The following is a 100,382-nucleotide window of genomic DNA, read 5'->3' as shown; positions in this document are numbered from 1 at the left end:
TAGGTGCCAGCTGTAGTGGGTGTTCCCGAAATCGTAAAGGTACTTCCTGAGAAAGAACCCGTGACTCCTGGTGGCAAATCTGCCGCTGGAACCGATCCAGAAGTCGCTACTGTAGAAGATGTGTAAGTAATCAAAGGTATCGCCATTCCTACACAAACCGTTTCTAATGAGGAGGAAGCTGTGACATTACAACTACAGGCTATAATCTCCACTAAAGTATCATAATGAAATGCTGGGCACAAAGCTGTAGCCGGAATATCATAACTTACGGTATAAATACCTATTTGACTTGCTGAAGCTGTGATAGCGCCGGTAGTACCGTTGATTATCAAATTGGGAGAAGAAGCTGTAAAAGTACCTCCCGCAGTTAAAGAAAACAGTGTTGGTAATTTTAGTACTGAATCATTGTTACAATAAGGTGATCCGGAATAAGAAAATGTCCCAGAAGGACTCGACACTACATCGATTACAAATGACCTTACATTATAACAACCTGTCGTGACAAGATCTTCAATACGAACATATATTGTCTTAGGAACCAATGACACTTGATAAGTTGTCAAATTAGTAATATTGTTAGGAGCCGCAAATTTTGCATCATCAAAACGCTCGTAATAAGTGATACTATAATTGCCCTGATCAGCAACTGGAATCGTACTCAACATCGCTGTATTTTGATCGATATCAACTGTATAGGGAGGCAAAGTTGAAGAGCAAAAAGTAATGTTTTGCGGATTGATAACCGGCAAGGGTGTCGCAACGTTAACCGTCACATCATCTTGAACTCTGACTGTAGTGCCATTACATTTTTTATACTTAACCACTGCAGAATAAGTACCTGAAACTGTCGGACAAACCGTCAACGGATTTTCATTGATCGATCCGATTGGGCCGCCATTCAACTCCCAACTAAGTTCTGTAGTCGTAGCGCTTGGCTTTCCAATTGGAGAAAAACGCCAAGCTTCAGTATTGGCGCTCCAAGTTCCTGAATTTCTCCCCGGTGCTGCTTTGGCTGCTGTTCCAGCTTGATTTTGAATACCAATCATTCCGTTAGGATTAGTCCAAGTCGTACAAGAAGTTCTCTTGTTTACTAAAACTTCAATAATATTAGTAGTTTCATGAATTACGATTTGACTGGTTTGCTTGTTCGGGCTAGTCTCACAGCCAAATAAATCTAATCTATTAAAATTCGCTACAAAAACTCTATTGGGAGCAGCATTCGGTCCTGAATCTAATACGTAATAATTTACATTTTGAGTAGACAAATCGGCCACGGTATCGACTCTGGTATCCTGATACACCCCATAAATAGCATTCTTGATAGGAAATCCTCCATTAGGAATTGTTGTATTATAATTCCATTCACAATACTGTAGCATAGGACACGGACTTGGAGTGTAGGCTAAATCAAAAGAGATAAGGCCATTTGATCCGATCACAACATTATTATAACAGTTGCCGTAAAAATTGAAATCAAAAGGAAGGGTAACAATCGGAGACCATGCGTCATCGCAAGTTGCGTTGAGCACAGTTCCTCCTGTGAAAGGAAACGAAGGTGCATAAGGAATAGAACATACTGCATAATCGTCTGTAGTACTAACACCATCATCAGTAGTGGCAATCTTCGTATATTCTGCAAATAAATCGGTACATTGTCCTAAATTACAAACCGCTTGAGGTGCTATTATATTGACCTCGGCAAGCGGTAAGGTTCCTGCACTAGCGATATCACAAAGCGCACGAACGGTAATGGTAACAGTACCCGACAAAGCTGTCGAACAAGCACCAACTGTAGCGTCAACCAACGTAAAAATAGTAGTACTATCTATGTAAGGAACATTGAAATACCCTACTCCGGTTGCACTTAACACAACACTATGAGTACCCAATGGAGAAGTGAAATTCACCGTTACTCCCGGTGTACCAAAGAATGTTATTACTGCTGATCCTCCAGGAGAAATTGTCGTATTCCCAAAAGCTGATGCCGCAGGAACACTTAATGTAGCAGATCCTGTAACCTGCTGACTGCAATTCGTGGTTCCATTCGAATCAACTGTAACCAACTCATAAACACTACTGGCCGTTAATACTCCAGAGGAAACTGCAGCATTTCCTGAACCGTCCAAAAGTACTGTTTGAACCGGGCCGCTATTGATGGTGTAGTTTACGGTTGCATTTGGTGTTCCAGCAAAAGTAACGACACCTGAAGCTCCGGAACAAACATAAGCATCTCCGAAGATGGTCGCCGTAGGCAAAGGAAGCACCGTAATTGTTGCTGTGCCGGTTTGATTCTGGGTATATACGGTAGTAGTTCCGTAAGAAACGCTCTCCAAATTGTAATTGAAGACACCTGTCGCAGTGGTAGGAATTGGCAAAGTAACACTGCTTCCTGTGGTCGTGATTATAGATTGACTTGAACCACCATTGATGTTATAAATAAAGGTATACGGCGCAATCCCATCAGCTCCGGTAAACGTGATTAGATTCCCGACACTATTCTGACAAACCGAATTAGTACCCGTAATCGTTGCCGTTGGCAAAGCGGTAAAAGTAATATCATCGATAGCAAAAGCATTTCCTATTAATGTTGCATTATGCATAATATCAACAATGGCAGCGTTGCTTACACCAGAATTCCAGTTCACAGTAATTTTGAGCCAAGTTCCGCAAACCGCCGTAGCAGGAGCTGTTGAAGCAGTCCCGACCGCAACCCCATTGATTACTACTTTTAATGATGCAGGATCGGTATTCTGTAAAGAATGAACCCAATAACTGAACGCATAATTTTTCCCAGGAGTAACCGGAATAGTTTCTCTCCAAACAATGTTATTGACGTTCGCGCTATTTAAAACCAGCATATTCCCTGAAGAACCGGTATGGTCGGTACAGGCCGGATAACTCGCATCCCACGTACTCGGATCCGCGACCACTCCAAAGAGCGGAGAGGCATTACCAGTATTTGTAGCTGCATTGGCATAGTCGGAAAAGAAACCACTATTCCCTAAGGAAAAATCACCGTTGGCAGCTAAATTTTGTGAATATATTTTAGTTATACCCATGAGAATGAGTATAAAATAAAGTAAAATCTTTTTCATTGTTGGTTTTTTTTGGCAGCGAAATTTACAAAATTTTTACAATAATTTGTTTCTATATTTAAATAAGTTTAAAATTTAACACCCTTTGGAATACTTAAGTTTTTATTATTTATCTTTGAAGCTGAAAAAGAATTGCTATCAAAATCTCACTTATTTAATGACAACAAACGACGAATTTCATGATGAAATTGGAGACAACCATGTCCCAACTAAAGCCACAAACCCAATCCGGAACGATGCCTTCGACATCTCCGACGAACAAAAAATCGAATCGATAAAAAAAGACGTTCATAACATCCTGCACACCCTCGGAATCGACCTCACGGACGACAGTCTCAAAGGCACACCCAACCGTGTCGCAAAAATGTTTGTAAAAGAACTTTTCGGAGGCTTAAACCCGAACAAAAAACCGAATGCTTCCACGTTCGAAAACAACTACAAATACGGCGAAATGCTCGTAGAGAAAAACATCACGCTCTACTCTACTTGCGAACACCATATGTTGCCGATTGTCGGAAGAGCGCATGTCGCTTACATTTCCAGCGGTCGCGTCATCGGGCTTTCAAAAATGAACCGCATCGTAGACTATTATGCCAAACGCCCACAGGTTCAGGAACGCCTTACGATGCAGATCGTACAGGAATTGCAACACGCGCTGGGCACTGAAGACGTAGCCTGCGTCATCGATGCGAAACACCTTTGTGTCAATTCCAGAGGCATCCGCGATATCGAAAGCAGTACCGTTACAGCAGAATATGGCGGCCAATTTAAAGACGATTTGAAACGCAGAGAGTTTTTGGAATTCATCAAGCTCGACACGAAGTTTTAAAGTTTTTAGAAGCCAATCCCGCTCTTCAATACAATCTTTGGCGGCGAACCCCGCCGCCAAAGGATTTTCATTACGATCGGGGCTAGGGCAACAGTACCAAGATTACGCATAAACATCAAATTCACGCATCAATGCCAATCGACAAAAATCAAACGCTAAAAATATACAACTCACTCTCGGGCGAGAAGGAACTGTTCCAACCCATACACGAAGGCAATGTCGGCATGTATGTCTGCGGCCCGACCGTATACAGCAATGTGCATTTGGGCAACGTCAGAACCTTCATGTCGTTTGATGTGATTTTCAGATACTTTTTGCATTTGGGTTACAAAGTGCGTTATGTGCGCAACATCACCGATGTCGGGCATATCGTAGACGACGTCGATGAAGGCGAAGACAAGATTGCCAAAAAAGCAAGGCTCGAACAGCTCGAACCTATGGAAGTCGTACAACAATACACCGTAGATTTCCACGAGATCCTGAACGCGTTCAATTTTCTGCCACCAAGCATTGAGCCGACAGCAACCGGTCATATCATCGAACAAATTGAGATCGTCAAAAAAATTATAGAAAGCGGGATCGGTTACGAATCTAACGGTTCCGTTTATTTTGATGTTGTCAAATTCAACGAAACGAACCACTACGGAAAACTCAGCGGCCGCAACATCGAAGAAATGCTCGCCAATACGCGCGACACCGACGGACAATCCGACAAGAGAAACCCACAGGATTTCGCACTCTGGAAAAAAGCCGAACCACAACACATCATGCGCTGGCCTTCCCCTTGGGGCGACGGTTTCCCGGGCTGGCATCTCGAATGTACTGCGATGAGCACCAAATATCTCGGCAACCATTTTGACATTCACGGCGGTGGCATGGATCTGAAATTCCCGCACCACGAATGTGAAATCGCACAGAACGAAGCCTGCACCGGACAAACACCGGTCAATTATTGGATGCACGCCAACATGCTTACTTTAAACGGTAAGAAAATGGCAAAATCTACCGGAAACAATATTCTGCCGCGCGAGATCCTGACGGGTGAAAGTCCGTTTTTGAGCAAAGCGTTTTCGCCAAGTGTCGCGAGATTTTTTATGTTGCAGGCGCATTACAGAAGCGTACTCGATTTTTCCGATGACGCTATTGTCGCTGCTGAAAAAGGCTACAACAGATTGATGGAAGCATTAGGACTTTTAAGTGAAATCAAAACCGCAAGCCAATCGACGGTTGATGTTGCCAGTTGGAAACAATGGTGTTATGACGCAATGAACGACGATTTCAATACGCCAATCCTGATTGCGCATTTGTTTGAAGGCGTTCGTTTCATCAACATCTTAAATGACGGTTCGGCTACAATTACGGCTGGCGATCTGGACATTCTAAAAACCACGATCAACGCGTTTGTCTTTGATGTTTTAGGACTGACCAACGAAAAAGAAACCGGAAGCAACACCCAAAAACTCGAAGGCGTCGTGCACATGCTCATTAACATGCGTAACGAAGCGCGCGCGAACAAGAATTTCGCGATGTCAGACCAAATCCGCGACCAGTTGATTGCTATAGGCATTCAGTTGAAAGACGGAAAAGACGGCACTACGTTTAGCATATAATTCATAGTTAACGGTTTGCAGTGGCGGATGATTTGAACCTTTACTGCGAACTGCAAACTAACAACTTCATAAAATGTTTGCGAAAATCCTTCGGTTTCCGTTCATCCTCTTGATTCGGTTTTATCAGACCGCGATTTCTCCGTTTACGCCTTCGAGCTGTCGTTTCGATCCGACTTGTTCGCAATACGCAATCGAAGCCATCCAAACGCACGGTATTTTCTATGGAAATTATCTCGCCATCAAACGGATTTTGAGTTGCCATCCGTGGGGAAAAACAGGTTATGATCCGGTGCCTCCGAAAAAAACTACCGCTAAAGATTAACTTATTTTAAGGAAAAATTTATTTTAAATCTTTATTTTTACAGGAAATCATAAAACCCCAACCATGAGTACAGCATTATCCATCATTTGGAATCCAACAGAAGGTATTGATCTCGGTTTTTTTGTCATCCGGTATTACAGCTTGATGTTTGTCATTGCTTTTGGACTCGGTTGGTATATCATGAAGCGTATTTTTGAACGCGAAAACGAACCGCTAGAAAAACTCGATTCGCTGTTCATCTGGACGGTTTTAGCAACCTTACTCGGCGCAAGACTCGGACACGTGTTCTTCTACGATTGGGAATACTACAGCAACCATCTTTCTGAAATTTTATTGCCTTTCCGTTTTGATCCGGTTTTTGAATTTACGGGTTTTCAAGGATTGGCGAGTCACGGCGCAGCCATTGCGATCATAGTCGCAATGTATTTCTTTAGCAAAAACATCATGAAACGCCCGATGCTTTGGGTTCTCGACCGCGTGGTTATTCCGGTAGCTAGCGGTGCTATATTTGTGCGTATCGGAAACTTCTTCAACTCTGAAATTGTGGGAACCACCACAGATTCCGTTTTTGGAATCCGGTTTGTGAGGGATTATTTCAGCGCTCGCGATGCGATAAACAGAACGCAAATTCCCAATGCGAAAGACGCTTATCACGCGATTGTCAATGATCCTAAATTTGCGGCACTTTTACAGGAAGTTCCTGCCAAACATCCGGCACAATTATATGAATCGATTTGTTATGTATTCGTTTTTGCAATCCTGTTTTTCCTATACTGGAAAACCGACGTCAGAGAACGTCAGGGCTTCTTATTCGGATTATTCTTAATATTACTTTGGACAGTGCGTTTCGTTGTGGAATATGTCAAAGAAAGCCAAGGCGGCATTGAAGAATACCTTGGCTTGTTTTCTACAGGACAATGGCTCAGCATTCCGTTTATACTGATCGGGTTGTATTTCGTATTCACTGCCGACAAGCCTATTGCAGGAGAGTAACAATCTGTAAACAAACGCTGATGAAAGACAACTTTTCAACGGCTTCCGACCAATACGCTTTGTATCGCCCGACTTATCCGGAGGCGTTTTTCAGTTATTTGAATTCGCTTATTCCAAATCCTAAAACGGCTTGGGATTGTGGTACCGGAAATGGACAAGTGGCTGTGAAACTCTCTCCATTTTTTGAAAATGTTTACGCTACAGACATCAGCGAGGCGCAAATTAACCAGGCTCCAAAATTAGACAACATCCATTATTCCGTTCAGGCTGCGGAGCAAACTGACTTTCCGGACAACACTTTCGATTTGATTGTTGTGGCGCAAGCCATTCATTGGTTTGATTTTGAGAAGTTCTATCGCGAAGTGAACCGAACTGCAAAGGACAATGCCTTACTGGTAGTAATCGGTTACGGACGATTGGAGATTTCAACGGAAATTGACGCACTAATCAGTACTTTTTACGAAGACATCATTGGTACGTATTGGGATGCCGAAAGACGCTATATCGACGAGCATTACCGGACGATTCCTTTTCCTTTTGAGGAAATCAGCGCGCCCCATTTCAACAATTCTTATGAATGGAACTTTGACCATCTGATCGGTTATCTCAATACGTGGTCGGCGGTGAAGCATTATATTAAAACCAATAACATCAATCCTTTAGATTTGATTGCTGAAGATTTGAAGCTCGCTTTTGGAAACCAAACCAGACACGTTAATTTCCCTTTATTGCTTAGGATTGGTAAAGTCGTAAAATAACCACGGATGCCCTAGCCCTGATTAGGGCCGAGCGTTAAAAAACAGTCCGGTGGACTGTTTTAGCGAAGGAGCCAGGTGGCGCGCTGGCCGGAAGTAAAACCACAGCTAAATAAAAGCACTGAATCCCTAGCCCCGATAGTAGTGAAAAGCCCGGAACGCAGTGAGGACTTGTAACGGATAGCGGGAAACAGCTCCTAAAAAATGATAAAATAAAAAAGCCCGACATCACGATCGGGCTTTTGCTATAACTGAAATGAAGATTACGCTTGGTTGTGCTCTTCTTCGATTCTTTTGTGTTCTGCTTTAGAAATCGTATCACACAATACCGGCGTTGCGATGAATAGTGAAGAATACGTTCCTACTACGATACCAATGAGCATCGCGAAGATGAATCCTCTGATCGATTCGCCACCGAAGATGAACATGATCAATAATACCAAGATCATCGTGAGTGATGTATTGATGGTTCTTGACATCGTAGAGTTGATTGATTTGTTTACGATCTGGTTGAAAGTTCCTTTTTCTTTACCGCCAAGGTATTCACGAACCCTGTCGAATACGATTACGGTATCGTTCATCGAGTAACCGATAACGGTAAGAATCGCCGCGATGAAGTGCTGGTCGATTTCCATTCCGAATGGCATGTATTTCCACAATAAAGAGTACATTCCCAATACGAAGATCACGTCATGCGCAACCGCTGCAAGGGCACCCAAACTGTATTGCCATTTTCTGAAACTGATGACCAAGTATAAACATACGATGAACATGGCGCCAAGCACCGCCCAGTAAGAATTGGTTTTGATATCATCTGAAACTGCTGCAGAAACTTTTGAACCTTGCACGATACCCCATTTCTTACCTTCATAGATATTGACGAATTTTTCATAAGTCATATCGGCATTGAAATGTTTTTTGAGGTTGTCGTAAAGCACTCTGTTTACCGCCGCATCGGCTTCTGAACCTGATTCGTCAACTTTATATTTCGTTGTGATTTTCAATTGGTTGTCTTTTCCAAATACTTTGGCTTCGGCGCTACCTTCAAATACTTTAAGCAATTCTTCGCGAACCAATTCTGCAGAAACCGGTTTTTCGAAACGCACTTGGAAAGTTCGTCCGCCTTTGAAATCTACACCGTAGTTCAATCCGTGCGTTGCTAATGAAACAACACTTACGATACATACAATAATCGAGAATGCGTAAGTATATTTTTTGATCTTAAGGAAATCGAAATGGAAGTTCGTAAAGAAGTTTTTAGAGAAACCGGTTACGAAAGTCAGTTTGTTGCCTTTGTTGACGCTCCAGTCCAAAAGGATTCTGGTGATGAAAATTGAGGTGAATAAAGACGTTGCGATACCAATCAATAAAGTAGTAGCAAAACCTTGGATTGGACCTGTACCGAAAATCAATAACACAGCACCTGTAAGTACGTGGGTTACGTTCGCATCGACGATAGAACGCATCGCTCCTTTCCAGCCGAAAGACGCTTTGATCGCTTCTTCGATGGTTTTTCCGAGTCGGAGTTCTTCTTTCGCCCTTTCATAGATGATGATGTTCGCATCGACTGCCGTACCCATTGTCAGTACGATACCTGCAATACCCGGCAAAGTCAATACTGCACCTAAGCTAGCTAAGATTCCGAATAAGAACAATAAGTTGATGATCAGAGCAATGTTTGCGAACCAACCTGCTTTTCCGTAATAGACAAGCATCCATAAAGCAACGATTAACAATCCAACTAAAGCTGAAGTCGTACCGTTGTCAATAGCTTCCTGACCTAAGGATGGCCCGACTACTTCTGATTGTACGATTTCTGCAGCCGCTGGCAATTTACCGGCTCTTAGTACGTTCGCTAAATCTTTAGTTTCTGTAACATCAAAAACACCGGAGATTTCAGAACGTCCGCCTGAAATTGGACCGCTGGTTACACCCGGAGCAGAATATACGATATCATCAAGAACAATCGCGATATATCCTTTAGTGCTGTAGGCTTTTCCGGTTAATTCTTCCCATGCTTTCGCACCGGCACCGTTCATCTGCATTGTTACCGATGGTTTTCCTAATTGGTCGAAGGAATCTTTAGCATCCGTAACCACACCTCCACTCATAGAAGCCTGGTTGTCTCTGTTGCCTTTTAAAGCATATAAACCAACTGTAGTAACTTCTTTTTTGGTTTTCTCATCAACATCTACAGATGGTTTTCCCCAAACGAATTTTGCGTAACGTTTGTCAGCGGGCAATAAGTTTTTGATGTCTTGTCTTTTCAAGTAAGTATTGATCGCAGCAGTATCTTTAGGATCAACAACCGCTAAGATAGCGCCTCCACCTTGGCTAACAAATTTGTCTAATAATGGATTTTGTCCTTTTTTAGTAGCCGTTGAATCTTTTACTTTATCATCCGTCAACAATTTGTTGATGGAATCGTTAACCGCTGTTTTGGTTTCTGCAGCCGGAGCCACTTCTTTTTCTGTTGCTTTCAAAGCATTGTTCGCCGCCATAAGGAAATTACCCATCTCATCGATTTTGTAAGTTTCCCAGAACTCCAACTGCGCCGTACTTTGCAATAATTTTTTGATACGGTCTACATCTTTAGCACCCGGAAGTTCCACAAGGATTCTTCCTGATTGTCCTAATTTTTGGATGTTCGGTTGCGTAACCCCGAATTTATCGATACGTTTTCTCAATACCTCAAAAGCGGATTCAATAGATTCGTCTACTTTTCTTCGGATGACTTTTTTAGCTTGGTCATCAGTCATTTTGAAATTGATCTCGTCGCCTAAGGTTTTGTTAGCGAAAATATCCGGAGAAGCTAATTTAGTAGTTCCCGCTGCAGCCGTTTCAAATTCTCTGAAGAATACGTCTAAGTAATCTTCGTTACCCTGACGATTTTTGGTAGCATTAGCCAATGCCTGGTTGAATACAGGGTTTTTAGAATTGTTAGCCAATCCTTTGATGATGTCTTTTACGGAAATTTGTAATTGCACGTTGATTCCACCTTCAAGGTCAAGACCTTTGTTGATTTTCTTGTCTTTCACTTCATTATAAGTGAAATCAGTAAATCCGAGATTGAAAACTTTTTCTTTCCCGATCGAATCCAGATACTTTAATTCTTTTTCGGAATTGCCTTTCGCAAAAATCTTAGCGTCATTTTCAACATTATGTGAAACGAAAGTGAAAGAAAGTTGGTAAATACTTACCAATGCAAATAAAATTGCAAAAAATTTAACGAGTCCTCTATTCTGCATTATTACTAATAATTAATTAATTTTTGTTTGTAATGTTTCGTTTGTTTGTTAAAACTGTAATGAATTTCTAAAATTTATAATAAATATTAAAAACACTACCGTCCTCGCATTTTTTAAAACGAGCAAATATATAATTTACGATAAGATTAACCAATTTATTTGTCGATTAATCTCAAAAAAAAGACTGCATACTTGCAGCCTCTTTTATAATAGGTATAAAATCTTAAGCTAAAACCGATTTCAAATCTGCGTTCATATTTCTGACCGCATCGGCACTCTTAGCAAAAGCCGCTTTTTCAGTGTCATTCAAATTGATGTCTATGATCTGCTCGATACCATTTTTACCGATGATGCAAGGCACTCCGATACAGATATCGTTTTGCCCGTATTCGCCTTCTAGCATTACGGAACAAGCAATCATTTTCTTTTGATCGTTCAGGATGCTATCCACTAAATACGCTACTGAAGCTCCAGGTGCGTACCAAGCTGAAGTTCCAAGCAATCCAGTAAGTGTTGCTCCTCCAACCATCGTGTCAGCGGCTACTTTATCAAGTTGTTCCTGAGACAAAAATTGTGAAACCGGAATTCCGTTATAAGAAGCCAAACGCGTCAATGGAATCATCGTCGTATCGCCGTGACCACCAATCACCATAGCTGAAATATCATTGATTGGTTTGTCCAATGCTTTTGACAAATAGTATTTAAAACGCGAGCTGTCTAAAGCGCCGCCCATTCCGATGATTCTGTTTTTTGGCAAACCTGTCGCTTTCAAAGCAAGATAAGTCATTGTATCCATAGGATTTGAAACTACAACGACAATCGTGTTTGGCGAATGTGCGAGTACGTTATCCACTACAGATTTCACGATTCCGGCATTGATTCCGATCAATTCCTCACGTGTCATGCCCGGTTTTCTGGGAATTCCCGAAGTGATTACCACGACATCGCTGTTCGCTGTTTTAGAATAATCATTGGTAATACCGGTCACTTTCGTATTGAAACCCGTATTTGCAGTACATTGACTGATATCCATCGCCTTACCTTCGGCAAAACCTTCTTTGATATCCAATACTACAACTTCGCTTGCGATTCCTCTGTAAGCGATAACATCAGCACAGGTCGCTCCTACGTTGCCTGCTCCTACAATGGTAACTTTCATTTTTTTCTATTTTGAATTATGAATTTTAAATTTTGAATGCATTCCGAATTCCAAATTATTCAAAATTTAGAATTCAAAATTTAGAATAATTTTATGCGTCGATGTTCGCGTATACCGCATTCTTCTCAATGAACTCACGGCGAGGCGGAACCTCATCACCCATCAGCATCGAGAAAATACGATCGGCTTCAGCCAAACTGTCGATATTCACCTGACGCAAGGTTCTGTAATTCGGATCCATAGTGGTTTCCCACAATTGCTCTGCGTTCATCTCACCCAAACCTTTATAACGTTGGATGGCGGCGCTTCCTCCCATTTTCTCATTCGCGATATCACGTTGGTCGTCGTTCCAGGCATATTCTTTTTTGTTTCCTTTTTTAACCAAATATAAAGGTGGCGCAGCGATATAAACGTGACCTTCCTCAATCAGCTCTTTCATGAAGCGGAAGAAGAACGTTAATATTAAGGTAGCGATGTGGCTACCATCGACGTCCGCATCACACATGATGATCACTTTATGGTAACGCAGTTTTTCTAAGTTCAAGGCTTTGCTGTCCTCAGCAGTTCCTATCGTTACTCCTAATGCAGTAAAGATATTTCGAATCTCTTCGTTCTCGAATACTTTGTGGTGCATCGCTTTTTCAACGTTCAGAATCTTACCACGCAAGGGTAAAATCGCCTGGAAATTTCTGTCGCGACCTTGTTTGGCCGTTCCACCTGCGGAATCTCCCTCGACAAGGTAAACTTCACATTTTGCCGGATCTTGCTCTGAACAATCGGACAATTTCCCTGGCAAACCACCACCGCCTAAAACGGTTTTGCGTTGTACCATCTCACGTGCTTTTTTCGCCGCATGACGCGCTTGGGCTGCAAGGATGACTTTCTGAACGATGATTCTCGCATCATTTGGATTTTCCTCGAGATAATTTTCAACCATTTCGCTGACCGCCTGACTCACCGGAGAAACTACTTCTCGGTTACCCAATTTGGTTTTGGTCTGGCCTTCAAACTGAGGCTCGGCTACTTTTACCGAAACAATGGCGGTCAATCCTTCACGGAAATCATCTCCGGAAATTTCAAACTTCAGTTTATCGAGCAATCCCGAAGCATCAGCGTATTTCTTCAACGAACGGGTCAAACCTGTTCTAAAACCTTGCAAATGCGTTCCACCTTCGTGTGTATTGATATTGTTGACGTAAGAAAAAATATTTTCCGTGTAACTTGTATTGTAAATCAAAGCCACCTCAACCGGAATTTCGCCTTTTTCGTTATCCATAGAAATCACGTGCGAAATGATCGGCTCGCGGTTGCCATCGAGGTAACGGATGTATTCTTTCAGACCTTCATCGGAATGAAATACTTCTGAAACAAAATTGCCGTCTTTATCGACTTCTCTTTTGTCAGTAAAAGTAATTGTGATTCCTTTGTTCAAGAAAGATAATTCACGCATACGTGCCGAAAGCGTATCATAAGTGAATTCTGTGGTCTGTGTGAATATCGTATCATCCGGATAGAACGTTTGCATCGTTCCTCTTTTGGTCGTTTCACCCACTTGTTTTACCGGATATAAAGCTTTTCCTCTTTCGTATTCCTGTTCGTATATTTTACCGTCTCTAAAAACAGTAGATTTCATATGTTTTGAAAGCGCGTTGACTACAGAAACCCCAACACCGTGAAGTCCTCCGGAAACCTTATAGGAATCTTTGTCAAATTTACCTCCGGCACCAATTTTAGTCATGACGACCTCAAGTGCGGAAACACCCTCTTTTTTGTGCATATCGACAGGAATTCCACGGCCGTTATCTTCTACCGTGACTGATCCGTCTTCGTTGATCGCTACGCCAATGGTGTCGCAATGACCGCCCATAGCCTCGTCAATCGAGTTGTCTACGACTTCGTAAACCAAATGGTGCAACCCTCTTACACCTACATCTCCAATATACATCGACGGACGCATTCTGACGTGCTCCATCCCTTCTAATGCCTGAATACTATCTGCTGAATAATTGTGCTTCTTGATTTCTTCGCTCATAAAAATTTTCTCTAAAAATGTATTTTTTGTCTAACACGCAAATATATAAAAACAGTAATGATATCATAGCCGAAACACCGCTTTTAAATGGGAAGTTATCAACATTTTGTTGATTTATTTTGAGTGCATTTTGACTCCGGTTCCGGCAGCTTTTGCATAGTGAATTTTACCATAATCAAAGTGAACTCCATAGGCAATATCGGCGCTTAAAAGCAAGGCGCCATCGGCATCGAGATAATCCAAAAGTGAAGCGATTTGACAAAGCCCTGAAATCCCGACCGTAGATTCGGTCATGCAGCCTGCCATGAGTAACAATCCTTTGGAACGCGCTTTTTCAATCATGCGCAATGCCGGTGTAATGCCTCCACATTTCATCAGTTTGATGTTGATGCCGTGGAAGATTCCTGCGCAATTTTCAACATCGGCTTCACGCTGGCAACTTTCATCGGCTATCACAGGTAAAACTGAATGCTTTTTGACGTGTTTCATGCCTTCGGTATCTTCAGCTTTTAAGGGTTGTTCGAGGAACTCAACATTCATATCTTTTAAAACCTCAGCATTATCGATGGTTTGCTGTGCCGTCCACGCGCAATTGGCGTCTATGCGAAAAACGGCATCGGTTATTTTACGCAACTGTTTCACCACTTCGATATCATCGGGCATTCCTAATTTGATCTTGTATATCGGCCAAGGTTTTTCGATGATTTTCTGCTGCATCATTTCAAGAGAATCTATTGCAATCGTATACGATGTCAATGGCGTTTTATCAGATTCATTCGACCAATAACTGCGTAAAGTTTTGCCGTTTTTCCGCGCATAGAAATCCCAATAGGCAATATCGACGGCGCATAACGCGAAGTAATCTTCCGGAATCATTGAAGATAATTTTTTCCAAAGTTCCGTTGGATGCAGTTCCGCGCTTGAATCTACTATCGGTTTCACCTTGAGCAAACTTGCCGTCAAACGTTCCTGAGTGCTATGATAATAAGGATTGGCAGTAGCTTCACCATAGCCAGAATGAACGCTATCAGAAATGCAGACAATGACTGTTTTCTGAATATTGACGGTATATCTTGAAATCGTGAACGGATGTTGTAAGGGTAAATCGTAAAATTGAAACGAAAGAGTGATTTTCATGGAATTTAATTTAGCACGCAGATGATGCAGATGACGCTAATTTACACGGATTTTTTAAATAACGGTTTGTGGAATAAAAAAAAGCGCCGACCGAAATCAACGCTTTTCAAAAAAAACCAAACTATTTATATTAACTCAACTTTAAACTTTTACATAAGCGTCATCGTGCACACTGGCGACAGCTCTGCCTGACGGATCGTTCATGTTTTTGAACGCTTCGTCCCATTCCAAAGCGATTTTGGTGCTACAGGCAACAGAGGCTTCTTGTGGAACCGATAATGCCGCGGCATCGCTTGGGAAATGTTCGTGGAAAATCGAACGGTAATAATATTCTTCTTTCGAAGTCGGAGTCTGCAATGGGAATTTGTATTTCGCATTGGCCAATTGTTCGTCTGAGATTTCTTTTGCTACCATTTCTTTCAAAGTATCAATCCAGCTGTAACCAACGCCATCACTGAACTGTTCTTTTTGACGCCATGCCACGCTTGCGGGAAGCATATCTTCAAACGCTTTGCGAAGCACCCATTTTTCCATGCGCTCGCCGTTGATCATTTTATCTTGTGGGTTGATGCGCATCGCGACATCCATGAATTCTTTATCGAGGAACGGAACGCGGCCTTCAATGCCCCAAGCGGCTAAACTTTTGTTGGCACGCAAACAATCGTACATGTGCAGCTTGCTTAATTTGCGGACGGTTTCTTCATGGAATTCTCTCGCATTCGGCGCTTTATGAAAATAGAGATAACCGCCGAACAATTCATCCGAACCTTCGCCAGACAAGACCATTTTAATGCCCATCGATTTGATGACTCTGGCCATTAAATACATCGGTGTGGACGCTCTAATCGTGGTTACATCATAGGTTTCAATATTGTAAATCACATCGCGGACGGCATCCAAACCTTCCTGAATCGTGAATTTTATTTCGTGGTGGATCGTACCCAAATGATCGGCTACTTTTTGCGCAGCAATCAAATCCGGCGAACCTTCGAGGCCAACCGCAAACGAGTGCAGTTGGGGATACCAGGCATCTACTGTATCACCGGATTCGATGCGTTTCTGCGCATATTTTTTCGCAATGGCTGAAGTGATTGAGGAATCCAAACCGCCTGAAAGCAAAACGCCATAAGGCACGTCGCTCATCAGCTGGCGGTGTACGGCGGCTTCTAAAGCTACTTTGATGGCTTCGATGCTCGTTTCATTTTCTTTTACCGCATCATAATCAGTCCATTCGCGTTTGTACCATTGGACGAATTCTCCGTCTCTGCTCGACATATAATGCCCCGGAGGAAACAGCTGGATTTTGGTGCAGTAGCCTTCGAGCGCTTTCAATTCTGAAGCCACATAAAAAGTACCGTTTTGATCCCAACCGATGTACAAAGGAATGATTCCCATGTGGTCGCGGGCGATGAAATATTCGTCTTTGGCCACATCGTAAATTGCGAAACCAAAAATACCATTCATCTCATCAATGAAGTGAACGCCTTTTTCTTGGTATAAAGCTAAGATGACTTCACAATCGCTTTCAGTTTGAAAATGATATTTCCCTTCAAATTGTTTGCGCAAGGCTCTGTGGTTGTAGATTTCTCCGTTGGCCGCCAAAACCAATTGCTTGTCTTCGCTTAATAACGGTTGCTTTCCTGAAGCCGGATCGACAATCGCCAAACGTTCGTGCGCTAAAATGGCTTTGTCATTGCTGTAAATACCGCTCCAGTCCGGACCGCGATGGCGAATGATTTTGGCCATTTCTAAAACCTGTGGTCTTAGGGTTTCTGATTTTTGCTTGAGGTCAAAGGCGCATACGATTCCGCACATAATTTTTTTTTGTTTTGTTTATTGTGAAGCAAATTTGAAGTATTGATTGGTTTATTAAAACTAAAAAATCAAAATTAGTTATAATTTATAACGAAAAATAGATTTTTATATTAAATTATAAAATTATAAATTGAAATGAAGTGATTGAAGTTATAGACTGAAATAAATTGGTACGTAAAAGAATGTAGTTTATATTTACGCCATCTATACAATTTGAGGATGATTGCCAACAAAAACTATATTCACAGCTTTTTTAAATTATTATACCTCTTCATCAATTTACTATTCCTTTGTAAATACGGCATTCGGCAAAATATCATCTCCGTTTATCTATTGGTCATTCTTTACGTTTTAATCGCTGGAGTGTTTCTTTTCAAAAATCCGTTGCATACCGAAATCGCAGAAAAATTAGCGTTTAAACATTATTTCAAAGCAACCGTTGTCATTGTTTTCATCGCTATTCTGACCATCACTATAATGACCGACGGAAATGCTTTGAAAGTAGATCGCTGGTCGGCCATGGATGTTGCCGTTCAGGCTTTGTCACACGGAGACTATCCATACACCGCTACAGATCATTTGAATGGAAGAACCTCCAATTTTCCAGGGCTTCTGCTCATAGGCTTGCCGTTTTATTTATTGGGCAATGTAGGTTATCTGCAAGCGGCATCTTTTTTACTGCTAGCCTTCACGCTTTATAAAACTTTGCCCATCAAAATAGCTTTCCATTATCTTGTGTTATTATTGATGGCACCGGCTTATTGGTGGGAAATATTTTCGATCAGCGATTTGTTTAGCAATATGATTCTTGTCTTCTGTTTTGTGGTATTGCTCAAGCAAAAATGGAAACAGGATATTTTCAAACATCCGGTTTTTTTGGGTATTTCAACATCGTTTTTAGTTTTAACACGCGGCATTACCGCCATACCGCTGATCCTTTTGGTCTTTAAAGATTTTTGCAAAATTAGTTTCCAGAAACAATGGCAATATGCAAGTGCTTTTGTGTTGACCTTTGCCTTATTGATTTTGATGGTTTTAATCAATTGTCCGGATTTCGAAACCTTAAAATCATACAATCCGCTGGTATTGCAAACCAGTTATCTGCCCAATTATATTTTGGGAATGGCCTTGCTGCTGCCTTTCTATTTTTCATTTAAAATAAAATCTTTTGAAAATGATTTTTTCTTCTGGACAAGTTTATTGCTCAGCTTTCCAACCCTGTTGGCTTTTTTCATAAGACTAAGCACCATGGGAATAGAACGAATTTTAATCGGAAGCTATTTTGATTTATCTTACCTGTCGATCATCATCCCTTTTATGCTTTATGAAATTGTGAATGAACAGCACGTCAACACAAGCCATCAAAGCAAAGAGGCACTTACTTAAAATTCAAAAATGATTTTAGCTAAAGACAAATTTCATTCTTTTGATGCACTACGATTCTTTTCGTTTTTAATCGTTTTTACGTCACATCAACCTTTTGATTTATTTCCAAAATCTTGTTTTACTGTACTAAAAGACCGAGGATATTTAGGCGTTTACTTTTTTTTTACGCTCAGTGGTTTCCTGATTACTTACATTCTTTTGAATGAAAAAAAGCATCAAAAAATTAATCTCAAAAATTTCTTTACAAGAAGAATACTAAGAATTTGGCCTTTATTCTACCTCATGGTGCTTTTTGCTTATTTGTCGCCCTACATTATTACTTTTTTAGGAATGACCTATTCCAACGAAGGCTATCAACCTAATTATTTCCTGACCTGTCTTTTTTTAGAAAACTACCATTCCATATTTGCCAATCAATTGCCCAATGTTATGCCTTTACCCGTTTTTTGGTCACTGTGTGTAGAGGAACATTTTTATATCATCTGGGGATTGCTATTGTATTTTATCGACATTAAAAAACTACCTGCTCTAATAGTGCTTTTCCTTATTATACCGATAGTTTCAAGATATTTCTTCATAACAAACGGATGGTTCACTTTAGACTTGAGCACCAATATCGATTTCTTTATGTATGGCGCCATTCCGGCCTATCTGTATGTCAACTATAAAGCATTATTAATGACCGTTATCGCGAAAGTGTCAAATTACCTCAAGGCTTTTATACTTTTGTTGACCTGTACAATACTGCTTTTTTATGGCAGTATACACTTTGAAAACGATATGCTGTTAGAGTCCGTAGTACTCGGAATATTGTTCAGTCTTACTCTATTTATTTTTTTACCCTCCAAAAATGTTTTTAAAATAGCGGACGAAAACATCTTTTCAAAACTCGGTTTATTCACCTACAGCCTATACTTAATTCATATTATCATTATAAGTTTCTTAAAAAAAATAACTGTAAAGTGGCACCTGCCTTCCGATGAAAATGGATTATTGTTCTTTGCTTGTTCTTTGATATTAACTATTTTCGCAAGCTATATCTCGTACCATTACATTGAAAAACCTTTTTTGAGACTTAAGAAATTATTCCAATAGCATCAATTCTGGCATCACATGGTTGTTAGCTGTCATTCAACTCTTAAAACTTACAACACAAATGAGTGTATCAAGTCCTATATTTGCTGTCATCGTCTACCTCATCGCCTATTTGACGGGCTATATCCTCTATTCAAAATATAAAATCAACAACCCACCGGGCCGTTACGAAACCATCGACGGACTGCGCGGCTTTTTAGCTTTAGGGGTTTTCATCCACCATTCTTACATCTGGTATTTTTTGATCCACGAAAACAGTTGGCGCAATCCTGATTCGCATCTATACAACCAATTGGGGCAATCGAGCGTGAGTTTGTTTTTTATGATTACGAGTTTCCTCTTTGTTTCCAAACTACTCAACACCAAAGAAAAACCTTTTGACTGGGTTTATTTTTTCATCTCCAGGCTTTGCAGGCTTGTGCCGATGTATTACGTTTCGGTATTGATTATCGCGCTTATCGTCATGCAACTTACGCATTGGACGTTACAAGTTTCGATTCTGGAATATTTGACTTCATTGTTTCACCTCGCCGTGTTTACAATTACTACGGCGCCTACTTTAAACGGCTGCGATGAAACGCTCAGAATCAACGCCGGAGTGATTTGGTCATTGCCTTTCGAATGGTTGTTTTATTTCGGATTGCCTTTGATCGGTTTGGTGTTGTTGAAGAAAAAACCGAGCCTGATATTTATTGCGATCAGCATTTTATTCGTGGCCTATTTTACCTGGGAGCACGGCATCAAAATCCATCATATGCTGTCATTTTTCGGCGGTGCGATTGCGCCTTTTCTGATTCGATTTCCTGCGGTTGTCAAAATCTCGAAAAGCGTTTATTGCAGCGTATTGGCTGTGGTTTGCTTGTATTTAATTACGCTGTTTCCATCGGCCGATAAGATTTTTTGCAAACTGTCATTAATCACACTTTTCACCTTGGTGGCATTAGGCAATTCCGTATTTGGAATCTTAAAAAACAATGTCATCAAGTTCCTCGGCGAAATGGCTTACAGCACGTATTTGCTGCACGGCATCGTTTTGTTTTCATTGATTGAATTGGGATTTGGTATGGAAAAAGTCAAAACGTTTTCATCTACTGAATATGTATTAATGATTTGCTGCGCCACGCCAATAGTGGTGTTGCTGAGTTTCTTCGGATTCAAATTCGTCGAGAAACCTTTTATGGACCGCTCGAGAAAAATCAGTGGATACTTTCAACCAAATAAGTAGTCGCATGGATTTGAAAACTGAAACCCGTTGCTTTACCTAACAAAGCATTTCCGAGCGGCGATTGCGCAGAAACAGCTATAATCGTCTGTTCATCAATCGTAATTTTAGGTAACGCGGTGGCCACGAACAACCACATGCCGTTGGCGCGCACCAAACTTCCCAAGCCAATTTTCTGCAGATTTTGAGTAGCATCGATTTTATCAAGAATGCTTTTCTGATCTAAATATTCCTGCAACTTTCGGTTGAGTTTTTCCTGTTCGATATGCATCATCGACAAAGCTGTTTCATGCTTATCGCCTGCCGAGCCTTTGGCGTCGTTCTTAGAATCTTCGGTCAACGCCGCAATCATATCGCGAAAGACATCGATTTTGTCTTGCACCAACAATAAATAATGTCCGTGGATTTTTTGTTTAAGTGTCATTAAATAAGGAATTAAGACACTTAAAAATCAAATTTATAATTCGCACCCAACATCACCTGAAAAGACTGCACCGGGAAATTAAGCCAACGCTCATAATTCTGGTTGGCGATGTTATTTAATCTCAAGAAAGCGGTAAATCGGTTGGTATATTTATAATCAACATGCGCATTGGCATCGAAATAACTTTTGACGGTTTTGGTTTTGTCGTCGGTCGTGGCAGGCAATATCGTCTGGTTGTCTTTGCGGTCGCCTACAAAAAACACATTCGCGCCGGCATACCATTTTGGCGTAATCGCTACATCGAGATTGGCATCAAGTTCGATTTGAGGTAAATTCCAGGCTTCTTTTTGGTCTTCTGTAGTGTATTTGTTGAAAGTTCCGTTGATGCCTAAAGAAATGTTTTTAGAAAAATCGGCTTTCAATTCTCCGAACAATTTCATCGTGCGCACCAAATCGTAAGTCACGCCGAACGAGTTTCCGTATTGGTAGCGCTGCTGGTTCAAAGCCTCGCTATAATTGTTGGCGACAAACAGCGCTTTATTTTTCTCATTAATGAGGGAACCGCGCACATTATAACTCACATAATTTGACAATTTTCCTTTAAGTCCGGCATACACATCGTATTGTCTGTCAGTCGGTGCGATCGTTAAAGTGGGTGAAACGTATGGATTCTCATTAGTGAAATTGCGGTAAGAATTTTGTTCCAGATCGCCATCAATTCCTAAATAGAACTGCATCAGGTCGCCGACCACTTTCAAAGTCGCATTGGCGCGCGGATAGAAAAACAGTTCGCCATCGTTGTTCTCACTGTCCATCGCATAATACAGACCGGCTCCGATGTTGAACGACCAATCGTCTTTCTTCATCCCAAAACTCGGGTAAGCGCCGAACTTGGTGATGCCGTATTTGATCCCCGAAGTTCTTGTGTAATCTTTGTAGAACGAACCACCGACATGATCGACCAGAATTTCAGTCGTGACCCTTTTGTCCATAAAATCGAAAACCAGTTTCGGCTTCGCGTAAAATTGGCTTTCCCTAGAACCGTAAGCATCCCAGAAAGCATTGTATTTCAAATCCATATCGCTGAATACGCTTTCGGTAAATTTGATCTTTCCACCAACATAAAAATCGTGGTAAGTCTGCATTTTGTTGATGTCTTCAATGATGGTTTCGCGATTGGCATTGGTTAGTGTCGCTCCGAAATCCTCAGGCAAACCATACCAGAAATACTTCTGCACCTGATAACCCATATCGGCATTCCATGAAAATTCCTTGCGTCGGCTGCCGTAAGTCAAATCGAGAGAGGTATTGAAGAATTTACTGTCGACTTCAAGGCCTTTGACATTGGTCATTGACGACAAATGTTTGAGCGTTCCGGCCGCGTAATCGTTTTCGCCGATGTTTTCAGTCACATACAATTCGCCAAACAGATCGAGGTAACTTCCGATGCCGCCAGTGACGTAGTTTTTGTAGATGCGTTCCTCAGCCGTTTTATCGACATTCGCGGCTTTCCCTTTTGCCGGAGTAAACGTCGAAGCTACGGGAAAAGAGAAAATGGAATACTTGATCGGCTCCTTTTTGGAATTGTCTTCGTCTTCTAAAGCGGGCGTTTCTTTCACTTTGAAAGCATCGGAAATCGTCGGTGTATAAGGTTTCACGACATTGACGACTTCGGTTCCGATGTTCTCGTCTTTCTTTTGCGCCGAAAGCTGAACCGTCGTGAACAGTGCGATGAGGAATATATATTGCAGTTTGATTTTCATAGTTTATATTTTTAGGGCAACCTTAAAATCTTATTTTTGATTAGTTCTGAATCGACGAATTGGTTTGTGATTCTTTCGCTTTGATGCCGTTGAGTTCGGTTTGTGCTTCTTCAATAATGTCTGGGAATGCTTTGAAGTTCTTGATGACACTGTCTAAAATGTAAGTCGCCTGAAAACTGTCTTTAAGCCCGTAGAAGTTTTTCGCCATCACGATCAAACCTTTCGCTCCGAAATATTTATAGCCCGAATAATCTTTTGATAGTTTTTGAATCGTGGTGTTCGAAGCTTCAAACTTGCCGTCTTTATTTTTGAAATACGCGTCGTAGTAGAGCGCTTCTGCGGCCAATTCGCCTTTAGCAATCGTCAGCAATTTCGCGTAAGCGGTTCTCGCTTTGGCTTCGTCATTGGTTTGAATAGCCGAACGAGCAATGATGATCTGCGCATCCGATTTGATTTTATCATCCATTTTCGGATTGCCCAACACTTTCTCGGCGTAGACCACCGCATTCGGATAATCCTTTTGCTCGTAATAAGTTTTCATCAGATTCGATTGCGCAAAAGTGACATTCTGCGGGAAATCCGCTTCGGTTTCCAATCGTTTTAAAATGACAACTGTTTTCGCCGTGTCGTCTTTCTTGAGATAGATTTCCGCCAAACGCGCCAACGAAGGTTCCGTGAATTCGTTTCTCGGTTTCGAAACAATATATTCGTAATTTGGAATCGAGCTCGCTACCGAACCATCAGCAAAATAAGACTGCGCCAAATAGAAATTCGCTTTCAGAGCATGTATTCCGTTCGGGAAATTCTTCACATAACTGCTCAAATTGGTGATCGCTTGTTTGGTGTTGTTTTGAAGATATTGTTTTTCAGCGGCTTCATAAGTATCGTTGTCAAGATCGGCGTCAGTCACTGCAACAAAATCTAAGGTTTTCACCCAAGCTGCGTATTCATCGACTTTTCCGTTATCGACGTAAATCAGACGCGCGGTCGCAACAGCTTCAACAGCTTCAGGACTTTTCGGATATTCGGCCGCCAGTTTTTTGAATTTCACTAAAGCTTGGTTGTCATTTTCCGCGTTGTAATAGACCAAACCTTGACGCAAAATCGCTTTGGAAGCGTACGAACCGTTTTTAAATTCGCTCAACAATTGGTCATAAGTTTTAATGGCCGAATCCGTTTTCTTTTCCGTTACATAAGTATTTCCGAGCTCGAACATGGCATCGTCGCGGTATTGCGATTTCGGATAAGCACCTATGAATTTGGTCAAATCTTCAATTTTACGGTCGTTCTTAGACACAAATCCGTAGCTGATTGCTTTCTGGAACGCCGCATAATCCGCATCGACGCTTTTGAGTTCGACGACTTTGTTGTACGCATCCATCGCCGGCCAGTATTTTGCCATCACAAAACGGCAATCGGCCAATCTTAAATAGGCATCATTCAAACGCACTTTATCATCTTTCACGGCATCAATGTGGCTTTGGAAATAATTCCCGGCCTGATCGTATTCCTTCATTTTGAAATGCGCGTAAGCGATGTTGTAATTGATGTTCTTATTTTCAGGCGTAGTTTTCGATTCCGGAATCGCAACAAACGCTTTGAAACTCTGCAGCGCGTCGCTGAAATTGTCGAGCATATAATCGGTTTCGCCTTTCCAGAACGTAGCGCGTGCTGTAAACTTGGCGTCTCTAGGTTCGGCTATCGATTTTTTGAACATCGCGTAGGCGTCTTTGTAACTGCCGTCGGTATACAATTCCAAACCGCGATAGAATGTCACTTTTTGGTATGCGACGCGGTTCATGGTTTTGTTTTTTTCAAGGATATCAAGCGCGCCTTTGTAGTTTTTGGTCGTGATGTATGAATTGATCAGCAAGGTTTCAATCTCAGTTTTCGCTGGCGAATTCGGATACTTTTCAATAAATCCAAATAAAACGTCAGGAACCGATTGGTAAGAATTTCCTATTTCGTAACTCAGTTTGGCGTAATTGAGGTTCGCGTCTTCCTGGATTTTGAGGTCGAAATTCATTTCCGAAGCATTCTTGAACGCGTTCAAAGCTTGTTGTTTCTTGTCGGTTTTGAAGTAGCTTTCACCCAAATGATAATAGGCATTCTGAGCTACGGCGTCATTTCCGTCGATGATTTTATTGAACTGCGCAATCGCATTTTCATAATCCTTTTTCTGGTAATACGCGTAGCCTAACTGGTAGAAATCGGTGTTGTTCCATTTGCCTTTTTTGCCTTTGTATTGCGTGAGGTAAGGAATCGCGTCATCGTATTTTTTCTGGTTGAATAAGCTTTCGCCGATGATTTTGTTGAGTTCTGATTTTTCCTGCGCGTTCGATTTTGGAAGCGCTTTCTGGCCCAAATCAATCGCTTTCTGGAAATCGCCACCTTTGAACGCCATATCCGCCTTGAAATAAGACAATTTTGACTGGTATTTTTCTTCGCCTGAAACTTCTTCAAAATACTTCGTGGCGTTTTTGTAATCGTCGCCTTCATAAGCCATGAAACCCATATAATAGTTGGCTTGCGAACCGTAATCCTTCGAATTTATCACTTTGTTGAAATAAGGCGTGGCTTCTTTTTTCTTGCCCGCGCTGAAGTAAGCGTATCCTTTCTGAAAGTTGAATTTGTCGAGCTCTTCGTAACTCAGTGCATTCTCATCGACTTTGTCAAACCAATCCAAGGCTTGTGGGAATTTGCCTTGTTCGAAATAGAAATGCGCGACTTCCACATAAGCCTGATTTTGTTTTGGGCTTGTCGGATAATCGCGTACGAAATTTTCCATCAGTTCATCGGCGCCGAATTGGTTCAGATGGATCGCACAAATCGCGATATAATAGGCGCAGTCGGCTTGTTGGTCGATATCTTTGGTGACCGATTTTACTTTCTCGAACAGAATTTGCGCAGACTGGTACTGGCTTTCTTTATACAACCCAACGGCGCGGTCGAAGTCTTTGGCCTCATGCGTATAGATGGCCGATTTTTGTGCGATTACCGGCGAAATTCCGGCAAAAAAGATCCATAAAAAAAGGCGGATTTGTTTGCGTATCATTGTAGATTGTTTAGATGTTCAAATGTATTCCATTCTGCAAGCTATAACGGACGGCTTTAAGCTTTTATTATGAACATCTTTTTTAACACGCACCGGTTTTTATGATAAATAGGGCGAAAATATATTTTGAATACCAACGTTATCTTAGTACTTTTACCGCACAAACTTCATGAATATGTCACAACCTGTTTTGTTTTTAAGAAACGCATCGATTTATCAAGCCAATAAAGTCATTCTTTCTAATGTTGACCTCGAAGTCAACCACGGCGAATTCATCTACATCATCGGAAAAACAGGTTCGGGAAAAAGCAGTTTGATGAGAACCTTATACGCAGATTTGCCGCTTACGGCCGGACAAGGAAGCATAGTCGATTTTGACCTTGCGACTTTGAAAGACGACCAGATTCCGTATCTCAGAAGAAAACTCGGCATCGTATTTCAGGATTTCCAATTGCTGTCCGACCGAACCGTCAGAAAAAATATGTTGTTCGTGCTCAAAGCTACGGGCTGGACGGTTGAAGAGGAAATGCAGCAGAAAATCGAGGAAGTTTTGCAGAAAGTCGATTTGGGTTCGATTGCCGACAAAATGCCGCACCAATTATCAGGCGGAGAACAACAACGTGTAGCGATTGCGAGAGCTTTACTCAATGACCCTGAACTGATTCTCGCGGATGAACCTACCGGAAATCTCGATCCGCAAACCAGTGTCGAAGTCATGGAAGTGCTGCGTAAAATCAACGCTAACGGAAAAACCGTGATCATGGCCACACACGATTATGCCTTGCTGATGAAATATCCTTCGAAAACCCTCAAATGTGAAAACAACAAAGTGTTTGAAGTCGTTCAGCGAACCGTATAATGCTATCCATACTCATCCCGACATACAACTACAATACCTTTCTTTTGGTGAAAACCTTACAGGAGCAAGCACAAAGGGAACAACTAATATTTGAAATTATTGTGTCGGATGATGCTTCCACGGATGCGCAAACCATAAGACAAAACGAAGCGGTTCGCGGCCTTGAGCATTGCCAATACCATTACAATACTGAAAATCTCGGACGTGGTGAAAACAGAAACGCTTTGTGTCTGAAAGCGCAATATCCGTGGGTTTTATTGCTCGATTGCGATACGATGCCTGTGGCTTCAACCTTCGTGAAAAAATATGCGGATTATACCAGAAATCCTACTCAAGAAGTTTTTTTTGGCGGTATCGCGTATGAAGAAACACCACCAAAAAAGGATGAATTGCTACGCTGGGTTTATGGGATGAAACGCGAAGCCATTCCGCTGAGAAAACGCCTAAGAAAGCCTTACGAATCGGCATTGGTTTCGAATATTCTTGTCAAAAAAGATATTCTTTTACAGCATCCTTTCCATGCGGAGATTTATAATTATGGCTTTGAGGATTTTGTCTTTATAGCCGAATTGAAAAAAAACAACATACCGGTCGCGCAGATCGAAAATCCTGTCTACCATCTGAATTTAGAAAAATCAGTAGTATTCCTCGAAAAACACCTCGCGGCACTTCATAACCTGCACCTATTGATTGAGCAAAAAATCATCGCTCCTAAAGAAACCAAAATCGGAAGGTTGCGCCACAGCTTCCAAAATTTCGGTTTCGACGGGTTGATCGCGACATTATTTCGTCAATTCGAGCCTACGCTTAGAGATAAAATAATTTCGGACAAACCTTCATTATGGCTGTTCGACTTCTATAAATTAGGTTATTTTTGTTCCTTAAAAAAGTCGTGATGCCTCAGTTTTCCGTCGTCATTCCGGTGTACAATAAAGAGAAATTTGTGGAGAACACCATAAAAAGTGTGCTTCAGCAAAGCTTCACGGATTTTGAACTGATCCTTATCAACGACGGATCGACCGACCAAAGTGAAGCCAAAATCAAAGCCTTTACCGATCCGAGAATTCGCTATTACACCAAAGAAAACGGAGGTGTTTCGACCGCGAGAAACCTCGGAATCGAAAAAGCAACGGCGGATTACATCACTTTTCTGGATGCTGATGATTATTGGTATCCTGGTTTTTTAGAAACTATGCTGGCCTCAATCCGGGAATTTCCTGAGCATAAGATCTTTTCCGCAGCCATTGAAGTGGAAACGCCTCATAAAGTTTTTCGGGCACAATATTCCATTGTAAAAAATAGCGAAACAGAAGTCGTTGATTATTTCGACGCGAGCATGAAAACCACAGTGATCTGCACTTCCTGCGCGGTTTTCCACAAAAGCGTTTTTGATCAGGTAGGTTTTTTCGATCCCAATATCAAAAGCGGTGAAGATACTGATATGTGGATTCGGATGGGATTGGTCTATCCGGTAATATTTCATTGGAAGTTATTGGCACGCTACGTTTATGACGCCAAAAGCCTTTCGAAACGCAAAGAATACCTGAACCAAAAAATGGATTTTACGAAATTCGACGCTGCCCAAAAAACAAACCCGAAGCTAAAAAAGTTTTTGGATCTGAACCTTTTTTCTTTTGCCATACAGAGCAAATTAAACCATGATTTCCCAAACTTCAAAAGGCATTTGCAAAGAATCGATATGGGAAACTTGTCTATCAAAAAAAGGGTTTTGCTTCGATTGCCTTCTTTTATGCTCGCTTTTTTAGTGAAATTCAACCTATTTTTGGTCGGCCTTGGACTGCGTAAATCTGCATTCTAGTTATTCCTCAAGAACACTTTGCCATTGCGCTGAGATTTCAGAAAACGACAAATGCGAGACGCTTTGGGTTGCATTTTTTTTGCAGTATTCATACAAATCGGAATCTTCAACAAATCTGCTCATGGCCTTGCCTAATAAAACCGGATCGTGATTCGGGACTAATAAACCATTCTTTTCATTGACTATAATTTCCTTTGGGCCTGAATTGCAATCCACTGAAATCACAGGCGTTCCGAGCGACAACGATTCGATAATGGACATCGGAAAACCTTCGTAATAGCTTGTCAATATCGTAAACCTGGCTTTTCTGACATAAGCAAACGGATCTTTTTGAAACGGAATTAAAGTAACGCTATCAACCAACTGCAATTTTTCAATGGTTTCCTGAATTGTTTTTTTTGACGGACCATTGCCTAAAATCACCAATTGAAATCCTTTCTCATCAATTTTAGACTCCGAAAAAGCCTGCAACAACAAAGTGAAGTTCTTTACCTGCTCTTCGAGCCTTCCGTAAAACAAAATGTAATTTTCGGGAACATCGCCCGAAGTCATTTCAGTAATGGGAAGTTTTTTTACAGGATTGTAGATCGTTACCGTGTTTTTAAAACCATAAGTCTGAAACACTTTTTCCTCAATGGCTTTTGAAACGCAAATCAGTTTCTGCGCGTTTTTACACAAAAGTTTTGCAAAAAAAACAGACTTGGGAAGGTAGTTTTCAAGATGGTAACTGTGGATGATATAATATATTTTTCTGTTACCATAAATCAACACCGTAAGCAACTCGCGAATCAGGCTGTTGCGCGTTCTGTTGTCTATGATAATATTAATGTTTTTATTTTTAAGGTATTGATGCAACAGTTTTCCTTTTTTTATTTTTTTCAACAAACCGGAATCGCCCTGACAAAGCTGCCCAAGATTATACAGCTGGCCTGAAAACGGATAATCTACGTTGTCATTTACGATGATGTGGTGCACCTCATACTGCAGGTCGTTCAGCATAAAACTCAATTCCCCGGCAAAACGTTCGGCGCCGCCTTCCCCAAGCGAATGGGAAATAATCGCAATTTTAGTTTTGTCGTGATCCATTAATTGTCAAATTGTAAATATATTTGTCAAATATAACAATATATGAACATTCTACTCGTAGGAGAATACAGCCGGCTTCATAATTCTTTAAAGGAAGGCCTCGAGCAATTGGGCCATCACGTGGTCATCTTGGGCTTTCAGGATGGATTTAAAAAATATCCCGTCGATTTTCCTTTGCATCAAAAATGGGATGCGTCTTTATTGAAAAAAATCCGTGTCGGTATTTATAAACTTACAGGTTTTGATGTGAGTTCTTATTTCACTTACCGCCAGTTTCAGCGTTATGAGAAGCAATTGACTGGTTTTGATGTCGTGCAGTTCATCAATGAAAACAGCTTCTATTGCACCTACAAATACGAAAAAAAAATCCTGCAGTATTTATTCGATCACAATAAAAAAGTCTTTCTGATGTGTTGCGGCACTGATTATCTTACGGTCGATTATTACTTTAAGCACCGCGAATTCAAATCTTTGATGTTGCCTTATTGGGCCGGTAAAATCAAGACCGATGAATTTAAAAGCGTCCTGAAATTCAGAAAACCGAAATTCAAAAAACTACACCATTTCATTCAAACGCATATTGAAGGTATGATCGCTTCGGATATGGATTATGACATTCCGTTGCTCGGCCATCCGAAATATCTGGGTATGATTCCGAATCCCGTCAACATTGAGAAACTGCCTTACATTCCTTTAAGCATTGATGATAAAATTGTCATTTTCCACGGCATCAATACTGAAAACTATTTCAAGAAAGGGAACGATTATTTCGAAAAAGCGCTGACCATCATTGCGGAAAAATTTGCTGACAAAGTAGAAATCATTACCACGCGCGACATTCCTTATAACGACTATATCGAAATCTACAACCGCGCGCACATATTACTTGACATGGTGTATTCGTTCGATCAGGGTTATCATGCGCTCGAAGCGATGGCCAAAGGAAAAGTAGTTTTTACCGGCGCCGAAACTGAGTTTTACGAATATTATGATTTGCAAGAAAAAGTCAACATCAATGCAAAACCCGATGTGGATTATCTAGTGAATCAACTTACTTTTCTGATTCAAAATCCCGATGAAATCCTGACCATCAGCCGAAACGCAAGAGCATTCATCGAAAAGGAACATCATTACCTCAAAAGCGCGGAAAAATACCTCGCAATCTGGAACCGCTAGATCAGCGAAAAACACTTTCTAAAAAGTCAAATTTTAACGCCGTTCAACGGATATTGAAGGGTTAATGTTAAATTTAGCTGCAGTACATCGGGTATTTTTTTATTTGAAAAATAGAAGTAATACCTTTCGGCTGTATTCGAATGGCAATCGATTACGCATACTGATGAAGCTTTAAGATTTCCCCAAATCCGCCGCTTTGATACTTTAACCTAAATGAAATGACATGGAAAATGCTAGAAAACCATTAGAGCATTACGATGCTGGAAGCGACAATGACAACAAACCCGTCAGGATCAAATTCGACGGCCCTACCGGACTCAGAGACTTGTTAGTACAGGAATTGAAATCGATGTACTATGTAGAAAAGGCGATGCTTAAGGCGTTCCCGAAAATGATCAAACACGCTTGCAATTACGAGCTTATTGAAGCGATTACGATTCATTTGGCAGATACCAAAAAACAAGTCATTCGTTTGGAGGACACTTTTATGTTTTTGGAAGAACCTCCGATTTTATACCGCTCGCAAGCCATCGAATGCATGCTTCAGGAAATTGACGACATCGTGGAACTCACAAAGTTTGGTTTGGTGCGCGACGCCGGAATCATATTGGCATTGCATAAAATTGAGCATTATGAGATTGCTACTTACACCATCCTTTCGATTTATGCCGAAACTTTAAAAGTGTATGACATTCAGATTTTGATGGCCGAATCGCTCAATGAAGAAAAAGTAGCCCAAATGCGACTCGCTAAAATAGCGCAGACGATTCAGTTCCACAACGCCTAAAGTTTATTTTTTGAAGGCGCTTTCATAACAATCAATCCATTGCTGAACGGTCATTTTGGAGGCGAGTTCGCTGATCAGTTCGTAAGGAATGTCATTCATTTTCTTAAAACGGATGCAGCTTTTTCCCATATCGAGTTTTGATTTGGAATGTTTTGGAAATTCCGTTGTGAACCAATCGAGCAATTTCGGATTGGCATAAATGCCCATATGATACAAAGCGATAAAGTTCTTTTGCGATGCCAGACTCATGAAACCAAGAGGCAGTTTTGGGTCGCAATGGTAGCCTTTCGGATAAATTGAGTGCGGCACGGAATAGCACAGCATGCCATAACCCATACTTTCCTGAAAACCTTCGGGCAATGTTTTTTGAATGGCTTGCCTGATTTTATTGATGGCTTCCTTTCTGTCTTCGGGCAAGCTGTCGATGTAGTCCTGAGGCGTTTTGGCTGTAGATTGCATAACTTCAATATTTGTTTGTAAAATGGCTGTTAAAGATAGTTAAATGACTCAAAAAACAAATGCAGCGACTGGTGTTTTGGTAACTTTAGGTATTGTTAATTTAAATCTATACAGATTATGAAAAAGTTCCTATTGACCTTCGCTACAATATTGGCTTGTAACTTCTATGCATCCGCGCAGGAAACCCCAAAAACGATGGATGATCAAAATGAAAATGCTCAGGATAAAATACAACAAGAACCACCAAGGCCTGCACAAACAGAAGCCGAACGAAATGCCAGGATAACTGCCGAAAGAGAAAAAGTGCAACGCGAATCGGAAAAGAATGCAAAACCAATTGAAGCCGTTGAAAAACCAAAAAAGAAACCTGCTCAAAAAAAGTAGACCTTTCCTTTCAAAATGATTTACGTCCCATAAAAAAGACCGCACTAAATTAGTACGGTCTTTTTTGTTGAAGGCAACAATCCAACGATATATTTTCAGATATTTGTGAATCAAAATCACTATCATGAAAAAATATTTCATTCTAATCGTTACGTTGTTGATGCCTATTTTCAACTTCGCGCAACTGTCTAACATCAAATACGCTGACGGCCAACAGTCGTTAAGTGGTTTCGGTACTCAGCCGCAAAAAACACTTAAAGACAAACCCGGAATCCTGATTCTTCCGGCCTGGAAAGGCATTGATGCACACGCCAAGGATAGTGCCGAAAGGTTAGCAAAACTTGGCTATTATACTTTCATCGCCGACATTTATGGCGAAGGAAACTACCCAAAAAATAACGCAGAAGCCGGTGAAAAAGCAGGATATTATAAAAAGAACCGAGACCTTTACCAACAGCGCATTCGTTTGGCGTTAGCTCAGCTAATCAAACTTGGCGCAGATCCCGATAAAATCGTCGTCATGGGCTATTGCTTCGGCGGTACTGGTGCTCTGGAAGCTGCAAGAGCGAACTTCCCAGTTCGTGGTGTGGTTTCGTTTCACGGCGGATTGTCGAATGACAGTTCGAAACCCACACAGAATATTATCCCTAAAATATTGGTTTGTCACGGTGCCGACGACCCTTATGAATCGCAGGAAGAAGTGCTCGGGTTTCAAAAAGAAATGCGCGATGCGAAAGCCGACTGGCAGATGGTTTATTATGCCAATGCCGTGCATTCCTTTACCGATAAAGAAGCCGGAAATGACAATTCAAAAGGCGCGGCTTATAATGAGAAAGCCGACAAACGTTCGTGGGAACAGCTGTTAATGTTCCTCAAAGAAGTGCTTTAAATTTATTTTATTTACTTTTAAGCTTTAATTTGATCTATGAGCCACAGCCCATTACGTAAAGACAAGAACTGCCTCAATTGCGGACATACTGTAGAGGAGCGCTACTGCCCTCATTGCGGACAGGAGAACACCGAAAGCCGGAAAACATTCCATCATTTGTTCATTCATTTTTTTGAAGATTTGACGCATTATGAAAACGCATTTTGGCGCACCATCAAAAACCTGCTGTTCAAACCTGCTTCACTGACCAAAGAATATCTTTCGGGAAAACGGTTGTCTTATTTGGCGCCGGTACGCCTTTATATATTCATCAGTTTCGTTACTTTTTTCCTGATTACGGTGCTCCCGAATACGGATTACAACCTGATTAACGTAAAGCGGAACACTACTTCAAAAACAGACAAGGGCAAAACGATTACCAAATCAGAGAACATCAAAGACCTTAATGAACTTCTTGACGATGAAAAATTAAAAAAAGAAATCCGAGATTCTATCAAAGCTGGGCTCGACGAGGCAAAAACACACAAAGGGCAAAATTTTAATGAGCTGTTTAATTTTGGTTACAAATCAGTTCACGAACTCGACTCGATTCAAAAGTTCGGAAAGGAAGAAGACCGCTTGAGCGATTTTGAATATTGGGTCGTCAAAAAAGGAATACAAGTCAAGAAAAACAACACCAATGAAGAGTTAGTCGAAAAATTCAAAGAATCTTTCGTGCATAATTTCTCCAAAACATTGTTTATCTACATGCCGATTTTCGCCTTTTTCCTGTGGCTGTTTCATGGAAAAAAACGTTGGTACTACTTCGATCACGGGATTTTTACATTGCATTACTTCTCTTTTCTGCTACTAGTCATTTTGCTGGTTTTTCTGTTCAGCAAATTCCTTTCTTTATTTGGTTCCTCGGCCATTTGTGATACCCTAAAAGGTGGTTTTGATTTTATCGCTTTTGCTTGGATGTTCTATTACTTTTTCCCGGCGCACCATCGATTTTATGGCGAAACCAGACTGATTTCATTCATCAAAAGTGTGTTTTTATTCTTCATCAATATGTTTCTGATTGTGGTGCTGCTGATGATTTTTGCCATTTATACCTTCATTAATATCCATTAAAAACTATGAAAAAAATTATCATTGCCCTATCGGTATTGCTCGTCATCAGTAGTTGTGCCTCCAAAAAAGATTCGCCTGCCAAAGGCCTGACCGATTATATGAGCACGATTTCCGCCACCAACCTGAAGACCAACCTAACCGTCATTGCTTCCGATGCCATGGAAGGTCGCGAAACCGGCAGCGAAGGACAAAAAAAAGCCGGGCGCTACCTCATCGAACAATATAAAAACAACAACATTTCTTTCCCGAAAGGCGCTAAAGATTATTACCAACACATTCCTGCGGCCTATCTGAACGCGAAATACAAAGAAAATCTATCCGATTCCGAAAACATCTGGGCATTTATCGAAGGTTCCGAAAAACCGGATGAAATTGTGGTCGTTTCTGCACATTACGACCATGTCGGCATCAAGAACGGCGAAGTATACAACGGCGCTGACGACGATGGTTCAGGAACAGTAGCGCTTGTAGAAATTGCCAAAGCATTCAAAAAAGCTAAAATGGAAGGTCATGGACCGAAACGTTCGGTGCTGATTCTTCATGTCACTGGCGAAGAACACGGTTTGCACGGTTCTAGATATTATTCTGAAAATCCTTTGTTTCCAATAGCCAATACAGTCGCTGATGTAAATATTGATATGATCGGACGTCATGACGAATTCCATGCGAATTCGAGCAATTACATTTACCTGATCGGTTCCGATTATCTTTCTACCGATTTGTTCAATATCTGCGAAAACGCGAACAAGCAATTTGCGCATCTTGATATCGATTACAAATACAATGACCGTAAAGACCCGAACCGTTTTTATTACCGATCAGACCATTACAATTTTGCTAAAAACGGAATTCCTTCAGTATTTCTTTTCAGCGGAACGCATGAAGATTACCACAAACCCGGCGATGATGTCGAAAAAATAGAATTCGATGCGCTGGCCAAAAGAGCCCAGCTGGCCTTTGCGATTGCTTGGGACATTGCCAATCGGGACAAACGATTGGTCGTGGATAAGGATGGTAATTAATCCGAAAATATAAAGTAAAGCTCCGATATTCCTCGGAGTTTTTTTATTTGTAACATTTTGATTTTTCGCGTATCCAAAACCTGTAAACTCAAAAAAACAACTTACATGGAGTTTGAAGCAATATACAACACCTATTGGCAAAAAATTTATCGCGTGTGCCGCGGTTATGTCAATGATGACGATTGGGCTAAGGATATTGCTCAGGACACTTTCATCACAGTTTGGAAAAATCTACACACTTTCCGGCAGGAATCAGCAGTTGGCACCTGGATTTATCGTATCGCGGTAAACACTTGCCTACGCCAGATCGAAAGGGAAAAACGTTTGACGAAAGTCAGTTTTCCTGCTCAAATCCAAGACGTGGAAACGGTGCCTATTGATCAGAAAATCGCTTTACTGTACCAAAGTATTAGCGAACTTGCCGAGTTGGATCGCCTCATCATTTCTCTCGAACTTGAAGACATCAGACAAGCTGAAATTGCGAGTATCGTTGGGATATCCGAAGCCAACGTCCGGGTCAAAATTCACCGCATCAAAGAAAAATTAACCAAAAAATTCAAACGTTATGACCGAGATTAATTTCAATCAGTTGTGGCAAAGCCATCAAAACATTCCTGAAATTGATGCCGCTACCATCGTTCTTCAGGCGCAGCAAATGCAACGAAAAACAAAAATAAAACTGTTGTTGGGCAATCTGCTGTTGTTCGCTACCATGATTTTTATCATCGGAATCGTGGTGTATTTTAAACCTGAAATGATTACGACCAAAATCGGCTCATTGCTTGTAATCATTGCGATTCTGATGCAGATTATTGCCTCGATGCGATTGATTCCGTTAGTCAATAAAAGCAATGCGCAAACCAATCCCGAAGCTTATCTCAACCAGCTGTTGGCATTCAAAAAGAAACAAGCTTTTATCCAATCGACGATTATGACGTTGTATTTCCTTTTTTTAAGCGTTGGGCTGGCGTTATACATGATTGAGTATACCCTGCGAGGCAGTATCTTTTTCATCTTGGCCACCTACGGAACCACTATGATTTGGATTGCGTTCAATTGGTTCTACATCCGTCCGAGAACCATTAGAAAGCAAGAGCAAAAGCTCAATGAGGCGATCCGAAATCTCGAAAATATCACGGGCCAGTTTGTGGATGAAACTACATCGAAAAACAATTTGTAACATTTTAGGAATCGAAGTATCAAAACCCAAAACTAAAATAGAAACAAACATGAAAACAAGAAATCAGGAACACACAGCTTTAAAAAAAATCGGGCTCTTTTTACTCTTGGGCTTTGCCATTCAACAAGCTTTTGCTCAGGAATTATACAGCAAGGCATACGGAAATCCTAAAGATACACCAGTAGTGTTTCTGCATGGCGGCCCTGGCTATAATGCCGCGGGATTTGAAGTGAGTACCGCACAAAATTTAGCGGACAATGGATTTTACGTAGTAGTGTATGACCGACGCGGTGAAGGGCGTTCGACGGATCCAAAAGCAAAATTTACATTTGAGGAAACCTTCTGCGACATCAACGCTGTTTTAAACGAATACCAACTTAAAAAAGCAACGCTAATCGGGCACAGTTTCGGCGGTATTGTTGCCACTTTGTTTGCCAGCCAATATCCTGAAAAAGTAAACGCCATCGAATTGGTTTCAGCACCAGTTTCATTGCAGGAAACGTTTAAAACCATTCTGAACTCGTCGCTTAAAATCTATGAAAAAAACAACGATCAGACGAATTTGAATTACATCGGAATGATTGAAAAAATGGATACCACTTCTGTAGAATATTACGCTTACTGCTTTGGTCATGCCATGCAAAACGGGTTTTATTCCCCGAAAAAAATGAGTAACCAAGCCAAAGAGATTTATGCGATTTCCGCCAAAAATCCAAATTTCGAGTATGTTAGCAAAATGACTACAGATCCACCACAAGCTTTTTTGAAAAACGAAAACTACACTTCTATTAATCTGACTAAAAATCTCCAAGCATTGATGGCGGACAAAACTAAAATATTCGCGCTTTACGGTAAAGATGATGGATTATATTCACCCGAACAGGTCAATCAGCTTGCGGCCATTATCGGAGACAAAAACCTGAAGTACCTCGATGATTGTTCGCACAATGTTTTTATAGACCAGCAAAGTATGTTCATCGATTTTTTAAAAGCAACCTTGAAATAAAAACCCGTCTTTGGTTACAATAACGGCTTGTACTTTATAGCACAAGCCGTTTTTTTTTATTCAAAAGACAAAAAAAAGCTCCTAGTTTCCTAGAAGCTTTTACCTAATGGGTGGCTGACCGGGCTCGAACCGGCGACCCTCGGCACCACAAACCAATACTCTAACCAGCTGAGCTACAACCACCATTTTTGACGAGGGCAAATGTATTGCAAAAGTTTTATTTTACAAAGAAAATTTGCGAAAAATTATTTTAAATCTGCTAAGCTATTGACCGCCAAATACCTTTCTACAGTGAATCCTTCGGCATAATCAACACCGGTCAATCTTCCTAAATCCTGAGCGCGATAATTGAGGCTCTCCAGGAAATTTTTTGTGGCGATTGGCGTTTGAGGTTCTTTGCTGTTCGGATCGTAAAATTGGGAACTATAAGCTAAAATGGCAGCAATCCGCTGATCATTATATCCCGTAATATCGACTACAAAATCAGGTTCTATATTTTTCCATTGCATATAATGATACACCAATTTCGGACGCCAGGCTTTTTGAACTCCGCCATCATAACTGGTTTCAACCTTTGTGAGCCCCGAAAGAAAACAAGCATCCGAAACCAACCGGCTTCCTTTGCCGTGATCGATATGACGGTCTTCAATGGCATTGCACAAAACAATTTCAGGCTGATATTTCCGTATCATTCTGATGATGGCCAACTGATGTTCCTCATCATTGATAAAAAACCCGTCGCGCATATTGAGGTTTTCTCTAACCGATACGCCCAATAATTTCGCAGCCGCCGCCGATTCCTGATCGCGGATTTCCGCAGAACCACGCGTGCCCAATTCGCCGCGGGTAAGATCGATGATACCGACTTTTTTTCCCAACGCTACTTCTTTGGCTATCGTACCGCCACAACCCAATTCTACATCGTCAGGATGCGCTCCAAAGGCGAGAATATCTAATTTCATAATTGATAATTGATAATTGATAATTAATACAAAACTTGTTTCATGGTTTTGGATTTGTTGACCGTTTCCTGCCATTCCTTTTCGGGAATACTGTCTTTGGTAATACCGCAACCGACGTACAAATTAACCGTATTATTTTCGATTTTCATGCAGCGCAAATTGACGTACAAATCCGTACTGTTTTCGTTTTTTTCAACGTCAAGATTCAATTCACCTAAAAAGCCTGAATAAAATTCCCGGTCGTAGCCTTCCTGATTTAGGATGAATGCTTTGGCATTTTCTTTCGGAAAACCACAAACCGCGGGTGTTGGATGCAATATTTTGATGACTTCTTTTAAATCGGAACTATGGTTCAAATCCGCTTCAATATCGGTTTTGATATGGACGAGATTTCCGGCTTTCATCGTGTAAGGTTCAGAAACTTTAGTGTCCGACACATAACCATGAAGGCTTTCCGTAATGAAATCCGTCACAAATTGCTGTTCCGCTTTTTCTTTTGGTTCCCAAATCACGTTTTCCTGATAAACCTGCGTACCGGCAACGGCCATCGTGCGCAGCTTCTTTTGTTTCACCTGAATTAACTGCTCTGAAAAAGCGCCCAGCCACAACCCTACTTTCGGGTGAAAAAAGCAATATGTAAAGGCTGTTGGGTATGCTTGCAACAGTTTTTGAAAGGTTGCAACCAAATCAAATTCAGGACATGAAAAAGTCTCTTTTCGAGATAAAACCACTTTGGCGAATTCGCCGTTTTGAATCGCATCAATGCCATTTTGAACGAGTAGCATAAAATCCGATTTTGCATCGGAAACTTCAATTTCTTCGATGGTTTTAACGTTATCTGTAACTTGTTTGACTTCAAAATCAGTGGTAAAAATTTGAGATTGATTGCCCGGAATTAAAATCATTTCTTCACTGTTGAAGGAAGCAAAAGCAAAACCAACTTCCGTGAAATCTTCTATCCGATAAAGCAAATCATTATCCTGAAAAACACCAATAATCTTTTTCGCATTGGGTTTGTTATAAACCGCAAAAGGCAACTGCAGCCTGAAATGTCCCTCCATTTTTTGGAACAATACTACGCTATCGTCAGTGATCATTGCAATCTTCTTTTGGGCAACACCATGTTGGTGAGTTTGCAAAGCGAAATCAGTGTGCCGTTTTCATCGGTGATTTTGATTTCCCACAAATGAATGCTTCTGCCTTTATGAACGATGCGCGCGGTTCCGGTAACGATGCCGTCTCTTTTGGCTTTGAGGTGGTTTGCGGAAATCTCGATGCCACGAATTTCACTCACTTCATTGTTCACAAACAACATCGAAGCCGCGCTGCCGACACTTTCTGCCAAAGCCACACTCGCGCCGCCATGCAGCAAACCCATTGGCTGGTGGATTCTTGGATTCACAGGCATCGTTGCTTGCAGGAAATCTTCGCCCGCATCCACAAATTCGATCTGTAAGGTTTCCATCAGCGTATTTTTGGAAAACGCGTTACACATCGCAATCATTTTTTCTCTATCGATAGCCATAACAATTTTTTTTGCAAAATTAAACTATAATGAAATGGATAAAAAGACTAATTTCACTTTTTGTACGTTGTTACATTAATTTTCAAAGCTTCTGATTTTCACATTTTCAAATTAAAACCTATTTTTACAAAAAATCCATCATAATGCGCAACCTTATTCCTCTGTTTCTTATTGCTTTTATCGTGTCGTTGAGTTCGTGCCGTAAAGATTTTGATACCGTCGCGAGTTCCGGAAACTTGGGCTTTTCAAAAGATACGGTTTACTTAGATACCGTTTTTAGCAACATCGGCTCCAGTACTTATACTTTAAAAGTGTACAACCGCAGTAATGATGATATCAAAATTCCTAAAATCCAGTTGGGAAAAACGAATTCGAAATACCGCATGATGATTGACGGTTTGACCGGTGAAGATGCCGACCTAAACGGCGTTGGTGACGGACGCGTGTTTAACGATGTAGAATTGCTCGCCAAAGACAGCCTGTATATTTTCATTGAAACGACCGCCGATATTGCTGATATCGCCAATAACAATCCAACCGAATTTCTGTATACCGATGATATTTTGTTCGATAATGGAAGTTTGCAACAGAAAGTCAATTTGGTTACTTTGATCAAAGACGCTTATTTTTTATATCCGAAGCGCGATAGTAATGGCATCCAAGAAAATCTGCTTCTGGGAACTGATGAAAATGGTGATGAAGTGCGCATCAACGGCTTCGAACTCGATCCTAGCGATCCTGTCAATGGTGACGAATTCCATTTCACCAATACCAAACCTTATGTGATTTATGGTTATGCCGGAGTTCCCATTGGAAAAACCCTCAACATTGATGCGGGTGCGCGTGTTTATTTTCACGCCGATTCAGGCATATTAGTGCAACCCGGCGGTACTTTGAACGTCAACGGTACAGCTTCTCCCGATAACAATCCGCTGTTAAACGAAGTCACTTTTGAAGGCGACCGTCTCGAACCGCTTTACGAAGATGTGCCCGGACAATGGGGAACGATCTGGATGCGAGAAGGCAGTATTGCCAACAAAATCAAACATTTAACCGTAAAAAATGCGACCGTTGGATTGTTTGTTGACAATTGTGTTTTGGATATCGAAGATTCGCAAATCTACAATTCCGCCAATTTTGGTATTTTGGCCAAAAGCGCAACAATGAATCATTCCAAAAATCTCGTGGTAAATTTAGCGGGACAAACCGCTTTATTGTGTGAATTTGGAGGCAGTTATGATTTCAGACATTGTACGTTTAATAACAATTGGTCGAGCTCCAAACAGTTAGCCGTGCATTTAAACAATTATTATGAAGACGAAAATGGCAATCAGACTCCTTATTCGTTGGTTCAGGCCAATTTCTACAACTGCATCATTTACGGAAGCAATAATATTGAATTCTTTTTAGACAAATTCGACGATTCGGAATCGCCTGTTCAATTCCCTTTTAGATATGAATTAAAATATTGCTTATTCAAATTCAGAGATGCCGGCACTTCACTCCAGTATAACCATCCAGAATATGATTTTATCAGAGAAGATAACACCTTAGGAAACACAAGGAACAAAGACCCTAAATTCTTCGATGCCAATAGAAACAAATTAAACATCAGCGATGATCCCGAAGGCGGAGCTTACCAAAAAGGAAGCCTACTTTACATCATTCCGAACGATGTTTTAGGCCATCTGCGCACCTCGAATCCACCCGATTTAGGAGCTTATCAAAGCGCCGCTTTTCCGGAATAATTGTTTAAAAGTCGTGATAACTGTTGATTGCGGTTTGCGGTTTTTTAACCTAAATTTGCAGCTACAACACAACTAATACTTTTACAATGATTCATTTCTTCGGAAACGAAAGCACTACAGTTTTTGCCGTACAGACGCAAAACGCACTTTCGGCAGAAACCCTCTCAAAATTAAACTGGCTCTTTGGCAACGTCAATCTCATAGAAAAATCCGTTCTCGCGGATTTTTTTGTTGGTCCACGGGCCACCATGATTACGCCCTGGAGCACCAACGCCGTTGAAATCACACAGAACATGGGCATCGACGGTATTCTCAGGATTGAGGAATTCCAAAAAGTAACTGCGGACGCGGTTGATTTCGATCCGATGCTTTCACAGCAATACGCCGAATTGAATCAGGACATTTTCACAATTCAGATCAAACCCGAACCAATATTAGAGATTGAAGACATTGCCGCTTACAACCAAAAAGAAGGATTGTCATTAAGTGCTGAAGAAGTTGATTATTTAAATCATTTGTCCCAAAAAATCAATCGCAAACTGACAGATTCCGAAGTGTTTGGTTTCTCGCAAGTCAATTCGGAACATTGCCGACACAAGATTTTCAACGGCACTTTTGTGATTGACGGACAAGAAAAAGAATCGTCGCTATTCAAACTCATCAAAAAAACTTCGGCTGAAAACCCCAACGATATTGTTTCGGCTTACAAAGACAATGTTGCTTTTGTCAAAGGCCCAAAAGTGCAGCAATTCGCTCCTAAATCTGCCGACAAACCTGATTTCTACGAGCTCAAGGAATTTGATTCGGTAATTTCATTGAAAGCCGAAACGCACAATTTCCCAACAACTGTCGAACCTTTCAACGGAGCGGCAACCGGTTCTGGCGGCGAAATTCGCGACCGCTTAGCAGGAGGACAAGGCTCACTTCCATTAGCAGGAACAGCCGTTTATATGACCGCTTATTCCAGATTGCAAAACAATCGCCCGTGGGAAAAAGGCATGAACGAAAGAAAATGGCTCTACCAAACGCCGCTCGATATCCTGATCAAAGCCTCGAATGGCGCTTCCGATTTCGGAAATAAATTCGGGCAACCTTTGATTACCGGTTCCATTTTAACGTTCGAACACGAAGAAAATAATCGAAAATTAGGTTACGATAAAGTCATCATGCAAGCTGGCGGCATCGGCTACGGAAAATTAGAGCAATCCATAAAACAGAAACCAAAAGTTGGCGATAAAGTCGTGATTTTGGGTGGAGAAAATTACCGCATCGGCATGGGCGGCGCTGCAGTTTCCTCAGCAGACACAGGTGCTTTCAGTTCCGGAATTGAACTCAACGCCATTCAACGCTCTAATCCCGAAATGCAAAAACGTGCTGCCAATGCGATTCGTGGCTTGGTCGAAAGCGATCACAACCCGATTGTTTCGATTCACGATCACGGTGCAGGCGGGCATTTGAACTGCTTGTCGGAACTCGTCGAAGAAACTGGCGGTCTCATCGATTTAGACAAACTTCCGGTTGGCGATCCGACCTTATCGGCCAAAGAAATCATTGGCAACGAATCGCAGGAACGCATGGGCTTGGTGATTGGTCAAAAAGATGTTGATTTGCTGCATAAAATTGCCGACCGCGAACGCTCCCCGATGTATGAAGTGGGCGATATTAGAGGTTCGCACCGTTTTACGTTCGAATCCAAAACCACCGGTGCTAAACCGATGGATTTCGCGATTGCAGAAATGTTCGGAAGTTCCCCAAAAATTGTCATGAACGACGTGACTGTCAATAGAAAATACGAACCACTCACCTATTCTAAAGAACATTTAACCGATTACATTCAGCAGGTTTTAAAGCTTGAAGCGGTTGCTTGTAAAGACTGGCTCACCAATAAAGTCGACCGTTGTGTCGGTGGGAAAGTCGCCAAACAACAATGCGCCGGCCCCTTACAATTGCCTTTGAACAACGTTGGTGTCATGGCTTTGGATTATGCAGGAAAAGAAGGCGTCGCAACCTCGATTGGCCACGCTCCCATTGCAGCTTTGATCGATCCTGTTGCAGGAAGCAGGAATGCGATTGGTGAAGCCTTATCGAATATCATTTGGGCGCCGATTAAAGACGGAATCCGGGGCATCTCACTTTCCGCCAACTGGATGTGGGCCTGCAAAAACGTAGGCGAAGATGCGCGTTTGTATGAAGCCGTTCAGGGTTGTTCCGATTTCGCGATTGCTTTAGGAATCAACATCCCAACCGGAAAAGATTCGCTGTCGATGAAACAGAAATACCCGAATGACGAGGTGATTGCGCCTGGAACGGTCATCATTTCAGCGGGTGGAAATTGCACTGATATTATGAAAGTCGTCGAACCTGTTTTACAGAAAGACGGCGGTTCGATTTACTATATCAATTTGTCGCAGGACACTTTTAAATTGGGCGGAAGTTCGTTTGCCCAGACACAGAATAAGCTTGGAAATGAAGTGCCAACCATCCAAGATGCTGAGTTCTTTAAACGCGCTTTCAATACGATTCAAGCATTAATTCTCGACAATCAAATCCTTGCAGGTCATGACATCGGAAGCGGCGGACTGATTACGACTTTATTCGAAATGTGTTTTGCCGATGTGAATCTCGGAGCGACATTCGATTTCAATCAATTCACTGAAAAAGATATTATCAAAATTTTGTTTGCTGAAAATATTGGAATCGTAATCCAAGCGAAAAATGACGCTGTTGTTGAAGCGAAATTAAAACAACACGACATCGAATATTTCAACATCGGAAAAGTAACGGAATCCGATTCGCTGATGATCAATGAAAATGACTTCTCGATTTCAGAATACCGCGATCTTTGGTTCGAAACCTCTTACCTGCTCGACCAAAACCAAACGCAAAACAATATGGCTAAAGCGCGTTTTGAGAATTATAAAAATCAAAAATTACAATACTTGTTTCCAGCACATTTCACAGGAAAAAAACCGGAACTCAACACAAGTAAACCACGGCCAAAAGCCGCAATCATCCGCGAAAAAGGCAGCAATTCCGAACGCGAAATGGCCAATGCGATGTATCTCGCCGGATTTGATGTCAAAGATGTGCACATGACCGATTTGATTTCCGGGCGTGAAGATTTAAAAGACATTCAATTCATCGGAGCCGTTGGCGGATTCTCGAATTCCGACGTGCTTGGAAGCGCCAAAGGTTGGGCCGGAGCGTTTTTGTATAACGAAAAAGCCAAAACGGTTTTGGAAGATTTCTTCAGACGCGAAGACACTTTATCAGTCGGCATTTGCAACGGTTGCCAGTTGTTTATGGAACTCGGCATCATTTATCCCGAGCATAAAATTCATGGCAAAATGAAACACAACGACAGCCGAAAACACGAAAGTATTTTCACTTCGGTGAAAGTGCAGGAAAACAATTCTGTGATGTTATCTACGTTAGCCGGAAGCACTTTGGGCGTTTGGGTGTCGCATGGCGAAGGTAAATTCGACCTTGCACATGAAGAAAACGAATACCACGTCGTAGCAAAATATGGTTATGAAGGTTATCCGGCGAATCCGAACGGCTCACATTACAACATCGCAATGCTTTGTGACAAAACGGGCAGGCATTTGGTGACGATGCCGCATATCGAACGCTCGACATTTTCGTGGAACTGGGCGCATTACCCAAAAGACCGCAACGATGAAGTAACCCCGTGGATTGAAGCGTTTGTAAACGCCCGCGAGTGGATTGAAAATAAAAAATAATTATTTGATCCAATATCGTATTTTTGGGCAAAAATCATCCATGAAAAAGTTACTGATAGTGTTATTATTGAGCCAGTTGTCGCTTTGGTCGCAAACGGCTGCGCAAAAATACCACCGCGCGAAAATCATCTACAACACGGTCGAGAATTTCAAAAAACTCGAACAAGTCGGTCTTGCCATGGATCATGGAATGCACAAGAAAGGCTACTCGCTGACTTCTGATTTTTCAGAGGCTGAAATCCAGATTGCTAGAAATTTAGGATTGAAAGTCGAGATTGAAATGGAAGATGTGCAGCAGTTCTACGTCGACCAAAACGATAAAAAAAAACCGCAACTGAGAAACATTGACAATGCCGGTTTCGATTGTGTTACCTCTACGATTGATTATCCAACGCCAACAAATTTTAATCTGGGCACCATGGGCGGCTACCTCACTTACGAGGAAATGTTGCAGGAGCTTGACGACATGCACGCACAATTTCCCAATTTGATTACAGCCAAAGATAATGTCGGTACTTTCCTCACTTCCGAAGGCCGTGCTTTACAATGGGTGAAGATTACCAAAAACCCTGAATCCGTCAATATGCGTCCGCAGATTTTATACACGGCGGTGCATCATGCGCGGGAGCCGATTTCGCTATCAGAAACCATTTATTACATGTGGTATCTTTTAGAGAATTATGCTACGAATGACGAGATTAAAAACATCGTTGACAATACGGAACTCTATTTTATTCCGGTGGTCAATCCTGACGGATATATCTACAACCACACTACGAATCCTAACGGTGGTGGCATGTGGCGTAAGAACCGCCGTGATTTTGGCGATGGAACTTTCGGCGTAGACAACAACCGGAATTACGATTACTGGATCAATGGCGATGCTGGGCAAAGCGTTTGGAATACGACTGGTATTTCTGCCACAACCGACGGCGAAACTTATCCGGGAACCGCTCCGATATCAGAACCTGAAACCAAAGCCATTCAGTATTTTGTAGAAAACCACAATTTCAAAGTGGCTTTGAATGCGCATACTTTCAGCGATTTGTTGTTGTATCCTTATGGTTATGAAGTGAATGTACCAAGTCCTGACAATGATTATTTCGTTAAGATTTCTTCAGTCATGGTATCGAACAACAACCTGAGTAACATCATTGCTTCTGAACTTTATGCAGCATCCGGAGATTCTGACGATTTCATGTACGGACAAACGATGAACCACAACAAAATCTTTGCATTTACACCTGAAATCGGGGAATCGTTCTGGCCTGCTTCGGATGACATTCTTCCACTTTGCAAAAAAATGATGTTTACCAATATTACAGCGGCAAAATTGCTTCGAGAATATGGTTCGCTCAAAGACAATTCACCGCAATTCATTGGCAATACTGCAATTTTTTCTGCGAATTTCGAACTCACTAAACTGGGTTTGGGTGGCAATGGAAATTTCACAGTGAGCATCAATCCTGTTTCGGCTAACATCGTTTCTGTAGGCCCGCCATTTACCGTTTCTGGCTTGCAAGTTTCCGATAGCGTCAATGCTTCTATTGCAATTGGTCTTGCCAGCGGAACTGCGAGTAATGACGAGATTATTTTTGATTATGTAATTGATAATGGCCAAACCATCGAAACCCAACGCATCATCAAAAGATTCGGGCAATTACAGAATATCATAAGTGATACAGGTTCGGCTTTATTACCAACCTGGACTACCACCAATTGGGGGCTTGCGACCGGAGCCTTTGTATCGCCGCCAACATCAATAGCAGATTCTCCAAATGGAAATTATACCAACAGCCAAAACAAAAGAATCACGCTGACCAATCCGATTAATTTAGTGGGCTTAACCAATGCTACGGTTTCTTTTGCTGCCAAATGGAATTTCGAAACCGGTTATGACTTTGTAGCTTTTGAAGTCTCCACAGACAACGGCGTAACCTGGACGGAACAATGCGGAAAATACACCAAAATCTACACGCCAAATGCTACCGAAGGAACGATTCCGGCCTACAGCGGCACGCAGGAAAATTGGGTCAATGAAGAAATCAATCTGAGCGATTATGCGGGACAAACCATCAAGGTAAGATTCCGTTTATCGACAGATGTCGGCACGAATCTCGACGGTTTTTATTTCGATGATTTCAAAGTAAACCTGTTGCAGAATTCGGTTTTGGCTACTACGAACAATGTGGTTTCACCTTTTAGTATTTACCCTAATCCGACTAATGCGGTGTTGAATATCAGCACTACGCATAATGATTACAGCATTAGGATATTCAATTTAGTTGGGCAGTTGGTTTATTCGAGCAAGAACAACGATGGTTTCCAGAATCTCGATATAAAAACCTTGACTTCAGGTTTGTATTTTGTGGAATTGAAATCGAACGGCTTTGTAGAAACACAGAAGTTTTATAAGAATTAACAGCCATGAAACAAGGAATCTGCCAGAATTGTAATGCCCAAACCCACGGCGATTATTGTTCGGATTGCGGGCAAAAAACCGACACGCACCGCATCACGCTGAAGCATTTTTTTCTACACGATTTGTTACACGGCATTTGGCATCTTGAGAAAGGAATACTGTTCACGATTAAAGAAACGTTCGTACGCCCAGGCCAAGCCGCTTTGGATTACATTCACGGGAAACGCATCCGATACTACAATGTGTTTTATCTGGCGCTGCTGATTATAGGTTTGAATCTGTTGTTAAGTCATTTTTATGAAAACGTCAATCCTGTCCAAGAAGAACAGATTGATAACACACCACAAGTGTCGGAATTTTTCAGAAGCAACCTCAAGACCATTTTGTTGAGTATTGTTCCGCTATTGGGCATGGTCGCATTTTTGATCTTCAGAAGACTGAAACTCAATCTTGCCGAGCATTTTATTATGGGCGGCATTTCTTTGTTGGGAATTCTGATGATGAGTATCGTGTTTGGTTTGGTCAACTTTATCGAAACCTTTGATATGCCTGATTGGATCGGTTACCTGGAAATCGTTGTGTTCTTTATGATGTTTTTGTTTCCGATCTGGACGTATTACAATGCGACAAAAAACCTTTATTCTTTTTAGGGATTTTTGTGGCGCATCGTCGTATTTTACATTCTGGTGTTATTGATTCTGTCTTTAATTTTCGGCGCCATCATCTACAAACTGACTCACGGTGGCAATAAATTTTACATCAACATATAAAAAAACTCCCAATAAAATCAGGAGTCTCTATGAATAAAAAACGTAGCACACAAATTTATGGGTTTGTTTTTGTTTGCTTTCTGCTTTTGTATGCTTTCAAATATTCGCCTTTGGGTGTGCCATCGTCAAACGAACTCCATTTGATCATCGCGCGCACATTTTTACGGGCTTCTTCGTTTGAAAAATTTTCATATTCGATGCGGTAAATTGCCGAGTACATTTCAGCACGCCCAACGCCATGATAGCAATGAATCAAAACCGGATAATTGTCTGGATTGTCCATGATTTTGAAAAAGCTATCTAAGTTTTCCTGTTTCGGAACCTGATCCGAGCCGTTGTTGAAATAATTGACACCGGGAATTTTAGCCACCGCTTCCTTTTCAGCGGTCAATTCAGCGGGAATTTCAGGATTGTTGATCAAATCGGCGGTTCCGGGAAAACGCAAATCCACAATCGATTTGATGTGGTATTTGTTCACGTAATCCTTAATTTCATCAGGTGGAATAACTCCAGACTTATACACTTTTCCTTCAGTAATCGTTTCGAAATTGTGGTTGATGTTCATGTCATACACATATTTCCCGGCGAAAATTAAAACTACCGCGAGCAAAACAAATCCAACTATTTTGAGGTTCTTTTTCATAATGTTTTAATTAATGTGTCGCCAATTTCTGATCTACGACACGTTCCATATAATCCTGAATGAATGCTTTGCAACGCAATTCAAGGTCGTTCATGTCAGCATTTCTGTACGCGATCAGGTTGTTCAATAACGCCTTATCATCCTTGTCGTAAAAGCCAAGCGATTTTTTACCGTCGAAAATGCAGATGTAATTGCCTTTCGAAAACTGATACAAACTTCCCGTAGAATTGATCACAAAAGGTTCCTGTGTTTTCTTGTCGAGCAAACTTCTGCCCCAACTTCTGAAAGGCTTCTGATAACCGATCATGTCAAGGATTGTCGGATAAATATCAATTTGTTGCGCCAAATCTTCATCGACGCCAACGTATTCGCTGTTGGGTTTGTAGATGATGATCGGAATCGCAAAACGCTCAATCGGTCGGCTGTATTCCTTATAAAATGTGGTGTTTCCGTGATCGGCAACCAAAACAAAAATCGTATTGTTGAACCACGGTGATTTCTTCGCTTCGGTAAAAAACCGCTTCAAAGAATAATCGGTATATTCAATGCATTTGTGAATCGGCACATCACCTTCGTGAAACCTTTTCTTGTATTTCGCCGGAATATTGTACGGTTCATGCGAAGAAACAGTAAAGATTGACGAGAAAAACGGCGTTCTTTCTTTGTCAAGCGTGTGCTTCATGTATTGCAAAAACGGTTCGTCCCAAATGCCCCAGAAACCGTCGAACTCGGAATCGTCATTAAACTCAGTTCTTCCGTAATACTTATCGATGCCCAGAATATTGGCGAATCCTAAAAATCCCATCGAACCATTGGCCGCGCCGTGAAAGAAAGACGTTTTGTAACCTTCGCCTTCCAAAGTCGAAACAATCGATTCAATTTTTTGCTTCGGATAAGGCGATGAAGTGAATGCATCTTTAAACGATGGAATTCCCGCTAAAATCGAAGACATTCCGTGAATTGACTGGCGTCCGTTGGTGTAAGCATTGGTGAAAATCAAACTGTGCTGCGCAAGTGAATCCAGAAACGGTGTGTGCGATTTGAAATCTTTGATGTTCGATTTTTTGTTGAAAGCACCATAATATTCGCGTCCGTTGCTTTCGAGAATCATCACGACCACATTCGGTTTGGTTGGCGGATGATTATGATATTGCTTAATCGGAATCACCTTTTCGAGAATTACCTGATTGTTGACTTCAGGATAGTCCGTTTTGATGAAACTATTACTGAACAGTGTGCGGATAATCGCGAAAGGAGTGTTTAATACGATATCCGAATGCACGATATTCTTCACATGACGGCTCGCGTCTAACAGATTGATCGGGCGTGTTGCTTTTTTGAAATCGCCTCCTCGGATGCCGCCGATAATCATCAATGCAACGAATAAAAAACCGACGATTGAAAAGCCGAAATAAGCTAAGTTTTTTTCTGGTTTTTCAACTTTGACTTCTACTTTTTTATAGGCCCAAATCCATACTACAGCAAATACAAAATAGAGCAAGAAAATGTACCAAAAATCAATGAGAAAACTGAAAAATAGTTTGCTCAGATTTACTTCATGCTCAATGACATTCATCACCGCGGTCGTGGTTCTTGCGTAAGTGAATCTATAATAAATGAAATCCACAAAATTCGTCGCATACGCCAGCAAATTCATCGCAAAATAAAGGTAGAACAGAAACTTCTGATAACCCGGCGCAGTGTTTTTCTTAAACGGTAAAATCGACAATACTATGAACAATACATTAACGTATAAAATCGCCGTAGTATCGAACGGCAAGCCATAATAGCACAAGGCTACGAAATCACCGAAAGATTCCACTTTGAGCAAACCGGCATTGAAAACATAAAACAGGACGCTGGCAAAGAAGTAAAAAATATACGCCAACAAAATTCTGTAAAGCAGTACTTTATATTCGTTTAAACGCAAATGTTTGAGCATATGTAAAATTTATGAGCCAAAATTATCAAATAAATTAACAACCAAGCGGTAACAGCGAGTTAAATTAAATAAAAATTGTTTAATTTGCGTGGACTAATGACGCCCAAAATGAACACTATCACCCGCTTATTCGATTTCCCTTACTACCAGCTTCAAAAAAACAACATTCCGGCGGCGCTTGTGACCAAACAAAATGGCGTTTGGGTCAAAACCTCGACTCAGGAATACATCGATTTGTCGAATACGATTTCACGCGCTTTGTTGCGAATGAATGTAGTGAAAGATACTAAAATCGCCGTCATTTCGTCGAACAACCGCACCGAATGGAACATCATGGATATCGGCGTGTTACAAATTGGCGCTCAGAATGTTCCAATTTATCCGACGATTTCTGAAGACGATTACGAATACATCCTGAACCATTGCGAAGCGCAATATTGTTTTGTTTCCGATGAGGAAGTGTTGCGCAAGCTCAACTTGGTGCGACATAAACTGATACATTTGAAAGAAGTGTATTCGTTTAATGAAATTCCGGGTTGCAAAAACTGGAAAGAATTGCTCGAACTAGGTAAAGACCAAGCCAACCAACCTGATGTTGAAGAACGAAAAGACAACGTCAAAGCGGAAGATTTAGCGACGATTATTTATACTTCAGGAACTACTGGAAAACCAAAAGGCGTGATGCTTTCACATCAAAATATCGTATCGAATGTGATTGATTCTTCGCCGAGAATTCCTTTTGAGGAAAGCACGAGTGTTGCGTTGAGTTTCCTTCCGATTTGCCATATTTTCGAACGCGTCATTTTATACATCTACCAATATTACTCCGTTTCGATTTATTTCGCAGAATCGATTGACAAATTATCTGATAACATCAAAGAAGTCAAACCCACCGTTTTCTCAGTAGTTCCAAGACTTTTGGAAAAAGTTTACGATAAGATTTACGCCAAAGGCACCGAACTTTCAGGCATCAAAAAATGGCTTTTCTTTTGGGCGATTGATTTGGGTTTGAAATACGAACCGTATGAAGCCAAGGGATTTTGGTATGAATTCCAGTTGAACATCGCCAGAAAACTCATTTTCAGTAAATGGAAAGAAGGTTTGGGCGGCAACTTAAACGTGATGGTTTCAGGAAGCGCGGCATTACAACCAAGATTGATCCGAATCTTCGCCGCCGCAGAAATGCCCGTGATGGAAGGCTACGGACTTACTGAAACTTCTCCGGTAATTTCCGTGAATTGTTATAAAGATCACGGTTTCAGAATCGGAACGGTCGGCAAAGTCATCAATCATGTTGAAGTCAAAATCGCTTCCGATGGCGAAATTTTGTGCAAAGGCCCGAACGTGATGATGGGTTATTACAAAGACGAAGAAAAAACAGCTGAAGCTTTGCAAAATGGTTACTTCCACACTGGAGATATCGGCGAAATCGACAAGGACGGCTTTCTCAAAATCACCGACCGCAAAAAGGAAATGTTTAAGACTTCGGGTGGAAAATACATCGCGCCTCAACTCATTGAAAATACGATGAAGCAATCGCGTTTCATCGAACAGATTATGGTCATTGGCGACGGTCAGAAAATGCCGGCCGCTTTCATTCAACCTAGTTTTGATTTTCTGAAAGAATGGGCGAAAATACACAACATCGAGATTGGAACTACCAACCAAGAAATCATTGCCAATCCAAAAGTTATTGAACGGATTCAGGAAGAAGTTGATACGCTCAACGAGAAATTCGGCAATTGGGAAAAAATCAAGCGCTTTGAACTGACCCCCGATGTCTGGTCGATTGAAAGCGGCCATCTCACACCGACCTTAAAGCTCAAAAGAAAAATTGTGATGGAAAAATACCTGCCGCTTTATAAACAAATTTATGGCGAAACTTCTTAAATAAGCGCTTCCCATACCTTTGATATTTTAATCAAAGACAAAATATTTTTCTGAAAACTCCTCGAATTCCGGGGAGTTTTTTTATGACAATAAATTAACGCAAAAATAATTCAAATTTATTATGCATGCATAGTATTTTTATTTATCTTTGGTTTTCTGATCGCATTTATATGAAAGACAAAACGATAGATTATGTACTTCGCGCGACCTGGCAAGCCGTAGCAAGAATGTATAACGAAGAAGCCGCCAAATACGACGCTACGATGGCCACTGGATTTGCACTGTTGAGTTTAGACAAAGAAGACGGAACGCCATCGACAACTTTAGGTCCGAAAATGGGCATGGAAGCTACAAGCCTTACAAGAACATTAAAATCAATGGAAGACAGAGGTTTGATTATCAGAAAGAAAAATCCGAACGATGGCCGCGGCGTATTGATTTACCTCACGGAATTCGGAAAGGAAAAAAGAGAACTGTCGAGAACGACCGTTTTAAAATTCAACGAAACCATCCGCAAGAACATCTCCGAAGAAAAACTACTGCATTTTATGGAAGTCTCGGAAACCATCAACGAACTGATTCAGGAAAAAAACATATTTAACCAAGAAAAATAAAATGAAAAGAACCATCAAAAAAGTCGCCGTCATTGGCTCCGGAATCATGGGTTCGGGCATCGCCTGTCATTTTGCCAACATCGGCGTCGAAGTGCTTTTACTCGATATTGTGCCGCGCGAACTCACGGAAGCGGAAACCAAAAAAGGCCTGACTTTAGACTCCAAAATCGTTCGCAACCGCATCGTCAACGAACACTTGGCGAATGCTTTAAAATCGAAACCCTCGCCTATTTACCATCAAAAGTTTGCGAGCCGTATTACCACCGGGAATACAACCGATGATTTAGCGCAGATTGCTCAAGCTGATTGGATTATCGAAGTTGTGGTCGAAAGGCTCGACATCAAGAAAGCCGTTTTCGAACAGATTGAAAAATACAGAAAACCGGGAACTCTTATTACATCGAATACTTCCGGAATTCCAATCCATTTTATGAGCGAAGGCCGAAGCGAAGATTTCCAGCAACATTTCTGCGGCACGCATTTCTTCAATCCGGCGCGTTACCTCAAATTGTTCGAAATCATTCCTGGACCAAAAACTTCCACCGAAGTGCTCGATTTCCTAAACAATTACGGTTCACAATATTTAGGAAAAACTTCCGTCGTGGCGAAAGATACACCCGCATTTATTGGCAACAGAATTGGAATTTACGGCATCCAAAGTCTATTTCACCTCGTCAAGGAAATGGGATTGACCATTGAAGAAGTCGATAAATTAACCGGTCCGGTCATTGGCCGTCCAAAATCAGCAACGTTCAGAACCGTTGATGTTGTTGGTCTCGACACTTTAGTGCACGTCGCTAACGGTTTGTATGAAGGCGTACCGAATGACGAAGCACGCGATTTGTTCAAACTGCCAGATTTCATCACCAAAATGCTTGAAAACAATTGGCTTGGTAGCAAAACCGGACAAGGTTTTTACAAAAAAGTCGACCGTGATATTTTGTCGTTAGATTTAAATACATTGGAATATCGTCCCGCAAAAAAAGCCTCATTCGCAACTTTAGAATTGACAAAAACCATCGACAAACCTATTGATCGTTTCAAAGTGTTGGTCAAAGGAACGGACAAAGCGGGTGAGTTTTATCGCAAAAGTTTCGCGGGCATGTTCGCTTATGTTTCCAACAGAATTCCCGAAATCACTGACGATCTCTATAAAATTGACGACGCGATGAAAGCCGGATTCGGCTGGGAAAACGGCCCGTTCGAAATCTGGGACGCGATTGGGGTAGCCAAAGGAATCGAAATCATGAAAGCGCAAAACTTAGAGCCTGCCACTTGGGTCAACGATATGCTCGTATCAGGAATTTCGAGTTTCTACACGGTGAAAGAAGGCGCGACTTACTATTATAACCTTCCAACAAAATCACAAGTCAAAGTGCCCGGTCAGGATGCTTTCATCATTTTAAACAACATCCGTGAAAGCAAAAAAGTCTGGAGCAATTCGGGCGCGGTCATCGAAGATTTAGGCGACGGCATTTTAAATCTTGAATTCCAATCAAAAATGAATACGATTGGTGGCGATGTATTGCAAGGCATCAATAAAGCGATCGATCTTGCCGAAAAAGAATATCAAGGTTTGGTTATTGGAAACCAAGGTGCCAATTTCTCTGTCGGCGCGAACATAGGAATGATCTTCATGATGGCCGTCGAGCAGGAATACGACGAACTCAATATGGCGATCAAAATGTTTCAGGACACGATGATGCGTGTGCGCTATTCTTCAATTCCGGTCATTGTGGCACCACACGGAATGACTTTAGGCGGCGGTTGCGAAATGAGCATGCATGCGGATAAAGTCGTTGCAGCCGCAGAAACGTATATCGGTTTGGTCGAGTTTGGCGTTGGCGTAATTCCAGGCGGCGGCGGTTCAAAAGAAATGGCTTTGCGTGCTTCGGATTTATTCCATAAAAATGATGTTGAGTTGAATGTATTGCAGGAATATTTCTTAGCTGTTGCTATGGCGAAAGTGTCCACATCAGCTTACGAAGCTTTTGATACCGGCGTATTGCAACACGGAAAAGACATCATCGTCGTCAATAAAGACCGACAAATCGCAGAAGCTAAAAAACACGCATTGTTGATGGCTGAAGCTGGTTACACACAACCGATCCGAAGAAAAGACATTAAAGTTTTGGGGAAATCAGCTTTAGGAATGTTTCTCGTAGGAACTGACCAGATGACTGCCGGAAATTTCATTTCAGACCACGATAAAAAAATCGCGAACAAACTTGCTTATGTGATGGCCGGCGGTGATTTATCTGAACCGACTTTAGTATCGGAACAATATTTACTTGATCTCGAACGCGAAGCCTTTCTGTCATTGTGCACCGAAAGAAAAACGCTCGAAAGAATCCAATTCATGTTAACCAAAGGAAAACCACTAAGAAATTGATTATAAATTATATATTTTGAATTTTGAATGATGGCGAATCTTAAAGCCAGACGTCTCATTCAAAATTTAAAATTCAAAATGCAAAATAGAAAATGAAAACAGCCTATATAGTTAAAGCATACAGAACCGCCGTCGGCAAAGCGCCTAAAGGTGTTTTCAGGTTTAAACGCCCTGACGAACTCGCCGCGGAAACCATTCAGTATATGATGAATGAATTGCCCGATTTCGACAAGAAACGCATCGATGACGTGATGGTCGGAAATGCGATGCCAGAAGCCGAACAAGGCCTGAATGTCGGTCGATTGATTTCATTGATGGGACTCAATATCGTTGATGTTCCGGGCGTAACGGTAAATAGATATTGCGCTTCCGGTCTCGAAACGATTGGGATGGCAACGGCTAAAATCCAATCCGGAATGGCTGATTGCATTATTGCCGGTGGCGCTGAAAGCATGAGTTTCATTCCGATGGGCGGCTACAAACCAACGCCCGATTACGCAATTGCCAAAGAAGGTCATGAAGATTATTATTGGGGCATGGGACTTACCGCGGAAGCTGTTGCCAAACAATTTAATGTGTCGCGTGCCGATCAAGATGAGTTCGCATTCAATTCGCACCAAAAAGCGTTGAAAGCACAAGCGGAAGGCAAATTCGACAAACAAATTGTGCCGATTACAATTGAACAAACTTTCCTCAATGAAAATGGAAAAAAAGAAACCAAATCCTATACTGTCACTAAAGACGAAGGTCCAAGAGCCGATACGAATCTTACTGCATTAGGAAATCTTAAACCCGTTTTTGCAGCCGACGGAACTGTGACAGCCGGAAATTCATCACAAATGAGTGATGGTGCAGCGTTCGTTTTAATCATGAGCGAGGAACTTGTCAAAGAACTCAACCTCACGCCTATCGCAAGATTAGTCAATTTTGCTTCGGCTGGTGTGGAACCTAGAATTATGGGAATCGGGCCAGTAAAAGCCATTCCAAAAGCGTTGAAACAAGCCGGATTGCAACTTAAAGACATCGATTTAATTGAACTCAACGAAGCTTTTGCCTCACAATCTTTAGCCGTGATCCGCGAATTAGGATTGAATCCCGACATCGTCAACGTCAACGGCGGCGCAATAGCTTTAGGCCACCCGTTAGGTTGCACCGGAGCGAAATTATCTGTGCAGTTGTTCGATGAGATGAAACGCCGCGGCAACAAGTATGGCATTGTTTCGATGTGTGTCGGAACCGGACAAGGTTCGGCAGGAATTTACGAATTATTATAAATTATAAATTTTGAATTTTGAATGATGGAGAATCGTGAAGCCGGATGTTTCATTCAAAATTCATAATTTAAAATTCAAAAATTATAAAAGCCATGAAAGAAAATCTAATCGCCACGAAAACATTCGATTTTGCATTAACAATCATCACATTGTTTATGTAGTTAAAAAAGGAAAATAAGTTTATAATTTCAAAACAAATATTAAAGTCCGGAACCAGTATTGGAGCCAATGTTCAAGAAGCGATAGCAGCGCAATCAAAGAAAGATTTTATTAATAAATTGTCCGTAGCTTCAAAAGAGTCTCGAGAAACAAAATACTGGTTACAACTATTAAATAAATCTGAGTTGACTGCAATTTCAGTCGACTCTTATTTAGTCGAGATAGACCATATCATCAATATCATCACGAAAATAATCAAGACATCCCAAATTCAAAATTTATAATTCAAAATTTAAAATACTTAGAACATGGAAATCACAAGAGGAGGTCAATTCTTAGTTAAAGAAACCCAGTGCGAGGACATCTTCACGCCTGAAGATTTTTCAGAGGAACAAAAAATGATGCGCGATTCCGTGAAGGAATTCGTCGATAAGGAAATCTGGCCCAACAAAAACCGTTTCGAAGCCAAAGATTACGCTTTCACCGAAGAATGTATGAAGAAAGCAGGCGAAATGGGATTCTTAAGCGTAGCCGTTCCGGAAGCATACGGCGGAATGGGCATGGGATTCGTCGATACTTGTCTGGTCTGCGATTACATTTCGGGCGCAACAGGTTCGTTTTCAACCGCTTTTGGCGCACATACCGGAATCGGAACTATGCCCATCACTTTGTACGGAACAGAAGAACAGAAACAAAAATACGTTCCAAAACTCGCTTCTGGCGAATGGTTTGGCGCTTATTGCTTAACGGAACCGGGCGCCGGATCGGATGCGAATTCAGGAAAAACCAAAGCGGTACTTTCTGAAGACGGAAAATATTACAACATTACCGGACAAAAAATGTGGATTTCGAATGCAGGATTCTGTTCGCTGTTTATCGTTTTTGCAAGAATTGAGGACGATAAAAACATCACCGGATTCATTGTTGAAAATGTCAAAGACAACGGCATTTCAATGAATGAAGAAGAACACAAACTCGGCATCCGCGCTTCGTCAACACGTCAGGTTTTCTTCAATGATACGAAAGTTCCTGTTGAAAATATGCTGTCTGAAAGAGGTAACGGATTCAAGATCGCTATGAATGCCTTGAACGTCGGTCGTATCAAATTAGCTGCAGCTTGTCTGGATGCGCAACGACGTGTGACTACGAATGCGATTCATTATGCGAATGAAAGAATCCAGTTCAACACGCAGATTTCACAATTTGGAGCCATCCGATATAAACTCGCTGAAATGGCCACTTCCGCTTATGCCGGAGAGAGCGCTACCTATCGTGCAGCAAAAGATATCGAAACCAGGATCCAACTTCGGGAACAAGAAGGTTCGTCACATCAGGAAGCTGAACTTAAAGGCGTTGAGGAATTTGCGATTGAATGTTCCATATTGAAAGTGGCGGTTTCCGAAGATGTCCAGAATTGCGCTGATGAGGGCATACAAATCCTCGGCGGAATGGGCTTCTCTGAAGACACACCGATGGAAAGTGCGTGGCGTGATGCCCGAATTTCAAGGATTTATGAAGGAACAAACGAAATTAATCGCATGCTTTCAGTCGGAATGTTGATCAAAAAAGCATTCAAAGGCCATGTTGATTTACTCGGCCCGGCAACCAAAGTTCAGGAAGAACTCATGGGCATTCCATCTTTCGACACGCCGGATTATTCCGAATTGTTTTCCGAAGAAAAAGAAATGATCGGCAAATTGAAAAAAGCCTTTTTGATGGTAGCCGGTGGCGCTGTCCAGAAATATGGCCCGGAACTCGACGGACATCAGCAATTGTTGATGGCGGCGGCGGATATTTTAATTGAAATCTACATGGCGGAATCAACGATTTTGAGAACCGAAAAATTGGCCAAAAAAGAAGGCGAAAACAAAGTGCAGGAACAAATTGCGATGGCGAAATTATACCTCTACAAAGCTGTCGATATCGTAACCCAAAAAGGTAAAGAAAGCATCATCTCTTTTGCTGAAGGCGACGAACAACGCATGATGCTCATGGGATTGCGTCGATTTACAAAATATACCAACATGCCGAATATTGTGGGCTTACGCGAAACCATCACCACTAAATTAGTAGCCGAAAACGCTTACTGCTTCTAATGAAACGATAGTTATTTAAGTTAAATTTTATGTTGATAAAACCGTTACTGTTTTGTGCAGAACGGTTTTTTTATTACGCTTAAAATTATATTTTAGTAAAAAATTTAGATCATGAAATTATTAGGAATAGGATCCAGAATACAACATGCGGAATATGGCAAAGGCGTCGTTACAAACGTTTCTTCCAAAGAATATTGGGTGACTTTTATCGAAAATGGCCTTGAAACCATTGCCATCGACAGTGAATTTGAAGTCATTGACGCTGCTGAAAACGAAGTCGATACGGTGAGTTTTTACGATGTCGAACAAAGTTTGTTATCGATTTTAAAGAAATGGAACGGACTCGGCGAGCCTGTAGCTATTGGCGACAAATGGAAAGGCGGTAAAATGATTCTCGAACCAGGCCAAGCCGGACTTGCGGCTAAAGACGTCCCGATTGATGCTTTCTTTCACAAAATTGTAATGCTCCGTGACCGACTGCGCGTAATGGAACAAAAGATCAACGCGAGCAATCTTGAGGAAATTGAAAAGGTCGAATTGCAGCAATACATCACCAAAATCTACGGAACCTTAACGACATTCAATGTTCTGTTCAAATCTCAGAATGATTATTTCGTAGGCGAAAAAACCAAATAAAAAAGACCGCATCCCATAATGGAGCGGTCTTTTTTGCTACATACCAATAATACTATGATTTAGGTTTCGGCTTAACATTGCAAAAAGAATGAATTCGATTTGCCCCCCAATGAAATGCCGATATAGTATTATCAATATGATTTAGAGGTTGTTCTTAGGGCAAAGTTGGCGCTTTTCGCTTGACTTGGTGTTATAGAATTCAAGCTAAATTTTATACAATTACGAATCAGCTTTTGGTTTCGAAAATTTCCTTTCTGATTTCGACAGCATAATCATTCGGAATGATTTTCTGGCCATACTTCAACGCGTACACTTTCGTAAATTCCGCGCCGAAATATAGTATGATCGCCGAATAATACACCCAAACCAAAATAATAATCACGGAACCTGCAGCGCCATAAGCAGAGCCGATAGTGGAACTTCCTATGTAATATCCGATGGCAATTTTCCCGACCATGAAAAGTACCGCAGTAACTCCCGAACCAATGAGCGCATCTTTCCACGCAATAGTTCCGTCGGGTAAAGTCTTAAAAATGACGGAAAACAAAAGCGTTGTAATCATCAGTAAAATCAAAATATTCAGTATATAAAAAAGGTAAACCGTCGCATCGGGAAAATACAACATCAGGCGTGCATTGAGAATATCCATCAACGTGTTGACCGTTAAACTCACCAAAAGCAGAAATCCGACTGCGGCAATCATCGAAAATGACATCAGCCTGTTCTTGATGAATTTGACGAATCCCTTATTTGGTTTTGCTTTTAGGGCCCAAATAAAATTGATCGAACTCTGGATTTCAGCAAAAACACCCGAAGCGCCAATCGCTAAAGTTACAGAGCCTACGATCGTAGCCAATACATTGCTGTCTGACAATTGAATATTTTTAATCGTTTCCTGAATTTGCAAAGCCGCTTCTTTTCCGACCATACCGTGAATCTGCCAGAAAAAAGTACCGTTTACCGCATCTCTTCCGAAGAAAACGCCACAAATCGATAAGATAATCATAATCAAAGGTGGCAAGGCAAATATGGTGTAATACGAAAGCGACGCACTTAGTTTGATCGCATTGTCATCGTCGAATTCCTCGTAAGTTTCTTTTAAAATGTTCCAAGTGGTTTTTATGAATGGTAAAGCTTTCATGATTTTAGTATGAATGAATGGAATTGTTTCAAAATTACAAAAGCCCATTTTTATAATTCGTTCGATATTTTTCATAATTCCTATAAAAAAAATTTGCGAAATTTGTTTTTCATTACCTTTGAAAGAAACACTTCTCATGAAAAAAATTCTTTTACTTCTGGCTATTAGCATCGCGGTTTTTTTTAGCTGTAAAACCAACAGCAATGCTGCCGATACCAAAAAATTAAACCTGACCTTCGAATCAAAAAGCAACAGTAAAGTAACCGGAACGGCTTCTTTCGTGGAGAAAAACGGCAACGTCACTTTTGTCGCTAAACTTTCAGGTCTGAAAGCGGGCGCACACGCAATTCACATTCATGAAAAATCAGATTGTTCTTCAGCAGACGGAAGTTCAGCAGGCGGACACTGGAACCCAACGTTCAAAAAACACGGAAAATGGGGCGTGGGCGAATACCACAAAGGCGATATCGGTAATTTCACAGCAGATGCCAACGGAAACGGAACCATCACATTAACTACGAATGAATGGTGTATCGGATGCGGCGATCCGGCCAAAGACATCCTTGGAAAAGGCTTAATCGTACACGAAGGCACCGATGATTTCACGACACAACCTTCAGGAAATGCGGGCGCTAGATTAGCCTGTTCAGCGATCATTAAATAGTTTACGTTTGGAAGAAAAGGAATTACATTACTTTAAAAATGCGCAGGAATGGCGGGAGTGGCTCCATGAACACCATGCCAAATCTAAAGGTGTCGAGTTGGTATTTTACCGGATCAACAGTGCGTTTGAAAGCATGCGTTGGGAAGAAGCCGTGCAGGTAGCGATTTGTTACGGCTGGATTGATTCGACCGTGCGCAAACTTGATGATGAAAGGCGCAAGCAAACCTTCACGCCGCGAAAAGACAAAAGCGTCTGGAGCAAACTCAATAAAACTTACATTGAAAAACTAATTGCGGAAAACCTGATGCATGAAAGCGGGCTCAGGAAAATCGAAATTGCCAAACAAAATGGCTCTTGGAGTACGCTCGATCATGTCGAAGAAAAAGTAATTCCCGAAGACTTACAAGTTGCTTTTGACAACAACGCTATAGCTTTCGAGAATTATATGAAGTTCAGCCCGTCGTATCAGAAGAGTTATCTTTATTGGCTCAATCAGGCAAAAAGACCGGAAACACGAAGCAATCGTATTGAAGAAATCATAAGGCTTTGCGAGCAAAATATCAAATCGCGCCCTTGATTTATTCATGATAAATTAAAAACACTTTTCCGCTTAAATTGTCAAAAAAGTATAGCTTTGTAGCGTAAAATCAAAGCCATGATTAACCCTTCTGCACCCGGCTGGATCGACAAATTTTTCACCGAACAAAAAGCTGTGAAGGCTATTGATTTGGCTGACGTCGATTTGTTTTACGACAAAATCCGCAAAACGGGTTTCATCTATGGGCACATCATTTCTTTTTCGATTGATAGTAAGACGAACCATGCAGGCTGGCTCAATGACGAAGTTTCTAAAGCGGCTTTGCTCAATGCGTTGTATCAGGTTTTTAAGCTCAACTCGAAGGATCAATCTTCAATACATTTCCTAAATCAGGCGGTTTCTTTTTACAATGAAATGAACCCACAGGGATTTACGTTGTTCAAAAAAGTCTTACCGAGCGCTTCACCAGCGTCAAACCTCGAAAAAATCATCGATGACCGCGTGCAGACCAATGACAACATCATCAGCAAAAACTTCTCGCATATCGTGACGAACGCTTTGCTTTTTGTGGATATATTGGCGTTTCAGCATTATCTGAATGAAGGGAAAATCCCTGAAAAATACCTCAAGAAATTAGAAGAAACCATCGTCAGTATTGTGACTTTGGCGCTCAAAACCAAATCGAACAAATCGCAGCACGATGATTTGCTGATCAAACTTTTTGAGGCTTCGGTGCGTTATAGCAAATTTTCCAAAGTCAATATTCAGAATCTGGAAGCCTTAGAATTGCAGTATTTTGAAAATCCGCTCGAACGTTATTATCTCATCGATATGGCGGGATTGGCGATGTGGAGCGACGGCAAAGTAGAAAACGACGAAGCTTATTTCTTATATTCCCTAGCGTCGACGATGAATGTTCCGGATCATTTTGTGGAAGAAAGTATTACGACCACCGATGCGTTTATTAAAAAATACCGAAAAGAAATTCCGTATTTCAATTACTCGAATCCCGTCAAACATTTTTACGATCAAACGACGCAACTCGTCGTGACTTTGATCAAACGAAACCAGAAAAGGTTGTCAAAAGAAATTTCTGAAAGCAAGGAATTGATGGTGCTGCTCGCCCATTCTACGAAACGCGATCTTGATAAAGAAGAAAAAAAGAAAGTCAAAAAGCAACTGCTCGACATCTGTAAAACCGTGCCTTCGCTGACTATTTTCCTGATTCCCGGCGGCAGTTTGTTGTTGCCGATCCTGATCAAATTCATTCCGCAATTGCTGCCTTCTTCTTTTAATGAAAATTTGGAAGATGAATAGTATTTAGCCAAGAAAAAGAGGTTTCAAAAATAGAAGCCTTATGAGTTTCTATAAAATCCAAATAGGCTTTGGCAACAGGACTTAAGGATTTATTTTTGAGCCAAACCAAACGCCAGTCTGTTGTAATGGGAAGCCCTTTGATGGCAATAATTTTCAACTCGCCCCTTTCCAATTCGTTTTTAATACCAATCAAGGGCATGATGGATATTCCTAATCCTGCTATTAATGATTGCTTTACGGCTTCGTTCGAAGTAAGTTGCAGCTTCATTCCGACAGTGATACCGCGAAGGCTTAAAAATTGCTCCATGGCCATTCTCGTTGCGGAACCATCTTCGCGATAAATGAGCGGTTGTTGCGTAAAAATATCTTCAATTTTGGTGTAATGGTCTGTGACGAGATCCTTGCTGGCTACCAAAAACAGTTTGTTTTCCAACAAAGTAGTACCCTCGAGCAATAAGTCTTTTGGAAGCACTGACACCAAAGCAAAATCTACTTTATTTTCTTTCAAGCTTTGAACTACTTTCGATTTATTAGTTACATCCATTTCTAATGCTACGCCTTTGTTGGTATTCATAAAATCTGACAAATAATAAGGCATAACGTATTTCCCGGTAGAAACAACAGAAATTCTTAACCGCCCTGAAATCATGCCTTTGAAGGCTGATGTTCTAAAGTTGATGGCATTCACTTCGTCGATGATTCTTTGTGCGGCAGCCGCAATTTCGTTTCCAAAATCGGTTACATAAAGTTGTCGCCCTACAATTTCTGTTAACGGAATATCAAACTGATCTTGAAAATTTCGCAATTGGATGGAAACGGCAGGTTGGGTTAAATGCAACTCTTCAGCAGCTTTAGTAATGCTTTTGGTTTGCGTAATTTTTAAAAATACTTGCAGTTGGTGTAAAGTATAATTCATAAATAATTTTTATGCTTTTCATTACAAATATAAATAAAAAAATATGATTTTAATGCTTCAACTTTGCCTTACAAATTTTAAACACAAAACCATGACGAGAATTACAGTGGCAAAAGGGGACGGAATTGGTCCTGAAATAATGGATGCTACACTAGACATTATTAAAGCGGCAGGTGCGCAAATCGAGATTGATGAAATTGAAGTCGGAGAAAAGGTTTACTTATCCGGAAATACTTCAGGAATTGCGAATCAATCGTGGGACATCATCAGAAAAAACAAAATCTTTCTTAAAGCGCCCATCACTACACCGCAAGGAGGTGGATATAAGAGTTTAAATGTGACCACGCGAAAGTTTTTAGGATTGTATTCTAATGTGCGTCCGTGTATGAGTTTGCACCCGTTTGTAGAAACCAAACACCCCAACATGGACATTGTGATTGTCAGAGAAAATGAAGAGGATTTGTATGCCGGCATCGAACACCAGCAGACCGATGAAGTGGTGCAGTGTTTAAAAATAATCAGCCGCCCGGGTTGTGAAAAAATTGTTAGATATGCTTTTGAATACGCCAAAGTATACGGCAGAAAAAAAGTGACCTGCTTTACGAAAGACAACATTATGAAGCAATCTGATGGTTTATTCCACCAGGTTTTTGATGAAATTGCAGCAGAATATCCAGAAATCGAGAACGAACATTGGATTATTGACATTGGTGCGGCAAAAATGTCAGACACTCCAGAAGTTTTTGACGTTATTGTAACACTCAACTTATATGGTGACGTACTTTCGGATATTGCTGCGCAAATCGCAGGTTCGGTTGGTTTAGCAGGATCGGCCAATATTGGAGAAGAATGTGCTATGTTTGAAGCCATTCACGGATCGGCTCCAAGACGTGCCGGACAAAATCTAGCCAATCCGTCGGGATTGCTGCAAGGCGCTATTATGATGCTCAACCATATCGGACAGACCGATGTGGCTGAAAAAGTTCAAAATGCTTGGCTAAAAACCATCGAAGAAGGCATCCATACCTATGATATTTTTAAAGAAGGCATCAGCAAACAAAAAATAGGAACCCAAGAATTTGCTAAAGCGGTAATAGCCAATTTAGGACAGCAACCTAACCTACTAAAAGCGGTTTCCTATGCCAAAGAAACAGCGTTACACTTGCCCAAATATGTCAAAAAACCGGCAGCAAAAAAAGAACTTGTCGGTGTAGATATTTTCGTGCATTGGAACGGAACTGATCCGAACGAACTCGCAGAAAAAGTGCAACAACTCAACCGAGAAAACATCAAACTTTCGATGATTACCAATCGGGGCATAAAAGTATGGCCAGACGGCTTTAGTGAAACATTTTGCACCGATCATTGGCGTTGCAGGTTCAAACCGGTTTCCACACATACGATTCCAAAAGAAGCCATTATTGGGCTTTTAACGGATGCGCATCAACGCAATATTGACACTATTAAAACAGAAAACCTATACGAATTTGATGGAAAACCAAGTTTTTCATTAGGCCAGGGACAATAAATTTAACGCTATGGAATTACACTTAATCAACGGACAATTCAGTACTCAGGAGGCTATCACTTTACTTACCGAAATGATCGCCGTAAAAATCAAATACCATGAAAAAAAAATCATTGATAACCACTATGAAGAAGATGTGAAAATGAGAGAGCAAAAAATAAAATTGCTCCAAAATGAATTGGCTGAATCCAGAAATTACATCCAAAATCAAAGCGGCAACATCAATATTAAAGGCACCATCAACATTGAAACCAATGAAAAATAAAACCCTAACATTCAAACTGATCGATGGCGAATTTTCTGCCGACGAAACTCAAAAAGTATTGATGTCGTTGGTAAACAATAAAATCGATTTTCACAATTTGTTCGCCTTTAGCAACCACATCCGATTCAATAACGATGTCCATGGTTCTAAAAAAAGAATCGAAGAACTCACCAAAACGCGCGATGAAATTATCAGTGTCACCAATGCTGCCAACCAAGAGGGCTATCATTTTAAAATCAGCAGTACCATTGATTTAGAATTGGTGAAACACGATATACCAAATAGTTAGTTACTCATGCTAAATTGAAATGAAACTATTTCAAAACAGAAAGCTCGTCATTGCCACAAAACATGGTAAAGAAAAGGTGATTGCTCCTATCCTTGAAAAAGAACTGGGTGTAAAATGTTTTGTTCCAGAAGATTTCGATACCGATCAATGGGGTACTTTTTCGGGAGAAATAGCACGGAACGAAGATGTACTGAATACCCTTCGCAATAAAAGTCTCCATGCTATGAAAAGGTATGATTGCGATTTAGCGATTGCAAGCGAAGGGTCATTTGGTGCACATCCGAGCATTTTTTTCGCACAAGCCGATGATGAAGCGCTGCTTTTTATGGATGCTAAAAATGATTTGGAAATTACCGCACGAGAAATTTCGTTAAACACAAATTGTGACGGCCGCACTATTGAGAACAAACAGGAATTGCTTGCTTTCGCCGAAAAAGTGTTATTTCCGTCTCATGGTTTAATCATGAAGTCGTCCGAAAACAATTTTAAGAAAGCCATAAAAGGAATTACAGACAAAAAAACCTTATTGGAAAGTTTCGAAAACATGACAAACGAATTTGGAACTGTTTATCTGGAAACCGATATGCGCGCGCTTTACAACCCCACTCGAATGGAAGTCATTGAAAAAGCGACATTGCAATTGGTGCAAACCATTAAAACACAATGCCCAAAATGCGATACGCCAGGATTTTCGGTAACTGAAATTCAGGAAGGATTGCCTTGCGAATGGTGTAAATCGCCGACCCGTTCTACTTTGAGCCATGTGTATGGTTGCAAAAAATGCCATTTTACTGTCGAAAAAAAATACCCCAATCAAAAAACAAAAGAAGATCCGATGTATTGTGATTTTTGTAATCCTTAAAATATGACTTTGATTTCAACAGACATTTCCAAAGCCGTTGCGCTACTCGATCAGGAAAAAAATGTGGCGATTCCTACCGAAACTGTATACGGTTTGGCGGGCAATATCTATAGTGAAAAAGCCATAAAAGGGATTTTCGAGTTAAAAAAACGCCCTTTGTTTAATCCGCTGATTGTTCACATCCATTCGATGAAGCAACTCGACGAATTGGCGAAACATATTCCAGATAAAGCCAAGGTTTTGGCCAATAATTTCTGGCCTGGCGCTTTAACCATTATTTTACCCAAAAAAGCGACTGTACCAGACTTGGTTACCGGCGGTAAACATACCGTAGCGATTCGAATGCCAGATCATCCTGTGATTTTATCGCTTTTGAGTGCCTTAAACTATCCTCTTGCTGCACCGAGTGCCAATCCTTTTGGTGCCATAAGCCCAACCAACGCTGTGCATGTGGCACATTATTTTTCAGACAGTTTGCCCATGGTATTGGATGGCGGAGCCTGCACAAAAGGAATTGAGTCTACCATCATTGGGTTCGAAAATAACCATCCGGTGTTGTACAGATTGGGTGCTATTTCTGTGGAAGCCATAGAAAAAGTCATCGGGAAAATCTCCTTAAAAAATAAAAACGAAACAAATCCTGAAGCCCCGGGCATGCTTGCAAAACATTATGCGCCAGCAACCACTACTTTTTTAAAAAGCAACATTGAAGCATTCTTACAACAACATACCGGCAAAAGTATCGGCGTTGTTGTGTTTCAGAATCGCATCGAAAGTCCTGCTATCAAGCATCAAGAAATACTATCTCAAGAAGGCCATTTAGAAGAAGCAGCATCCAATTTGTATGCAGCTTTGCATCGGTTAGACTCCATGAATTTAGATTTTATCGTCGCCGAAAAATTGCCCGACACCGGTTTAGGAAAATCCATCAACGACCGATTAGAACGCGCTACAAAAAGATAAGTTTCAAAGGCTGAATGATTGCAATGCTAATTCGAGAATTTCAGTTGGTATACTTCATCCAAATCAGTATTTGAACTCATGTTTACACCCAAATCGGTTACATATCCGGAATTCAAACCATAAGTCCAACCATGTAATGTCAAATCTTGCCCGCTGCGCCAAGCACTTTGTACAATGGAGGTTTTGGCTAAATCGAACACTTGTTCTTGCGCATTGACCTCTACGAATTTGTTAAAACGTTCTTCTTCATCTTCAATGGAATTCAAGTAGTTTTCATGCAATCGGTATACGTCTTTGATGTGTCGGATCCAGTTATCAATCAGACCTATTGATTGGTTTCCCATAGCTGCTTTGACACCACCGCAACCATAATGGCCGCAGACGATTACGTGTTTTACTTTCAAGACATTAACGGCATAATCCAATACGCTCAACATATTCATATCAGAATGCACCACCATGTTGGCAATATTTCTGTGAACAAAAACTTCTCCGGGTTTGGCGCCGATAATTTCGTTGGCCGGAACGCGGCTGTCTGAACAACCAATCCAAAGTAAGGGCGGATTCTGTCCTTTGGCCAAATCTTTAAAATATTCTTGATCCAAAGCCAGTTGAGATTCTACCCACTTTTTGTTGTTGTCTAGTATTTTCTTATAAAAATCTGCGCTCATAATAATTGGTGTTTTTAATGGATGTGGAAATATTAGGCTCCACGATTGGTTGTTATAAATGTAGAAAAAAAATGTCGGTATTCATGATGCGGATGACTATTCTGGAAACAATTCTTTTTTCACGATGACTCTTTTGGCGACATCATAATATTGCTCAAAGGTTACCTTGTTCGGAAACTCATCGGCGTTCTCTAATTGATAGCTTTTTTTGAATCCTTTGAGCTTGACTTTGATGCCCTCTTGTTTAGCCCGAATTGATTTGAATTCATGGATCAAGTCCAAGATGTCGTGCGCAATGTATACCGTATCCTGTGCATTGATGATGACTTTTGAATTTTCGGGAATTTCCTTCAGTGTTGATTTGATTGCGGCTTTATTTAAAAACGAAACTTCCTGCGCCAGATCGATGTGGATGATATCACCGTCGGCATAAGCTTCTTTTCTGAAACTGTAAGCCCGTTTGAGATTGCCTTTCAAAACGAAAATGATACTGATGACAATTCCAAGCGCAACGCCTTTGAGTAAATCCGTGAAAACAACCCCGACCAAAGTCGCGATAAATGGAACGAATTGGTATTTTCCTTTTTCCCAGAAATGAACAAAAGTTGCGGGTTTGGCCAATTTATATCCTACCATCAATAATACTGCAGCGAGTGTAGCCAGCGGAATCTTATTCAGAATGGCCGGAATAATCATCACACTGAGCAACAACATGACGCCATGGATCATCGTAGACATTTTCGATTTGGCACCGGCGTTATTGTTGGCAGAGGTTCTGACCACGACCGAAGTCATCGGTAAACCACCTAAAAGTGAGCTCAGCATATTTCCGATTCCCTGTGCTTTAAGTTCGATATTGGTGTCGGTGTAGCGTTTTTGGGCATCCATTCTGTCGGCAGCCTCGATGCATAACAAGGTTTCTATCGAAGCCACAATCGCAATGGTCAGGGCAATCACCCACACTTTGGAATTGGTTACTGCCGTAAAATCGGGAAGCGTGATGATGGCTTTCAATTCTTCAACGGAAGTGGGAACCGGCAACGAAACCAGATGTTGTTTTTGAATGGTGAGCATACTTCCAGTGGCGGTAAAAATTTCATTTAAAACAACACCCAGAATCACGGCAACCAAAGCGCCAGGAATCAATTTCAGTTTTTTCAAAGCCGGAATTTTATCCCAGGCAATCAAGATGGTTAATGATAGCACTGTAATGATAATTGAACCCAACTGCACATGATTCAACAAAGCCGTCAAGGCAGAAACGGTATTACTTCCGTCCAATTGCAGGAATGCCTCGTCGCCTTCAAAATCACTGTCGTATCCAAAAGCATGTGGCAGTTGTTTGAGGATGATAATGATTCCGATTCCGGCAAGCATTCCTTCAATGACATTCGTCGGGAAATAATTCGAAATGCTTCCAGCCTTGATGAATCCTAGCAATAACTGGATCAAACCCGCAATGAAAACGGCGGTCAGGAAAATATTGAAAGCGCCTAAGTCTGTTATTGCCGTTAATACAATGGCTGTCAGACCTGCTGCCGGGCCGGAAACACTAAGTTGCGACTGGCTCAAATAACCGACCACGATGCCTCCGATGATTCCCGCAATAATTCCTGAAAACAACGGTGCACCCGATGCCATCGCAATCCCCAAACATAGCGGAAGCGCCACTAAAAAAACCACTAAACCTGAAGCGAAATCAGATTTAAGGTTCGCCAAAATATTGATTTTTTTTGTCATGATACCTTATTAAAGTTGAATACAAAGCGTTGGTTCCCTATTGAAAAAAAGAGAACAATTTGTGAAATAAAAACGATGTATTAAACCTGTTCAGGCGGTGGAATGAAGATTGTCGAAGCAATGTTGTCATGCTTGGACAAATTCTCTGAATGAATGAGACTTGAAGTTGTAGTTTGAAATAAAATTAAAGCATACGTCGGTTCGAGTTTGAGTTCGGCCTTCACTTCCTTGTGAACCAATTCTTCTTCTGAGCTGCTGTAGAAATATGAAGTATCGGTACTTTTCTTAATCACGCTTACAATCGTCGGCGTAGCAAGAAAAGCAATGAAAACGATCAGAAATAGTTTGGCTATTAACTTCATGTCGGCAAATGTAACGGTTCAGTGTTGTATTCAAAAACCGCTGTCGGAAATTTAAAATAAAATTAACAACCATAAAAAAGCCAAAACAAAATTAATGCTTTGGCTTATCTAATTTATGTAATGGACTTATTCCTGCAACCAGGCTTGCATCATCCATAAGGTTTTCTCTTGTTCGGCAATGAAATCGCTCATCATGCTGTTGGTGCCTTCATCATTGATTTCGCCGGCTTGATCGAGAATGACCCTTTCAATTTTCAACAAACCTGATAACGAGTTCACTATAAGTTGGATCGCAACCACATCGGTGTGGATATCTTTCCCAACGTCAAGTTTGCTGTTTCTGATGTAATCTTCGAAAGTATGCAGCGGAGTGCCACCTAAAGTGAGTACACGCTCGGCAATCAGGTCGATTTTGAGTTGGCTGTCGTTGTAGAGTTCTTCGAATTTCACGTGAAGATTAAAGAAATTCTTTCCGCGGATATTCCAGTGTATGCCTCGTAAATTCTGATAATAGACTTGAAAATTGGCCAAAAGAATGTTGAGTTCGGCAATCAATACTTCGGTCTCTTTGACCGGCAATCCTAAGATATTTGTTTTCATGATTTTTTTATTTGAAACAAAGTTAAAGATAATGCATCGGCAATACTATAGTTTAAATTGATAGTTTTTATATTTGCATCAAAATAGACTATAAAATGACCATTACCCAACTTCAATACGTTCTGGCGGTTGCCGAATATAAAAATTTCACACTGGCTGCTGAAAAGTGTTTTGTGACGCAACCGACACTCAGCATGCAAATCCAAAAAGTCGAAGAAGAACTCAACATCCAGATTTTCGACCGCAGCAAAAAACCTATCCAGCTCACTGAAATCGGGCATAAAATTGTGAATCAGGCGAAGAATATCGTCAATGAAGCCGACCGCATGCAGGATATCGTCGAACAGCAAAAAGGTTTTATTGGCGGTGAATTCCGTTTAGGGATCATACCGACGATTATGCCTACGTTGTTGCCGATGTTCCTCAATAATTTCATCAAGAAATACCCGAAAGTCAAACTCATCATCGAGGAATTGAACACTAACGAAATCATCGCCAAACTCAACAACGGTCATCTCGACGCCGCAATTGCCGCGACGCCATTGATGGAAGAAAAAATCAAGGAAATCGTACTGTATTTTGAACCTTTCATGGCATACATCCCGCAATCGCACAGGAATTATTCCAAAGAAGAAATCGAAGTAAGCGACCTCAATATCGATGAGATTTTGTTGTTGCAGGACGGACATTGCTTCCGCGATGGTATTTTGAACTTGTGCAAAAATGTGGGCAGAAATGACTCGAACCGGTTTCAGCTTGAAAGCGGGAGTTTCGAAACGTTGATTAAACTAGCTGATGAAGGATTGGGCATTACGCTGCTTCCTTATTTACATACTTTAGATTTGAAGGAAAGCGACAAAGCCAAACTCAAACATTTTAAAGAACCGAAACCTGCGCGCGAAGTCAGTTTGATTTATCCCAAAACAGAACTTAAAATCCAGATTATTGATGCTTTAAGAGCCACAATTGCTGGTGTAATCAAAGGCGCAATCGTTTTCCAAAATGTGGAAATTATCAACCCGATGGCTAAAAAGTAATCTTCTGTAAAATATAAATTGCACTAATGTACACTTGTTATCGTGCGCATTAGTGCAAGTTTTTAAAGTCGAAGAACGAACCAAATAGTTCTTTTTCCGCATTAGTTTACAATGCTTATATATTGCTGCAGTTCAGGCTTTTCAGTAGTAAAGTTGGTCAACCATTTCTTTAATTGTTCAAGCTCATAAGGCAACAAATTTTTGATTGCTTTGCGTAATTCTTTACAAAAAAGAACCGGATCGAAGCTCACTCTCTCGAGCACCGATTTCGTGTAGTCGTAGATCATTCTAGGCATAATGATAAGATTTAGGGGTTATCTTAATAAGAACGTTTGGTAAATGTAAAAGAAAAAAACATTCACCACAAGACGAAATGCTAAAAAATATCGTTTAAACGTTAAAAAATTCGATGAAATACACTTTTTTAAATTTAAACAAAGATTTATCTTACAGTAATTTAATATGTTTTGGCCAACTAAATCGATATAGTACATTAAAAAAGGAGCCATTTAAGCTCCTTTTAGTTTTATGGGTTCACATAAATAAGACACTGCCTTAGTTCGGGTTTTTCAACGGTGTAATTCAAAAGCCATTCTGTAAGTTGTTCAATCTCATAAGGCAGAAGCACTTTTAATGCTTTTTCTAATTCTTTACAAAAAAGTAAAGGGTCGAAACTCACTCTTTCGAGGATGTTTTTGGTGTAAGCAAACATGGTTCTTTTCATAAAATAAAATTACCTTTTTGGATTATTGTGCTGGTTGATGGTAACATTAAATCAAATTTAATTAAAAAAGAATTCGTTTTTACAAATGAAATGTTAATTGGCAATAGCATGCTTAACTAATTTTTGGAAGCGCGAAACATCTCCCGTTTTCCGGGCGGTCCGGGCAGTTTTTCAACGGTAAAGCCGACTTCTATCATACTTCTTTTGACGACACCGCGAGCCGCATAAGTCACCAGAATTCCTTTTGGTTTCAGGGCGTTATACATTTTTTGAAAGATTTCCGTGCTCCACAATTCGGGTTGCACTCGATAGCCGAAAGCGTCAAAATAAATCAAAGCAAAGGTTTCAACATCATCAATAGCGTCAAAAAACTGTTGCCTTTTGGTGAGTGAAAAAGTGTTGGAAATCGATATTTTTTCTTCCCACGGAGCCGTGTGCATTACGTCAAAAATGGTCTTTTCATCACTGGCATTCAATTCGTTAACGTAATTCATAGAAGCAATTTCCTCTGGCGCTACAGGATAAGCTTCAACACCGACATAATCAACATCAATGTTTAACTTTTGGGATTCAATATAAGTAATAAAAGCGTTGAGTCCGGTTCCGAATCCGATTTCCAATATGGCAATTGATTTTCCCGCGAACAACGAAAGTCCGTTTTGGATAAAAACGTGTTTAGCTTCCTGGATCGCACCGTGTTTCGAATGGTAATGCTCATCCCATTCCGGCAAATGAATGGTCGTCGAACCGTCTGCCGTGCGGATGATTTCTCTTTTCATTATGGAATGTAAAGTTTTTTGATCCTTGGAATCGGCCCGCCGCATTTTTCCTGATGGCACGAAATACAAGCATCTACTCCGTCATTGAAATGCTTTTTAGCGTTTTTTGGATCTTGATAAATCAATTCCTGTGCTTTGATGAACGCCGCGGCCTGTTGCTTGAAAAAAGCGTCATTATCCTGTTCGTCAGTCATCACAGCCTTATGAATCTTCAGAAAATGGTTTGGAAACTTGCCAATGGTATCGCCATTTTTAATCCTTTCCTTGAGCCGTTGGTTATCGACGTACATTTGTTCCATCAAGGCGGCCATTTCCGACATTTCATACATCTTAAACCTGCTTCCGGATTTTTTTGAATCGCAGGTTTCCTCTTTCTTAGCAGGCGCCACAACTTTCTCTTTTTTTGTACAGCTTAAAATGACAAGGCAGCCCAAAAGAAAAATAAATTTCCTCATTATTCTTTGATTAATACACCGTCGGCTTCAAAAGAATACGAAGTTTCTGGCTTGGTGATTTTTTCGATTTCAGCTTTTGACTTTCCTGCGTCTTTAGCATAATGACGAAGCTCAGCAACCGATTCAACACTCACAAATGCTTTACCATTAACGATGACTTCACTGCCTGCGGAATTCAGAGGCATAAAGAACGCATAGTCTTTAAATTTTACAAAAGCACTTTTCCCTTTACCTAGTTGCAGGTTCATCCAACAGCCTTTTTTGGAACATACGTCAACTATTTTAGAACTAAATTTTACCTTAATAGTATCACCCGCTTTTAACTTAGCGTACTTAGCCGTCATTTGCTCTTTTGAAATGGCGCCGTCTTTAGAAATCTTGGCTCCAAAGGAAGCATACTTTTCATTAGTATTGGTTTTGTTCTGTGCGTTTGCTGAAGAAACCAAGATCAACAGCATCAAAATAATTTTTTTCATATGCTAAAATATTAAAGCGATTAATATGTATTGGTCGGACAAAAATAAAAGGTTTATTGATACAATCGAACGCATTAATTTTATTATTTTAGCCGAAATTAAAACCGAACATTTTATCTGATTAAAATATCGATTTTTACGCGTTCATAACCAGTCAGTTACCCTTTTATTTTACCTTAAATCCCAACTGTAAATGAGTTCAAATACCACTCACGAAATCGATATCGTAACCGTTCCCGCTTCAAAAATTGACACCGTTGATTTTGAAAACCTTTCATTCGGAAGTGTTTTCACCGATCATATGTTCGTCTGTGATTTTCGCGAAGGAAAATGGAACAAACCACAAATCAAGCCCTACGAACCTTTCATGATTGATCCTTCAGCGAAAGTATTCCACTACGGACAAGCCATATTTGAAGGCATGAAAGCCTACAAAACGGAGCAAGATGAAGTTTGGTTGTTCCGTCCCGATCAAAACCTCAGCCGACTCAATAAATCCGCTGTGAGAATGGCGATGCCAGAATTACCTGAAGACATTTTCATGAGCGGTTTGCATCAATTGATCGATCTGGAACGCAATTGGGTCAAAAAAGGCATGGGAAATACGTTGTATATCCGCCCGTTTATGATTGCGATTGGTAGTGGCGTTATTGCCGCACCATCGACACAATATCGTTTTATGATTATCCTTTCGCCGGCCAAATCTTATTATTCAGGTGAAGTGAAAGTGTTGATTGCCGATCATTACAGCCGCGCCGCCAATGGTGGGATTGGAGCTGCAAAAGCTGCCGGGAATTACTCCGCGCAATTCTATCCGACGAAACTCGCCAACGAGAAAGGTTTCCAGCAAATCATCTGGACTGATGATGCCACGCATACCAAACTTGAGGAAGCCGGAACGATGAATGTTTTTTTCAGAATCAATGATACTTTATATACAGCGCCAACCAGCGAAAGAATCCTTGATGGTGTCACGAGAAAAAGCCTAATTGATCTTGCCAAACGCGACGGCATCAAAGTGGAAGAGCGCTCTGTGTTGGTTTCTGAATTGATTGAAGCTTCAAAAGATGGCAGCCTCAAAGAAATTTTTGGAGCCGGAACCGCTGCAGTAGTCAATCCGATTGCGGGTTTTTCTTATGAAGATGTGTACTACGAAGTGCCGAAACAAGAACATTCTGTAGCTTTGGAATTGAAAGATAAGTTGACGAATATTCAATATAAATTAGCCGAAGATACTTTTGGGTGGACGGTGAAAGTTTAGACACGGCTGCGCCTTAAGACACGCTTCGCTTAGGACACGCCCTACGGGCTTTAGATACGCTACGCTTAAGACCATTCAAAGAATAAAAAAACCGGAAGTTAGAATGCTTCCGGTTTTTTTATTGACTTTTATTCTGTCCAAAGCCCGTAGGGCGCGTCTTAAGGCGTAGCCGTGTCCTGAGCGAAGCGTGTCTGTAGCATAGCGTGTCCATCAAATAATCTTTGAAAAATCCGGTTTAAAATAATTCGGGCCTTTCATCACCTTGCCGTCTTCGCGATAAATCGGTTTTCCGTCTTCACCAAGTTTGCTCATGTTACTGCGCTGGATTTCATCAAAAACTTCCTCGATTTTGTCTTGCAATCCGTGTTCGATGATGGTGCCACATAAGATGTATAGCATATCGCCCAAAGCGTCGGCAATCTCCACTAGATCTTTATTCTGAACGGCTTCGAGGTATTCTTCATTTTCTTCTTTCATCAGATTGAAGCGAAGCATATTCTTGATTTCGCCCAAATCGGCTCTGGGATTTTCGCTGTGTCCGATCGCAAAAGCGGTGTGGAATTCGGTAACGGCCTGAAGTTGTTTCTGCATGATTTTTAATATTAATTGACGACGCAAAATAGCTGATTTTGATTGCAATTGATTAAATTTGGCAAAAAAATTATCATCATGTTTTCAACCGGACAATGGATTTTTGCCGCTTTGTTTTTCATCACTTTTGTAATTGTCATTACGTTTTCGTATCGAAAAGATATTGCGGTGCACAAACTGTTTTACAAAGGAAATTATAAAGTATTGATTGCATTTCTTTTATTCATTGTGATGCTTTTTATGATCAAGTTCACTATGAAACGCTAATTCAATTCATAAAAAAACGCTTCCAAATCTGAAAGCGTTTTTTTATTATATAGTTTCTGTTTAATTTTCATCAGGAAGGAAACTATAGTCTTTAGAATATTGCAACATCTGATCGGCGAATGATTCCGGTTGTGTTACGATGATATCCTTAATGTTTCCTTTAGCATCCATTTGCGGAACCAACACCGGATTTACAAAACCATTGTAAGGCGCATTGGTGAATTGTTTGTTTCTTTCGAGCACTTCGGCATGTAGTTTTTGATCTACTTTCACGCCGTAATTCTCCACAAGATTCTTTCCTGCATTGAAATCGCCTTCAGATTTGATACGTTGTACTTCGCGCAACAATTGTCCGAACAATTCGTGCAGTTTTTCGTAATTGGTGATGTTGTAATAGGTTTTACCGTTGCGGGTCAGTTTTTCGATGACATTGTCTTTCTGGCCTTTTTCAAAAACCCAACCACTCACCCATTGGCGGTTTCTCATGTGAGCTTCCTCGATATTCGCACCGAGTTCCAAACGCACCAATTGCGTCATCAGACCGTTTCTGATATAACTATCGTACGATTCCATACCGACTTTTTTCCAGTCATCAACCAAACCAAGTTCCTGCAATTTCGGGTTGTATAAATAGTATAAACCAACCAAATCCGCACGGCCTTCTTCCAAAGTCGAGGCATAGCTTTTTAAAGTTTCTTTTGGTGTTCCTACACCGTCATTGATCTGGCCTGAAGCATGACCAACGACTTCATGCAAAGCCGTGTGCAGTTTATCGCCGATTTCTCCGTATTTCTGAGCCAATGCGATTTCTTCAGGATCATTAGCGAACTCTAATAATTTTCCTTTTCCTGCCGATTTCGCATAAGCATCAATAATGTTACCTAATGAAACGGACTTCGAACCATACTCCGCGCGGATCCAGTCGGCATTCGGAAGGTTGACTCCAATAGGTGTGCTTGGTGATGAATCACCCGATTCTCCCGCAACAACCACTGTTTTATATGAAACGCCTACTACGTTTTTCTTTTTGTGCTCGGGTTGCAAAGGCGAATTGTCCTCAAACCATTGGGCGTTTTTTGAAACGACTTCCATTTTGGCGGACATGTCGAAATCCTTAATCTGAACTACACCTTCGTATGAACCGCGGTAGCCGAGCGGATCGTTATACACTTCTATGAAACCGTTGATATAATCGATGTTGCCTTCGGTAGCCTGAAGCCATGCGATGTTGTAATCGTCCCAGGTTTTTAAATCGCCTGTTTTGTAGAAACTAATTAGCAATCCAAGTGCATCAGCTTGTTTCTGGTTTTCAGCAACGCTTTTAGCTTTTTCCAACCAATATGTTATTTTATCGATGGCTGCTCCGTACATTCCTCCGCTTTTCCAAACTTTCTCTTCAAGCTGGCCTTTAGCATTTCGAACCAATTTTGAGTTCAATCCGTAGGAATATGGTTTTTTGGCATCAGGGCTTTTCATTTTAGAGTAAAAATCCTCAACTTCTTTAACTTCTATGCCTTTGTCATAAAAATTAATAGCAGAACCTGCCAACAAACCTTTCGACTCATCAAGATTGACTTTTTTGGCATCGGCATCGTTGTAAAGGATATCGACAATTTTTGCATCAAGCTTGGTTTTGGTGGCTTTCAGCAAGCTATTGAGGTATTCTTTTGGAAAACCAGGCTTAATTTTATCGCTCGCATAATGATGGTGGATTCCGTTGGAAAACCAAACACGTTTGAGGTAAATTTGAAATTTTTTCCAATTATCAGTGGTTTTGTCACCTTTGTAAGTTGTATATACTTTCTCAAGCGCTTTTCTGATTTTGAGGTTGTATTTATAATGTTGATCCCACATGATATCGCGTCCGGAATTTCCAGCTTGCGTGAGATAGTACACGAGTTGTTTTTCTTTGAGCGTCAATTTGTCCCAACCGGCAATCTGGTAGCGCAACACGCGGATATCGGCAAATTGTTCGACGACATAATCAAAATTGGCATCTTCTTTCGCAGATTTTGATTGTGCGCTTCCAATGAATGAAAAACAAACCGCGATGATGACACAGGTAAAATTTACTAATTTCATTATAAAAATATTTAAGTATTGATTTAAAAATTGCTAACAAATATAACATAGTTTCTTTAAAAATGTGATGAAATGGAACTTGATTCTGCAGTAAGGAATTTATAAAATTGATTCGAAGTCTGAATAAAATTTCTAACTTTACAGGGTTACCAACCTATGCACTATGAGAATTCTGAAATATCTTTTCCTACTATTATTATTGGCCCTTTTTGCAACTACCGTTTATGTTGCGACGCTCAAAGGCGATTTTGATGTCAAGACTACGGCATTCATTAAATCCCCGAAAGCAACATTGTTCAATTATGTCAATGATTACAGGAATTGGGAAACTTTCGTATCTTGGAAAAAGGAAGACCCGAAAGCGCAATTTTACTATCCCAAAAACACCGTCGGAAATGGTGGTTCTTGTTCTTGGAAAAGCGCTGATGGAGAAGGCGACATGAAAACCATCGCTCTGAAAGATAACGAAATGATCCACCAAAAAGTAAACTTCAACGGTTCTGAATCAGTTTCAACCTGGGAATTTAAAGATACGCTTGGCGGAACTAAAATCACCTGGCGTTCGAAAGGCCAAATGAGTTTTAAGTTCAAAATGTATTCGCTTTTGCAGGGCGGCGCGACCCAGACTTTTGGTAGCATGCAGGAAAAAACACTGACCAATCTCGACAAGACTTTGGTTTACGAAATCAATACCTACAAAATCAAATTGGATGGCGTGGTAAAAAAACTTGGGACGTTTTATCTGAAACAAACCATTACGAGTAAAATCAGTAAAATTCCTTACAACCTAAGGATTATGATTCCACAGATGATCCGTTTTTTTACTAAGAACAATATAGTGATGTACGGAAAACCGTTTGTGATTTACCATACTTATGACACAGCCAACGGCATCAGTAAATTATCAGTTTGCATTCCGGTTAAGGAAGAAATCCATACGAGCGAAGGTAGCGATATCACTTCAGGATTGCTGTATCCGTTTCAAGCGGTGAAAACCACTTTAACCGGTGATTATTCGCACACGCGCGAAGCTTGGAACAAAACGCTCGACTATCTTAAAAAGAACAATCTGAACGAAAATACCGAAGGAACGCATATGGAAGTCTACAGCAAAAACATGGTGCAGATTGCAAATCCGTCGCAATGGGTTACGGAAATCTATGTTCCTATAAAGGCAAAAGAAGCTGCGGTACCGAAACCCGTAATTCCAAAAACCGACCAAAACAATCCGGCAGAAACCGTTATTACGCCTGCAACCGAAAATAAAACACCTTAAATTTTTACAGCTGCGTTAAACCATTGCGTTAAAATAAATTCCAATAAAGAAAATTGGCTTGGAAGAACTGGAATTCATAGCAACTTTACTGGATCCGAAAACGCAGAATGTCGCGTTTCAAAAACTGTTGTCCGAGTATCAAAGACCATTATACAGTCACATTCGAAATATTGTACTGAATCATGATGATGCCGATGATGTGTTGCAGAACACTTTCGTGAAAGTCTTCCAGCATCTCAAAAACTTCAAAGGCGAAAGCAAATTATTCTCGTGGATGTACCGCATAGCGACGAATGAAGCCATTACTTTCATCAACAAAAAAGCGAAACGCAACGGCATTACGAGTGAAGCTATGCAAACCAGAATTGTCGAAAACCTCAAAGCGGATGATTATTTTGACGGCAACGAAATCCAGATCAAATTGCAGAAAGCTATTGCACTTCTACCGCAGAAACAGCAGTTGGTTTTTAAAATGCGATACTATGAAGAGATAAAATATGAAGATATGTCTGAGATTTTGGGAACTTCGGTCGGAGCTCTAAAAGCTTCGTACCATCATGCGGTGAAGAAGATTGAAAATTATATGACCTCCAATTAAACTTAATTCCATTAAATTTGTCCAACGACCATGAAAGCATTTAAACTTGATGACGAACCTAAAATAACTTCCGGATTTAAAGTCCCGGAGGCTTATTTTGATGACCTTCAAAGCAAAGTGAACCAACGCTTGCAGGAAGATGAAACACCGGTCATTTCATTATTCGCACAAAGAAAAACCTGGATAATGGCTATTGCAGCGGTTTTTATTATCGCTTTGACCATTCCGCTAATCCATTACATGAATCGTTCTTCAACGGAAATCGACAAAGGTACTTTAGAGAATTATCTCACCAATCACGCCGACATCAGTGACGATGATATTGTGGAATTATTTAATGAGAATGACATCCAGAAAATGAAAGTCGATTTAAAAATTGATGATAAAGAACTCGAAGACATTCTCACCGCTGATGGCAACGTTGAAGATTATATTGTTGATTAACAATCCTAAAAATATACCTATGAAAACCCATAAAATGATATTCTTATTCGTGCTTTTGACCACTTCGTTTTCGTTTGCACAACCATTGTTGAAACAGAAAAAAGAACAGATCAAAGCGCTTAAAGTAGCTTACATTACTGAGGAACTCAACCTCACTTCTGAAGAAGCTGCAAAATTCTGGCCTTTGTACAATTCGTTTGAAGACAAGCAAAAAGAGTTTAAAAAGGAAAAAAAACGCGCCTACCTTGATCGTATGGATGGCAGTGAAATTGATAAAATGACTGATAAAGAAGCCACGGCGTTCTTAATCCAAATGGAAAACACTGAAGATGAATTGTATCAGTTGCGCAAAAAATTCATTACGAGTCTGAAAGGCGTCATTCCTCCAATGAAAATCATCAAGCTGAAAAAAGCCGAGGAAGGATTCAACCGAAAACTATTGAAACAGTACCGAGACAACAGGAATTAATTGAATTTCTATTTAAAATCGAGTTTAAAAATACCGCTTCTGCCCGCAGCAACAGCGGTATTTTTATTTAAGAACCTCAAAGTATAAAGCTCTTTGGTTTCGAACAATAATTTCCAAGTTTCGCCATAATCATGCGAATACCATAAGCCGTTTCCTGCCACACAAACCATCGCCGAACCTTTGCTTTCTGGCACAAATTGAATGCAGGAAGCATAACCGAACCCTTCATGCTCGCCAACCAATTTCCACGTTTTTCCGCCATCGAAAGTCATGGCTTTGTTGCTGAAATTTTCGTTTTGCTTTTCATAATTCCCGCCGGCGATCACACCTATTTTATTGTTGTAAAAATCCGCTGTGTAAATTCCAGTCATTTCCAGACCCTGAACAATCGGAGTTTCAAAAGTTTTCCAGTGATTTCCTTTATCAGATGAATGGAAAATGCGTGCTTTCTTTCCACCGGTCACGATCCAGCTGTCGTTTCCCTTGATGACGATGTTGCTGTTGCTTGCGGCAAAAGCGGCTTCACCATCGACCACTTTTGGCAATTTATTACACGGGATTTTCTGCCATGAATCACCACCATCTTTGGTGCGAATTATCGAAAGACAATCTGCAACAGGATCACCAATAGCAATTCCTTCTTGTTCATTCCAGAATTGCATGCTGTCGTAAAAAACTTTCTCGTGACTTTCGATGTAAACACGCTTGCTTTGAGACAAATCATTTGAGTGTTTATAAAGTTGCGCTGGGTTTCCGATACTCAAAATAAAAACTGCCTTGGAAGTTTTGGCAATGCTTCTGAATTCCATGGGATTATTGGCACCAAGAAGTAAAAATTGCGTTTTCTTTTTGTCGGTATAATTTACGAACCCGTTCCGTCCCTGATCGCCGGCATAATAAACTTTATCATCGGTTGGAATAATCGCACGACAATTGATTTTATCGCTTAAAAGAGTATCGACAGCTACCGATTGAAAAAAATCAAGACCTTCATGCATTTTTTTTGTAGCACAAGCTGAGAGCAGACAAAACAAGGAAAACAGTAAGATTCTCATGTGGATGATTTTAAGCGAATTTACGATTATTAACATAAAAATGGGAAACTACAAAATTTTAATGGCACAGTAATTGAAAAACCGCGGTTAGATTATCATTCCAAGTTTTTGATTGTGAATGATTTATTATTAATCAAAAAACCAACGTCATGAAAACCAAAATTATTTTTTCCGCTTGTGTGACTTTCCTTTTTGCCTCTTCCCTATTAGCCCAAGACCGAACCACGGTCAATGCAATGAGTTCCGAAATCAGTGATAACTTAGACCTTCGGGCAATTGCTTCCATCTTCGGAGACGCTAAAAATCTTGAAGATTTCGAAAGACAGCTTAACGATCCGAAAATTCAAATCTCAAATCTCGATTTGAATGATGACAACCAAGTTGATTATTTAAGAGTCATTGAATCGGTTGAAGAAAACACACACCTCATCATAGTGCAGGCGGTTTTAGGAAAAGATACTTTTCAGGACGTAGCTACCATTGAAGTAGAAAGAGACCGCGACAACCAAGTGCAAGTACAGGTTGTAGGTGACGTTTATATGTATGGACAGAATTATATTTACGAACCGGTTTATGTAAGTACTCCCATCATTTACACCACGTTTTGGACGCCACGCTACCGTCCGTATTGCTCCGTATGGTATTGGAATTATTATCCGACCTATTATTTTGCCTGGAATCCTTGTCCGGTTTTCAGATACCGTCACAACATCAACATTCATTTGAATTTCAACAACCATTACAATTATGTGACTACAAGAAGATGTTCAAGAGCGGTCATAATGCACCAACCTATAAGAGCCAACTATTGCGAGAGAACTTATCCTACACGCGCCTTCACCTACAGAAATACCAGTTATGCAAACCGTTATGAATTAGACCGTACAAGAACCGTAAGAAATGGTGGTCACCAAAAAGATTTGGCTTACACCAATACCAGAAACAATGGTCGCAACAATGATCCGATTAAACAAACTACAAGAAGCGAATCATCATACACCGGAACAAGATCTAACGGCAGAAACAATGATCCGATTAAGCAAAGTACCAGAAGCGAATCTTCATCCAACGGAACAAGAACAATTGGAAGAAACAATGACCCAATCAAACAAAGCACAAGAAATGAAGATTACCAAGGCCAAAGAACAAGAGCCGAAAACACGACGAGATACGATCGTCCTACAGGTGGCGTAAAATCTCCCGTAGCCAACAATGAAGGCCGAAGCCGCGAAAGGTTTTCAACCCATGAAAACCGGACTGAAACCAGAAATAACAATGCACGGGATAACAGTTCGCCGCGAGGTGAAAGAGGTAACAGACGATAATACATTCTATTTATTTCATAAGAAACACTGCCATTGCGGTGTTTTTTTATTTCCTATAATTTAGATTCAAATCGTTTAATAAAAATAAATGGCTATTTTTAATAAATATGTATTTATAATAGTAAATTTGTCCTCTTTTTTTAATAGTTTTTTATGAGCTCTCAACATCATGGCCTACACAGTAAACTCACTTTCGGTGGATTACTAATTTCCCTTGGGATTATTTATGGTGATATTGGAACCTCACCTTTGTATGTAATGAAAGCCATACTGGGTCTCGATTTCGCCATCAACAAAGATTTGGTTCTGGGCGGAATTTCCTTAGTCTTTTGGACGCTGACCCTACAAACAACAATCAAATACGTCCTCATCACATTGAGTGCCGACAACCACGGTGAAGGAGGGATTTTCGCCTTGTACGCTCTGGTCAAACGTACAAAAATTAAATGGCTCATTATTCCTGCGATTATTGGTGGAAGTGCTTTGCTGGCAGACGGAATTATCACGCCTCCGATTTCCGTTTCCTCAGCCGTTGAAGGGGTTCGTACGTTTTATCCTCAAATCAACACTATTCCGATTGTCATTGGAATTTTAGTCATCCTGTTTACGATTCAACAATTCGGAACCAAGCTCGTCGGGAAATTTTTTGCCCCAATTATGCTGATTTGGTTTATGATGTTGGGCATTGTAGGTGCACTACAGATTATAGGAAATTATGAAGTCCTCAAAGCCATCAACCCCTATTATGCCTATAAGATATTAATTGCCGATGATGGTGTGAATCCAGAAGGTTTTTTTATTCTCGGGTTTGTCTTTCTATGTACCACCGGAGCCGAAGCTTTGTATTCTGACATGGGACATTGCGGTAGGAAAAACATCCGCATCAGCTGGATTTTTGTAAAAATCACTTTGGTGCTCAACTATTTCGGACAAGCGGCTTATCTCATTAAACACGAAGGCGAAACGCTCAGAAGTATTGGAGGAGCCAATGCAAATCCGTTTTATTTGTCGATGGCAAGCTGGTTCCAGCCCATTGGAATTGTTATTGCAACTTTAGCAGCGGTGATTGCATCTCAAGCCTTGATTAGCGGGTCATTTACCTTAATAAATGAAGCGATGCGATTGAATTTCTGGCCTAAAGTCAAAATCAAATATCCAACTGAATTGAAAGGCCAGCTCTACATTCCATCGATTAACTGGCTGTTGTTGTTAGGTTGTATTGGAATCGTTATTCACTTCGAAGAATCCAGTAACATGGAGCATGCGTACGGATTGGCGATCATTTTATGTATGATCATGACGACGATATTGCTCAATTATTATCTGATCATGAAACGCGTCAAGTGGTATTTCCTTTTCCCATTGATTACGATTTATCTGATTATTGAACTGAGTTTCTTCGTGGCAAACATCACCAAATTTGCCGATGGCGGTTACGTTACTTTATTCATTGCCATTGCGCTGATTTCGATTATGACCACTTGGTATATGGCGAAACAGATCAGCAAAACCTATACGAAATTTGTTAAGATTGACAATTACAAAAAAGTGCTTGCCGAACTCAGCGTCGATTTATCGATTCCAAAATATGCCACACATTTAGTGTACATGACCAATGCCGGAAGAACCGACGAGATTGAGGAAAAAGTAATGTATTCGATCTTACAGAAACGCCCGAAAAGAGCTGACATCTATTGGTTCGTGCACGTCAACATTTTGAGCGAACCCTACCGTTCCGAATACAAAGTGACCGAAGTCATCAAAGATGATTTGTTCAGAATCGATTTCAATTTAGGATTCCGCGAACCAACGAAAATCAATTTGATGTTTAAGGAAGTGCTTACCGATATGGTGAAAAATGGCGAAGTCGATGTCACGAGCCGCTACGAATCTTTGAACAAAAACAACATCCTCGGCGATTTCAAATTCGTCTTGTCTGAGAAATTCCTATCGAACGATTCAGATTTGCGTTGGCACGAGAAGGTGATTATGAATACTTACTTCCTGATCAAAAAATTCAGCCTCTCAGAAGAAAACGGTTTCGGATTGGACAGCAGTTCGGTCAAAATCGAAAAATTCCCGATGGTGCTTCACCCGCCGGAAAAAATCTGTCTGACGCGCATCAATTAAAGGGCTTGCAAACTGCGTATTAAACTGTACCTTTGCACCTCAATGACAAAAAATGAGATTACACCGAAATTTAGTATACACTACCATCGATTCCCTAAATGCGATTTTCAACGAAGGGGAATATGCCGATAAAGTAGTCGCCAGAGCCTTAAAAAAAGACAAACGCTGGGGAAGTTCCGACCGCAAATTCGTGGCCGAAACCATCTATGAAATCGTACGTTGGAAACGTTTATATGCCGAAATTGCCGAAGTCAAAGAACCTTACGACCGTGATAATTTATGGAGAATGTTCGCTGTCTGGGCCGTTTTGAGAGGTTATCCGATTCCCGATTGGAGACAACTCGAAGGCACACCCGAACGCAAAATAAAAGGTAGATTTGACGAATTATCGAAAATCAGAGCTTTCCGCGAATCCATTCCGGATTGGATGGATGCTTTAGGCGTGAAAGAACTGGGCGAAAAAGTCTGGACTAAAGAAATTGCTGCGCAAAACCAACCCGCGAAAGTGATTCTCAGAGTGAATACACTCAAAACAACCAAGGAAAAATTAAGAGCGATCTTAATGGACCTCAACATCGAAACCGAATTTTTAAAAGACCAACCCGACGCTTTAGTGCTCAAAGAAAGAGCGAATGTATTTTTGACTGATGCTTTTAAAGAAGGATTTTTTGAAGTACAGGATGCCAATTCACAATTGGTTGCCGCGTTTTTAGATGTAAAACCGGGCATGCGTGTCGTCGATACTTGCGCCGGAGCTGGAGGAAAAACCTTGCACATCGCTTCCTTGATGGAAAACAAAGGCCAACTCATTGCGATGGATTTGTACGAAAGCAAACTCAAGCAATTAAAACTAAGAGCCAAAAGAAACGGCGCGTTCAATATCGAATACCGCATTATAGATTCGACAAAAGTCATTAAAAAACTTTACGAAAAAGCCGACCGTGTCTTAATCGATGCGCCATGCAGCGGATTAGGTGTTTTAAAAAGAAACCCTGATGCGAAGTGGAAATTACAACCCGAATTCATCGACAACATCCGAAAAGTGCAATCCGAGGTTTTAGAAAGCTATGCTAAAATCGTAAAACCCGGCGGAAAGCTTGTATATGCTACATGTTCAGTCTTACCATCTGAGAATCAGGAACAAATTAAACATTTTTTAACTACCGAGACTGGTAAAAACTTTACTTTTGTAAGAGATTCCAAAATCCTTGCGTCAGAATCAGGATTCGACGGATTTTATATGGCACTCCTCGAAAGAGCAACAAATTAATTAAGCACCCATTTCATATGAAAAAATTACTTACCCTACTTTTAACCTTTTCGCTTGCGATTACTTTTGGACAGCAAAGAAACAGTGCTTCGATTCCGACCGGTTATTACAACACGGCTACCGGAACAGGATACACTTTAAAAACGCAACTCTTCAATATCATCAACGGACATAATGACCGTGGTTATTCGGGTTTGTATACCACTTATAATACTTCTGATAAAGATTTCTATTATGAAAATGACGGAACCATGTTGGATAATTATACCGAAAATCCAACCGGAGCTGAATGTGAATTCACTTATGGAACCGGTCAAGACGACGGAACACTCGGGAACAACGAATGCGAACGTTACAACAGAGAACATTTGGTTCCGCAATCCGTTTTTGGTTCTGCCACTCCGATGTATTCCGATGCACATTTTGTTTTGCCTTCTGACAAACACGTCAATGCCCAAAGAGGTGATTTGCCTTTCGGAAAAGTGAATGTAGTGAACTGGACCTCAGTAAACGGAACGAAAAGAGGCTCCAACTTAAACGCAGGATATTCTGCCGGATATACAGGTACCGTTTTCGAACCGATTGATGAATTCAAAGGCGATATCGCGCGTTGTCTTCTATATTTTGCCACACGTTATGAAGATGTCGTTGCCGGTTATACTTACCCGATGTTCAACAATACGAGTGATCAGGTTTTCAATCCAACTTTCTTAAACATCTTACTAACCTGGAACAACAACGATCCGGTAAGCCAAAGAGAAATCGACAGGAATAACGCCATCTATGCGCGTCAAAACAACAGAAATCCTTACATAGACCATCCGGAATATGTGTGCCGTGTCTGGAGTACCGCTTGCACTGCTTTATCGGATGAAAATTTCGCGGTTTTGGAAAATACAATTTCAGTGTTCCCAAATCCGACGAATAACCACACGATTACCATCAGTAGCTATGCTAATCTGGAAGCTATCCAACTCATCACGATCAACGGGCAATTGTTTCAGGAAATCAAAAACCCAAGTCTGGAAAATAACAGCTATACTTTAGAAAATCTTCCTTCTGGTTTTTATTTGATGAAAATCACTACAGCAGGAAAATCAATCACCAAAAAAGTGATCGTCAACTAAAAAAAGTTACCCTATTTCAAAAGCCTTCCGTGTGGAAGGTTTTTTTATGCCGTTAAAATTTGATTGTTATTCCGACAAACTGATTACATTTACAGCCGCAAAAAATGTATCATGAAAAAATTAATCATTGCCCTATTCGTTTTAAAACTAACTTTTGGTTTTTCTCAATCGGGTAATCCGGCAGCTTACTATAACGGATTCAACTTCAATCAGACTGGAATGGCTTTGAAAGAAGCGTTGGCGATCAAAATCACACAAACTCATACCCATTTCTTAACGTACCAACAAGCCGAAGACGCGATTAAAGTCGTCGATGTCGATCCAACGGACAACAACAATGTGTTTCTGGTTTACGGATTCAGCAGCACCATCTGTCCGGCTGATGTCACCGATCATAAAGACCATAGAAAACGCTACAAATACGATGACGGAACCGGCGCCTGCAATTGGAACCGCGAACATACTTTCGCCAAATCCTTGGGTGATCCCGATTTGGGAAACGATGGCCCAGGTTCAGATGCGCACCACATCCGGGCTTCTGATGTTGATCGGAATTCAGACCGTGCCAGTAGAAAATTCGCAGCAGGTTCAGGAAACTCTGGAATCATTGGCGCCTATTGGTATCCCGGTGATGAATGGAAAGGCGACATCGCGCGTATGATGATGTATATGTATCTGCGTTATGGCACACAATGTATTCCTATGTACGTATCGGTCGGAACCGTCAATAGCATTGATGGCAATATGATCAATTTATTGTTGGAATGGAATGCCGAAGATCCTGTTTCTGAAGTGGAAGATCGAAGAAACACTTATTTAGGAAACGCTAATAATGCTTACGGACAAGGAAACCGAAATCCTTTTATCGACAATCCTTTTTTAGCGACAGTCATTTGGGGCGGCAGTCCGGCGGAAAACCGTTGGCCGGGCATGTTCCTGAGCAATACTACTTTTGACTTGTCAAATTCCATTGCGATTTATCCGAATCCGACGAATGACAACCATATAAACATCACAAGCAACAATACCATCGATACTATTGAACTCATCAATATCAACGGACAACTGGTGCAGAAAATACAACATCCCACCGAAGTGAACCATTCGTACACTTTAGAAAATTTGCCTCAAGGTTTTTACTTTGTAAAGTTGACTTCGAACTCGCAAACCGCTACTAAGAAAATTGTGGTGAATTAATCTAACACAATAAAAAAAGCTCCAATCATCTTGGAGCTTTTTAATTATCAATTGTTAATTATCAATTATTAATTGAACTTAATCGTTCATCGAAATCAGAAACTCTTCGTTATTTCTGGTTTTCTTGAAACGGTCGTTGATGAAATCCATCGCTTCTACCGGATTCATATCCGATAAATATTTGCGCATAATCCACATACGTTGTAATGTTTTTTCATCAAGCAATAAATCGTCTCTTCGCGTACTTGATGAAGTCAGATCAATCGCAGGGAAAATACGCTTGTTCGCAATCTTACGATCCAATTGCAATTCCATGTTACCGGTTCCTTTGAATTCCTCAAAAATCACCTCGTCCATTTTCGAACCTGTTTCGGTCAGGGCCGTCGCGATAATGCTCAGCGAACCGCCGTGCTCTACATTTCTGGCCGCTCCGAAGAAACGTTTCGGTTTCTGCAACGCATTGGCATCGACACCACCGCTCAATACTTTTCCGGAAGCCGGTTGCACGGTGTTGTAAGCTCTGGCCAAACGCGTAATCGAATCGAGCAAAATCACCACATCATGACCGCATTCTACCAGACGTTTCGCTTTTTCCAAAACGATATTCGCGATTTTTACGTGCTCTTGTGGTTCTCTATCAAATGTCGAAGCGATAACTTCGCCGCGAACTGAACGTTGCATGTCGGTCACCTCTTCAGGGCGCTCGTCAATCAGTAATACTAATAAATATACTTCTGGGTGATTGGCAGCTATCGCGTTGGCAATGTCTTTCAACAACATCGTCTTACCGGTTTTCGGCTGCGCGACGATCATACCACGCTGTCCTTTCCCTATTGGAGAAAACAAATCGATGATTCTTGTAGAAATCGAACTTCCTTTTTCTGCCAATCTGAATTTCTCCGTCGGGAATACCGGCGTCAAATGTTCGAAAGACACACGGTCTCGGACTACCTGCGGATCATGTCCGTTAATTTTTAAAACGCGTACTAATGGGAAAAACTTCTCGCCTTCTTTCGGCGGACGCACCACTCCTTTTACAGTATCGCCCGTTTTTAAACCAAACAAACGGATCTGAGAGGTCGAAAGATAAATATCATCCGGTGACGCTAAATAATTGTAATCCGACGAACGCAAGAATCCGTAACCGTCGGGCATCATTTCTAAAACGCCTTCGCTTTCGATGATCCCATCAAATTCAAAATCGGCATCGCGGAAATTGTTGTTCTTTTTATTTTTGAAATTCGGGTTCTGGTTGCCGTTCGGACCAAGACCATTGCCGTTTCCATTTTGGTTTCCATTTCCATTTTGGTTCTGGTTGCCGTTTTGATTTTGTTTGTGAAGTTGGTTCGGATTTACTTTTTTCTCCGCGACAGAAACCTGTTGTTCTACGTTGATTTCAGCGGCTTCGGGTTCTGCTACTTCAGAAACTTCAGGCGTTGCGGCTTTCTGTTCTTTTTTAGCCAGTTTTTTTTCGTATTCCGATTTTTTGAATTTAATGACTTTAGGGCTTTTACCTTCCGAAGCATTTTGTGGCGTTACAGCCTCAGCAGTTTCTTTGGGTGCGATTTCTTCTGTGATTACAGGTTCTACAGTTGCAGAAAAAAGCGTCGCTTCTTTAGTAATCGCTGGTTTTTTATTGGCGGTGATTCGGGTTCTTTTTGACTTCTCTTCGTTGTCTTGAACTGGAGCCGGAGTAGGTTGATCTTTGGTTTCACTGGCGGCTTGATGCTTCAGAATCATATCGATCAGAGCTTCTTTTTTGACACCGTAAAACTTGATGGTTTTTGCTAATTTAGCGATATCCTGAAGCTCAGTAAGCTTCATTTCTTTTAATACAGAAATATCAAACATGAATGTTCTTTGAATTTTAGGTTGATTTGGAATTGACTATAAAATGTGAAGTGTAATTTTATCGTGTGAACGCGTCGTAAAATGAAGTACTTACGACTTTGTTATGCAATAATACGAATAAAAATTTATCATACAATAGTATTTATTAAAAAGAAAATATATTTTTGTGGCTCATAAAACAAAGATGATTCAAAGAATTCAAACGGTTTATTTGGCTTTGGCTTTCCTAGTGACGGGCGTCTTGCCTTTCGTTTTTCCATTATGGACGTTAAGCGATGCCAAAGCAGAATTCTTCATGGGCAATCAATTCTATTCCGTATTGTTCGGTTTGAGTACTTCGCTGTCGTTGCTGAGCATCTTGTTCTATAAAAAAAGACAACATCAATTTGTGTTAGGCAGGTTGAACATCATATTAAATTTAATTTTATTAGGCTTATTTGTATATCGTTCCCTAAACTTATCTGGAGAAGCCGTCACGGTTTCTGAGAAGGGTATTGGGATGTTTCTACCAATTATTGCTATCGTTTTTTTAGTGCTGGCCAACAAAGCCATCAAGAAGGATGAAGATCTCGTAAAATCTGTGGACCGATTGAGATAAACCTATAAACTTAGTTTATTTAGTGCGAAGAAAAACCTGGATTAGCGTCCGGGTTTTTTTTGTGATTAAAATGGACACGGCTACGCCTTAAGACACGCTGCGCTTGGGACTCGCCCTACGGGCTTAAGACTCGCTTCGATTTAGACCGAGCAACAAATAACAAAAAAAGTGAAATTATCTTCCCAAGCTTGTCATATCCTACAATCCAAAGCCCGCAGGGCGTGTCTTAAGGCGTAGCCGTGTCTTGAGCAAAGCGTGTCTTGAGCGAAGCGTGTCTTAAGGCGCAGCCGTGTCTACTTCTTCCCAAGCTCCACAATCTCCAAATCCTTAATCGCCTCACCATCAATCACGAAACGCAGCATCGTGCGCACCTGATGGAAACCGCTTTTGCCCGCCGCGCCCGGATTCATGTGCAGTAAATTCAATTTCTTATCATAAATCACTTTCAAAATATGCGAATGCCCGCAAATAAAAAGCTTCGGAGGGTTTTTCGTAATCTCAGCCCGGATTTCCTGATTGTATTTTCCGGGATAACCGCCAATGTGCGTGATCCAGACGTCAACGCCTTCACACAAAAAACGGTTGTGGAGCGGAAATTCCATGCGCGCTTTGTCATCATCAATGTTTCCGTAAACCGCGCGTAAAGGTTTGAGTTTTTTCAAAGTATCCGTCACCATGAGATTGCCTATATCGCCCGCATGCCAGACTTCATCGGCCATCGCAACGTATTTCAGAATCACGTCATCGATATGGCTGTGCGTATCGGAAAGCAATAGAATTTTCTTCATTTTATTTAGGAGCCGGGAACCTGCTGTACGCTCTCAAACGGAGTTCACTGAACACCATTAAAGATATTCACCAGTGAAGTAATTTTTTGTTCTGAACCCCAGAACAAAAAGATTTCCGCTGCCATCAGGGCTGGGTTTCTCGGTAAAAATAACAATCTTGTTCCAAATAAAAAATTCACAACAATCTCTTTGCGCCTTTGCCTATTTGCGAGAAATAAAAATTTTCGCTCGCAAAGACGCAAAGGCGCAAAATTTATATGACTTTAAAAATCAATAACCTGATGTGCCATTTATCACACCACAAATCAAAGCTTTTCTTTAGATTTGGTTTGACAACACAAAACCCGACACCTTAAATCAAAATACATACGACGAAATCGCAAGCAAAAAAATTAACCTTTCCACAACGGCAAATCTTTGTAACTTTGGAGCGCTAAAAAAGGCAACGCACCCTTGAGATACTTCATCAAATTTTCATACAACGGAACGCATTACCACGGCTGGCAATACCAACCCAACGCTACTTCTGTACAAGAAACTTTAACCAAAGCCATATCGACCGTGCTCAACACCACCGTTGAACTCATGGGCGCTGGCCGCACCGACACCGGTGTTCACGCCAAAGTAATGTATGCGCATTTCGATCTCGACAAACCGTTTGAAGCGCAAAGCATCGTGCACAAACTCAATTCTTTTTTACCGAAAGACATTGCCGTTTTTGAGATTATTCCCGTACACGACGATGCTCATGCGAGATTCGATGCCAAGAAACGCACTTACGAATACCATATCAACACGTTCAAGGATGTGTTTCAAACAGAACTGAGTTGGTACAATCCGCAAAAACTCGATGTTGATTTGATGAACGAAGCCGCGAAAATTTTGCTCGAACATACCGATTTCGAATGTTTCTCGAAAGTGCATACTGACGTGAACACATTCAATTGTAAAATCTCCGAGGCTTATTGGCAACAAAACGATAATCACCTTATTTTTACGATTTCAGCCGACCGTTTTTTGCGCAATATGGTGCGTGCGATTGTCGGAACATTAATCAATGTAGGATTGCATAAAATTACGAACGCTGATTTTGAAGCCATCATCAACAGCAAAAACCGAAGTGAAGCCGGGTTTTCGGTACCGGCACACGGATTATATTTAACCGAAATAACATACGAATACGTAAAGCCTAGCCCTGATGGCAGCGGAAATCTTTTTGTGCCGGCGTTCGGCACAAAAAATTGAGAGCGTACAGCAGGTTCCCGGCTCCTAAATAAATATGAAGGCAAAAGCATTTGACACCCTCGTTTTCAAACGAATCCTAAAATACACCAAACCTTACCAATGGCGGTTCAACAGCGTGATTGCGTTTGCGGTTTCGCTGTCGGTGTTTGCGGCATTGCGCCCGTATTTACTGAAGCAAACTGTGGACGGTTACATCAAAACCCACGATGCGAGCGGGTTGTTGCTCTACATTACTTTGATGGGCATTGTGCTTTTGCTAGAAGTTTTTTCGCAATTTTATTTTGTGCTTTGGGCGAACTGGCTCGGGCAGGATATTGTGAAAGACATCCGCATCAAACTTTTCAAGCACATGCTGACGTTCCGGATGCAGTATTACGACAATTCGCCGGTTGGTCAACTCGTGACGCGATCGGTTTCTGACATTGAACAGATTGCCAAGATTTTCAGCCAAGGGTTATTTATGATTTTAAGCGATTTGATGAAAATGTTCGTCGTGCTGCTTTTTATGTTCTACATGAACTGGAAACTGACCTGGATTGTGATTGTCGCGATGCCAATTTTAGTATTCTTTACGCGGATTTTCCAGCGCAAGATGCAAGTCGCTTTTGAGGATGTTCGGAACCAAGTGGCGAATATGAACACCTTTGTGCAGGAACGTGTCACGGGCATGAAGATCGTTCAGCTGTTTAACCGCGAGGATATTGAGGCTGTGAAGTTTAGCGAAATCAATGACAAGCACCGCAAAGCTTGGATCAAGACGATTTTATACAACTCGATATTTTTCCCAATTGCCGATATTATTACTTCATTGACTTTGGGTTTTGTGGTGTTGATAGGCGGTATTAAAATCCTCAACGGCGACCATTTTACGACGTTCGGAGATTTGTTTTCGTATACGATGTTTATTGGGATGCTGTTCAATCCGTTGCGCCAGATTGCGGATAAATTCAATGAGATGCAGATGGGCATGATTGCGGCGAATCGTGTTTTTGATATTATCGATACACAGGATCAGATTCAGGATACTGGCACTCATGAAGCGCCTAAATTTGAGGGAAGCATCGAATTCAATGACGTGCATTTCAGTTATATCAAGGATGAGGAAATCATCAAAGGTATTAATCTCAAAGTCAATGCGGGTGAAACCATTGCGATTGTCGGAGCGACCGGAGCCGGAAAATCGACCATCATTAATTTACTGAACCGATTTTACGAGATTGACAAAGGCTCGATTTCGATTGATGGAAAAAATATTACTGAATACAGTTTAAGTTCCATTCGCAGGCAAATCGCGGTGGTGTTGCAAGATGTGTTCTTGTTTGCCGATACAATCCTGAACAATATCACGCTCAACAATTCCGATATTACAAGAGAAGAAGTAATCGTGGCGGCTCAGAAAATCGGCGTTCATAATTTTATCATGAGTTTGCCGGGTGGTTATGATTATAATGTGAAGGAACGCGGCGTGATGTTGTCTTCGGGGCAACGTCAGTTGATTGCTTTCCTGCGCGCTTATGTCAGCAATCCGAGTATTCTGATTTTGGATGAAGCTACGTCTTCTATCGACAGTTATTCAGAAGAACTAATCCAGAATGCGACAGCTAAAATTACGGCCGGAAGAACATCAATCGTGATTGCGCACCGTTTGGCAACAATTGTCAATGCCGATAAGATTGTCTTGATGGACAAAGGATTGATTGTAGAGCAGGGATCGCATCAGGAATTGGTAGGAAAAGAAAACGGCTATTACAAAAAATTATACGATTCCCAATTTGCTTTGGAAGGTTTAGCAAGTGAATAATTTCTATAGTAAGGAACTGAAAAATTAGGTGACCGAGATCTATATTTCTAACGTATGAAAAAATCGATTAGCATACTTTTTCTTTTTTATGTAGTTTTTTGTCATGCACAAATACAAGATAGTATTGCTGTTTCTACCCAAAGTTTTCAAATCAGCAATGGTGTAACTTATACTTATCAAAAACCAAAGTTCCTTGATATTTTCAAAAATATTCCAAACGACCTTGTTGCTCTGGGGAATTTCACCATTCAAAAAGAAAACTTAAAATGGGACGCCATTGTCCTTGGTTCTACTATTGCGCTACTTCCAGTAGACCAAAATATAGTAGACGAATCTCAAAGAATTGGCAATCGAATTGGCGGCTGGGATGAATCTTCTACCTACAAAAGAGTGTTTGGAATTGAAATGTTTCCGACGAGCACTTCGTCTGCAGTTTATTTTATTGGAACGGGCAATACAACGCTTCTCTTGAGCGGATTTTTTTATGCCGTTGGAAAAATTGGTCCCGATGATTATAGAGCATTAAACACTTCGAGCGAACTCGTTGAAGTACTCTTGTCTGTGGGTGTAGCGACGCAAACCATCAAAAGAATCACAGGCAGACAAAGTCCCATTGCGACTACTCAAGACGGGGGAGTTTGGCAGCCTTTCCCAAGTTTTTCGGCCTTTGCTGGCAATACGCCAAACTACGACGCAATGCCATCCGGGCATATGGCAACTTATATGGCGACGATTACGGTAATTGCACAGAACTATCCCGAACTCAAGTGGATTCGGCCTGTTGGCTATTCAGTTGGTGCTGCCCTAGCCTTTAATATGATGAGCGGCCAAGTACATTGGGCATCCGACTATCCTCTTGGTATTTTAATTGGCTACGTGATTGGGAAAAATGCGGCAGACAGAAGAATTACAAAGTCAACGAAAGTCAGCCACCTTGTTCCAAATCAAACCAAATACAAGACAAGTTATAGCTATAACAGATTCAACGATATCAATGTGATTGGGATGACCATTACGTTTTAAATTCGCAAGTCGAATGTCTAATTCGATATAACAACTTTTAAAAATAAATCCTTATTTTCGCAACATATTTAAATCACGCAAATACAAGTAAAAATGAAGTACGATATTATTGTTTTAGGAAGCGGTCCGGGCGGTTATGTAACTGCCATCCGTGCGTCTCAATTGGGCTTTAAGGTAGCCGTGGTTGAAAAAGAAAATTTAGGGGGCGTTTGCCTCAATTGGGGTTGCATCCCGACGAAAGCCTTGCTCAAATCAGCACAGGTTTTTGATTACCTAAAACACGCTTCCGATTACGGATTGTCGGTTTCTTCTTTTGATAAGGATTTCAATGCCGTAGTCGCCAGAAGCCGTTCAGTGGCTGACGGAATGAGCAAAGGCGTTCAATTCTTAATGAAAAAAAATAAAATCGATGTGATTGAGGGTTTTGGAAAATTGAAGCCAGGAAAAAAACTCGATGTGACTGCCGCTGACGGAAAAGTCACCGAATATTCCGCCGACCACATCATCATTGCGACCGGAGCACGTTCGCGCGAATTGCCGAATTTGCCGCAAGACGGAAAAAAAGTAATCGGTTATCGTCAGGCGATGACTTTGCCCACGCAACCAAAATCGATGATTATTGTAGGCTCAGGTGCGATTGGTGTTGAGTTCGCTCATTTTTACAACGCAATGGGGACTGATGTGACTATTGTTGAATTCATGCCGAACATCGTTCCGGTTGAAGACGAAGACATCTCCAAACAAATGGAACGTTCGATGAAAAAAGCGGGCGTCAAAATCATGACTTCTTCTTCTGTAGAAAAAATCGATACTTCCGGTTCAGGCGTAAAAGCTACCGTGAAAACGGCCAAAGGCGAAGAAACTTTAGAAGCTGAAATTTTGCTTTCTGCTGTTGGTATCAAAACCAATATCGAAAATATCGGTTTGGAAGAATGTGGCATCGCTGTGGACAAAGACAAGATTTTAGTCAACGCTTACAACCAAACAAACATTCCTGGCTATTATGCGATTGGTGATGTAACGCCCGGGCAAGCTCTGGCGCACGTCGCTTCTGCGGAAGGCATCAATTGTGTGGAGAAAATCGCAGGATTGCATGTTCAACCAATCGATTACGGAAATGTTCCGGGTTGTACTTATGCAACACCTGAAATCGCTTCGGTGGGTTTGACTGAAAAACAAGCTAAAGAAAAAGGATACGAATTAAAAATCGGAAAATTCCCGTTCACGGCTTCAGGAAAAGCCAAAGCAGCCGGGACTCCGGACGGTTTCGTCAAAGTGATTTTTGATGCGAAATATGGCGAATGGTTAGGATGTCACATGATTGGTGCCGGCGTTACCGACATGATTGCGGAGGCGGTTGTAGCGCGTAAATTAGAAACTACCGGTCACGATATTTTGAAAGCCATTCACCCGCATCCAACGATGAGCGAGGCTGTAATGGAAGCTGTGGCCGACGCTTACGGCGAAGTGATTCACTTATAAGATCGAGAGATTTTAAGACGATAAGACTTTAAGATTAATCCGTTTTGTGAAAGCAGGACGGTTTTTTTTTGAAATAATATGGGAAAATAACCGCTGTTGAATTCATTTATTCGCTTAATTGTCAGATATTTGATTTGCCAAAAATCTTTTACTAAATCTAAATAGCAATGTTATGAAAAGAATATTCCTTTTTCTTTTTGCAGTTGTATTGACACCTACTTTTGCAATAAATTATTATGTGAGTCCAACAGGAAATGATAACAATAATGGGCTTTCTTCATCCACTCCATTTCAAACTTTAGATTATGCTGCTAGCTTAACAATTCCGGGCGATACTGTTTTTCTAATGAATGGAATTCATACCAGTTCCCTTCCCAACAACAACATTCTCAACATATACAACTCCGGCACGGAAGCCAGTAGAATTACGTATACTAATTTTCCGGGCGAAACACCCATTTTGAAAATGTTTGGTAACAATTGGGGAGGAATTGCACTACAAGGAGCAGATTATATCACTGTAGAAGGCATAACAATTATTGGCAATAACGATAATATTTCGCTTGAATATGCACAATCTCAACAATTAAACACGAGTAATCCTTCAACTTCAGGAAACGGAATTGGAATTGTACCCGA

The 100,382-nt window shown here is 40.9% G+C and carries 87 protein-coding genes, 1 tRNA gene and 2 pseudogenes (1 of these 90 cut by a window edge); 57 read left to right on the top strand and 33 right to left on the bottom strand.

What is annotated here, in order from left to right; all coding sequences use genetic code 11:
• Nucleotides 1-3,095, bottom strand: a pseudogene (locus Q0058_RS14500) (hypothetical protein); the annotation flags it as partial.
• A gap of 157 nt (nucleotides 3,096-3,252) precedes the next feature.
• On the opposite strand from Q0058_RS14500, the gene folE reads away from it, so the two are divergent.
• The 5 genes from folE to Q0058_RS14475 all read left to right on the top strand — a co-directional run bounded on the left by folE (nucleotide 3,253) and on the right by Q0058_RS14475 (nucleotide 7,607).
• Nucleotides 3,253-3,924, top strand: a complete 672-nt coding sequence (gene folE / locus Q0058_RS14495; protein WP_298225199.1) for a GTP cyclohydrolase I FolE — start codon at nucleotides 3,253-3,255, stop codon at nucleotides 3,922-3,924.
• Between the two features lie 131 nt (nucleotides 3,925-4,055).
• Nucleotides 4,056-5,534 carry a cysteine--tRNA ligase gene (gene cysS, locus Q0058_RS14490; RefSeq protein ID WP_298225197.1) on the top strand — a complete coding sequence of 493 codons (1,479 nt, stop codon included), beginning with the start codon at nucleotides 4,056-4,058 and terminating at the stop codon, nucleotides 5,532-5,534.
• Nucleotides 5,535-5,607: 73 nt separating this feature from the next.
• Nucleotides 5,608-5,856, top strand: a complete 249-nt coding sequence (gene yidD, locus Q0058_RS14485; RefSeq protein ID WP_298225195.1) for a membrane protein insertion efficiency factor YidD — start codon at nucleotides 5,608-5,610, stop codon at nucleotides 5,854-5,856.
• A 63-nt stretch (nucleotides 5,857-5,919) separates the two neighbouring features.
• The gene (lgt, locus tag Q0058_RS14480) at nucleotides 5,920-6,849 is read left to right on the top strand and encodes a prolipoprotein diacylglyceryl transferase (protein WP_298225193.1); all 930 of its coding nucleotides are present in this window, start codon (nucleotides 5,920-5,922) and stop codon (nucleotides 6,847-6,849) included.
• A 20-nt stretch (nucleotides 6,850-6,869) separates the two neighbouring features.
• Nucleotides 6,870-7,607 carry a class I SAM-dependent methyltransferase gene (locus Q0058_RS14475; RefSeq protein ID WP_298225191.1) on the top strand — a complete coding sequence of 246 codons (738 nt, stop codon included), beginning with the start codon at nucleotides 6,870-6,872 and terminating at the stop codon, nucleotides 7,605-7,607.
• A 260-nt stretch (nucleotides 7,608-7,867) separates the two neighbouring features.
• On the opposite strand, the gene secDF is transcribed toward Q0058_RS14475, so the two are convergent.
• The 5 genes from secDF to asnB all read right to left on the bottom strand — a co-directional run bounded on the left by secDF (nucleotide 7,868) and on the right by asnB (nucleotide 16,995).
• Nucleotides 7,868-10,852, bottom strand: coding sequence for a protein translocase subunit SecDF (secDF, locus tag Q0058_RS14470; RefSeq protein ID WP_298225189.1), 2,985 nt, complete (start codon nucleotides 10,850-10,852; stop codon nucleotides 7,868-7,870).
• 223 nt (nucleotides 10,853-11,075) lie between these two features.
• Nucleotides 11,076-12,011, bottom strand: coding sequence for a malate dehydrogenase (mdh, locus tag Q0058_RS14465; RefSeq protein WP_298225187.1), 936 nt, complete (start codon nucleotides 12,009-12,011; stop codon nucleotides 11,076-11,078).
• A gap of 91 nt (nucleotides 12,012-12,102) precedes the next feature.
• Nucleotides 12,103-14,043, bottom strand: a complete 1,941-nt coding sequence (gene gyrB / locus Q0058_RS14460; protein ID WP_298225185.1) for a DNA topoisomerase (ATP-hydrolyzing) subunit B — start codon at nucleotides 14,041-14,043, stop codon at nucleotides 12,103-12,105.
• 114 nt (nucleotides 14,044-14,157) lie between these two features.
• Nucleotides 14,158-15,180: a dipeptide epimerase gene (locus Q0058_RS14455; RefSeq protein WP_298225183.1), complete on the bottom strand. Its 1,023-nt coding sequence runs from the start codon at nucleotides 15,178-15,180 to the stop codon at nucleotides 14,158-14,160.
• A 141-nt stretch (nucleotides 15,181-15,321) separates the two neighbouring features.
• Nucleotides 15,322-16,995: an asparagine synthase B gene (asnB, locus tag Q0058_RS14450; protein ID WP_298225182.1), complete on the bottom strand. Its 1,674-nt coding sequence runs from the start codon at nucleotides 16,993-16,995 to the stop codon at nucleotides 15,322-15,324.
• A 219-nt stretch (nucleotides 16,996-17,214) separates the two neighbouring features.
• Here asnB and Q0058_RS14445 point away from each other — a divergent pair, with 219 nt between their 5' ends.
• The 3 genes from Q0058_RS14445 (at nucleotide 17,215) to Q0058_RS14435 (ending at nucleotide 20,701) form a co-directional block, all read left to right on the top strand.
• Nucleotides 17,215-18,381 carry a hypothetical protein gene (locus Q0058_RS14445; protein ID WP_298225180.1) on the top strand — a complete coding sequence of 389 codons (1,167 nt, stop codon included), beginning with the start codon at nucleotides 17,215-17,217 and terminating at the stop codon, nucleotides 18,379-18,381.
• 9 nt (nucleotides 18,382-18,390) lie between these two features.
• On the top strand, nucleotides 18,391-19,476 hold the full coding sequence (locus tag Q0058_RS14440) for an acyltransferase (RefSeq protein WP_298225178.1): 1,086 nt from the start codon (nucleotides 18,391-18,393) through the stop codon (nucleotides 19,474-19,476).
• Nucleotides 19,477-19,537: 61 nt separating this feature from the next.
• On the top strand, nucleotides 19,538-20,701 hold the full coding sequence (locus Q0058_RS14435) for an acyltransferase (protein WP_298225176.1): 1,164 nt from the start codon (nucleotides 19,538-19,540) through the stop codon (nucleotides 20,699-20,701).
• Here Q0058_RS14435 and Q0058_RS14430 read toward each other — a convergent pair.
• From Q0058_RS14430 to Q0058_RS14420, 3 genes are read right to left on the bottom strand one after another with little or no spacing between them, the layout of a single operon-like run.
• Nucleotides 20,673-21,122: a hypothetical protein gene (locus tag Q0058_RS14430; RefSeq protein WP_298225175.1), complete on the bottom strand. Its 450-nt coding sequence runs from the start codon at nucleotides 21,120-21,122 to the stop codon at nucleotides 20,673-20,675. The genes Q0058_RS14435 and Q0058_RS14430 overlap by 29 nt on opposite strands.
• 20 nt (nucleotides 21,123-21,142) lie before the next feature.
• Complete coding sequence (locus Q0058_RS14425) at nucleotides 21,143-22,885, bottom strand: TonB-dependent receptor (protein WP_298225173.1); 1,743 nt, start codon at nucleotides 22,883-22,885, stop codon at nucleotides 21,143-21,145.
• Nucleotides 22,886-22,925: 40 nt separating this feature from the next.
• On the bottom strand, nucleotides 22,926-25,940 hold the full coding sequence (locus tag Q0058_RS14420) for a tetratricopeptide repeat protein (protein ID WP_298225171.1): 3,015 nt from the start codon (nucleotides 25,938-25,940) through the stop codon (nucleotides 22,926-22,928).
• Between the two features lie 175 nt (nucleotides 25,941-26,115).
• On the opposite strand from Q0058_RS14420, the gene Q0058_RS14415 reads away from it, so the two are divergent.
• The 3 genes from Q0058_RS14415 to Q0058_RS14405 are packed head-to-tail and all read left to right on the top strand — an operon-like array spanning nucleotide 26,116 to nucleotide 28,618.
• Complete coding sequence (locus Q0058_RS14415; protein ID WP_298225169.1) at nucleotides 26,116-26,799, top strand: ATP-binding cassette domain-containing protein; 684 nt, start codon at nucleotides 26,116-26,118, stop codon at nucleotides 26,797-26,799.
• Nucleotides 26,799-27,695: a glycosyltransferase gene (locus Q0058_RS14410; protein WP_298225167.1), complete on the top strand. Its 897-nt coding sequence runs from the start codon at nucleotides 26,799-26,801 to the stop codon at nucleotides 27,693-27,695. Before Q0058_RS14415 ends, Q0058_RS14410 begins: the two co-directional genes overlap by 1 nt.
• The gene (locus Q0058_RS14405; RefSeq protein WP_298225165.1) at nucleotides 27,695-28,618 is read left to right on the top strand and encodes a glycosyltransferase family 2 protein; all 924 of its coding nucleotides are present in this window, start codon (nucleotides 27,695-27,697) and stop codon (nucleotides 28,616-28,618) included. Before Q0058_RS14410 ends, Q0058_RS14405 begins: the two co-directional genes overlap by 1 nt.
• Here the strand turns inward: Q0058_RS14405 and Q0058_RS14400 are convergent, their stop codons facing one another.
• Nucleotides 28,619-29,704 carry a glycosyltransferase gene (locus Q0058_RS14400; RefSeq protein WP_298225163.1) on the bottom strand — a complete coding sequence of 362 codons (1,086 nt, stop codon included), beginning with the start codon at nucleotides 29,702-29,704 and terminating at the stop codon, nucleotides 28,619-28,621.
• A gap of 42 nt (nucleotides 29,705-29,746) precedes the next feature.
• Between Q0058_RS14400 and Q0058_RS14395 the strand changes: the two genes are divergently transcribed.
• Together Q0058_RS14395 and Q0058_RS14390 are read left to right on the top strand one after the other, a co-directional pair.
• Nucleotides 29,747-30,880, top strand: coding sequence for a glycosyltransferase (locus Q0058_RS14395; RefSeq protein WP_298225162.1), 1,134 nt, complete (start codon nucleotides 29,747-29,749; stop codon nucleotides 30,878-30,880).
• Between the two features lie 223 nt (nucleotides 30,881-31,103).
• On the top strand, nucleotides 31,104-31,667 hold the full coding sequence (locus tag Q0058_RS14390; protein ID WP_298225160.1) for a DUF892 family protein: 564 nt from the start codon (nucleotides 31,104-31,106) through the stop codon (nucleotides 31,665-31,667).
• A 3-nt stretch (nucleotides 31,668-31,670) separates the two neighbouring features.
• Here Q0058_RS14390 and Q0058_RS14385 read toward each other — a convergent pair whose 3' ends face one another.
• Nucleotides 31,671-32,126 (bottom strand): DUF1801 domain-containing protein, encoded by a 456-nt coding sequence (locus Q0058_RS14385; RefSeq protein WP_298225158.1) that lies wholly within the window; start codon nucleotides 32,124-32,126, stop codon nucleotides 31,671-31,673.
• A 117-nt stretch (nucleotides 32,127-32,243) separates the two neighbouring features.
• On the opposite strand from Q0058_RS14385, the gene Q0058_RS14380 reads away from it, so the two are divergent.
• The 7 genes from Q0058_RS14380 to Q0058_RS14350 all read left to right on the top strand — a co-directional run bounded on the left by Q0058_RS14380 (nucleotide 32,244) and on the right by Q0058_RS14350 (nucleotide 37,720).
• Nucleotides 32,244-32,510, top strand: a complete 267-nt coding sequence (locus Q0058_RS14380) for a hypothetical protein (RefSeq protein WP_298225156.1) — start codon at nucleotides 32,244-32,246, stop codon at nucleotides 32,508-32,510.
• Between the two features lie 124 nt (nucleotides 32,511-32,634).
• Nucleotides 32,635-33,399: a dienelactone hydrolase family protein gene (locus tag Q0058_RS14375; protein WP_298225154.1), complete on the top strand. Its 765-nt coding sequence runs from the start codon at nucleotides 32,635-32,637 to the stop codon at nucleotides 33,397-33,399.
• A gap of 36 nt (nucleotides 33,400-33,435) precedes the next feature.
• The gene (locus Q0058_RS14370; protein ID WP_298225152.1) at nucleotides 33,436-34,512 is read left to right on the top strand and encodes a DUF3667 domain-containing protein; all 1,077 of its coding nucleotides are present in this window, start codon (nucleotides 33,436-33,438) and stop codon (nucleotides 34,510-34,512) included.
• A gap of 5 nt (nucleotides 34,513-34,517) precedes the next feature.
• Entirely contained in the window at nucleotides 34,518-35,534 is a 1,017-nt protein-coding gene (locus tag Q0058_RS14365; protein ID WP_298225150.1) for a M28 family metallopeptidase, read from the top strand.
• 105 nt (nucleotides 35,535-35,639) lie between these two features.
• Nucleotides 35,640-36,113: an RNA polymerase sigma factor gene (locus Q0058_RS14360; protein WP_298225148.1), complete on the top strand. Its 474-nt coding sequence runs from the start codon at nucleotides 35,640-35,642 to the stop codon at nucleotides 36,111-36,113.
• Nucleotides 36,100-36,714, top strand: a complete 615-nt coding sequence (locus tag Q0058_RS14355) for a hypothetical protein (RefSeq protein ID WP_298225146.1) — start codon at nucleotides 36,100-36,102, stop codon at nucleotides 36,712-36,714. Before Q0058_RS14360 ends, Q0058_RS14355 begins: the two co-directional genes overlap by 14 nt.
• Before the next feature lie 49 nt (nucleotides 36,715-36,763).
• Complete coding sequence (locus Q0058_RS14350) at nucleotides 36,764-37,720, top strand: alpha/beta hydrolase (protein WP_298225144.1); 957 nt, start codon at nucleotides 36,764-36,766, stop codon at nucleotides 37,718-37,720.
• A gap of 109 nt (nucleotides 37,721-37,829) precedes the next feature.
• Here Q0058_RS14350 and Q0058_RS14345 read toward each other — a convergent pair.
• From Q0058_RS14345 to Q0058_RS14330, 4 genes are all read right to left on the bottom strand, one after another.
• Nucleotides 37,830-37,903 (bottom strand) — tRNA-His (locus Q0058_RS14345).
• Nucleotides 37,904-37,965: 62 nt separating this feature from the next.
• Nucleotides 37,966-38,682 carry a bacillithiol biosynthesis deacetylase BshB1 gene (gene bshB1, locus Q0058_RS14340; protein WP_298225142.1) on the bottom strand — a complete coding sequence of 239 codons (717 nt, stop codon included), beginning with the start codon at nucleotides 38,680-38,682 and terminating at the stop codon, nucleotides 37,966-37,968.
• A gap of 23 nt (nucleotides 38,683-38,705) precedes the next feature.
• A complete protein-coding gene (locus tag Q0058_RS14335) occupies nucleotides 38,706-39,779 on the bottom strand; it encodes a chorismate-binding protein (protein ID WP_298225141.1) in 1,074 nt (357 codons plus the stop codon).
• Nucleotides 39,776-40,207 carry a PaaI family thioesterase gene (locus Q0058_RS14330; RefSeq protein WP_298225140.1) on the bottom strand — a complete coding sequence of 144 codons (432 nt, stop codon included), beginning with the start codon at nucleotides 40,205-40,207 and terminating at the stop codon, nucleotides 39,776-39,778. The genes Q0058_RS14335 and Q0058_RS14330 overlap by 4 nt, the downstream gene beginning before the upstream one ends.
• 143 nt (nucleotides 40,208-40,350) lie before the next feature.
• Here Q0058_RS14330 and Q0058_RS14325 point away from each other — a divergent pair, with 143 nt between their 5' ends.
• The 4 genes from Q0058_RS14325 (at nucleotide 40,351) to Q0058_RS14310 (ending at nucleotide 48,770) form a co-directional block, all read left to right on the top strand.
• Nucleotides 40,351-41,955: a hypothetical protein gene (locus Q0058_RS14325; protein ID WP_298225139.1), complete on the top strand. Its 1,605-nt coding sequence runs from the start codon at nucleotides 40,351-40,353 to the stop codon at nucleotides 41,953-41,955.
• A gap of 86 nt (nucleotides 41,956-42,041) precedes the next feature.
• Entirely contained in the window at nucleotides 42,042-45,698 is a 3,657-nt protein-coding gene (purL, locus tag Q0058_RS14320; RefSeq protein WP_298225137.1) for a phosphoribosylformylglycinamidine synthase, read from the top strand.
• A gap of 40 nt (nucleotides 45,699-45,738) precedes the next feature.
• Nucleotides 45,739-48,120 carry a M14 family zinc carboxypeptidase gene (locus tag Q0058_RS14315; RefSeq protein ID WP_298225135.1) on the top strand — a complete coding sequence of 794 codons (2,382 nt, stop codon included), beginning with the start codon at nucleotides 45,739-45,741 and terminating at the stop codon, nucleotides 48,118-48,120.
• 5 nt (nucleotides 48,121-48,125) lie between these two features.
• Nucleotides 48,126-48,770, top strand: a complete 645-nt coding sequence (locus tag Q0058_RS14310) for a DUF3667 domain-containing protein (RefSeq protein ID WP_298225133.1) — start codon at nucleotides 48,126-48,128, stop codon at nucleotides 48,768-48,770.
• A gap of 175 nt (nucleotides 48,771-48,945) precedes the next feature.
• On the opposite strand, the gene Q0058_RS14305 is transcribed toward Q0058_RS14310, so the two are convergent.
• Both Q0058_RS14305 and Q0058_RS14300 read right to left on the bottom strand, forming a co-directional pair.
• Nucleotides 48,946-49,533, bottom strand: a complete 588-nt coding sequence (locus Q0058_RS14305; RefSeq protein ID WP_298225131.1) for a dual specificity protein phosphatase family protein — start codon at nucleotides 49,531-49,533, stop codon at nucleotides 48,946-48,948.
• A gap of 10 nt (nucleotides 49,534-49,543) precedes the next feature.
• Entirely contained in the window at nucleotides 49,544-51,475 is a 1,932-nt protein-coding gene (locus Q0058_RS14300; RefSeq protein WP_298225129.1) for an LTA synthase family protein, read from the bottom strand.
• Between the two features lie 108 nt (nucleotides 51,476-51,583).
• Between Q0058_RS14300 and Q0058_RS14295 the strand changes: the two genes are divergently transcribed.
• The 7 genes and pseudogenes from Q0058_RS14295 to Q0058_RS14265 all read left to right on the top strand — a co-directional run bounded on the left by Q0058_RS14295 (nucleotide 51,584) and on the right by Q0058_RS14265 (nucleotide 60,536).
• Entirely contained in the window at nucleotides 51,584-53,365 is a 1,782-nt protein-coding gene (locus Q0058_RS14295; protein WP_298225128.1) for a long-chain fatty acid--CoA ligase, read from the top strand.
• 170 nt (nucleotides 53,366-53,535) lie between these two features.
• Nucleotides 53,536-53,979: a MarR family transcriptional regulator gene (locus Q0058_RS14290; protein ID WP_298225208.1), complete on the top strand. Its 444-nt coding sequence runs from the start codon at nucleotides 53,536-53,538 to the stop codon at nucleotides 53,977-53,979.
• A gap of 1 nt (nucleotide 53,980) precedes the next feature.
• On the top strand, nucleotides 53,981-56,371 hold the full coding sequence (locus tag Q0058_RS14285) for a 3-hydroxyacyl-CoA dehydrogenase/enoyl-CoA hydratase family protein (RefSeq protein WP_298225125.1): 2,391 nt from the start codon (nucleotides 53,981-53,983) through the stop codon (nucleotides 56,369-56,371).
• Between the two features lie 92 nt (nucleotides 56,372-56,463).
• A complete protein-coding gene (locus Q0058_RS14280; RefSeq protein WP_298225123.1) occupies nucleotides 56,464-57,645 on the top strand; it encodes an acetyl-CoA C-acyltransferase in 1,182 nt (393 codons plus the stop codon).
• Between the two features lie 173 nt (nucleotides 57,646-57,818).
• Nucleotides 57,819-58,088: pseudogene (locus tag Q0058_RS14275) on the top strand (four helix bundle protein); the annotation flags it as partial.
• 24 nt (nucleotides 58,089-58,112) lie between these two features.
• Entirely contained in the window at nucleotides 58,113-59,900 is a 1,788-nt protein-coding gene (locus Q0058_RS14270) for an acyl-CoA dehydrogenase family protein (protein WP_298225121.1), read from the top strand.
• Between the two features lie 111 nt (nucleotides 59,901-60,011).
• A complete protein-coding gene (locus Q0058_RS14265) occupies nucleotides 60,012-60,536 on the top strand; it encodes a hypothetical protein (RefSeq protein WP_298225119.1) in 525 nt (174 codons plus the stop codon).
• Between the two features lie 226 nt (nucleotides 60,537-60,762).
• On the opposite strand, the gene Q0058_RS14260 is transcribed toward Q0058_RS14265, so the two are convergent.
• Nucleotides 60,763-61,677 (bottom strand): YihY/virulence factor BrkB family protein, encoded by a 915-nt coding sequence (locus tag Q0058_RS14260; protein WP_298225117.1) that lies wholly within the window; start codon nucleotides 61,675-61,677, stop codon nucleotides 60,763-60,765.
• 136 nt (nucleotides 61,678-61,813) lie between these two features.
• Here Q0058_RS14260 and Q0058_RS14255 point away from each other — a divergent pair, with 136 nt between their 5' ends.
• The 3 genes from Q0058_RS14255 to Q0058_RS14245 all read left to right on the top strand — a co-directional run bounded on the left by Q0058_RS14255 (nucleotide 61,814) and on the right by Q0058_RS14245 (nucleotide 64,196).
• Nucleotides 61,814-62,341: a superoxide dismutase family protein gene (locus Q0058_RS14255; RefSeq protein ID WP_298225115.1), complete on the top strand. Its 528-nt coding sequence runs from the start codon at nucleotides 61,814-61,816 to the stop codon at nucleotides 62,339-62,341.
• Nucleotides 62,342-62,348: 7 nt separating this feature from the next.
• A complete protein-coding gene (locus tag Q0058_RS14250) occupies nucleotides 62,349-62,918 on the top strand; it encodes a YdeI/OmpD-associated family protein (protein WP_298225113.1) in 570 nt (189 codons plus the stop codon).
• Between the two features lie 78 nt (nucleotides 62,919-62,996).
• A complete protein-coding gene (locus Q0058_RS14245; protein ID WP_298225111.1) occupies nucleotides 62,997-64,196 on the top strand; it encodes an LETM1-related biofilm-associated protein in 1,200 nt (399 codons plus the stop codon).
• Here the strand turns inward: Q0058_RS14245 and Q0058_RS14240 are convergent.
• The gene (locus tag Q0058_RS14240) at nucleotides 64,171-65,112 is read right to left on the bottom strand and encodes a LysR family transcriptional regulator (RefSeq protein ID WP_298225108.1); all 942 of its coding nucleotides are present in this window, start codon (nucleotides 65,110-65,112) and stop codon (nucleotides 64,171-64,173) included. The two genes, Q0058_RS14245 and Q0058_RS14240, sit on opposite strands and share 26 nt — an antisense overlap.
• Nucleotides 65,113-65,203: 91 nt before the next feature.
• Here Q0058_RS14240 and Q0058_RS14235 point away from each other — a divergent pair, with 91 nt between their 5' ends.
• From Q0058_RS14235 to Q0058_RS14215, 5 genes are read left to right on the top strand one after another with little or no spacing between them, the layout of a single operon-like run.
• The gene (locus tag Q0058_RS14235; RefSeq protein WP_298225106.1) at nucleotides 65,204-66,640 is read left to right on the top strand and encodes an NADP-dependent isocitrate dehydrogenase; all 1,437 of its coding nucleotides are present in this window, start codon (nucleotides 65,204-65,206) and stop codon (nucleotides 66,638-66,640) included.
• A 10-nt stretch (nucleotides 66,641-66,650) separates the two neighbouring features.
• Nucleotides 66,651-66,905 carry a hypothetical protein gene (locus Q0058_RS14230; RefSeq protein ID WP_298225104.1) on the top strand — a complete coding sequence of 85 codons (255 nt, stop codon included), beginning with the start codon at nucleotides 66,651-66,653 and terminating at the stop codon, nucleotides 66,903-66,905.
• Nucleotides 66,895-67,194 carry a hypothetical protein gene (locus Q0058_RS14225; RefSeq protein ID WP_298225102.1) on the top strand — a complete coding sequence of 100 codons (300 nt, stop codon included), beginning with the start codon at nucleotides 66,895-66,897 and terminating at the stop codon, nucleotides 67,192-67,194. Before Q0058_RS14230 ends, Q0058_RS14225 begins: the two co-directional genes overlap by 11 nt.
• Nucleotides 67,195-67,213: 19 nt before the next feature.
• Nucleotides 67,214-68,056 carry a DUF6671 family protein gene (locus Q0058_RS14220; RefSeq protein ID WP_298225100.1) on the top strand — a complete coding sequence of 281 codons (843 nt, stop codon included), beginning with the start codon at nucleotides 67,214-67,216 and terminating at the stop codon, nucleotides 68,054-68,056.
• 3 nt (nucleotides 68,057-68,059) lie between these two features.
• Complete coding sequence (locus tag Q0058_RS14215; protein WP_298225098.1) at nucleotides 68,060-69,019, top strand: L-threonylcarbamoyladenylate synthase; 960 nt, start codon at nucleotides 68,060-68,062, stop codon at nucleotides 69,017-69,019.
• A 26-nt stretch (nucleotides 69,020-69,045) separates the two neighbouring features.
• Here Q0058_RS14215 and can read toward each other — a convergent pair whose 3' ends face one another.
• From can to Q0058_RS14195, 4 genes are all read right to left on the bottom strand, one after another.
• Nucleotides 69,046-69,690, bottom strand: a complete 645-nt coding sequence (gene can, locus Q0058_RS14210; RefSeq protein ID WP_298225096.1) for a carbonate dehydratase — start codon at nucleotides 69,688-69,690, stop codon at nucleotides 69,046-69,048.
• A 96-nt stretch (nucleotides 69,691-69,786) separates the two neighbouring features.
• Complete coding sequence (locus tag Q0058_RS14205) at nucleotides 69,787-71,430, bottom strand: SulP family inorganic anion transporter (RefSeq protein WP_298225094.1); 1,644 nt, start codon at nucleotides 71,428-71,430, stop codon at nucleotides 69,787-69,789.
• An 80-nt stretch (nucleotides 71,431-71,510) separates the two neighbouring features.
• Nucleotides 71,511-71,792: a hypothetical protein gene (locus Q0058_RS14200; RefSeq protein WP_298225092.1), complete on the bottom strand. Its 282-nt coding sequence runs from the start codon at nucleotides 71,790-71,792 to the stop codon at nucleotides 71,511-71,513.
• Between the two features lie 126 nt (nucleotides 71,793-71,918).
• Nucleotides 71,919-72,392, bottom strand: a complete 474-nt coding sequence (locus tag Q0058_RS14195; RefSeq protein WP_298225090.1) for a Dps family protein — start codon at nucleotides 72,390-72,392, stop codon at nucleotides 71,919-71,921.
• A 95-nt stretch (nucleotides 72,393-72,487) separates the two neighbouring features.
• Between Q0058_RS14195 and Q0058_RS14190 the strand changes: the two genes are divergently transcribed.
• On the top strand, nucleotides 72,488-73,429 hold the full coding sequence (locus tag Q0058_RS14190; protein ID WP_298225088.1) for a LysR substrate-binding domain-containing protein: 942 nt from the start codon (nucleotides 72,488-72,490) through the stop codon (nucleotides 73,427-73,429).
• A gap of 101 nt (nucleotides 73,430-73,530) precedes the next feature.
• Here Q0058_RS14190 and Q0058_RS14185 read toward each other — a convergent pair whose 3' ends face one another.
• From Q0058_RS14185 to Q0058_RS14165, 5 genes are all read right to left on the bottom strand, one after another.
• A complete protein-coding gene (locus Q0058_RS14185; RefSeq protein WP_298225086.1) occupies nucleotides 73,531-73,725 on the bottom strand; it encodes a hypothetical protein in 195 nt (64 codons plus the stop codon).
• A gap of 230 nt (nucleotides 73,726-73,955) precedes the next feature.
• Nucleotides 73,956-74,153 carry a hypothetical protein gene (locus Q0058_RS14180; protein WP_298225084.1) on the bottom strand — a complete coding sequence of 66 codons (198 nt, stop codon included), beginning with the start codon at nucleotides 74,151-74,153 and terminating at the stop codon, nucleotides 73,956-73,958.
• Between the two features lie 116 nt (nucleotides 74,154-74,269).
• Complete coding sequence (mnmD, locus tag Q0058_RS14175) at nucleotides 74,270-74,932, bottom strand: tRNA (5-methylaminomethyl-2-thiouridine)(34)-methyltransferase MnmD (RefSeq protein ID WP_298225082.1); 663 nt, start codon at nucleotides 74,930-74,932, stop codon at nucleotides 74,270-74,272.
• Nucleotides 74,932-75,387: a hypothetical protein gene (locus tag Q0058_RS14170; RefSeq protein WP_298225080.1), complete on the bottom strand. Its 456-nt coding sequence runs from the start codon at nucleotides 75,385-75,387 to the stop codon at nucleotides 74,932-74,934. The genes mnmD and Q0058_RS14170 overlap by 1 nt, the downstream gene beginning before the upstream one ends.
• Nucleotides 75,387-75,863: a DUF4920 domain-containing protein gene (locus Q0058_RS14165; RefSeq protein WP_298225078.1), complete on the bottom strand. Its 477-nt coding sequence runs from the start codon at nucleotides 75,861-75,863 to the stop codon at nucleotides 75,387-75,389. The genes Q0058_RS14170 and Q0058_RS14165 overlap by 1 nt, the downstream gene beginning before the upstream one ends.
• A 193-nt stretch (nucleotides 75,864-76,056) precedes the next feature.
• Here Q0058_RS14165 and Q0058_RS14160 point away from each other — a divergent pair, with 193 nt between their 5' ends.
• Nucleotides 76,057-77,124, top strand: coding sequence for a branched-chain amino acid aminotransferase (locus tag Q0058_RS14160; protein ID WP_298225075.1), 1,068 nt, complete (start codon nucleotides 76,057-76,059; stop codon nucleotides 77,122-77,124).
• A gap of 210 nt (nucleotides 77,125-77,334) precedes the next feature.
• Here Q0058_RS14160 and Q0058_RS14155 read toward each other — a convergent pair whose 3' ends face one another.
• On the bottom strand, nucleotides 77,335-77,715 hold the full coding sequence (locus tag Q0058_RS14155; RefSeq protein WP_298225073.1) for a nucleoside triphosphate pyrophosphohydrolase family protein: 381 nt from the start codon (nucleotides 77,713-77,715) through the stop codon (nucleotides 77,335-77,337).
• Nucleotides 77,716-77,793: 78 nt separating this feature from the next.
• Here Q0058_RS14155 and Q0058_RS14150 point away from each other — a divergent pair, with 78 nt between their 5' ends.
• Complete coding sequence (locus tag Q0058_RS14150; RefSeq protein WP_298225071.1) at nucleotides 77,794-77,982, top strand: hypothetical protein; 189 nt, start codon at nucleotides 77,794-77,796, stop codon at nucleotides 77,980-77,982.
• A 60-nt stretch (nucleotides 77,983-78,042) separates the two neighbouring features.
• Here Q0058_RS14150 and Q0058_RS14145 read toward each other — a convergent pair whose 3' ends face one another.
• Nucleotides 78,043-80,064, bottom strand: coding sequence for a dihydrofolate reductase (locus Q0058_RS14145; protein WP_298225069.1), 2,022 nt, complete (start codon nucleotides 80,062-80,064; stop codon nucleotides 78,043-78,045).
• A 163-nt stretch (nucleotides 80,065-80,227) separates the two neighbouring features.
• Here Q0058_RS14145 and Q0058_RS14140 point away from each other — a divergent pair, with 163 nt between their 5' ends.
• From Q0058_RS14140 to Q0058_RS14125, 4 genes are read left to right on the top strand one after another with little or no spacing between them, the layout of a single operon-like run.
• A complete protein-coding gene (locus tag Q0058_RS14140) occupies nucleotides 80,228-81,340 on the top strand; it encodes a GyrI-like domain-containing protein (protein WP_298225067.1) in 1,113 nt (370 codons plus the stop codon).
• A gap of 58 nt (nucleotides 81,341-81,398) precedes the next feature.
• Nucleotides 81,399-81,938, top strand: a complete 540-nt coding sequence (locus tag Q0058_RS14135; protein ID WP_298225064.1) for a sigma-70 family RNA polymerase sigma factor — start codon at nucleotides 81,399-81,401, stop codon at nucleotides 81,936-81,938.
• A gap of 30 nt (nucleotides 81,939-81,968) precedes the next feature.
• The gene (locus Q0058_RS14130; protein WP_298225062.1) at nucleotides 81,969-82,382 is read left to right on the top strand and encodes a hypothetical protein; all 414 of its coding nucleotides are present in this window, start codon (nucleotides 81,969-81,971) and stop codon (nucleotides 82,380-82,382) included.
• A gap of 19 nt (nucleotides 82,383-82,401) precedes the next feature.
• Entirely contained in the window at nucleotides 82,402-82,851 is a 450-nt protein-coding gene (locus Q0058_RS14125; RefSeq protein WP_298225060.1) for a sensor of ECF-type sigma factor, read from the top strand.
• Between the two features lie 8 nt (nucleotides 82,852-82,859).
• Here Q0058_RS14125 and Q0058_RS14120 read toward each other — a convergent pair whose 3' ends face one another.
• Nucleotides 82,860-83,906, bottom strand: coding sequence for an oxidoreductase (locus Q0058_RS14120; RefSeq protein ID WP_298225058.1), 1,047 nt, complete (start codon nucleotides 83,904-83,906; stop codon nucleotides 82,860-82,862).
• Nucleotides 83,907-84,055: 149 nt separating this feature from the next.
• Between Q0058_RS14120 and Q0058_RS14115 the strand changes: the two genes are divergently transcribed.
• The 5 genes from Q0058_RS14115 to Q0058_RS14095 all read left to right on the top strand — a co-directional run bounded on the left by Q0058_RS14115 (nucleotide 84,056) and on the right by Q0058_RS14095 (nucleotide 90,955).
• The gene (locus Q0058_RS14115; RefSeq protein WP_298225056.1) at nucleotides 84,056-85,231 is read left to right on the top strand and encodes a hypothetical protein; all 1,176 of its coding nucleotides are present in this window, start codon (nucleotides 84,056-84,058) and stop codon (nucleotides 85,229-85,231) included.
• A 153-nt stretch (nucleotides 85,232-85,384) separates the two neighbouring features.
• Entirely contained in the window at nucleotides 85,385-87,361 is a 1,977-nt protein-coding gene (locus tag Q0058_RS14110; RefSeq protein ID WP_298225054.1) for a KUP/HAK/KT family potassium transporter, read from the top strand.
• 52 nt (nucleotides 87,362-87,413) lie between these two features.
• Entirely contained in the window at nucleotides 87,414-88,631 is a 1,218-nt protein-coding gene (locus Q0058_RS14105; RefSeq protein WP_298225052.1) for a methyltransferase domain-containing protein, read from the top strand.
• A gap of 17 nt (nucleotides 88,632-88,648) precedes the next feature.
• Nucleotides 88,649-89,758: an endonuclease gene (locus Q0058_RS14100; RefSeq protein WP_298225050.1), complete on the top strand. Its 1,110-nt coding sequence runs from the start codon at nucleotides 88,649-88,651 to the stop codon at nucleotides 89,756-89,758.
• Nucleotides 89,759-89,869: 111 nt separating this feature from the next.
• Nucleotides 89,870-90,955: an endonuclease gene (locus tag Q0058_RS14095; RefSeq protein ID WP_298225048.1), complete on the top strand. Its 1,086-nt coding sequence runs from the start codon at nucleotides 89,870-89,872 to the stop codon at nucleotides 90,953-90,955.
• A gap of 78 nt (nucleotides 90,956-91,033) precedes the next feature.
• Here Q0058_RS14095 and rho read toward each other — a convergent pair whose 3' ends face one another.
• Complete coding sequence (rho, locus tag Q0058_RS14090) at nucleotides 91,034-92,806, bottom strand: transcription termination factor Rho (RefSeq protein WP_298225046.1); 1,773 nt, start codon at nucleotides 92,804-92,806, stop codon at nucleotides 91,034-91,036.
• Between the two features lie 184 nt (nucleotides 92,807-92,990).
• On the opposite strand from rho, the gene Q0058_RS14085 reads away from it, so the two are divergent.
• On the top strand, nucleotides 92,991-93,404 hold the full coding sequence (locus tag Q0058_RS14085; RefSeq protein ID WP_298225045.1) for a DUF4293 domain-containing protein: 414 nt from the start codon (nucleotides 92,991-92,993) through the stop codon (nucleotides 93,402-93,404).
• Between the two features lie 293 nt (nucleotides 93,405-93,697).
• On the opposite strand, the gene Q0058_RS14080 is transcribed toward Q0058_RS14085, so the two are convergent.
• Nucleotides 93,698-94,192, bottom strand: a complete 495-nt coding sequence (locus tag Q0058_RS14080) for a metallophosphoesterase family protein (protein ID WP_298225043.1) — start codon at nucleotides 94,190-94,192, stop codon at nucleotides 93,698-93,700.
• Between the two features lie 453 nt (nucleotides 94,193-94,645).
• Between Q0058_RS14080 and truA the strand changes: the two genes are divergently transcribed.
• From truA to Q0058_RS14055, 5 genes are all read left to right on the top strand, one after another.
• Nucleotides 94,646-95,437, top strand: coding sequence for a tRNA pseudouridine(38-40) synthase TruA (gene truA / locus Q0058_RS14075; RefSeq protein ID WP_298225041.1), 792 nt, complete (start codon nucleotides 94,646-94,648; stop codon nucleotides 95,435-95,437).
• A 34-nt stretch (nucleotides 95,438-95,471) separates the two neighbouring features.
• Entirely contained in the window at nucleotides 95,472-97,238 is a 1,767-nt protein-coding gene (locus Q0058_RS14070) for an ABC transporter ATP-binding protein (RefSeq protein ID WP_298225039.1), read from the top strand.
• A gap of 54 nt (nucleotides 97,239-97,292) precedes the next feature.
• On the top strand, nucleotides 97,293-98,261 hold the full coding sequence (locus Q0058_RS14065) for a phosphatase PAP2 family protein (RefSeq protein WP_298225037.1): 969 nt from the start codon (nucleotides 97,293-97,295) through the stop codon (nucleotides 98,259-98,261).
• A gap of 93 nt (nucleotides 98,262-98,354) precedes the next feature.
• Nucleotides 98,355-99,743 carry a dihydrolipoyl dehydrogenase gene (gene lpdA, locus Q0058_RS14060; RefSeq protein ID WP_298225035.1) on the top strand — a complete coding sequence of 463 codons (1,389 nt, stop codon included), beginning with the start codon at nucleotides 98,355-98,357 and terminating at the stop codon, nucleotides 99,741-99,743.
• Between the two features lie 172 nt (nucleotides 99,744-99,915).
• On the top strand, nucleotides 99,916-100,382 hold the 5' end (the start) of the coding sequence (locus Q0058_RS14055; protein WP_298225033.1) for a right-handed parallel beta-helix repeat-containing protein. The gene runs 1,084 nt beyond the window's last position; 467 of the gene's 1,551 nt are visible here — the first part of the coding sequence; it begins with the start codon at nucleotides 99,916-99,918; its stop codon lies off the right edge, out of view.

The organism is Flavobacterium sp., from assembly GCF_027484705.1.
Classification (GTDB): domain Bacteria; phylum Bacteroidota; class Bacteroidia; order Flavobacteriales; family Flavobacteriaceae; genus Flavobacterium.
Note: the sequence above shows the minus strand (reverse complement) of the source record. Positions and strands in the feature narration are given on the sequence as shown.

What these genes read in the sequence shown, in the direction of transcription:
- Q0058_RS14445 (WP_298225180.1), top strand. Translation starts at nt 17,215, where the DNA reads ATGATTGCCAACAAAAACTATATTCACAGCTTTTTTAAATTATTATAC.
- Q0058_RS14365 (WP_298225150.1), top strand. Translation starts at nt 34,518, where the DNA reads ATGAAAAAAATTATCATTGCCCTATCGGTATTGCTCGTCATCAGTAGT.
- Q0058_RS14315 (WP_298225135.1), top strand. Translation starts at nt 45,739, where the DNA reads ATGAAAAAGTTACTGATAGTGTTATTATTGAGCCAGTTGTCGCTTTGG.
- Q0058_RS14270 (WP_298225121.1), top strand. Translation starts at nt 58,113, where the DNA reads ATGGAAATCACAAGAGGAGGTCAATTCTTAGTTAAAGAAACCCAGTGC.
- lgt (WP_298225193.1), top strand. Translation starts at nt 5,920, where the DNA reads ATGAGTACAGCATTATCCATCATTTGGAATCCAACAGAAGGTATTGAT.
- asnB (WP_298225182.1), bottom strand. Translation starts at nt 16,995, where the DNA reads ATGTGCGGAATCGTATGCGCCTTTGACCTCAAGCAAAAATCAGAAACC.
- Q0058_RS14200 (WP_298225092.1), bottom strand. Translation starts at nt 71,792, where the DNA reads ATGAAGTTAATAGCCAAACTATTTCTGATCGTTTTCATTGCTTTTCTT.
- Q0058_RS14070 (WP_298225039.1), top strand. Translation starts at nt 95,472, where the DNA reads ATGAAGGCAAAAGCATTTGACACCCTCGTTTTCAAACGAATCCTAAAA.
- Q0058_RS14390 (WP_298225160.1), top strand. Translation starts at nt 31,104, where the DNA reads ATGGAAAATGCTAGAAAACCATTAGAGCATTACGATGCTGGAAGCGAC.
- Q0058_RS14170 (WP_298225080.1), bottom strand. Translation starts at nt 75,387, where the DNA reads ATGAGGAAATTTATTTTTCTTTTGGGCTGCCTTGTCATTTTAAGCTGT.
- Q0058_RS14325 (WP_298225139.1), top strand. Translation starts at nt 40,351, where the DNA reads ATGCGCAACCTTATTCCTCTGTTTCTTATTGCTTTTATCGTGTCGTTG.
- Q0058_RS14130 (WP_298225062.1), top strand. Translation starts at nt 81,969, where the DNA reads ATGAAAGCATTTAAACTTGATGACGAACCTAAAATAACTTCCGGATTT.
- Q0058_RS14095 (WP_298225048.1), top strand. Translation starts at nt 89,870, where the DNA reads ATGAAAAAATTAATCATTGCCCTATTCGTTTTAAAACTAACTTTTGGT.
- Q0058_RS14115 (WP_298225056.1), top strand. Translation starts at nt 84,056, where the DNA reads ATGAAAACCAAAATTATTTTTTCCGCTTGTGTGACTTTCCTTTTTGCC.
- lpdA (WP_298225035.1), top strand. Translation starts at nt 98,355, where the DNA reads ATGAAGTACGATATTATTGTTTTAGGAAGCGGTCCGGGCGGTTATGTA.
- gyrB (WP_298225185.1), bottom strand. Translation starts at nt 14,043, where the DNA reads ATGAGCGAAGAAATCAAGAAGCACAATTATTCAGCAGATAGTATTCAG.
- Q0058_RS14160 (WP_298225075.1), top strand. Translation starts at nt 76,057, where the DNA reads ATGAGTTCAAATACCACTCACGAAATCGATATCGTAACCGTTCCCGCT.
- Q0058_RS14290 (WP_298225208.1), top strand. Translation starts at nt 53,536, where the DNA reads ATGAAAGACAAAACGATAGATTATGTACTTCGCGCGACCTGGCAAGCC.
- Q0058_RS14145 (WP_298225069.1), bottom strand. Translation starts at nt 80,064, where the DNA reads ATGAAATTAGTAAATTTTACCTGTGTCATCATCGCGGTTTGTTTTTCA.
- Q0058_RS14415 (WP_298225169.1), top strand. Translation starts at nt 26,116, where the DNA reads ATGTCACAACCTGTTTTGTTTTTAAGAAACGCATCGATTTATCAAGCC.
- Q0058_RS14280 (WP_298225123.1), top strand. Translation starts at nt 56,464, where the DNA reads ATGAAAACAGCCTATATAGTTAAAGCATACAGAACCGCCGTCGGCAAA.
- Q0058_RS14285 (WP_298225125.1), top strand. Translation starts at nt 53,981, where the DNA reads ATGAAAAGAACCATCAAAAAAGTCGCCGTCATTGGCTCCGGAATCATG.
- Q0058_RS14430 (WP_298225175.1), bottom strand. Translation starts at nt 21,122, where the DNA reads ATGACACTTAAACAAAAAATCCACGGACATTATTTATTGTTGGTGCAA.
- Q0058_RS14400 (WP_298225163.1), bottom strand. Translation starts at nt 29,704, where the DNA reads ATGGATCACGACAAAACTAAAATTGCGATTATTTCCCATTCGCTTGGG.
- bshB1 (WP_298225142.1), bottom strand. Translation starts at nt 38,682, where the DNA reads ATGAAATTAGATATTCTCGCCTTTGGAGCGCATCCTGACGATGTAGAA.
- mnmD (WP_298225082.1), bottom strand. Translation starts at nt 74,932, where the DNA reads ATGAAAAGAGAAATCATCCGCACGGCAGACGGTTCGACGACCATTCAT.
- Q0058_RS14165 (WP_298225078.1), bottom strand. Translation starts at nt 75,863, where the DNA reads ATGAAAAAAATTATTTTGATGCTGTTGATCTTGGTTTCTTCAGCAAAC.
- Q0058_RS14140 (WP_298225067.1), top strand. Translation starts at nt 80,228, where the DNA reads ATGAGAATTCTGAAATATCTTTTCCTACTATTATTATTGGCCCTTTTT.
- Q0058_RS14420 (WP_298225171.1), bottom strand. Translation starts at nt 25,940, where the DNA reads ATGATACGCAAACAAATCCGCCTTTTTTTATGGATCTTTTTTGCCGGA.
- Q0058_RS14355 (WP_298225146.1), top strand. Translation starts at nt 36,100, where the DNA reads ATGACCGAGATTAATTTCAATCAGTTGTGGCAAAGCCATCAAAACATT.
- Q0058_RS14330 (WP_298225140.1), bottom strand. Translation starts at nt 40,207, where the DNA reads ATGGCTATCGATAGAGAAAAAATGATTGCGATGTGTAACGCGTTTTCC.
- Q0058_RS14425 (WP_298225173.1), bottom strand. Translation starts at nt 22,885, where the DNA reads ATGAAAATCAAACTGCAATATATATTCCTCATCGCACTGTTCACGACG.
- Q0058_RS14185 (WP_298225086.1), bottom strand. Translation starts at nt 73,725, where the DNA reads ATGCCTAGAATGATCTACGACTACACGAAATCGGTGCTCGAGAGAGTG.
- Q0058_RS14405 (WP_298225165.1), top strand. Translation starts at nt 27,695, where the DNA reads ATGCCTCAGTTTTCCGTCGTCATTCCGGTGTACAATAAAGAGAAATTT.
- Q0058_RS14440 (WP_298225178.1), top strand. Translation starts at nt 18,391, where the DNA reads ATGATTTTAGCTAAAGACAAATTTCATTCTTTTGATGCACTACGATTC.
- Q0058_RS14295 (WP_298225128.1), top strand. Translation starts at nt 51,584, where the DNA reads ATGAACACTATCACCCGCTTATTCGATTTCCCTTACTACCAGCTTCAA.
- Q0058_RS14410 (WP_298225167.1), top strand. Translation starts at nt 26,799, where the DNA reads ATGCTATCCATACTCATCCCGACATACAACTACAATACCTTTCTTTTG.
- Q0058_RS14120 (WP_298225058.1), bottom strand. Translation starts at nt 83,906, where the DNA reads ATGAGAATCTTACTGTTTTCCTTGTTTTGTCTGCTCTCAGCTTGTGCT.
- yidD (WP_298225195.1), top strand. Translation starts at nt 5,608, where the DNA reads ATGTTTGCGAAAATCCTTCGGTTTCCGTTCATCCTCTTGATTCGGTTT.
- Q0058_RS14180 (WP_298225084.1), bottom strand. Translation starts at nt 74,153, where the DNA reads ATGAAAAGAACCATGTTTGCTTACACCAAAAACATCCTCGAAAGAGTG.
- Q0058_RS14230 (WP_298225104.1), top strand. Translation starts at nt 66,651, where the DNA reads ATGGAATTACACTTAATCAACGGACAATTCAGTACTCAGGAGGCTATC.
- Q0058_RS14380 (WP_298225156.1), top strand. Translation starts at nt 32,244, where the DNA reads ATGAAAAAGTTCCTATTGACCTTCGCTACAATATTGGCTTGTAACTTC.
- can (WP_298225096.1), bottom strand. Translation starts at nt 69,690, where the DNA reads ATGAGCGCAGATTTTTATAAGAAAATACTAGACAACAACAAAAAGTGG.
- Q0058_RS14150 (WP_298225071.1), top strand. Translation starts at nt 77,794, where the DNA reads ATGTTTTCAACCGGACAATGGATTTTTGCCGCTTTGTTTTTCATCACT.
- Q0058_RS14350 (WP_298225144.1), top strand. Translation starts at nt 36,764, where the DNA reads ATGAAAACAAGAAATCAGGAACACACAGCTTTAAAAAAAATCGGGCTC.
- Q0058_RS14455 (WP_298225183.1), bottom strand. Translation starts at nt 15,180, where the DNA reads ATGAAAATCACTCTTTCGTTTCAATTTTACGATTTACCCTTACAACAT.
- Q0058_RS14260 (WP_298225117.1), bottom strand. Translation starts at nt 61,677, where the DNA reads ATGAAAGCTTTACCATTCATAAAAACCACTTGGAACATTTTAAAAGAA.
- Q0058_RS14265 (WP_298225119.1), top strand. Translation starts at nt 60,012, where the DNA reads ATGAAATTATTAGGAATAGGATCCAGAATACAACATGCGGAATATGGC.
- Q0058_RS14475 (WP_298225191.1), top strand. Translation starts at nt 6,870, where the DNA reads ATGAAAGACAACTTTTCAACGGCTTCCGACCAATACGCTTTGTATCGC.
- Q0058_RS14105 (WP_298225052.1), top strand. Translation starts at nt 87,414, where the DNA reads ATGAGATTACACCGAAATTTAGTATACACTACCATCGATTCCCTAAAT.
- Q0058_RS14385 (WP_298225158.1), bottom strand. Translation starts at nt 32,126, where the DNA reads ATGCAATCTACAGCCAAAACGCCTCAGGACTACATCGACAGCTTGCCC.
- Q0058_RS14370 (WP_298225152.1), top strand. Translation starts at nt 33,436, where the DNA reads ATGAGCCACAGCCCATTACGTAAAGACAAGAACTGCCTCAATTGCGGA.
- Q0058_RS14245 (WP_298225111.1), top strand. Translation starts at nt 62,997, where the DNA reads ATGATTAACCCTTCTGCACCCGGCTGGATCGACAAATTTTTCACCGAA.
- Q0058_RS14215 (WP_298225098.1), top strand. Translation starts at nt 68,060, where the DNA reads ATGACTTTGATTTCAACAGACATTTCCAAAGCCGTTGCGCTACTCGAT.
- purL (WP_298225137.1), top strand. Translation starts at nt 42,042, where the DNA reads ATGATTCATTTCTTCGGAAACGAAAGCACTACAGTTTTTGCCGTACAG.
- Q0058_RS14395 (WP_298225162.1), top strand. Translation starts at nt 29,747, where the DNA reads ATGAACATTCTACTCGTAGGAGAATACAGCCGGCTTCATAATTCTTTA.
- Q0058_RS14435 (WP_298225176.1), top strand. Translation starts at nt 19,538, where the DNA reads ATGAGTGTATCAAGTCCTATATTTGCTGTCATCGTCTACCTCATCGCC.
- Q0058_RS14225 (WP_298225102.1), top strand. Translation starts at nt 66,895, where the DNA reads ATGAAAAATAAAACCCTAACATTCAAACTGATCGATGGCGAATTTTCT.
- Q0058_RS14375 (WP_298225154.1), top strand. Translation starts at nt 32,635, where the DNA reads ATGAAAAAATATTTCATTCTAATCGTTACGTTGTTGATGCCTATTTTC.
- rho (WP_298225046.1), bottom strand. Translation starts at nt 92,806, where the DNA reads ATGTTTGATATTTCTGTATTAAAAGAAATGAAGCTTACTGAGCTTCAG.
- Q0058_RS14085 (WP_298225045.1), top strand. Translation starts at nt 92,991, where the DNA reads ATGATTCAAAGAATTCAAACGGTTTATTTGGCTTTGGCTTTCCTAGTG.
- Q0058_RS14240 (WP_298225108.1), bottom strand. Translation starts at nt 65,112, where the DNA reads ATGAATTATACTTTACACCAACTGCAAGTATTTTTAAAAATTACGCAA.
- folE (WP_298225199.1), top strand. Translation starts at nt 3,253, where the DNA reads ATGACAACAAACGACGAATTTCATGATGAAATTGGAGACAACCATGTC.
- Q0058_RS14360 (WP_298225148.1), top strand. Translation starts at nt 35,640, where the DNA reads ATGGAGTTTGAAGCAATATACAACACCTATTGGCAAAAAATTTATCGC.
- secDF (WP_298225189.1), bottom strand. Translation starts at nt 10,852, where the DNA reads ATGCAGAATAGAGGACTCGTTAAATTTTTTGCAATTTTATTTGCATTG.
- Q0058_RS14190 (WP_298225088.1), top strand. Translation starts at nt 72,488, where the DNA reads ATGACCATTACCCAACTTCAATACGTTCTGGCGGTTGCCGAATATAAA.
- Q0058_RS14255 (WP_298225115.1), top strand. Translation starts at nt 61,814, where the DNA reads ATGAAAAAAATTCTTTTACTTCTGGCTATTAGCATCGCGGTTTTTTTT.
- Q0058_RS14195 (WP_298225090.1), bottom strand. Translation starts at nt 72,392, where the DNA reads ATGAAAACAAATATCTTAGGATTGCCGGTCAAAGAGACCGAAGTATTG.
- Q0058_RS14205 (WP_298225094.1), bottom strand. Translation starts at nt 71,430, where the DNA reads ATGACAAAAAAAATCAATATTTTGGCGAACCTTAAATCTGATTTCGCT.
- cysS (WP_298225197.1), top strand. Translation starts at nt 4,056, where the DNA reads ATGCCAATCGACAAAAATCAAACGCTAAAAATATACAACTCACTCTCG.
- Q0058_RS14065 (WP_298225037.1), top strand. Translation starts at nt 97,293, where the DNA reads ATGAAAAAATCGATTAGCATACTTTTTCTTTTTTATGTAGTTTTTTGT.
- Q0058_RS14310 (WP_298225133.1), top strand. Translation starts at nt 48,126, where the DNA reads ATGAAACAAGGAATCTGCCAGAATTGTAATGCCCAAACCCACGGCGAT.
- Q0058_RS14110 (WP_298225054.1), top strand. Translation starts at nt 85,385, where the DNA reads ATGAGCTCTCAACATCATGGCCTACACAGTAAACTCACTTTCGGTGGA.
- Q0058_RS14300 (WP_298225129.1), bottom strand. Translation starts at nt 51,475, where the DNA reads ATGCTCAAACATTTGCGTTTAAACGAATATAAAGTACTGCTTTACAGA.
- Q0058_RS14220 (WP_298225100.1), top strand. Translation starts at nt 67,214, where the DNA reads ATGAAACTATTTCAAAACAGAAAGCTCGTCATTGCCACAAAACATGGT.
- Q0058_RS14125 (WP_298225060.1), top strand. Translation starts at nt 82,402, where the DNA reads ATGAAAACCCATAAAATGATATTCTTATTCGTGCTTTTGACCACTTCG.
- Q0058_RS14100 (WP_298225050.1), top strand. Translation starts at nt 88,649, where the DNA reads ATGAAAAAATTACTTACCCTACTTTTAACCTTTTCGCTTGCGATTACT.
- Q0058_RS14235 (WP_298225106.1), top strand. Translation starts at nt 65,204, where the DNA reads ATGACGAGAATTACAGTGGCAAAAGGGGACGGAATTGGTCCTGAAATA.
- mdh (WP_298225187.1), bottom strand. Translation starts at nt 12,011, where the DNA reads ATGAAAGTTACCATTGTAGGAGCAGGCAACGTAGGAGCGACCTGTGCT.
- Q0058_RS14155 (WP_298225073.1), bottom strand. Translation starts at nt 77,715, where the DNA reads ATGCAGAAACAACTTCAGGCCGTTACCGAATTCCACACCGCTTTTGCG.
- Q0058_RS14335 (WP_298225141.1), bottom strand. Translation starts at nt 39,779, where the DNA reads ATGATCACTGACGATAGCGTAGTATTGTTCCAAAAAATGGAGGGACAT.
- Q0058_RS14305 (WP_298225131.1), bottom strand. Translation starts at nt 49,533, where the DNA reads ATGAAAAAGAACCTCAAAATAGTTGGATTTGTTTTGCTCGCGGTAGTT.
- Q0058_RS14080 (WP_298225043.1), bottom strand. Translation starts at nt 94,192, where the DNA reads ATGAAGAAAATTCTATTGCTTTCCGATACGCACAGCCATATCGATGAC.